Source organism: Kitasatospora sp. CB02891, assembly GCF_002803145.1.
GTDB lineage: Bacteria > Actinomycetota > Actinomycetes > Streptomycetales > Streptomycetaceae > Kitasatospora > Kitasatospora griseola.
The window spans coordinates 287057-402067 of sequence record NZ_NNBO01000003.1; the positions used below are offsets into that span (position 1 = coordinate 287057).

The following is a 115011-nucleotide window of genomic DNA, read 5'->3' on the forward strand; positions in this document are numbered from 1 at the left end:
CGGGAGCGGGATCGCCGTGGTGGGCGGGCCCGCGGCCGCCGGGTCGTCCGCCACCGGTCGGCGGACCCAGCCGCCCGCGCCGTTGTTCGCGGTCGGATCCCACACCGCTCGTGCGGCCCTGCCCTGCTCCGTCATGCCGTGCCCCTTGCCCCCGCCTGTGACCCGCCGATGCCTGCCCGCCGTACCGACCGTGCCGCGCAGGCCGTCCGCCGCCCCGACACCGTACCGGCCGTCGGCGGGGCGGGTCACGGCGGTCCCGCAACGCGTCGCGGTGGGGACGACGCCGGAACCGCGGTGATCGTTCCCGGTCGCGGCCGGAAAGTCGCCGCCCGGCCCGCCCGGACCGGTCCAACGGCCCGGGCGGCGACGGGAGGTCAGGACGCGGCGCGGCGCAGCACCCGCAGCGAGCCCGTCACCGAGACCTCCTCGAAGCCCTCGTCCAGCGCCCGCAGGTACACCCGGTACGGGGCCTGGCCGCCGTCCGCCGGGTCGGGGAACACGTCGTGCACCACCAGCAGGCCGTCCTCGGCCAGGTGCGGGACCCAGCCCAGGTAGTCGCCGGTGGCGTGCTCGTCGGTGTGCCCGCCGTCGATGAACACCAGCGACAGCCGGCCCTGCCACACCGCCGCGATCTGCGGCGAACGACCCACCAGCGCCACCACGTGCGGCTCCAGGCCCGCGGCGTGCAGGGTGCGGCGGAAGCGCGGCAGGGTGTCCATCAGGCCGACCTCCGGGTCGACCAGCGTCGGGTCGTGGTACTCCCAGCCCGGCTGCTGCTCCTCGGACCCGCGGTGGTGGTCGACGGTGAGGGCGACCGTGCCGCTGCGACGGGCGGCGTCGGCCAGCAGGATCGCCGAGCGCCCGCAGTAGGTGCCGATCTCCAGCACCGGCAGCCCGGTGCGCCCGGCGGCCTCCAGCGCGGCGGCGTACAGCGCCAGGCCCTCGTCCTCGGGCATGAAGCCGGTGGCGGCGCGGAACGCGGCGAGCACCTGCGGCTCGGGCGTGGCCTCGGCGGTGGTGAGGTCGGTCATCGGGCGCTCCTGCCGGGCTGGTCGGGGACTGACCAGGACCCTACTGGATGGTAGGAACGCCCTCCGCCGCCGGACAGGCCCCTGCGGGGCGCCCGTCACAGCAGGTCGACGGCGAGTCGTTCGCGGCGCCCGGCGAGCTCGGCCTCGATCAGGGCGGCCCGGCCGGTGGTCACCGGGTGCGGCAGGAGCGGGCGGTGTGCGGACTGCCGTCCGGCGGGGGCGATGCGCTATACAGGGCCCGCGGTGGAACGTGTTCCACCCCCTCACCCTCCACCCGGCCCTCGGTGGCCCGCACCCCGGGAGCAGCCCGTGCGCGCAGCGATCCTGCACCAGACCGGACAGGACAGCCTGGACGTCCGTGACGACGTGGAAGCGGTCGGCTTCGGGCCCGGCCGGGTCCGGGTCCGGATGCACGCCGCCGGCCTCTGCCACTCCGACCTGTCCGCGATGACCGGCGTCCTGCCGCAGCCCGCGCCGTTCGTGCCCGGCCACGAGGGCGCCGGCGAGGTGGTCGAGGTCGGCGAGGGAGTCACCGGCCTCGCGCCCGGCGACCGGGTGGTGCTGTGCTGGATGCCGCCCTGCGGCGACTGCCACGCCTGCCGGCACGGTCGGACCCACCTGTGCGTGGCCTCGCTGCGCCGGCTGTCCACCCCGACGTTCCGGATCGGCGGCGACACCGACGCGTACGGCTTCTACAGCACCGGCGCCTTCGCCGAGGAACTGGTGGTCCCCGCCGACGCCCTGCTGCCGGTCCCCGCCGACCTGCCGTACGAGCTCGCCGCGCTGATCGGCTGCGGTGTCACCACCGGGCTCGGAGCCGTCGTCAACACCGCGCAGGTGGAACCCGGTTCGACCGTCGCCGTGATCGGCGCGGGCGGCGTCGGCATCGCCGCCGTCCAGGGCGCCCGGATCTGCGGCGCCGCCCGGATCACCGTGGTCGACCCGGTGGCCTCCCGGCGCGAGCGGGCGATCGGCTTCGGCGCCACCGAGGCGATCGCCCCCGAGGAGCTCAAGTCCGCCGCCCGCGGCGTCCCCGGCGGCGGCTTCGACTACGTCTTCGAGGCGGTCGGCCGCTCCGAGACCGTCCGGGCCGGCTACGACGCCGCCCGGCGCGGCGGCGCGGTGGTGGTGATCGGCGCCGGCGCGGCCGACGACCGGGTCTCCTTCAGCCTGGGCGAGCTCTTCTTCAACGAGAAGCGCGTGCTGCCGTCCATGTACGGCGGCGGCGACGTCCGCCGCACCGCGGACCGGGCCGTCGACCTGTGGCGGGCCGGCCGACTGGACCTGGCCGGAATGATCACCCACCGGCTGCCGCTCACCGAGGCCAACGAGGCGATCCGGCAGATGCGCAGCGGCGAGGCGCTGCGCACGGTGCTCACGGTCGACTGAGGCGGGCGTCCGCCGCGGTCGGCTCGGCCGGGTTGTGCCGCGCCGCGGGCCGGACGGCCGACGCCCCCGGGCCCGTCAGGACGGTGACGGGACCGGGGGCGTCGGCGGTGCGAGGTGGTCGTGCGGCGGGCCGGGGCCCGCGGCAGCCGGAACGTCAGCGGCGGTGGCGGCCGTGCGGGTCCGCGTCCGCGCTGTCGTCGCTGGCAGTGGTACCACGGTGCCGGCCGTGAGCCAGGCCGTCGGCGGCCTCGTCGGCGCCGGGCGCGCGGTGGTCGTGCGTGGTGTCGTCGATGGACTCGGACATCTGGTCAGTCTTCTCCGTGCGAATGGGCGGTCTCTGCGGAAGGTGCACCGGTACGCCTCGGCGCGCCGGTGTGTCCGGGAGCCGGACAGCAGGAAGCAGGCCGTCCTCGTGGTCGGCCCGCGCGGGGGCCACGATAACGGCCGAATCGGATCGGAGCCTACCCAAACCGCTGTGCGTCGCGCCCCCGGACCCGCACCGCCCGCGGCTGCCACTCCCGCGGGTTCCTTGCCGGGAACGCGCGGCGGCAGTTCGAACAGCCCCGCGGGACGCCGGTGCGACGGACCCTCGGGAGCCTTCCCGTACTGCCCCGCACGAGGGTGGCCGAGGCGATGGAACGAGCCCTGCGCGACCGCTCGACCGAGGTCGCGGCCGCGCGGGTCCTGGCCGGGACCGCACCGAACGGCGACGGCGCGGAGTTCGGCGAGCACCGGTGCGTCCGGGTCGGGACGAGGGCCGAGGCGGACCCGGAGGATTGTCGACGCCCGTGCCCTCGGCGGCTGCGACGGTGTCCGAACCTTCGTGCACCTGCGGAGACTTGACGCCGAGAGTCTCGCCGGAGGTCGGGTCGCCGCTCGCGCACCCCCTCGAAACGGCTCGCGCCGGACCTGCTGCCCGGGGTCGGTGCCGACTCGGCCGCGCCGAGCACCGACCGGGCAGCCGGTCCGGCGACGGCCCGGCCTGCGTCGTGACGTCCGGGGCTGCGCCCGCCACCTCGGGCGGGGCCGGTGCGATCGTGGCCTCCGGCGGTTCCGACACCGTCGGCGCGATCGACCGGCCTCACGCCCGGTCAACTCCCGGTGGGCGCAGGGTGACCCGGACGGTGCGGGCCGGGTCCGCTCCTTCGCGGGGGCGGACCCGGCCCGGGTGTCCCGGCGTCAGCTGATGGTGAAGATCAGGCAGGTCAGGACCAGACAGGTGAACTGGCACCCGGCTCCGTGGCCGCCCAGCTCGACCGACTCCAGCTCCGGCAGCTCCTGCAGGGCCGCGAGGTCGGTCTCGAACGCGGTCATGTTCTCCATGGTGTTTCCTCCCCTATGGGTTCCGTCGGGCACGGACGTGTCCGACGACTGCGACGGAAAGCGTTTTCCCGTTGCAGGTCAGGCCCCGCCGGACGCGCTCCTGGCCACAGCCGGGCAGGCCGGCGGGCTCCCGCGCGCGGCGGGAAGTCTTGTGACGAATCGTCAGGATCCGGGGCGGGTCAGGCGGGTCTGCCGGTGCGCAGGAAGCCCGCCAGCAGCTCGTGCAGCACGGCCGCGCCCTCCTCGGCGAGCAGCTCGTGCCCCGCGCCCGCCGCCTCCACGTAACGGAAGTCGGCGCCCTCGGTCCGGCCGAGGCGCAGCAACTCGTGCCGTAGCGACCGGGACTGACCGACCGGCACCACCTCGTCCCGGTCGCCGTGCACCACCAGCAGCGGGGTGCGCAGCCGGTCCGCGAGGTGCAGGACGTCGCGCGGGCCCCGGGCGTCGTCGATCGGACGGTCGCCGCCGAGCCGGGCGGTCAGCGCCCGCACCGGGGCCGAGGCCTCCGCCAGCAGCCGGCCGCCCGACAGGAACGGCGCCACCACCGCGCACCGCGACACCGTCCCGGCCGGGGCGTGCGCGGTGGCCAGCAGCGCCAGGAACGCGCCGTAGCTGACGCCGAACAGGGCCGGCGGCTCCAGGCCGAGCGCGGCCCGCCGCCCCGCCACGCTCGCCAGCAGCGCCAGGACGTCGTCCAGGTCGGGGCCGCCCCACGCGCCGCGGATCGCCATCGCGAACTCCGTGCCGTAGCCCGTCGAACCGCGCTGGTTCGGGGCGAGAACGGCCAGGCCCTGCGCCGCCATCCGCTGCAGCGCCGGGTCGAACTCCAGCCGCCAGACGTCCGCCGGCCCGCCGTGCAGCGCCAGCACCAGGTGCGGGGCGGTCAGCCACTGCTCGCCGCCGTACACCACCGCCTCGACCGGACCGGCCGGACCCGCCAGCCGAACGCACTGCGCCGACCGCCACCGGCCGCCGTCCCCGGGCGTCGCCGAACCGTCCAGCCGCCAGCCGGCCGGCAAGGCGGCGTCGAGCGGAGCATCCGGGCGGGCCGTCAGCAGCGCGTCCACGTCCAGGGTGGCGAGGGCGGCCGGACGGTCCGGCGCCGAGTACGGCATCCGCAGACCCGCCGGCGACCAGTGCCCGATCGCACCGAGCCGCCCCGGCGGCACCGGCAGCGGATCGAGCCGCCCGCCGGCCGGTTGCCACAGCACCAGCGAGGACGCCGCTCCGTGATCCACCTGGAGGACCACCCGGGGCTCCGTGCCGGGCCCGTCCGGCGCGAGTGCGATCGGCCGGAGCAGGCGGCCCGGCTGGTGCAGGCAGTCGGGGAAACGCACCGGCTCGGTGCCGCCGATCAGCGCCCAGCCCAGCCGGTCCACGCCCGGCGCGTCGCTGCGCAGCATCCCGAAGCCGGTCGCCGGATCGAACAGCACCAGCCGGTCGTTGCTGCTCGCGCCCAGCTCCAACAGGGGGGTGGCGACGCCGAGTCGGAGATCCAGCACGACGGTCTTCACCATGCCGTCGGCCACCCGGTCCAGCGCCAGCAGGCGTCCGACCTCGTCCAGCCACACTCCGCCGCCGTACAGTCCGGGCAGCTCGGCCGCCACGCGTGGCGCGGAGCCGTCCGCGGCCAGCAGCCACACCGTGGTCACCGGCCGGGTGTCGGTCCCGAGCAGCACCGCGATCGGCGCGTCCGCCGCCGTCCCGGCAGGACCGGGCATCGCCAGCATCCGCAGCCCGGGCAACCGCATTCCCGCAAGCGGGAGTTCGACGGCCGGCCGCCCCGGCCCGCCGTCCGCGAGCGCCACCACCGTGTGCCGATCGCCGTCGTGCCGACACACCGCCACCCGCCCGTCCGGCAGCGCGACCAACTGCGACCGCAGACTCTCCGCCCGCCCCTCCGCCAACGCCAGCGGCCCCGGCGTCGCCACCCCCTGCTCCGGCAGCCGCCAACTCTCCACGTACCAACCGCCGTCGGCCCCGGCCGCCAGGCACGCGGCGTGCGAGCCGTCGCCGGCGAAGGTGAAACTCAACCGCCGCAACGCCTGCGACGCGGTGCGTACAGTCGCGGTGCTCATCGGGGTCCTCCAGTGGGGCGGTGGGGCAAGGGCGGTGCAGGGAGCGAAAGTTGACGGGCGGGCAGCTGCGGGGTGTGGGCGTTCGCTTCGCTTCGCGGCAGGTGGCGTGCGGGGGCTGGATTCCGGTGCGGCTTCTGGCTGGCAGGCGCGAGCGGCTGCGGGGTGTGGGCGTTCGCTTCGCTTCGCGACGGGTGGCGTGCGGGGGCTGGATTCCGGTGCGGCTTCTGGTCGGCAGGCGCGAGCGGCTGCGGGGTGTGGGCGTTCGCTCCGCTTCGCGGCAGGTGGCGTGCGAGGGCCGGATCCCGGCGCGGCCCCTGGCCGGCAGGCGCGAGCGACCGCGCGGTGTGCGAGTCCGCTCCGCTCCGCGACGATGCGGAGACCGGCGGGCGAAGTGGCCGAGTCGGCGGCTGCGGCAGGCTCACGCCGGCAGGCGCGGACAGCCGTGTGGTGCGGGCGGTGGCGTCACCCCTCAGCGCCGCGACAACCGGCGGCCGGGGCCTGCGAATTGATGCCGACACCGGGCTCCTGCCGGCGGACGCGTTCGTGGTGCTCATCGGCGCCCTCCTGTCGACCCGGCGCTCAACTGGCCTGTCAGCGGGCCAAGTCGGCATCCCTGCGAAGCGGCCTCGCGGTACGGCTCCGGGTCGGACCACAGGCGCGGCCCCTGGTGGTGGAAGCGGAGGAGGAAGGCGAGGGGGCCGGTGGTGCCGGTGCCGTGGGCGGGGGTGCTGGTGGCGCCGGTCTCGTCGGGGAGGAGCAGGAGACCGTCGCGGCGGGTGGCGCGGTCGGCGAGCAGCCGGGCGATCTCCCGGGCGCCGTGGCGGAAGCGGCTCTCGCCGGTGGCCCGGGCCAGGTCGAGCAGGAACTCACCGTTGCCGGCCAGGCCGTGGCACGCGGAGGTCCCGCTGTGCCAGCGGGCGTTCAGGACGGCCCGGCCGGCGGCGCGGGCCAGCTGGTGGGCCCGGTCGTCGCCGGTGGCCTGCCAGTGGCGGATCAGGAAGCTGCCGACTCCGGAGGAGCCGCTGCACCAGTGCGCCAGCCGGACGTGCGCCGGGTCGCCGTGGCTCTGCGGCCACCATGCGGCGTCGCCGTCCCACCGGGCGGTCGCGGCCAGGGTCTGCGCCGCCAGGCCCGCCCCGGCCGTCAACTCGTCGGCGGCATCGGGCAGTTCGGCGGCGCGCAGCCGTTCCGCGCAGGCCAGCAGGAAGGCTCCCACGCCGGCCACCCCGTGGGCGTGGCCGAGGTGGACCGCTCCGGCGAGGGCCGAGTCGAAGTCGGCGGGCACCGGCCAGACCGTTCCGTACGGTTCGGTGCGGGCGGCGGCCAGCAGGGTGCGGGCGCAGTGCGCGGCGCGGTCGAGGAACCGGGGTGCTCCGGTGGCGCGGTGGGCGCGCAGCTGGAGGAGCCCGGCTCCGGCGGCGCCGTGGCAGACGTCCGGGTTGGGCCAGGCCAGGGGGACGTCGAGCGCCATTGCGGCGGCCCGTTCGGCGAGGCCGGGGTCGTCGAGGGCGTCCGCGGCGTCGAACAGGGCCCAGGCGGTGCCGGAGCGGCCGAAGTGCAGGCCGGGCAGCGCCACGGGTTCGGCGGCGCAGCGTCGTTCGATCCAGTCGGCGGCCGTCGCGGCGGTGGCCCGGGCCTGTTCGCGGACGGGTTCGGGCAGCGGGGCGAGGCTCGCCCGGGCCAGGACGGCGAGGACGCCGGCGGCGCCGTGCTGCACGTTGCACGGGTCGGTGAGCTGCCCGCTCGGGACGGTCGGCCACAGGCGGTCGGGGCGCTGCGGGGTGGCGGTGGACGCCAGGTGGCGCAGCCCGTCGTGCAGCAGCCGGTCCAGCGGGGGAGGCGTCCTCGGACCGGGGGCCTGCGGGGCGGGTCCGGCGAGTTCGTGCCGGACCCGGGCGAGGCTCCACCGCCGGTCGGCGTGTTCCTCGCGCAGCCTGAGCACCAGCGGGGCCAGTCGGCGTGCGGTGAGGCCCGCGCGGGCGGCCGACGCCAGCCAGTGGTCAAGGGACCCGTCGCCGGGCAGCAGCGGGTCGTGACCCGTGGCGAGCAGGAAGAAGAGGCCGCCGAGTGCGTACAGGTCGGCGCCGGGGTCGGCCCGGTGGGTGCGGTGCGGGCCGGAGTTCTCGGGGGCGCGGTACCCGGGGGTGCCGGCGGTTCCGGCCAGGGTTCCGGCGGGGACGGCGAGTTCGAGGTCGACCAGGCGGACGGCGCCGTCCGGCCGGACCAGCACGTTGCCGGGGGAGAGGTCGCGCAGCACCAGCCCGCGCCGGTGGACGTGCTCCACCAGGTCGATCAGGGCAAGCGCCAGCGGACCGGCCTCGGCCCACGGCACGCCGGGGGTGCCGTCGCGCCGCAGTCGGGCGGCGACCCAGCTGCCCAGCGCCTGGCCGGGGATGCGCTCCTGGACCAGGAAGAGCGAGTCCTGCTGTTCGACGAGGGCGTGCACCCGCGGGGTCAGCCCGCTGTCGGCCAGCAGGTCGAGCAGCTCGGCCTCGTGCCGCAGCGCCTGCCGGGCGTCGGTGCCGGCCCGGTCGACCTCGATGTGGGCGCGGGCCTGCTTGACCACCACCTCGGCGCCGGTGGCCGGGTCGGCGCCCAGGAACACGCCGCCCTTGGCGCTGTGCCGCAGCGCGGCGGTGAGCGCCCAGCGGCCGTCCAGCAGCACGCCGGCCCGCCGCCCGTTCGCACCCGTGCCCGTGCCCGTGGTCGACCCCGCCCCCTCGACGGGGTCGACCACCCACGGCGGGCAGCGGTAGGACGCGGTGCGGACGTCCTCGACCGACTCGCCGGCCGGGCCGCGCAGCATCGAGCGGTACGCGCCGTCGTTGCCCAGCACCGCGCGGCCGGTGAAGACGCCGTAGCGGTAGTGCACCGAGCTGCCCGGGCGGTACGGACGGTCGGAGAGAATCACCGGTCCGGGCATTCCCGCGGTGGCCAGGTGGAGTTTCTCGGCGAGCCGGCGGAATTGCTCCTCGTCGCCCGGATAGACGGTGAGGAATTTCCCGGCCGAAGCCCGGTCGCTGTTGCGGGAATTGATTTCGTGCAGGCGCTCCCGGTCCGCGGCGAACTTGAACGTGCACGGGTCCTCGGCGATCACCGCGGCGACCGCGGCCAGCACCTCGACCGCGACCGGGGAGGCCGCGGCGACGTGCAGCTTCCACCCCTGCTCGGGGAGTTCACGGCCGGGCGGCCGCACCGTGCACCAGAAGCCCTCGACCGCGACCGTCCAGTCGCCGTCGCCTCCCCGGGCCCTGCTGCCGGTCACGGCCGCCCGCGCCACCTCCGCCAACGCGCCGTCCGCGCCCGGCTCGTCGTCGACCGGTACCGGCCCCCCTGTCCTGCGCAGCGGTGTGCCCGTCCCCATCTGCTTCACACCCCTTCGCGGTGGACTCGACCCGTCACGGTCTGCGGAAGTCACGAGAGGCTCGCCCGTGCCGGCCGAATTCTTTCGGGAATTCCGGCCGGTCACCCTTTTTTCGACCCCCCGGTCGAGGCAACTCTCGTTCGCAGGACTGAAGTTACTTTCGGGGCGGGGGTGACTCAACACCGGCCGAGTCACTTCACTCGTAAGGGTGATCAAATTTCGTTTTCGAATACGTTCGCCCCGGGGCGTGTGGGCAGGGCCCTCCGCGCTCCCACCGGCCGGTCCACCGTCCGTCGGCCCCCGGGAACGCCGTCCGCGCCCCGATCGGCCGCCCGACATCGCGTTGACGCGCAGGTGTGCGGCCCGTCCGCAGCGCGGGTGGCGGACGGGCCCGGCCGGGCGGGGCCGTGGCACGCGGTAGTCTCGACAGGTGCCGAAACTGTCCGACGTCATCGCCGTGCTCGAAGAGATCTACCCGCCGCAGTGGGCGGAGTCCTGGGACGCGGTGGGCCTGGTCTGCGGCGATCCCGAGGCCGAAGTGGGCCGGGTGATGTTCGCCGTCGACCCGGTGCAGACCGTGGTGGACGAGGCCGTCGAGTGGGGCGCCGACCTGCTGGTCACCCACCACCCGCTCTACCTGCGCGGCACCACCACGGTCGCCGCGACCGGCTTCAAGGGCCGGGTGGTGCACACCCTGATCAAGCACGACATCGCGCTGCACGTCGCGCACACCAACGCCGACCACGCCGACCCGGGCGTCTCGGACGCGCTCGCCGAGGCCGTCGGACTGAAGGTCACCGGCCCGCTGGTGGCCGACCCGACCGACCCGGCGGGCCGCCGCGGCAGCGGCCGGATCGGCGAACTCCCGCAGCCGATGACGCTGAGCGCGTTCGCCGCCCAGGTCGCCGCCGGACTCCCCGCCACCGCGGCGGGCGTCCGGGCCGCCGGCGACCCGGAGCGGCAGGTGCGCCGGGTCGCGGTCTGCGGCGGCTCCGGCGACTCCTTCCTCGCCGAGGCCCGCAAGGCCGGCGTGGACGCCTACCTCACCGCCGACCTGCGCCACCACCCCGCGTCCGAGGCCACCGAGGCGGCGCCCGTCGCCCTGGTCGACGCCGCGCACTGGGCCACCGAGTGGCCCTGGCTCACGCTCGCCGCCCGCGAGCTCACCGGCAGATTCACTTCCGGCCGCGCCGACGCCCACGATCGGCCGCTGGAGACCCGCGTCTCCACCCGGGTCACCGACCCGTGGACGGCGCACGCGCCGATGCCGTACACCCCCTGACATCCCGTCGAACCACACACAGGAGCCATCCCGCGTGAACGCCGCGCCCGCCGACCAGATCCGCCTGCTCGACCTGCAGGCCATCGACTCCCGTCTCGACCAGCTGGCCCACCGGCGCCGCACCCTGCCCGAGCACGCCGAGATCGACAAGGCCACCGCCGACCACACCGCCCTCAAGGACCTGGTGGTCGCCGCCCAGGCCCAGCTCGGCGACACCACCCGCGAGCAGACCAAGGCCGAGGCGGACGTCGAGCAGGTCCGTAGCCGCGCCGCCCGCAACCAGCAGCGGATGGACTCCGGCGCGGTCACCTCGCCGAAGGACCTGGAGAACCTCCAGCACGAGAACGCCTCGCTGGCCAAGCGCCAGGGCGACCTTGAGGACGTGGTGCTGGAGGTGATGGAGCGCCTGGAGTCCGCGCAGACCCGGGTCACCGAGCTCACCGCCCGCCTGGAGCACTCCGCCGTGGTGGTCGCCGAGGCCGAGGGCCGCCGCGACGCCAAGTTCGCCGAGATCGACGGCGAGGCGGAGAAGGTCCGCCGCGACCGCGAGGCCGTCGCCAACGTCATCCCCGCCGACCTGATGAAGGCCTACCTGCGCCTGCGCGAGCAGCAGGGCGGCGTCGGCGCGGCCCGCCTGTACCAGCGCCGCTGCGAGGGCTGCCGCACCGAGTTCTCGATCACCGAGTTCAACGCGATCAAGGCCGAGCCCACCGACAAGGTGCTCCGCTGCGAGAACTGCGGCCGGATCCTGGTCCGCACCGGCGAGTCGGGCGTCTGACCCCGGTGGCCGGAGCCCAGTTCATCGTTCAGGCCGACGGCGGCTCCCGGGGCAACCCGGGGCCGGCCGGCTACGGCGCGGTGGTCCTCGACGCCCGCACCGGCGAGATCCTGGCCGAGGCCGCCGAGTACATCGGGCGGGCGACCAACAATGTCGCCGAGTACAAGGGCCTGATCGCCGGCCTGAAGGCGGCCCGCGAACTCGACCCGGACGCCCGGATCCTGGTCGAGATGGACTCCAAACTGGTCGTCGAGCAGATGTCCGGCCGCTGGAAGATCAAGCACCCCGACATGCAGCCGCTGGCCGCCGAGGCCCGCGGCATCGCCGCCCGCGGCAACGTCGAGTACAGCTGGATCCCGCGGGAGAAGAACAAGGAGGCCGACCGGCTCGCCAACGAGGCGATGGACGCCGGCAAGCAGGGCCGCCAGTGGGAGCCCAGGCCCCGCGCCGCCGCGCCCGCCGCCGCGGTGGACGAGCCGCTGCCCGCTGCACCCGCCCCCCGGGCCGGCTGGGCCGCGCCCGCCGACCTCGGCGCCCCCACCACCCTGGTGATGCTGCGGCACGGCGAGACCCCGCTCACCCCGCTCCGGCAGTTCTCCGGCAGCACCGGCACCGACCCGGGCCTCTCCGAGAAGGGCGTCTGGCAGGCCGAACGCGCTGCCGAGGCGCTCGCCGCCCGCGGCACCGTGCAGGCCGTGGTCTCCTCGCCGATGCTCCGCACCCGGCAGACCGCCGAGGCCGCCGCCCGCCGACTCGGCCTCGACGTGCGGATCGAGGAGGGCCTGCGGGAACTCGACTTCGGCGACTGGGAAGGCCTCACCTACGCCGAGGTGATGGAACGTCACCCCGAGGACCTGGCCGCCTTCTTCGGCTCCGCCAAGGCCAAGCCCACCGGCAGCGCCGAGTCGCTCACCACCCTCGCCCACCGGGCCGGGCAGGCCCGCGACCGGATCCTCGCCCGCTACCCCGGCAAGACCGTCCTGGTGGTCTCGCACGTCAGCCCGATCAAGACCCTGGTGCGACTCGCCCTCGGCGCCCCGCCGGACGCCGTGCACCGGATGGAACTCTCCGCGGCCTCACTGTGCGCCGTCCAGTACTACAGCGACGGCAACGCGTCGCTGCGACTGCTGAACGACACCGCGCACCTGCGCTGACACCCTCGTGGTGGCGGACGGTCAGTGCACGTCCGTCACCACGACGTCCAGCTGCCACGGCTTGCGGGCCGTGCCGCGCGCCGAGACCTCCACCCGGTAGCCGAGCTGCGCCAGCGCGTCCACCAGCTCGCCCGGCGAGGACGGCTCCAGGCCCTCCGCCAGCAGGTCGCGCACCAGCCGGCCCTTGGTCGCCTTGTTGAAGTGGCTGACCACGGAACGCTTCAGCACCCCGTCCACCTCGCGCTCCTGCAGCACCCGCATCGTCACCGTCCGGCCCGCCACCTCACCGGCCGGCTTCCACGCCGCCGCGTACGCCGAACTGCGCAGATCCAGCACCAGCCCGTCCCCGGCCTCCGCCGGCAGCACGCCGTCCATCGCCGCCCGCCAGTACGCGGCGAGAGTGCCCAGCGGCGGCAGCTTCACCCCCATCGCGCAGCGGTACGGCGGAATCCGGTCGCCGATCCGCACCGCACCCCACAGGCCGGAGAACACCAGCAGCGAACGCTCCGCAAGGGCGTACGCCCGCTCGTCCAACTTCGCCAGACCCAGGTTGTCGAACAGCACCCCCGTGTACACCTCGCCGGCCGGCCGCGCCCCCGCCGTCAGCAGCCCCGCGTTCTTGGCCACCTCCCCGCGCAGCCCCTTGCTCAGCCCCAGCACCTCGGCGGCCCGCTCCTCGTCCCCCGAGCACAGCCCCACCAGCGCCGCCAGCACCTCCTGCCGCGCTGCGCCCAGCCCCGCCAACGAAAGCCCCGCCACCTCCACCGGAACCCCCGCCTCCGGCGCAGCCTTCCCCTCCGACGGCGGCAGCAGAACCAGCACGGCAACACCTTTCAACGACCCACACCGGACCCCGACAACCCTAACGACCTGCGAGCCCGCACCCCGAATCCCCGGGCGCCTGCGGCAGCCTTCTCACGAGTTCGGACGGTTGCGGGTTGCTGGGGGGTGGGCTCGTGACGGTGTGCTCGCCTGGCTGCGGCGGCTGTTGGTGGGGTTTGTGTGGCTGTGGGGCGAGGTCTGCGGGGCTGTTCGCGGTCGCGCGTCGCCCGGGGGCCGTCATCCGTGTGGTGTTCGGCACGAGTGCCTGCGGCAACCGTCGGCGGGGTTTGCGGCTGCGCCGAGGGCCTTCGGCGGGCGCCCACAGGTTCGGGCGGTTGTGTGGGTTGCCCGGGGCGGGGCACTGGCTGTGTGCTGCGTGCCTGGGGTGGATGCCGACGGGGTCTGTGCGGCTGCGCCGCGGGCGTTGCGGCACCGAATGACTGCGCCTCGCCCGGGGGTGGGCTGCCGATTGTGTGCGGTGTTCGGCATCGAGTGCCTGCGGCAGTTCTTTCGCGGGTTCGGGCGGTTGTGGGTTGCTGGGGGTGGGCTCGTGACGGTGTGCTCGCGTGGCTGCGGCGGCTGTTGGTGGGGTTTGTGTGGCTGTGGGGCGAGGTCTGCGGGGGCGGTTCGCGGATCCGGGCGGTCGCGCGTCGTACGGGGATGGGCTGTCGATCGTGTGCAGTGTCCGGCACCGGGTGCTTGCGGCAGCCTTTCCGCGGGTTCGGGCGGTCGCGCGTCGTCCAGGGGTGGGCTGTCGATCGTGTGCAGTGTCCGGCACCGGGTGCCTGCGGCGGCCGGTGGCGGGGTTTGCGGCTGCGCCGAGGGGACTTCGGCGCGCCAGCGGCGGGTTCGGGCGGTTGTGGGTTGCTCGGGGTTGGGTCACTGGCTGTGTGCTGCGGGCCTGGGACGGAGCCGACGGGGTCTGTGCGGCTGCGTCGCGCCGAATGACTGCGCCTCGCCCGGGGTGGGCCAGGGGCCGGGTGCCGGTGTTTTCGTCGTGCACAGTGCCCGTCACGGCGAGCGCTCGGGGCCATGGGCCGATGCACATGGTTCGCGGCGGTCGGTGCTTCCCACCGGACCCCTGGGCTTCGGCCCGCCTGCGCCGGCCGTCCGCAGGTCGTGTGTTGCGTGCCGTCGGCGGCCTGCGGCGGGCGGACCAGGCCACCGGACCCCTGGGCTTCGGCCCGCCTGCGCCGGCCGTCCGCAGGTCGTGTGTTGCGTGCCGTCGGCGGCCTGCGGCGGGCGGACCAGGGGCCCGTGCCGTGGTCCCCCGTCGGGCCCAGGGGGGGCTACTTTCCGCGGGCGGCGACCACTGCTGCGCCGGTGCCGAGGGCCAGGCAGAGGGGGGCGTAGAGGCGGCGGTCGAGGTGGACGAAGGCGGGGGTGCGGTGGGCGAAGGCGAGGGGGCCGGCGAGGGCGCGGGTCAGGAGGACGCCGGCGACGGTGGCGGTGCCGGTGGTGCGGAGGCGGCGGGGGCCGATCGCGGGGAGTGCTCCGCCGCGGGCGGCGACCAGGTAGGCGGCGGTGCCGAGCAGGCCGGCGACACCCAGGCAGGCCTGCGCGGAGGGGAGTTGTTCGGGGGCGACGCCGACCACCAGGTCGGCGAACCGGTCGCGGTCGCGGCACGGCCACGGCGAGCGCGACCAGACCGCGTGCAGTCCGCCCAGCGCGGCCAGTGTGCCCGCGACGGCCACCGCCGTGGCCCGCGTCCCGGGAGACAGAACCCGGCGTACAGGCCGACTCGTGTCCACTGCGCAGCACCGGCACCCCGCCGCTGCCCCCTGCCGGATGTCCGCCCGACCTGTCACGGTCTGCCCCTTCCCACGGCCAAACCCCGTGCGCCACAACCGGCTTCATGGCCGGTCCGGTGCGTCGACCACGCTACTGCGTCTTACGCTGCGACCATGCCGCGCCGACACTTCAGCGTCCGGGCCGCCCAGACCGCCAGGATCAACACCGAACTCGCCGACCTCAGAACCCGCTTGGAGATCCGTGCCGACTGGCCGCCGGAGGTGCTCGCGGAGGCCGAGCGGGCCGCCTCGCTGCCGCGGCTGCCGGAGTTCGACGCCACCGATCTCGACCTGTTCACGCTGGACCCGCCGGGCTCCCGCGACCTCGACCAGGCCATGCACCTGGCCCGTCGCGGCAGCGGCTACCGGGTGCACTACGCGATCGCCGACGTGGCGGCCTTCGTCCTCCCGGGCGGTGCGATCGACACCGAGGCCGGCCGCCGCGTCCAGACGCTGTACTTCCCGGACGGGAACGTTCCGCTGCATCCGGCCCGGCTCTCCGAGGGCGCGGCCAGCCTGCTGCCGGGCGAGCTGCGGCCCGCGCTGCTGTGGCAGCTCGACCTGGACGCGGACGGCTCGCTGGTGCTGGCGGACCTGCGCCGCGCCCAGGTCCGCTCGCGTCGGCGCCTCGACTACGCCACCGTCCAGGGCCGGATCGACGCCGGCCGCGCGGACGGGCAGCTGGCCCTGCTCGCCGAGATCGGCCGGCTCCGCGAGGCGCAGGAGCAGGCCCGTGGCGGGGTCAGCCTGCCGATCCCCGAGCAGGAGGTGACGGCCGTGAACGGCGGCTACCGGCTCGGTTACCGCGCGCCGCGCCCGGCCGACGGCTGGAACGCGCAGCTCTCGCTGCTCACCGGGATGGCCGCCGCCGAGCTGATGCTGGACGCCGGGGTCGGTCTGCTGCGCACCCTCCCCACCGCCCCGGAGTCGGCGTACGCGCGGCTGCGCCGGGTCGCCGCCGCGCTCGACGTGCCGTGGCCGGACGGGTTGCCCTACCCGCAGCTGGTCCGCTCCCTCGACCCGGCCCGCACCGCCGACGCCGCGTTCCTGAACGAGTGCACCGGCCTGTTGCGCGGCGCGGGCTACCACGCGTTCGACACCGCCCGCGGCACCGTCCCGCCGGCCGACCCGGGGCACGCCGCGCTGGCCGCCCCCTACGCGCACTGCACCGCGCCGCTGCGCCGGCTGGGCGACCGGTACGCGTTGGAGATCTGTCTGGCGGTGGCCGGCGGCGTCGATGTGCCGGGCTGGGTGCGGGACGCGCTGCCGCTGGTGCCCGGGCTGCTGGAGGGCGGTGACCGCCGGGCGCACGAGGTGGAGCGGGCCTGCGTGGACCTGGTGGAGGCGGAGCTGCTGCGCGGCCGGGAGGGCGAGGACTTCCCGGCGGTGGTGATCGACGTGGACGAGCGCCGGCCCACCGTCGGCACGGTGCAGCTGCGCCGGCCGGCGGTGGTCGCCAAGTGCGACGCGGCGGACCGGCTGCCACTGGGCCGCCGGGTGACCGTCCGGCTCACGCTGGCCGACCCGGTCACCCGGACCGTCCGGTTCGCGCTGGTGCCTGGCGCACAACCGCCTTCGAATGCGGCCGGAGCCGGTGCGATGATCGGGGAATGAGCCGATCGATCGCTGTCACCGACCGCCGTCACCGGCTTCTCGTCCTGGCCATCTGCTGTCTGAGCCTGTTCATCGTGGGCCTGGACAACACAGTGGTGAACATCGCGCTGCCCGCCATCCAGCACGACCTGGGCGCGTCCGCCTCCGGCCTGCAGTGGGTGATCGACGCCTACACGCTGGTGCTGGCCTCGCTGCTGATGCTCTCCGGCTCGATCGCCGACCGGATCGGCCGCAAGCGGGTGTTCCAGACCGGGCTGGTGCTGTTCGTGCTCGGATCGCTGCTGTGCAGCCTGGCCCCGGGCCTGGGCTGGCTGATCGCGTTCCGCGCGGTGCAGGCGGTCGGCGGGTCGATGCTCAACCCGGTGGCGATGTCGATCATCACCAACACCTTCACCGACCGGAAGGAGCGGGCGCAGGCGATCGGCGTGTGGGGCGGCGTGATCGGCGTCAGCATGGCGCTCGGGCCGCTGATCGGCGGGTTCCTGGTGGACAGCGCCGGCTGGCCGTCGATCTTCCTGATCAACATTCCGGTCGGGTTGGCGGCCTTCGTGCTGACGTACCGCCACGTCCCGGAGTCCCGGTCGCCGCGGCCCCGTCGGCTGGACCCGGTCGGGCAGCTGCTGATGGTGCTGCTGCTGGGCTGCGGCACCACCGTGATCATCGAGGGGCCGAGCCACGGCTGGACCTCGCCGGTCATCCTGGCGCTGGCCGCCGTCGCGCTGGTCGCGCTGCTGGTGTTCCCGTTCTGGGAGCGGCGGGTGCCGGACCCGCTGATCGACCCGCGGTTCTTCCGCAGCGCCCCGTTCACCGGCGCCACCGTCACCGCCGTGTGCGCGTTCGCCGCGCTGGCCGGCTTCCTGTTCCTGAACACCCTGTACCTGCAGAACGTGCGTCACTACAGCCCGGTGGTGGCGGGCCTGTGGACGCTGCCGATGGCCGGGCTGACGCTGCTGACCGCCCCGCTGTCCGGCCGGATCGTCGGCAACCGGGGCCCGCGCCTGCCGCTGCTGGTGGCCGGTGCGGCGATCGCCGCCAGCGGGGTGCTGCTGACCGGGCTGACGGCCGACTCCTCGGCGTTCCTGCTGCTGCCCGCGTACGCGCTGTTCGGTCTGGGCTTCGGCATGGTGAACGCGCCGATCACCAACTCGGCGGTCTCCGGCATGCCGCTGGCGCAGGCCGGGGTGGCCGCCGCGGTGGCCTCCACCAGTCGGCAGGTCGGCCAGTCGCTGGGCGTCGCGGTGATCGGCACGGTGGTGGCCGGCGCGGTCGCCTCGGCCGGCGACTTCACGGCGGCCTCGCACACCGGCTGGTGGATCATCGCCGGCCTGGGCCTGACGGTGTTCGCCCTCGGCCTGGTCACCACCACCCGGTGGGCGGCCGGGACGGCGGCCCTGGTGGCGGCCCGCTTCGACCGGGCGCCGGGCGGCGTACGGGGACCGTCCGTGGAGCGGCTACCATGACCATTACGGCGGACGAGCCGGCCGGGCGGTCGCGTCGGGTCCCTTCTGGGGGCCCGCCGAGGAACGTCCGGGCTCCACAGAGCAGGGTGGTGGGCAACACCCACCCGGGGTGACCCGCGGGACAGTGCCACAGAAAACAGACCGCCCACCGCTTCGGCGGCGGGTAAGGGTGAAACGGTGGTGTAAGAGACCACCAGCGACCGAGGTGACTCGGCCGGCTAGGTAAACCCCACTCGGAGCAAGGTCAAGATCGACACCCTCGGGTGTCGTGCGCGGATGTTCGAGGGCTGCTCGCCCGAATTCGCGGGTAGACCGCACGAGGCTGTCGGCAACGGCAGCCCTAGATGGATGGCCGCCTCCCCGGGCCGCGCAAGCAACCCGGGAGACAGAACCCGGCGTACAGGCCGACTCGTCCGCCGCCTTTCGCTTTCCGCGCCCGAGGGCGTGGACCGCTCTCGCGCCGAAGGGCCCGGCCGCCGTACGGCGGCCGGGCCCTTCGGCGTCAGCGGGTCAGCCCACCGAGCTGTTGTAGCTCTCGATGGCGGGCTGGAGCTCCTTGGCGGCGTCGGTCAGCGCCTGCTGGGCGGTCTTGGTGCCCGCGATGGTCTGCTCGATCGCGGTCTCCACGCCCTTGCGGGCCTGCGGCATGACGCCGAGCGCGCAGCCGGCGGTGGCCTGGGTGGGCTTGGTGCCCTTCAGCTGGTCGATCGCGGTCTGGAACTGCGGGTACTTGGCGACCCACTCCTTGTCGGCGGGCAGCTCCAGCGCCTTGGAGTTGACCGGGAAGTAGCCGGTGCCGGTGTGCCAGACGGCCTGCTGCTCGGGGGCGGTGAGGAACTTCTCGAACTCCCAGGAGGCGCGCTTCTGGGCGTCGGAGTGGCCGGGGCCGGAGATCCACAGCGAGGCGCCGCCGATGATCGGGCCGCCCTGGTCGCCGGCGGCGGTCTTCGGGAACGGCGCGGTGCCGACGGTGAACTTGGCGGCCTCGGTGTAGCCGCGCAGCACGCCGGTGGACTCCAGGTGCATGGCGACCGTGCCGGCCTTGAACGCGGCCTGCGCGTCCGGGGTCTGCCGGCCGGTGTTGGCCGCGTAGCCGCCCTTGACCAGGTCGGCCCACCACTGGACGATCTCGGCGCCCTTGGCGGAGTCGAAGGTGACCTTGCCGGCCTTGCCGGAGCGGCCGTTGTCGGAGTCGCAGTACAGCGCGCCGTTCTCGGCCAGCAGCTGCTCGACGAACCAGCCGTAGATGGCCGCGCCGAAGCCGTACCGGACGGTCTTGCCGCTGTCGTCCTTCTTGGTCAACTTCTGCGCCATCTCGCCGAGTTCGGCGAGCGTCGTCGGCGGCTTGGCCGGGTCGAGGCCGGCCTCCTTGAAGGCGTCGTCGTTCAGGTAGAGCAGCGGCATCGACGAGTTGAACGGCATCGACTGCAGCTTGCCGCCGAAGGTGTAGTAGTTGCGGATGTTCGCCTGCAGGTCGTCCAGCGAGTAGCCGTCCTTGTCGGCGAAGGCCTGCGCCGGGACGATCTGCTTGGAGTCGACCATGAAGCGGCTGCCGATGTCGTAGACCTGCACCACCGCGGGCGTGGCCTTCTGCTGCACCGAGGCCTTGTACTTGGCGATCAGGTCGTCGTAGGTGCCCTGGAACAGCGGCTTGACCTCGATCTTGCCCTGGTGCGCGGCGTTGAACTGGTTCACCAGCGCGGTCAGCGCGTCGGCGTTCTTGCCGGTCATCGAGTGCCAGAACTCGACGGTGGTCACGCCGGACGCCTGGTCCAGCGCGGAGGCGGCCGGGGCGCCGGAGTCGTCGGAGGAGCCGCCGGATCCGCTCGAACTGCAGGCGGTCAGGGCCAGGCCGGACACCAGCAGTGCGGCGAGCGCGCGGGCACTTCTCTTCACGGGTTCTCTCTCTTCTGCGAGGGTGGTACCGGGAGCGGTGTTTCGTACGAGGGAGGGTGATCCGCCGTCAGCGGACCGCGCCCGCGGTCAGACCGCGGACGATGAACCGCTGGCCGAACAGCACCAGCGCCAGCGTGGGCAGGAGCGACAGCACCACGCCGGCCAGGATCAGACCGGGGTCGGCCATCTCGGAGTCCCGCAGCGACGACAGACCGATCTGCAGGGTCTGCATGTCGGCGGTGCGGGTGATGATCAGCGGCCAGAAGTACTGGTTCCAGGAGGACAGGAACACGTAGATGGCGAGCGCGGCCAGGGCCGGCTTGTTCAGCGGCACCAGGATCCGCCACAGGAAGCGCCAGTGGCCCGCCCCGTCGATCCGGGCGGCGTCCCGCAGCTCGCCCGGGAACTGACGGAACGACTGCCGCAGCATGAACGTCCCGAACCCGGACGCCAGGAACGGCAGTACCAGGCCGAAGTAGGTGTTCCCCAGCCCCCAGCCGGACAGCGTCAGGTAGTTGGGGATGATGATGGCCTCCCACGGCACCATCAGGGTGGCCAGGAACAGGCCGAACACCACGGACCGCCCGCGCATCGGCAGGAACACGAAGGCGTACGCGGCGAGCACCGAGGTGAACAGCTGCGCCACCGTGATCAGGCCCGCCACCAGCATCGAGTTGCCGTACTGGCGCACCAGCGGGATGGCGTGCACGGCGCCGGAGAAGTTGTCCCCGGTGACCGAGTGCGGGACCATCGCCGGCGGGTAGCTGGCGATCTCGTCCGGGCGCATGAAGGCGCCGGCGAAGACGTAGTAGACCGGGAAGACGACCGTCAGCACGGCCACGGCCAGGACCGCGTAGACCCCGGCGCGGCCCAGCAGGGAGCGGAGGTGCAGCGGCCGGCGGGCGGCGCGGGCGGGATCGGCGACGGCGGGCGTCTTGGCGAGGGTGGTCATGCGTAGTGCACCTTCCGCTCCAGGACTCCGAACTGCACGGCCGTGCAGCACAGCACGACCGCCATCAGCACCACGGCCTGCGCGCTGGCGGTGCCGAAGTCGCTGGAGCCGTAGGCGAACGCCTTCTCGTAGACGGAGTACACCAGGGTGCGGGTGGCGCCGTCCGGGCCGCCCTTGGTGAGGATGTGGATCTGGCCGAAGCTCTGCAGCGCGTTCACGGTGGAGATCACCACCAGGAAGAACAGGCTGGGGCCGAGCATCGGCACGGTGATCGACCGGGCCAGCCGCAGGCCGGACGCGCCGTCCAGCCGGGCGGCCTCGGTGATCTCGCCCGGGATCGAGCCGATGCCCGCGGAGAGCACCAGCACGTTGTAGCCGAGGTTCATCCAGATCGTGGAGATCGCGATGGAGACCAGCGCGTACTGGGAGTCCGTCAGCCAGCCCACCGGGCCCAGGCCGACGTGCGACAGCAACCCGTTGAGCACCCCGCTGGCGGGGTTGTAGAAGACCGAGAAGACCACCGAGGCGCTCGCCACCGAGAACGCGAACGGCAGCGCGAAGGCGGACCGCAGCAGTCGTACGCCGCGGATCCGGCTCTCCATCAGCAGCACCAGCAGCAGCGCTCCGAGCACTCCGGGGACCACCGTGAACAGCACGAACAGCCCGGTGGTGACCAGGGTGCGGCCGAAGTCGGCGGAGGCGAACAGGTCGGTGTAGTGCTTCATCCCGACGAACCGGGAGGGCGCGCCGAACAGGTCGTTGGCGTGCGCGCTCAGGTAGAAGGTGCGCCCCAGCGGATACAGGATGAAGAGGGCGAAGACCACTACCGAGGGCAGCAGGAACGCCCAGGCGAGCCCGTGCTCGCCGAGACGGCGCCGCGGCTCGGGTGGGCTTGATGCGGTCGGCATGGTGCGCGTCCGCCTTTCATGACGTTGGTTCCGGCCAAACCGTTTCGTCCTCGGACGACGGGTCGGCGAGGAGAGGGTGAGCGGAGGGTTGCGCGCACGTTGCGCGTTCGCGTCACATCTGCCGTGCCGGGCGCCGCCACACCCGCTCCGGCCAGTTCTGCGTTCTCCGGGGCCGATGTCCCGTCAGGTCTACCGGCCGGTAGGAATACTGACTTCTGCTCACTGTGCGTGGCAAGGCTTCGGACGCGTCCGATCGATCTTCAGTTGTCCGGGAGGTGGGCCGTCGCCCGGTCCGGTCAGCGCAGCAGGCGGCGCTCCTTGGCGATCGCGACCGCGCCGGAGCGGGTGTCCACGCCGAGCTTGGCGTAGATCCGGCCGAGGTGGGTCTTCACGGTCGCCTCGCTGATGAACAGCGCCCGGGCGATCTCCCGGTTGCCCAGGCCGTGGCCGAGCTGGTCGAGGATGTCCTGTTCACGGTCGGTGAGTTGGGGCAGGGGGGAGCGCATCCGGGCCATCACCCGGGACGCCACTGGCGGGGACAGCGCCGGCCGGCCCGCCGCGGCCGAGCGGATCGCGGCGAACAGCTCGGCCGGTCGCTCCGCCTTCAGCAGGTAGCCCGTCGCGCCCGCGTTGATGGCCCGGCTGATGTCGGCGTCGGTGTCGAAGGTGGTCAGCACCAGCACGTGGCTGTCGCCCGGCCCGGCCAGGATCCGCCGGGTGGCCTCCACCCCGTCCATGCCGTCGCCGAGTTGAAGGTCCATCAGCACCACGTCGGGCTGAATGCGGGCGGTCAGCGCCACGGCCTCCTCGCCGGTGCTGGCCTCGCCGACCACCTCGATCGCGCCGTCGCTGGAGAGCAGCGCCAGCAGCCCGGCCCGGACCATCGCGTGGTCGTCGCAGATGAGCAGTCTGACCCGGTCGTCGTCGTTCATGGACCCTCCTGCGGCGGTGGTGCGGCGGTGCGGCGTGGTGCGGGGCGGCGTGCTGTCAGCGGACCTCCGGGGGGCTCTCCAGCGGGACGGCCGCCGAGACCACGGTGCCCTCGCCCGGGGCCGACTCGACGGTGAGCGTGCCACCCAACTGTCTCAGGCGGGCCCGCATCGCCGGCAGCCCGTGGCCGCGCCCGCCGCCCGGGACGGCCGGGTCGCGCCCGGCGGGGCCGCCGGGGGACGGGGTGAAGCCGCGGCCGTCGTCCGCGACGTCGAGCACCGCCTGGTCGCCCAGGTAGGAGAGCGTGATCGAGGCGCGGTGGGCCCGGGCGTGCTCCCGGACGTTGGCCAGCGCGCCCTGGGCGATCCGCAGCAGCGCGGACTGCGCGGCGGCCGGCATCGGCACCGGGCTGCCGTCCAGCTGGAAGCGGACCGGCAGGCCGCTCTCCGCCGCCTCCCGCTCGGCCAGGGCGGCCAGCGCGGCCTCCAGGGTGCCCTGCTCGGCGAGGTCGGCCGGGGCGAGGTCGTGCACGAAGCGGCGGGCCTCGGCGAGGTTCCGGGCGGTGATCGCGGCGGCCGTCCGGACGTGGCCGCGGGCGGCCGCCGCGTCCTGCTCCCAGGCGAGATCGGCGGCCTGCAGCAGCATCTGCTGGCTGGACAGGCCCTGGGCGAGGGTGTCGTGGATCTCGACGGACAGCCGCTCGCGCTCGGACAGCGCGCCCTGCCGGCGCTCCACCGCGGCCAGCTCCCGCCGGGCCCGGATCAGGTCGACGATCAGCTTCCGCTGCCGGGCGCCCTGCCGCTGCATGTACAGGAACACCGCGGTGGCCAGCGCGGCGACCGCCGGCGGCAGCAGCACCAGCGTCGGATCGGCGCCCGGCAATCGGGCCTGGGCCACCATGACCAGCGCGGTGAGCACCGTCACCAGCGGGATCGCCGCCCGGGGCGGGAACGCCCGCAGCACCGTGTACACCAGCGGGACGGCGCACCAGGCGAAGCTCGGCGCCATCAGCACCAGCACCGCCCACGAGCCCAGCACCGCCGCCAGCCAGGCCGGCCGGCGCTCGGAGAGGCCGGACAGGTGCCCTGCGGCGAGGGCGACGCTCAGCGCGATCACCCACGGCGTCAGCGGGCTGGCGAGGTGGTGCGTCAGGTAGCGCGTCAGCGAGGTGCCGAGCAGCAGGACGAAGACCAGCCGCATGACGGCGGAGAGCCAGCCGGCGTCCGGGTCGGCCGCCCGGGACAGGGGGTGGCGCATCAGGGCCGGCCTCCTTTCGCACGCGGTCGGCGCCCGCCGGCGGATGCCGGCACTTGGATGGTGCCCGCGGATCGCGGGGCGTACATCAACCGATCGGCTGACACGGTTGTCGTCCATCCTGCTCCGCCGGTCCAGCCGGTTCGCCGATCCGTGGCGGGGGTCCGGCCGCGAACCATGGAGAGCGACGCCGGAGCACCCCAGCAGTCCGGCGCCCAACCACCGATCCAGGAGCCGAAGATGAAGAAGCTGAGCACTCGTACCCGCGTTGTCACCGGCGCCGTCGCGGTGGCCGCGGTCGGGGCGAGCGTGGTCGGCGCCGTCTCCGCCAGCGCCGAGACGCCGAACGTGGCCCCCGCCACCGCCGCCTCGTCGGACGTCCAGAACAAGAACACCTTCGAGACCTCGCACCTGACGGTCGAGGCCGCCACCAAGGCCGCCCAGGCCAGCCTGGACGCCGCGGCGAAGGCCGGGCAGAAGATCTCCGTCGCGGTCGTCGACCGGAACGGCAACGTGATCGTCGAGCTGCGCGGCGACGGCGCCGGCCCGCAGTCCTTCGAGTCCGCCGAGCGCAAGGCCTACACCGCGGTGTCCTGGAACGCGCCGACCTCCGAGCTGGTCAAGCGCCTCGCCCAGGCCCCGAACCTGAAGGACATCCCCGGCACGCTGTTCCTCGGCGGCGGCGCCCCGGTCCAGCTGAAGGGCGCCCCGATCGCGGCCGTCGGCGTGGCCGGCGCCCCCAGCGCCGACCAGGACGAGCAGTTCGCCCAGGCCGGTGTCGCCGCGCTGAACAAGTGACGCCCGGCCGGCGGCAGGGCTGAGCCGGTGGCGCGCTCCCGGGAGGAGCGGGCCACCGGCTCCGGCCGTTGTACCGCGGTGCGAGGGTTCGGACCTCGCGCTGCGGCGGTTCAGGCCTCGTGATAGGCGCACAGCGCCCAGATGATGAAGACGTCCAGCGCGATCACCACCACTGACCACAGCGGGTAGTAGGGGATGGCGAGGAAGGAGTCCACCACGCTCACCGAGGCGATGACGATACCGGCGATCCGGGCCCACGCCAGGCCTCTGATCACGAACAGGCCGGTCAGCGCGACCAGCGCGCCGACCACCACGTGGATCCAACCCCATGAGGTCAGGTCGAACTTGAAGACGTAGTTGGGGGTGGTGACGAAGATGTCGTCCCGCGCGACCGCCATGATCCCGCGGAACAACTCCAAGAGACCGGTCACCAGCATCAGCACACCGGCGAACAGCACCATCCCGGGCACCCAGGGATTGTGCCCCGGCGCCGGTGAACCGCGTGACCCGGGCGGTGCCGGGGTCGGGCCGACGGACGAGCTCATGGGACCTCCTTGGCCGAAGTGGACCTGTGTCGACCCTCGGCCCGTCCACCCGCCGGGGCACACCGGACGACCCCGTTCGGGTGACCTTCCCGACGCCCGCGCACCCTTCGCGAACCCGCCCGCGACAGCCCCGGCACGGCCCCGCCGCGTACCGGATCGCCCCGGCCCCCCGCGCTGTGTTTACTGGTCACAGTGCCCGGGCGCCCGGCGAGGAGGTGCCGCAGCCATGGCCGACACCCGCTGGAACGACCTGCCGCAGCCGCTGCGCCGACTGCTGGACGGCACGCCCGCCGCCGTCGCCGTCCTCGACACCCGGCTGCGCTTCCGCTACGTCAACCCGGCACTGGCCGTGATGAACGGCCTCCCCGTCGAGAGCCACCTCGGCCGCACCGTCGGCGAACTGCTGCCCGGCTTCGACGCCCGCGAGGACCTGCTGCGCGCCGTGCTCGCCGACGGCCGCCCCCGCGAGATCATCTCCAGCGGCCACACCCGGGCCGGCTCCCCGCAGCACCTCCGGCACTGGCACGGCGCCTACCACCGGCTGGAGGAGGACGGGCGGCCCGTCGGACTGGTCGGCATCCTGCTGGAGGTCACCGCCGCCCACCGGCAGCAGCACGAACTCGAACAGGCCCGGGCCCGGCTCGCCCTGCTCGACCAGGCCGCCACCCGGATCGGCACCACCCTCGACGTCGAGACCACCTGCGGGGAGCTCGCCGCCTTCCTGACCGACCACCTCGCCGACGCCACCACCGTCGAACTGCTCCCGCACCTCGACAGCCGGCACGCCCGCCCGCTCCCCGACGGCGGCCGCCGGCTGCTGCGCACCGCGATCGCCGCCAAGCCCCAGCTGCTGGAGCAGGTCCGCCAGGTCGGCGAGCGCGGCGAGTACGTCGACTACCGGCCCGAATCCGCCGTGCCGCGCTGCCTGGCCGAGGGCCGGCCGGTGATCGAGAACCTGCTGACCGAGGCCGACCTGCGCCGCACCGCCCCCAATCCGGAGCGGATCGCCGACATCCGGGCGATCGACATCCACTCCGGCATGGTGGTGCCGCTCACCGCCCGCGGCCACCGGATCGGCACCGTCACCCTGCTGCGCGCCGACCCCTCCCCGGGCTTCGACGAGGACGACGCGGTCGCCGCCCAGGACCTCGCGGTGCGCGCCGCCATCACCCTCGACAACGCCCGCCGCTACAGCCGCGAACACGCGGTCGCCGTCGACCTGCAGCGCGCCATGCTCGCCGAACCCGGCACCCCGCACCCCGACCTCACCGTCGCCTTCCGCTACCGCCCGGCCGGCACCGGCGCCCTGGTCGGCGGCGACTGGTACGAGACGGTGGCGCTGCCCGACGGCCGCACCGTGCTGGCCATCGGCGACGTGATGGGCCACGGCATCGAGGCCGCCGCCCACATGAGCCACTACCAGGCGATGCTGCGCGCGATGGCGCTGCTGGAGCCGACCGCCGACCGCCTGCTGGCGCGGATGGACGGCCTGGCCGGCGACGTGCACGACTACCGCCCCTCCACCTGCCTGGCGGTGTACGCCGAACCCGCCCGCGGCCGCTACTGCTTCGCCAGCGCCGGCAACCTGCCGCCCGCCGTGGTCCGCCCGAACGGCGAGGTGGCGCTGCTGCCGGTGGAGCCTGGCCCGCCGCTCGGCACCGGGCAGAACGGCTACGTGCCGAGCATCGCGGTGCTGCCGCCCGACCACACCCTGCTGCTGTTCACCGACGGCCTGGTCGAGCGTCGGGGCGAGGACATCGACCGCTCGCTGGAGCGGCTCACCGCCCGGCGGCTGCCCGCCGGGGCCGGACCGGACCGGCTGCTGGACGCGGTGCTGGCCGGCGCCCCCGACCCGGCCGAGGACGACATCGCGCTGCTGGCCGCCGCCCCCGCCCGGCCGCGGCCGGGCCAGGTCCGCAGCCGGGAGGTGCTGACGGTGCTGACCGGCGGCCGCTGGCAGCCGCTGCGCTGAGCGCCGCGGCGGCGCTCAGCCGGTGAGCGTGCGCAGCGCGAGGGTGCGCAGGTCGGCCAGCCGGGCCCGGTCCCAGCCGTGGTAGACGGCGTTGGTGCAGAGCACCACGTAGCGGCCGGTGGCCGGGGCCAGGAAGAGGCTGGTCCCGGTGAAGCCGTGGTGGTAGGCCGCCCCGCCGTCGTCGGTGACCAGCCAGGCGAGGCCGCGGTGCAGGCCGGGTTCGACGGCGGCGCGCGGGCGGCGGCTCTCGGCGAACCAGTCGGCCAGCGGGCTCGCCCCGGTCAGCAGGTGTTCGGCGTAGGCGGCGAGGTCGTCGGCGCAGGAGAACACCCCGGCGTGGCCGGCCACCCCGCCGAGCAGGGCGGCGCTGGGGTCGTGCGGGGCGCCCCAGGTGCGGGGTGCGTCGCGCAGCCGCTGTTCGGTCGGGGCGAGCTGCGGGTCGCGGGGCAGCGGCCCGTAGGCGGTGCGGGTCAGGCCGAGCTCGCGCCACAGGTCCTCGGCGAGCAGGTGCAGGGGGCGCCCGAGGACGGCGGGCAGCAGCAGGCCGAGCAGGATGAAGCCGCGGTCGATGTAGCGGTGCCGGCTGCCGGGCGGGCTCACCAGCGGCTCCGCGCACAGGTGCTCGATCAGCGGCCGGCCGGAGTGCTCGTAGCGGGCCAGTCCGGTCTTCGGGAGCAGCCCGGAGGTGTGGGTGAGTAGCTGTCGAACGGTCAGGTCGCCGCCGGGGGACGGAAGTTCGGGCAGTGCCGCGCGCAGCGGCGCGTCCAGGTCGAGCAGGCCGGTGCGGACGGCGGCGCCGACCAGCGGCCAGGTGGCGAGCACCTTGGTGAGCGAGGCGAGGTCGTAGCGGGTGCGCGGGCCGGGCCGGGCGTCGCCGCACTCGGGGGCGACCAGGCCGTGGCCGACGGTGACCCGGTCGCCTCCCGCCCGACCGACCGTCAGCACGCCGCCGGGGAACAGCCCGCCGTCCACGGCCTCGGCGAGGGCGGCGCCGAGGTCGGCGGCGGTGGCGGCGGTCCAAACGGAGTCCTGCACGGCGTCCCTCTCGTCCCGGCCGGTGTTGGCGTCCGTTCGGATTCTCGCCCGTGCCGGACGCCGGACGCCGGAAACCGGGCTGCCGGCGAGGCGTCAGGCGTGTTGTGCGCCTAGGGCGTCGAGAGCGGCCAGGGCCCGGTCGGCGTCGGCGGCCGGGACGAACAGGTGGTCGTGGTGGAAGCCGGCCACCACGTTGCAGCTGATGCCGTGTTCGGCGAGCGCGGTGGCGACGGCGGCGGTCAGGCCGACGGCGTCCAGCGCGGAGTGCACCCGCAGGGTGATCCAGGCGGCGGTGAACGCGTGCGGCAGGCCGAGCGAGTCGGCCTCCTCCTCAAGGACGACGAACGTGACGCCCTCGGGTTCGGCCACCGTGACGACCGGCCGCAGCCCGGCGGGCACCCGGCCCGGCAGCGTGCAGTACACGTAGCGGCCGGGGTTGAGGACGGGGCTCAAGCCGGAGAGCAGCTGTCGAAGATCGCGTTCGCCTGCCATGGCCGTCACCGTAGTGGCTCCGGGCGACGACCGGGGCGCTGCGGGGGCGTGTCGGGGCGGCCGGAACTTTCGGCCGGAGGCGCCGTCGCCCGGAGCGGGCTCGTGTGCGCCGGCTCGCGCGCCGGTGCCGGCGAGCTGTGCGCCGGGCGGCTCCGACCCTCCGGGAGAATCGTCAACTCCCTTCATGGGTAAGGTTTTTGTTTGCTCCGCGCGGACGGTGGTACCACCTCTGTGGTGAGTTCTGTCGCGTGCTGTGTTCTGTGCCGCAGGTAGTGCTCAAGGGGGGTGACATGACCACGGACCCGAACAACAAGGCGCCCGGGAACGCCGTGCCGCCGATGAAGCCCACGTTCGCGCCGCCCGATCCGCCGGCCGCCGCTGCGGCGGGGCCTCCGTCCAGCACCTGGGCGGTCGCTCCCCAGGCCCCGCTCCGGCCGCCTCCGCGGTCGGCGGCGGACGCCACCCGCTACCTGTGCGTCGCCGTCCAGCTGGACAGCAAGCTGTGCGACCGGGCCATCGAGTCCGTGCTCAAGGAGCCGCACCGCACCGTCGCGTTCTCGCCCGGCGTCGACCTGGTCTGCGTGCTGCGGTACGCGATCGCCGCGCAGGTCCGGCAGGCCGCCACCCGGGCCCTGCTCACACTCGTCGCGCTCGGCGTGGTGGCCGCCTTCGCCTTCCAGTCCTTCCCGGACAGCGCGGAGACCGTCCTGCCGGTGCCGCTGCCACCGCTCGTCGTCCCCCTGCTCTGCGTGGCCTGGGGGATCGTGCTGGCCGAACGGCTCATCACGTTCTACGGCGTGCTGAGGGCCAAGCTGAGCCGGGACGCCTTCGACCCGGCCCGGGCTCCCCGTGGCGATCCGCACGAGGAGAAGCTGCTGGGCCAGGTCGCCGCCGAGGAGCGGAAGGGGAACGTCTCGGTCTTCTCGGGCTTCGAACCGTTCCTCGGCTACGGCAGGCTCGTCTCCCCGTGGAACTTCACCATCGCCGTGGACCGGCCCGACGAGCAGTCCGATCACGTCGTCCCGTTCACCCTCCAGGAGTTGACCGCCGAAGTCACCGGCGCGCTCCAGGCCCTCGGGCTGCCCGGCGTGGCGGTCTCCGAGCGGGTCTTCGTGAACGGCGCCGACCTGGCCCAGGGGCTGGACCCCGCGCTCCGCCGGCTGCTGCTTCCCCAACCGGACGGCAGGCCGCGGACGGAGCTGCGCCCGGACGTGCTCGACCGGCTGCGGGAGGACGGCTCGGGACGGGCCCGCCCCTACCTGGTCACCACGGTCTCCGGGTGGAGCGGCGAACTGGTGGCCGGCTCCGTGGTCCGGTTCTCGCTGAGCGCGGCCCGGGACCTGCTCTTCGTCGAGGGCGGCACCACGCTGCTCCCCCCGATCCACCACCGGTGCCACCAGGTCGACCACCTGCTCGACCACCCCACCTGGCGGCAACTGCTCGCCCTCGTCGCCTCCTCGGCCGGCGCCGTGCCGCGCGGACTGCTCGTCAGCCCGTTCAAGACGCTCGAACTGCTGGTCGGCGGCCTGACCGACCGTCAGAAGAAGAAGGAACAACTGCGCCTGATCGCCCTCGGGGCCTTCAACCACGGCGCCGAGCTGAGCATTCGGGAGGCGGCGGCCGAACCCAGGTTCCACCGGTACTTCCAGCAGGTCGACAGCCAGATGTACACCAAGATCGTCGAACGGCGCGCCCTGGACACGCTCACCGACTTCCTGGCCGACCGGCAGGTCGACGTCTCCGAACTCCGGGAGCGCCGGAGCGTGATCTACAACGGCGGCGTCTTCGCCTCCGACAACGCCAACGTCAGCTTCGTCAACTCCCCGGTGGCCGCCGGTGCCGGCAGCAGACTCGTGCGCCTGGCAGAACGCGCCTCGGGCAGCAGAAGGAAGGAAGGCCGATGACCGAGGACCGGCGTATCACCGGCGGACTCCACATCAGCGGCAACGCCCAGGTCACCATCAGCGGCGGCGCGATCGCCGCGGGCCAGGACTCCTCCGCGACCGTCCACACCTCGGCGGTGGACGAGGAGGCCGTCGTCCGTCGGGTGCTCGCCCTCGTCGAGCAGCTGCGGCAGAGCCCCGACCCCGACGCGGTCCGGGCGGCGGAGGACCTCCAGCAGGTGGTGGCCGAGCCCGTGCGGCGCTGGGACCAGGTCCTGCGCTTCCTCTCCCGGGCCGGGCAGGGCGTGGCCGCCACCACCGCGATCGCCGCCGAGATCCAGGGCCTGGACGAGGCGGTCAGGGCACTGCTGCCCTGACGCCCGAAGCACCGCCGACAGTGGGACATCAGGTGTCGCTCGCGCGACGTGGATGGGGGACGCAATGGCCGAGATCAAAGGTGTGCTGCTGCCTGCGTACGTGCTGGCCGACGAATCGGGCTCGATGGGCCCGTACCGGGAGGAGCTGTCCGAGGGCCTGGTCTCGCTCTGCGAGGGGCTGCGGGCCGAACCGATGGTCGCGGCGAAGCTGCGGCTCGCCGTGCTCGGGTTCTCCGACGACGTGCAGGTCCGGCTCGCGGTCGCCGACATGCGGGCCGAGACCAGCCTGCCCGAGGTGGTCATCCGGGGAACCACCCGCTACCGGGCGGTCTTCGACGACCTGCGGCAACGCATCCCCACCGACGTGCAGTGGCTCCGCGGCCAGGGGTACAAGGTGCACCGCCCGGTGGTGTTCTTCCTCAGCGACGGCCAGCCGACCGACGGGGACGCCTGGCGGCGGTCGCACGCCCTGCTGGTCGACCGGGCCCGCACTCCCACGGCGCCCAACATCATCGCCTGTGGCATCGGCAGCGCCGAGGCCCGGACCATGCTGGAGGTCGCGACCCGGCCGGAGTTCGCCTTCGTGGCCGTGCCGGGGGCCGACATCGGCCGGGCCATCTCGGAGTTCTTCCACTCGCTCACCGCGAGCCTGGTCTCCTCCGGCCAGGCGCTGAACTCCGCCAACCCGCAGCTCGTCGTCAACCGGCCGGACCAGTTCACCATGGCCATCGACGAGGTCGGCCTGTGAGTCCGGACGGCGCCGAGGGCACGCCGTCCCCGCTGCCCTGGCAGCGGATCGCCGTCGGGGCGCCCGGGGTCGAGTTCGAGGCCCGGCCGCCCGGCGGGGACGTCCTCGACGTGCCCGACACCGAGTGCGACGGCTGGTCCACCGCGGGCCTCACCGTGCGGCTGGCGTCGGTGCGGGGCGCCCACCACCGCTACTACGGCAAGCCGCGGCAGGACGCCGCCCGCGCCGTACCGCACGCGCCCACCGGGGCCGTCGTGTTCGCCGTCGCGGACGGCGTCTCCAGTGCCACCAGGGCCGAGCGCGGCGCCGGCGAGGCGTGCCGGGCCGCGCTGGAGCGGATCCTGCTCCAACTCGCCTGGAGCCCGGACGCGCTCGACCTCCACGATGTCGCCCGGCACGCCGCCGAGCGGCTGCGACGGCTGGCCCGCGGGCGGCTCGACCCGGCCGAGCCGAGCACCGCCGAGGTCGCGGGCCGGTACGCGACCACGCTGGTCACCGGCCTGGTCCGGCCCCACCCCGACGGGCCGGTCGTCGAACTGTGCCGGATCGGGGACTCGGGCGCCTGGCTGCTCGACAGCCGGCGGGGCGCCTACTGGCCGGTCTTCCCGACGAAGACCGGCTCGGACGCCCTGCTGGTCTCCAACGAGGTCACGGCACTGCCCAGCGTCCCCGCCGCCCTCGAACAGGCCACCCTGCGCCTGACGCCGGACCAGGTGCTGGTGGTCGGCACCGACGGCTTCGGCGACCCGCTCGGCGACGGCGACGGCCAGGTCGGCGCGCTGTTCGCCCGTCAACTCGCCGCACCGCCGTCACCCCTGTGGCTCGCACACGTGCTGGACTTCTCCCGGGAGACCTTCGACGACGACCGGACCCTGCTGGCGATCTGGCGGCGCAGCCCGGCCCCGCCCCGATGAACGCCGCTCCCGGCGGCGCCGTCGACCGCGGCGCCCTGGTCCTCGACCGCCGTCTCGGGCAGGGCGGCCAGGGCGTCGTCCACCGGGTGGCCAACCTGAGGATCAACCAGGCCGCCGCCGACGGCGGCTGGGACGTGGTCTACAAGGAGTACGCGCCCGCCCTGCTCCCCGACCTCGACGCCGCCGCGCTGACCGCGATGGTGGACCTGCTCGACGAACTGAGCGGCGACGAGGGCCGGTGGCTGTGCGAGAAGACCGCCTGGCCGGCCGCCGTGGTCCGCACGGAGGGCCAGGTCAGCGGGTTCCTCATGCGGGCCGCCCCGGACCGGTTCCGGTTCGACTTCCGCAGCCTGAGCGGCGCGGGCAGCGGCACCCGCCGACTGGCGAACCTGGAGTTCCTGCTCAACGACGACGCGTACACGGCCGGAATCGGACTCACCGTCGGCGAACGGGACCGCCTGCTGCTGCTCGCGGACCTGGCCGGGACGCTCGACCGGCTGCACCGCATCGGCATCGGCGTCGGGGACCTGTCCCCGAAGAACCTGCTGCTCGCCACCACCGGTCCGCCCGAGTGCTTCCTCATCGACTGCGACGCGATGCGGCTGCGGGGCGCCAGTGTCCTGCCGCAGGCCGAGACGCCGGACTGGCAGCTCCCGGCGGGCGAGGAGAAGGCCACCCCGGCCGGCGACGTCCACAAACTCGCGCTCCTCGCCGTCCGCCTGATCGCCCGGGACCAGGTCACCACCGATCCCACCGCACTGACGGCGCTGAGCCCGGACCTCGGCGAGCTCGCCCGCCGGAGCCTCGACCCCGCCCCGGCCCGCCGGCCGTCGCCGGCCGAGTGGGCGGAGTGCCTCCGGGCGGCCGCCCCGACGGTCCCCACCGCCTCCGCCGCACCACCGGCCGACGCGGTCTCCGACGATCCTGCCTCCGACGGGGCGGCCTCCGACGGGGCGACCGCGCCGCAGGGCCGGTCGAAGTCCTCGTTCGTCGCCCCCGTCGTCTTCGTGGTGCTCGTCCTGGTCCTCCTGGCCGTCATGATCGCCCGCTCCCGAGGCACCGGTGACCACGCGGAGGGACCCGGCACCACCCGGCCGCCGACCCCTTCTCCGACCTCCGCGAGCCCGACCCGTACGCCTGCGCCCGTCACCACCACCCCCGCTCGCACCCCCACCCCCACCTTCGACCCCAGGTCGCTCGACAGTGCGCAGACCGACCGGACCCCGCTGACCGCGAGCGCGCTGCTGCCCGTCTCCTTCACCGACTCCAAGGGCGTGACCTACACCCGGAACAGCGGCTCCACGGGGGACTGCCCGGACGACTCCATGAAAGAGAGCCTCCAAGCAGCGCTGCGCAAGGCCGGCTGCGACAAGCAGGTGGTCGGGACGTACATCGACGCCAACGCCAGGATCGCGGTGGCGGTCTGGGTGATGCCCCTGGCCGATGCGCAGGCCGCCGACCGGGGCAAGCAGGCGCTCGCGGAGTTCTCCATCACGGACTGGAGCCTCTGGTGTCCGACGACCGGCCCCGGCTCCCAGCTCTGCGACAGGGGCACGGACATCCGCAGCGCCACCCAGTCGGGTTACCGGATGAACAGCCACCGCTACCTGCTGCAGTCCCGAGCTCTCTACATCAACCTGACCACCGACAGCAGCGCCGAGGAGTGGACGAACGCGGCGGCCTACGCCGCGATCACCGAGGCCGGGCCGTAGCACTGCGCGCGGACCGGCGGCCGGGTGTCGGAATCCCTTGTCGTTCGACAGTTACCGATATATCGTCGAGTTATCGAGATGCTTCGACGATCGGAGTGTCCGACAACCATGGGAAGCGGGTGTTCGTCATGCGGTACGACAAGCGTTATCGCGGGGAGGGTCGGCGTCGGTGGGCCGAGCGGCCCGAGGAGGGGGAGCAGTTCGAGGCGCGGGCGGCGTTCGGGCCGTTCGGGGCGCAGGGGCGGCCGATGCCGCCGTTCGGGCCCGGGTTCGGGCCGCGCGGGCGGGGCTTCGGCGGTCACGGGGTGCGCGGCGGGCACGGCGGGCGGCGCGGGGGCCGGGCGCGGCGCGGTGATGTGCGGGCCTCGCTGCTCGCGCTGCTGCGGGAGCGTCCGATGCACGGCTACGAGATGATCACCGAGATCGGCGAGCGCACCGGCGGTGTCTGGCGGCCCAGCCCGGGCTCGGTGTACCCGACGCTCCAGTTGCTGGAGGAGGAAGGCCTGATCAAGGCCAACGAGGAGTCCGGCAAGAAGCTGTTCGAACTGACCGAGCAGGGCCGGGTCGAGGCCGAGCAGGGTCCCGAGTCCCCGTGGGACGAGGCCGGCCGGCGGGACGACTGGGAGGCCGTGCAGGAGGTCGGCGCCGCGCTCGCGGCGGTGGACCACGCGGTGCGCCAGGTCATGATGACGGGCACCGAGGAGCAGCGCGCCAAGGGCCTGGCGGTGCTGGCGGAGACGAAGAAGAAGCTGTACCTGATCCTGGCCGAGGAGGCCTGAGCCCCACCCCGGCGCGGGGCGTGACGGACGGTCAGCCGCTGGCGGCGTCGTCGTACTCGTACCGCCAGCGGAAGCGGCCCTTCGCGTTGTACTCCTTGGCGCGCCGGTAGACCAGCGTGATCGCCGGGGTGTCCCCGTGCGCGGGGACGGGCACCCGGTAGACCTTCGGCACGGCGTGCAGCGGGCTCAGCAGGATCGGCAGGACTCGGCCGTCCAGCGGCCCCCCGAGGAATTCGGTGTCGGCGCTCTTCACCGGTCCAGGGTAGGCACCCGGCGGGATGTCCGGTGCGGGCGGGTGTGTCCGTCGCGTCGCGGCGGATGTGACGCGGACAGCATCGCCGACGGTCATGGGAAGGGCCTTCGGACCCTTATCCTGCTACGTACGCCCCCGGGGGTTGCCCCGGGTCCGCGGGCCCGTACGGGCCGGGTGGGGCGCGCCGAGGTGCGCCCGCCCGCCGAGCGAGACTCTCGAACTCCGTACCCGCCCCGGACGTCGGCCGGCCGGAGAACCCGGCCCCGGTCGACGGCAGACGCCCCCGCGCGCGGTGCACCGATTCGGGAAGCAGCGAGCGGCTCCGTGCGTTGGCGTCGGGTGTTGCGTCGGTGGCCGTGCCGTACCAGGTGCGGCAGCTCAGCAGGTGCGGAAGGGGCCAGATGGAAGCCAGCAGCAGGTGGACGTCCTGGTGGCGGCGGGACCGGAAGGACGACCCGGACGCCACGGAGGACGCGGCTGCGAAGCTGGATCTGCTGCTGGGGGCGGTCCGGGCGGGGTTCCCGGTGGCGCCGGCGGCGCACCCGGCGGCGGGGTACCGGTGTTCGTGCGACCGGGTCGGCTGTCCGGCTCCGGCCCAGCATCCGGTGTCCTTCGCCTGGCAGTCCCAGGCCACCGTCGACGCCGAGCAACTGGCGCACTGGCTGACGCGTGACCCGGAGGTGAACTTCGTCACCGCGACGGGCCGCGTGCACGACGTGCTGGACGTGCCGGCCGAGGCCGGCGAGCTGGCGCTGCGGCGGCTGGGCGCGCTCGGTGTGGGCGGTCCGGTGGCGGCGGTCGGCGGCGACCGGTACCTGTTCTTCACCGCCACCCGCGGCACCCCGCAGGACGAGGACGAGTGGTGGCCCAGCGCGCTGGACTCCACGCCCGAGACGGTCTCCGAGCATCCCGGGCTGCGCTGGCACTGCCGCGGCTCGTACACCCTGGTCCCGCCGGCCGCGCTGACCGACGGCTCCCGGGTGCGCTGGCTGCGCGGCCCCGACCAGCCGCTGCCGGACCCGCTGCGGGTGCTGGACGTGCTGACCGACGCGTGCACCGAGGTCGGCGCGGTCGCCGAGGAGCAGTGGCTGATCGGCTGAGCCGAGCAGGCCCGCGGCGCAGGAACGACGCAGCGGCCCGTCGCCCCGGGCGGGGCGACGGGCCGCTGTGCTGTCCGGTCAGGGGAGGGTGAGGATCTCCGCGCCGTCGGCGGTGACCACCAGGGTGTGCTCGAACTGGGCGGTGCGCCTGCGGTCCTTGGTGACCACCGTCCAGCCGTCCGGCCAGATGTCGTAGTCGTAGCTGCCCAGGGTGAGCATCGGCTCGATGGTGAAGGTCATGCCCGGCTTGATCACCTCGGTGGCCCGGTCGCTGTCGTAGTGCGGGACGATCAGGCCGGAGTGGAACGAGGTGTTGATCCCGTGGCCGGTGAAGTCGCGGACCACGCCGTAGCCGAACCGCTTGGCGTAGGACTCGATGACCCGCCCGATCACGTTGATCTGGCGTCCGGGCTTGACCGCCCTGATCGCCCGGTCGAGGGACTCCCGGGTGCGCTCCACCAGCAGCCGGGACTCCTCGTCCACGTCGCCGCACAGGTAGGTGGCGTTCAGGTCGCCGTGCACCCCGTGGATGTACGCGGTGGCGTCGATGTTGACGATGTCGCCGTCCTGCAGCACGGTCGAGTCCGGGATGCCGTGGCAGATCACCTCGTTGATCGAGGTGCAGACCGACTTCGGGAAGCCCCGGTAGCCGAGGTCGGACGGGTACGCGTCGTGGTCGCACATGTACTCGTGCGCGACGGCGTCGAGCGCGTCGGTGGTGACACCGGGGGCGATCAGCTTCGCGGCCTCGGCCATCGCCTGCGCCGCGATCCGGCCGGCGATCCGCATCTTCTCGACGGTCTCCGCGGTCTGCACCTCGGGGCCGGTGTACGGGGTCGGCGCGGGCTTGCCGACGTACTCCGGACGCGCGATGTGCGCGGGGACCTTGCGGGTGGGGGACTGCGTGCCGGGTACCAGAGCCATGACCGCGAGTGTATCGGCCGCCGTCCGCCCGCCCCGGGCCGTGTGCGCGGGCGGGCCACCGGGAATGATCACAGCTGACCGCCGCGGCCGCCGCCGCGAGGGCCCACCAGGACGGGAGACGAGACGATGGTGTTCGGCCGCAGCAAGCCCACCGGCAAGCCGGGGGAGTGGTTCTACTGCATCAAGCACGGCAAGGTCGAGGAGGGCCCGGAGTGCCCGGCCAAGGACCGGCTCGGCCCGTACGCCACCCGCGAGGAGGCCGCGCACGCCCTGGAGACCGCCGCCGAGCGCAACCAGGAGTGGAAGCAGGACCCGCGCTGGAACGACGAGACGCCCGAGGCCTGACGCCCCCTCACACTTCGGCGGCCGCGGCCTCGGCCTGCTGCTTCTCGTGCTGCGCCCGCACCGCCAGGACGTGCGGGTCGGTGCGGGAGTCCCAGGCCAGCAGCTTCGGGATGGACGCCGTCAGGGCCAGCACGCCCAGCACGCACATCACGCCGCCCGTCCAGATCGAGGCCCGGGTGCCGACCAGCGCGGCCATGCCGCCGGCCCGGACCTGGCCGAGCTGCGGGCCGACCGAGTACGACAGCAGCTCCACCCCGGCGAGGCGGCCGCGCAGCTCGTCGGGGATGGACTGGTTCCAGATCGTCGACCGGGCGACGCCGCTGATCTGGTCGGCCGCGCCCGCCAGCGCCAGGCACAGCAGCACCAGCCAGACGTTCCCGGCCAGGCCGGCCAGCGCCATCGACCCGCCCCAGCCGAGCGCCGCGAACAGCAGCATCCGCCCGTGCCGGTGGACCCGCGACAGCCAGCCGCCGGTCGCCGACACCAGCAGCGCGCCGACCGCCGTCGCCGCGTACAGCAGGCCCAGCGCCCACTCGGCGTCCAGCGAGTCCGCCAGGAACGGGAAGACCGCGACCGGGAAGGCGAACAGCATCGCCACCGTGTCGATCGCGTAGGTGCCCAGCAGGTCCTTGCGGCTCCACGCGTAGGCCAGGCCCTGCCCGAGGCTGCGCAGCGAGGGCCGGTCGGCGCTCTCGGCGGGCGGGATCGGACGCATCCGGGCGATCAGGGCCAGCGACACCAGGAAGGTCAGCACGTCCAGCGCGTAGGCGCTGCGCGCCCCGGCCACCGCGACGACCACGCCCGCCAGCGCCGGGCCGGCCACCGAGGCGGCGTTGCGGTACAGCGAGACGAGGGTGAACGCGGCGGGCAGCTGGTCGTGCGCCACCACCCGGGGGAACATCGAGTCCAGCGCCGGGCGCTGGATGCCGTCCAGCGCTGCGGTCAGCGCCCCCACCAGGTAGATCGGCCACAGCAGCGGGTGCGGCAGCACGGAGTTGGCCAGCAGCAGCACGGCCATCAGCGTCAGCCCCGCCTCGCTGAGCAGCACCAGGCGGCGACGGTCCAGCGCGTCCGCCAGCGCCCCGCCCCACAGGCCGAACACCACCAGCGGCACCAGCTCGAACGCGCCGGCCAGGCCGACCGCGAGGGTCGAGCCGGTCAGCTGCTTGATCTGGATCGGCACCGCGATGTAGGTGAGGAAGCTGCCGAAGGCGGTGACGCACCCCGACGTCCAGAGCAGCCGGAACTCCCGGGAGGCGCGCCAGGGCGTCAGGTCCGGGATCAACTTGCGGAAGAAGCGGGCAGCAGCTGTCACATGGTCAGATGCTGCGGGAGGCGGACGGACCGGGGCAACAGGTTTTCTGCCGGCCCGTCACCAGCGCACCACCGGCGAGGCGGTCAGCCGCTCCACCAGCCGGGCCAGCCGGGAGCGCGGCGGCACCGTCGAGGTGGCCGAGCTGACCAGGTGCTGCACCAGCTCGAACGGCTCGGGTTCGGCCTCCGGCACGGTCAGCCGCTCGTGCGCCAGCGCCGTCAGCTCGGGGTCGCCGTCGTCCAGGGCGAGCAGCACCGCGCCGGCCCGGCGGGCGCCGTCGAGCCGTTCCAGCAGGGGCGCGTCGGCGGGCGCGGGGGCGACCAGCAGCACCGTCGCGCCGTTCCGCGCCTCCTCCAGCCGGGGCAGCCCGCACGCCAGGTGGCTCGGCGCGCCCGGCGGGACGGTGTGCCGCAGCAGCGTCGGGACGAGCTCCGGCACCCCGCTGTACGCGGCCTCGTCGCTCAGGTGCGCCGCCAGGTGCCACGGCTCGTAGCGGGGGGTGCCGACCAGCAGCAGGCCGGTGGCGCTGCGCCGGGTGACCGAGCCGCGCAGCGCGGCGGCGAAGGCGCCCGCCCGCTCGGGCCAGCCGGTGCCGGCCAGTGACTGCCGGAGTGCGGAAACTCTCACCGCGTCCATGCGCGACAGCATGCTGCCCGGGCAACGGATTTGGCAGGATCTTCGGCATGACGCAACCCGATTCAGTGAACGCGACGGCCGGACCGGGCCGACAGCTGCCGGACGTCTCCGACCTGGTGGTCGGCGTCCTCGGCGGCACCGGCGACCAGGGCCGCGGCCTGGCCTACCGGCTCGCCAAGGCCGGCCAGCAGGTGATGATCGGCTCCCGCAGCGCCGAGCGCGCCGAGGACTGCGCCGCGGAGCTCGGCCTCGGCGTCCGCGGCGCCGACAACGCGCGGTGCGCCCGGGAGAGCGACGTGGTGATCGTCGCGGTGCCGTGGGACGGCCACGCCGAGACGCTGACCTCGCTGCGCGCCGAACTCGCCGGGAAGATCGTGGTGGACTGCGTCAACCCGCTGGGCTTCGACAAGCAGGGCGCCTACGCGCTGCAGGTCCCGGAGGGCTCGGCCGCCCAGCAGGCCGCCGCGCTGCTGCCGGACTCCACCGTCACCGCGGCCTTCCACCACCTGTCGGCGGTGCTGCTGCAGGACGAGTCGGTGGAGTCGATCGACACCGACGTGATGGTGCTCGGCGAGGACCGCGCCGCCACCGACACCGTGCAGGCGCTGGCCGGCCGGATCCCCGGCATGCGCGGCGTGTTCGCCGGGCGGCTGCGCAACGCCCACCAGGTGGAGGCGCTGGTGGCCAACCTGATCTCGGTCAACCGCCGCTACAAGGCGCACGCCGGCCTGCGGATCACCGACGTCTGAGCGGGAGACGGCGCCGCGGTGTGACCGACGCCGCGGCGCGCACCCGCCACCCCCGGCCGGTGCGGCGTGTTCGGTCGGCGAGAATGGCGGGGCCACACCGCGCCCGCCCGAGGAGTCCCGCCATGCCCCGCAACGCCCTGTACGCCACGATCGTCCTGGTCCTGGCGGTGATCGCCGCGGTGGTCTCGTTCATCCAGGGCAACTGGCTCGGCGTGGTGTGGGTGCTGATGGCCGGCGTGTCCAGCAACATCGCCTGGTACTACCTGCGCCGGGACCGCGCCGCCCGGGCCGAGCAGGCCCAGGCCCAGTAGGTCCGGCCCGGGCCCGGCCGGCTCAGTAGGTCTTCCAGAAGCTGAACAGCAGCCGGCCGACCGTCGCGTAGTGCGAGTCCGCGCCGAACAGGTCGAAGATCCCCATGGTGAAGTCGTACAGCCACTGGCCGACCTGGCTCTGCCACACCAGCGCGAACAGCAGCAGCATGCCGTAGGGCGCGTACGGGGCGATCGCGCGGCGGGTCCTGAGCGACAGCCAGGGCTCGATGATGCCGTAGCCGTCCAGGCCGGGCACCGGCAGCAGGTTCAGGATCGCCGCGGTGACCTGCAGGTAGGCGAGGAATCCGAGGGCGGCCGGCAGCGGGGAGAATCCCAGCTCCTGGCCGTCGTAGTGGGCCGGCACGTCCGGGTTGTCGAACCAGCCCTGGCTGACCGCCACCAGCAGCAGGACGCCGAACACCGCGTTCACCAGCGGGCCGGCCGCCGAGATCAGGCTGTGCTTGAGGCGGCCGGAGATCCGGTCCCGCTCGATGTAGACCGCGCCGCCGGGCAGGCCGATGCCGCCCATCAGCACGAACACCACCGGCAGCACGAAGCTCATCACCACGTGCCCGTACTTCAGCGGGTTCAGCGTCAGGTAGCCCTTCATGCCGACCGTGATGTCGCCGCCGGCCAGCGCGGTGCGCGCGTGGGCGTACTCGTGCAGGCAGAGCGACACCATCCAGCCCGCCACCACGAACAGGAAGATGCCGAACCGGTCGTTGCCCCAGCCGGTGGCCAGCGCGAGGCCGGCGGCGACGAAGGTGCCGGCCAGCGCCAGGAAGATCGGGCTGACCCGGCTCTCCGCGCTGCGCTGGCCGGTGCTGGCGTAGGTCATGGCGAGAAGGCTCCGGAGCTGGGGGCGGATGGACGTCCGATCATGCCGGGCGCCGGGCGCGCCGGACAAGCGGCCCAGGATGAACGGACGGCGGCAGCCGGGCGTTCCGCACGGATGTGCGCCCGGCGTCCGGCGCGTCGCGCAGAATGGGCGGGTGCATTACGGCATCCTCGGCACCACCACCGCCCACCACGACGACGGCACCCCGATCGCGCTCGGCGGCGCCCGGCTGCGCGCCCTGCTGGCCGCGCTCGTGCTGCGCCAGGGCCGGCCCGTCCCGGCCGAGCTGCTCGCCGAGGAGGTGTGGGCGGACGAGTCGCCGCAGGACACCGCCGCCGCACTGCAGACCCTGGTCGGCCGGCTGCGCCGCACCGTAGGCCGGGCCGAGATCGGCTCCGGACCGGCCGGCTACTGGCTGACCGGCCCGCACACCGACGTCGCCGAGTTCCAGCGGCTGGCCGGCGACGGCGCCCGCGCCCTCGCCGACGGCGACCCGGCCGGCGCCGCCGACCGGCTCACCGCCGCCCTCGCGCTGTGGCGCGGCCCCGCGCTCGCCGACCTGCCCGACCGCACCGCCCCCGCCGCCCGCCTGGAGGCGCAGCGCGAGGAGGCCCGCCGGCACCGGCTGACCGCGCAACTCGCCCTCGGCCGGGCCGCCGAGGTCACCGCCGAGCTCGCCGAACTCTGCCGCGACCACCCGCTCGACGAACAGCTCCAGGCGCTCCGGCTGCGCGCCCTGCGCGCGGCCGGCCGCACCGCCGAGGCACTCGTCCGCTACGAGGAGATCCGGCACACCCTCGCCGAACAGCTCGGCACCGACCCCGGCCCCGAACTGCGCGCCCTGCACCGCGAGTTGCTCACCACCGCGGCCGAACCCCCGCGCGCCGCCGCCGCAGTTGCTCCCGCCGCCGGCAACCTGCGCCCCGGCCGTACCAGCTTCGTCGGACGCGAAGGCGAACTCGCCACCGTGGCAGGCGCGTTGACGGCCGGGCGGCTGACCACCCTGACCGGCCCCGGCGGCTCCGGCAAGACCCGGCTGTCCGTCGAGGCCGGCCGCCGCGAACAGGACGCCGCGCACTGGCCCGGCGGCGTCTGGCAGATCGAACTCGCCCCGCTGGAGGACCCCGCCGCCGTCCCCGACGCCGTCGCCTCCGCGCTCGGCCTGCGGGAGACCGTGCTGCACACCGGCGGCGTCGCCGAGGTGATCGAGGGCGGCCGCAAGGACCCGGTGCGCCGGGTGGTCGACCACCTCGGCCGCCGCCGCGTCCTGCTGCTGCTCGACAACTGCGAGCACGTCGTGCAGGCCGCCGCCGACCTCGCCGACCGGCTGCTCGCCGACTGCCCCGGCGTCACCGTCCTCGCCACCAGCCGCGAACCGCTCGGCGTCCCCGGCGAGACCGTGCTGCCGGTCGAACCGCTGCCCGACCCGTCCGCGCTGCGCCTGCTCGCCGAACGCGGCGCCGCCGCCCGCCCCGGCTTCCGCACCGACCAGGACCCGGAGGCCTGCGCCGAACTCTGCCGCCGCCTGGACGGACTGCCGCTGGCCATCGAACTCGCCGCCGCCCGACTGCGCGGACTGACGCCGCGCCAACTCGCCGACCGGCTGGACTCCCGGTTCGCGCTGCTCACCGCCGGCTCCCGCACCCTGCTGCCGCGCCAGCAGACCCTGCGCGCCGTGGTCGACTGGTCCTGGGACCTGCTGGGCCCGCGCGAACGCGCCGTGCTGCGGCGACTCTCGGTGTTCGCCGGCGGCTGCACCCTGGAGTCCGCCGAGGCCGTGCTCGCGGACGCCGAGGTGCCCCGGGCGGACGTCGCCGACCTGCTGCTGTCACTGGTCGACAAGTCCCTGCTGGTGGCCGGCCTGGGCGAGCAGCCGCGCTACTGGATGCTGGAGACCATCCACGAGTACGCGGCGCAGCGGTTCGCCGAGGCCGCGGAACCCGAGGTCGCCGACCGGCACACCGCCCACTACCGCGAACTCGGCCGCACCGCCCACCTGAACCTGCACGGACCCGGGCAGCTCGACGAACTCGCCCGGCTCGACCGCGAGCAGGAGAACCTGCGGGCCGCGCTGCGCCGCGCCGTCGACGCCCGCCAGGAGCAGGAGGGCCTGGCGCTGGTGCTGTCGATGGCCGGCTACTGGATGCTGCGCGACTACCGCACCGAGTCCCGCGCCTGGTACGAGGCGGTCGCCGCGCTCGGCCCCGACCCGTACGCCGAGGACGCCCCGCCGCCCGTCCCGCTCACCGCCGGGCCGCTGGACGCGCCGCTGCCGATGCCGCCCGAGCTCCTCGACGAGGCCCGCCGCCAGCTCGGCCTGCACCGGCTGATCAGCATGTTCTCCGGGGACATGAGCATGCTCGACAGCTCGGGCGCGCTGCACACCGCCGAACGCATCCTGGCCACCTACACCCCCGACCTGCCGCAGTCCTACCGGCAGCCGGTGCTCGCCCGGATCTTCACCGTCTTCCTCACCGGCGAGATCGAGCGCACCCGTGAGGTGATGGACGACGCGGTGGCCGGCGCCCGGGTCCACGGCGGCCCGCTCGACCTGGCGTTCGCCCTGCAGCTGCGCGCCCGGCTGCTCAACGACCTGGCCGGCGCCCTCGACCGGGCGATCGCCGACAGCGAGGAGGCGCTCGCCCTCTACACCGCCCTGGGCGACCGCTGGGGCATGTCCGACGCCCTCTCCGGCAAGGCCGAGAACGCCACCAAGTCCGGCGACGCCGCCCAGGCCGAGGCGGCCTTCCGGCAGGCCATCGAGCTCTCCACCCAGCTCGGCGCGCACCAGGAGGTCCCGATGCTGCGGGCCCGGCTCGGCGAGGTGCTGGCCGAACGGGACCCGGAGGCCGGCGAGCGGATGGTCCGCGAGGCGGTCGCCGCCGCGGCCGAGGAGCACAGCGACGCCGAGGGCGCCCGGATGTACGGGCGGCTGGTGCTGTGCAACCTGGCGGTGCGCCGCGGCGAGTACGCCGAGGCGCTGGCCCTGCTCGACGAACTGCCCGTCGGCCAGGCCCTGCGCGGCCCCGTCCCCTCGGTGTTCGCCGGCATCGTCGCCTGCATCCGCGGCTGGGTGGTGGCCCGGTCCGGTGACCCCGCGGCCGGCCTGGAGCTGATGCGCGCCGGCCGCCGCTCGATGACCGACGTCGAGGGCGGCGCCACCATCTTCGTCGAGCACATGGCGATGATGCTGATGGTCCCGATGGCCGGCGCCCTGGTCGAGTACGCCCGGACGTACGACGAACCCGCCGCCGCCCGTCGTGCCGCCGAACTGCTGGGCGCCCACGAGGGCATCAGCGGCATGCCCGGCTCGTTCATGGAGCGCAGCGAGCACGCCCGGTGCGTGGCCGCGGCCCGCGAACTGCTCGGCGCGGACGCCTACCTGAGCGCCTACGAGCAGGGCGGACGCCTCACGTTGCGTGAGGCGTCCGCCCTGCTGAACGATCCCGGCTCGTTCCGCTCCGAGGCCGGCTGATCCACCGTCAGGTGCGCTTGCGGAAGCGGGCCACCGCCAGCGGCGCGGTCACCACGGTGATCGCCGCCGACCAGATCAGCACCGTCACCACCGAGTTGCCGACCGGGCCGCCGTTGATCAGCGCGCGGCAGGCGTCCGCCAGCGCCGACAGCGGGTTGTGCTTCGTGAACGCCTGCAGCCAGCCCGGCATGGTGGAGGGGTTGGCGAAGATCGAGCTGCCGAACTGCAACGGCATCATCACGATCATCGCCATGCCCTGCACCGCCTGGGCGCTGCGCAGCGCCATGCCCAGCAGCATCGACACCCACATCAGCGAGGCGCCGAACACCAGCGAGAGGCCGACCGCGGCCAGCAGGTTCAGCGGGCCGCCCTTGACCTCCAGGCCGAGGAGCAGCGCGAAGCCGATCAGCACCGCGAAGGCGACCAGCGCCCGCAGCGTCTCCGCGATCATCTTCGACAGCAGCACCGCGGAGCGCCCGATCGGCAGGGTGCGGAAGCGGTCCATCACGCCGGTCTGGAAGTCGGTGTTCAGTCCGGTGCCCAGCGCCATCGCCAGGTTCAGGCCGGTGGTGCCGAGCAGGCCGGGCACCATGTACTGCATGTACTCGTGCTGGTTGGTGGCCATCGCGCCGCCGAACACGTAGACGAACAGCAGAATCATGATGACCGGCACCAGCAGGGCGTCCAGCATGGACTCCGGGTCGGCCTTGATCCGCATCAGGTTCCGGCGGGTCAGCGCACCCAGGTGGCGCAGGTTCGCCCGCAGGCCGATCCGGGTGTCGTCGCCGCTCGCCCGGGCGGGAGCGGACGCGGGTGCGGGGCTCAGGGTGGCGGTGCTCATGCGACGGGCTCCTTGTCACGGGCCGGGGCGGGGACGGACGGCTTGCCGGTGATGGTCAGGAAGACCTCGTCCAGGCTGGGCAGCTTGGTGTCGATGCCCGCGATCCCGAACCCGCGGGTGCCCAACGCCGCTATGACGGTCGTCAGTTGCTCCTCGTCGGTGAGATGCACCGAGAGCAGGCCGGACTCCTCCGAGAACGTCGCCGGGACCCCGGTCTCGCGCAGGCACCGGGCCATCTCCGGCAGTTCCGCTGGACGCAGCGGACGCACCTGCAGACTCTTGCCGCCGACCTGGGCCTTCAGCTCCTGAATGCCGCCGTTGGCGATCACCCGGCCCTTGTCGATCACGGTCAGCGCGTCGGCGAGCTGCTCCGCCTCCTCCATGTACTGCGTGGTCAGCAGCACCGTGGAGCCCTCGCCGACCATCCGCTGCACCTCGTCCCACACCTCGTTGCGGGTCCGCGGGTCCAGCCCCGTGGTGGGCTCGTCCAGGTACAGCACCTTCGGGCGGCCGATCATCGACGCCGCGAGGTCCAGCCGCCGCCGCATGCCGCCCGAGTAGCCCTTGGCCGGACGCCGGGCCGCCTCGGTGAGCGAGAACCGCTCCAGCAGCTCGGCGGCGCGGGCCTTGGCCTCCTTCCCGGACAGGTCCAGCAGACGCCCGATCAGGTAGAGGTTCTCGTAGCCGGACAGCAGCTCGTCCACCGACGCGTACTGGCCGGTCAGACCGATGGTCCGCCGCAACTGCTTGGGCTGGTGCAGCACGTCGTACCCGCCGACGAACGCCGTGCCCGCGTCCGGCTTGATCAGCGTCGACAGCACCCGCACCAGCGTCGTCTTCCCGGCCCCGTTCGGTCCGAGCAGCCCGAGCACCGTCCCCTCGCGCACCGTCAGATCGACCCCGTCGAGGGCCTTCGTCTCCCCGTAGTGCTTCACGATGCCGTGGACCTCCACGGCGTTCCGTTCGATTCGCGTCATGGGAACACCGTGCCGGTGCCGCCTGTCAGGCGACCTTCATCCGACTGTCAGGGGAAGGACGGGGCGTGACAGCGAATGGGCGCGGGCAGGTGGCGAACCAGGGGCGCGGGGAACTGCGCGAGGCGGAAGGCACCTGTCCGCAAGGTCGCGACGCAGGCAATGACTTGCCGTTGATCGCGACCTTGCGGACAGGTGTGCGCTTGTCGCGCAGTTCCGCCCCCTCGGCTTCGGCCTGGGGGTACCCCCAGCGCCCCTGTTTTCGCGCCCTTCTTGCCCTTACTGGAAGCTGTGCTCCGGGCCCGGGAAGGCGCCTTCGCGCACGTCCGCCGCGAATTCGCTCGCGGCCTGCGCCAGCGTCGCGCGCAGGTCGGCGTACTGCTTGACGAACTTGGGGACGCGGCCGGCCGTCATGCCGGCGAAGTCGGTCCAGACCAGGACCTGGGCGTCGGTGCCCGGGCCGCCGCCGATGCCGACGGTGGGGATCGCGGAGTGGGCGGTGACCTCGGCGGCGAGTTCGGCCGGGACGGCTTCCAGGACGACGGCGAACGCGCCGGCCTGCTGGACGGCCTTCGCGTCGCGGAGCAGCTGGTGGGCGGCCTCGTCGCCGCGGCCCTGGACGGGGTAGCCGCCGTAGGCGTGGACGGACTGGGGGGTGAGGCCGATGTGGGCCATCACGGGAATGCCGGCCTCGACGAGGAGTTCGATGGTGCGGGCGCTGCGCTCGCCGCCTTCGAGCTTGACGGCGTGGACGCCGGCCTCCTTCATCAGGCGGGCGGCGTTGTGCATGGCCTGGGCGGGGGACTCCTGGTAGGAGCCGAAGGGGAGGTCGGCGACGACGAGGGCGCGCTGGGTGCCGCGGACGACGGCGGCGGAGAGCATCACCATCTGGTCCATGGTCACCGGTACGGTGGTCTCGTAGCCGAGGTGGCAGTTGCCGGCGGAGTCGCCGACGAGCAGGACGGGGATGCCGGCCTCGTCGAAGACGCCGGCGGTGAGGGCGTCGTAGGCGGTGAGCATCGCCCACCGTTCGCCGTTGCGCTTGGCCTTGGCGAGGTCCCGGACGGTCACCCGTCGGCTGGTGACCCCACCGTAGAGGGTGTTGACGGGCGCGTCCTGCGTCTGGGCAGGCTGAAGCGGAGAGGCGTTCATCGAACAGACTCCTGGTGTGTGTCGTCTCGTGGCGCCGTGCGGCGTCCCCGGATCTGGCTCCATGCTTGCACGCCACGGGCCGTCAGCAAAGAGGCGGAAGTCCGTCGGGGGTTCTCGGCCCCGGGGGGCTCTTGGGAAGGTCTTTGCCGTTCGGTGTCCCGACCGTTACGATACGGAACCGTCTCGTATCGAAACCGCGGCTAGTGTGTTCGTATGACCTCGCCGACCGCGCCGCTCCAGGCCCCCCGGGTGCCGGAAGCCGTACACCGCCGACGCTGGTGGATCCTGGGCACCCTGGTGCTCGCCCTGCTCGTCGTCGTACTCGACAACTCGATCCTCAACGTGGCGATGAAGACCATCGCCACCCCCGCCCCGGTGGGCCTCGGCGCGAGCCAGAGCGACCTGGAATGGGCGATCAACTCGTACACCCTGGTGTTCGCCGGGCTGCTGTTCACCGCCGGCCTGCTGGGCGACCGGTTCGGCCGCAAGTGGACCCTGCTGTCCGGCATGGTGGTCTTCGGACTCGGCTCGCTGCTGTCGGCGTTCGCCGGCAGCCCGGGCGAACTCATCGGCTACCGCGCGGTGATGGGCCTCGGCGGCGCGTTCGTGATGCCGGCGACGCTGGCCATCATCATGAACGTCTTCGAGCGGCACGAGCAGCCCAAGGCGATCGGCATCTGGGCCGGCGCGGTGGGCCTGGCGATCGCCATCGGCCCGATCACCGGCGGCCTGCTGATCGAGCACTTCTGGTGGGGCTCGGTGTTCCTGGTGAACGTCCCCATCGTGATCCTCGCGCTCGGCCTGATGGGCTGGCTGGTCCCGGACTCCAAGGACCCCAACCCGGGCAAGCTCGACCCGGTCGGCGTGCTGCTGTCCGTGATCGGCCTGGTCGCGCTGATCTACGGCATCATCAAGGGCGGCGAACTCGCCGACTTCACCGCCCCCGAGGCGTGGGTGCCGACCCTGGTCGGCCTGCTGGCGCTGGCCGCCTTCGTGCTGTTCGAGAAGCGCACCAGCCACCCCGCGCTGGACGTCACCTGGTTCCGGAACAAGGTGTTCTCCGCGTCGATCAGCGTGGTCGGCATCGTGTTCTTCGCGCTGATGGGCGTTTCGTTCTTCGGCGTGTTCTACACCCAGAGCGTGCGCGGCTACAGCGCCCTGCAGGCCGGTGAGCTGATGCTGCCGCTGGCCGTCGCCCAGCTGATCTTCGCGCCCCGGGCCCGCCTGGTGGTGGACCGGATCGGCATCCGGCTGACCTGCGCCGGCGGCATGCTGCTGGTCACCGTCGGCTTCCTCGGCTACGTGTTCCTGACCGCGACCAGCCCGATCTGGCTGCTGATCGTGCTCGGCTTCGTGATGGGCACCGGCATGGCGCACGTGATGCCGCCGGTCACCGTCGCGATCATGGGCGCGCTGCCGCGCGAGAAGGCCGGCGCGGGCTCCGCGCTGAACAACACCTTCCGCCAGGTCGGCGGCTCGCTGGGCATCGCGGTGCTGGGCGCGCTGCTGTCCACCGTGTACCGCAACGGCATGGAGGACCACCTCGGCGCGGTGCCGGAGCAGTTCCGCTCGCGGGCCGGCGAGTCGATCGAGTCCACCCTCGGGGCGGCCGAGAGGCTGCACCTGCAGGCCCTGGTCGACCCCGCCAAGGACGCGTTCATCCACGCCATGCACGTGGTCTCCGCCGTCTCGGCCGGCGTCACCGTGCTCGGCGCGGTGCTCGCGATGGCGCTGCTGCCCGGCAAGCTCCCCGCCGCCCCCGGCGGCCCCGCCGGGAAGCCCGGCGCGCAGGGCCGGACGGACTCCGACACGAGTCCTGCCAAGGTCTGATCGCAAGGGTGGAGAATAAGGCCATGACAAGCGCCGACACTCCGCTCAAGCCGTGCCACGGCCCCGCCGCGGAGCAGGACGCTCCGCGGCGGGGCCGTCCGCGCAGCGAGGCCGCCGAGCACGCGATCTTCGGCGCCGTCGAGAAGCTGATGGAGGACGGCGTCGGCCTGGCCGAGCTGTCCATCGAGCGGATCGCCGCCGAGGCGGGCGTCGGCAAGGCCACCATCTACCGGCGCTGGCCCAACAAGGAGGCCCTGCTGGTCGACGTGGTCGACCGGCTGGAGGAGCCGATGCCGCCGCTGGCCGGCCCGACCTACCGGGACGACCTGATCAGCGCCGTCGACTACATGCGCCGGCGCGGCCTGATCAAGCGCTCCCGGTGGATCGTCAAGTCCGCGCTCGGGCAGATGAACAGCTGGCCCGAACTCAAGCAGACGTACCACGAACGGGTGGTCCGTCCGCGCCGCGAGCTGATCCGGCAGATCGTCCGCCGCGGCGTCGAGGAGGGCGAGCTCCGCTCCGACCTGGACGTCGAACTGCTCTGCGAGATGCTGATCGGGCCGATCCTGCTGCGCACCGTCCTGTGGGACGACGCGCCGCTGGAGGACCCCGACCTGCCCCGGCAGATGATCGACGCCGCACTCAACGGCCTCGCCGCCCGCTGAGCCCCTCCGGCCGTTCGGCGGGAACTCTTCGCACACTTTGTCGCGTCCCTCCCGTCATAGGCTGAGCCGAGAATCGGATCGGAGCAGGTCGGACGGGGTCGACGGGGAGTCGGCGGACACACGACGGACACGGCGGCGAGGAGCGGGCATGGTGCGGGCGGAGGGCCCGGCGGTAGCGGCGGACGAGCAGGAGCAGACCCGGCGCGGCCGGCTGCGCCGCTGGTTCGACTGGCGGCGCGGCCGGCCGCTCACCCTGCTCGGCGTGCTGGTGACGGTGCTGCTGGTCGCGCACGCGCAGGTGCCGAACGCGGTCGGCAACCTGGGCAGCCTGCTGGAGACCTTCCTGCCCTGGCTGGGCCTGACCGTGCCGATGCTGCTGGCGCTCGCCCTGTGGCGGCGCTCCGGCGTCGCCGTGCTGGCCGCGCTGCTGCCCGCCGCGGTGTGGCTGAACCTGTTCGGCGCGCTGCTGGTCGACAAGAGCAGCGGTCCCGGCGACTTCACCGTGCTCAGCCACAACGTCGCCGCCGCCAACGACGACCCGCAGGGCACCATCCGGATGCTCACCGGCTCCGGCGCGCAGATCGTCGCCCTGCAGGAACTCTCCGGATCCGCCGTCCCCGTGTACGCCGCCGGGCTGGCCAAGGCGTACCCGTACCACGCGGTCGAGGGCACCGTCGGCCTGTGGTCCAGCTACCCGATCGACGGCGTCGAGGTGGTCGACATCAAGATGGGCTGGACCCGGGCCTTCCGCGCCGAGGTCACCACCCCCAAGGGCCCGCTCGCCGTGTACGTCGCCCACCTGCCCTCGGTGCGGGTCAAGTTCGACAGCGGCTTCACCGCCGGCCGCCGGGACGTCAGCGTGCAGGCCCTCGGGGATGCCGTCGCGCGCGAACCGCTGCGCAAGGTGCTGCTGCTCGGCGACCTCAACGGCACCGTGAACGACCGCAGCCTGGCCCCGATCACCTCGCAGCTGCGCTCCGCCCAGGGCGCGGCCGGCGACGGCTTCGGCTTCTCCTGGCCGGCGTCCTTCCCGATGGCCCGGATCGACCAGATCCTCAGCAAGGGCGGGCTGGTCCCCACCGACTCCCGCACCCTGCCGGCGGACGCCAGCGACCACCTCGCGGTGGTCGCCGGCTACCGCTACTAGCCGCGGCCGGGCTCAGAACCCGCCGATCACCACGGTGGCGTCCCGGTCCTCGTCCTGCTCGACCCGGACGGTCAGGCCCTGATCGGCCATCAGCGCGGTCGTCGCCGGAGCCTGCCGTTCGCTGGTCTCGATCAGCAGGTGGCCGCCGGGCGCCAGCCAGCGCGGTGCGGCGGCCGCCACCCGGCGCTGCACCGCCAGGCCGTCGGCGCCGCCGTCCAGGGCGACCGGCGGCTCGTGGTCGCGGGCCTCCGGCGGCAGCAGCGGGATCTCGCCGGTCGGCACGTACGGGGCGTTGGCCACCAGCAGCCCGACCCGGCCGCGCAGCGCCCGCGGCAGCGGGGCGTCCAGGTCGCCCAGGTGCACCGTGCCGCCGTACGGGGCCAGGTTGCGGCGGGCGCAGGCGGCGGCCGCCGGGTCGACGTCGGCGGCGTGCAGCTCGACCTCGCCGAGCCGGTCGGCCAGCGCCGCGCCGATCGCGCCGGAGCCGCAGCACAGGTCCAGCACCACCGTGCCGGGCGTGCCCAGCGCAGCGGCCCGCTCGACCAGGAACTCGCTGCGCCGGCGCGGCACGAACACGCCCGGGGCCAGTGCGATGCGCAGCCCGGCGAACTCGGCGAAGCCCACCACCTGCTCCAACGGGTGCCCTGCGCACCGCAGTTCGAGCATCTCGGCGAGCCGGGCGGGGTGGTCGGCGGCGGACAGCAGCAGCCGGGCCTCGTCCTCGGCGAAGACGCAGCCGGCCGCCCGCAGCCGGTCGGCCAGGTGGGCGGGGGAAAGTTCGGCAGAGGGAAGGGGGAACGACACGAAGACCTCTTCGAAGAGCCTTGCGGGCTCCCGTGCGGTCAGACCGCGGCCCGACGGCGGGGGAGCACCTCGACAACCTGCACGGTGATCTCTCCCACCTCCTTCGGCCGGCGCGCCGTCCATGATCGGGCGCGTCTCGCGGCGCTCACCCTAACCCCTGCCGTCCGCGTTGTCAGCCCTGCCGCCAGCGGTTGGTGATCGGCAGTCGGCGGTCGCGGCCGAAGTTCTTCGGCGAGACCTTCGGGCCCGGCGGGTACTGCCGGCGCTTGTACTCGGCGGTGTCGACCAGACGCACCACCCGGTCCACCACCTCGGCGGGGAAGCCCTCGGCGACGATCGCGTCCCGGCCCTGGTCGCCCTCGACGTACCGGTCGAGGACGGCGTCCAGCAGGTCGTAGTCCGGCAGCGAGTCGCTGTCCACCTGGTCGGGCCGCAGCTCCGCGGACGGCGGCTTGCTGATGGTGTTCTCCGGGATCGGCGGCACCTCGCCGCGCGCCTCGGCCTGCGCGTTGCGCCAGCGGGCCAGCCGGAAGATCAGCGACTTGTAGACGTCCTTGATCGGGCCGTACGCGCCGACCGAGTCGCCGTACAGCGTCGAGTAGCCGACCGCGAGTTCGCTCTTGTTGCCGGGGGCGAGGACGATCTGACCCTCCTGGTTGGAGATCGCCATCAGCAGGGTGCCGCGCAGCCGGGACTGCAGGTTCTCCTCGGCCAGGCCGGTCAGCTCGGTGGCGCCCATATAGGCGTCGAACATCGGGGCGATCGGCACGGTGCGGAAGTGCAGGCCGGTGCGGCGGGCCAGCTCGGCGGCGTCGTCCCGGGAGTGCTGCGAGGAGTAGCGCGAGGGCATCGAGACGCCGTACACGTTCTCCGCGCCGATCGCGTCCACCGAGATCGCCGCGACCAGCGCCGAGTCGATGCCGCCGGACAGGCCGATCAGCACCGAACGGAAGCCGTTCTTGCGGACGTACGCCCGGGTGCCCTCGACCAGCGCCGCGTACACCTCGGCCTCGTCGTCCAGGCGCTCGCCGACCCGGGGCAGCACGGGCTCGGCCGGGGCGGGCTTCGGCGCGCCGCCGAGGTCGACCCGGGTCAGCCGCAGGCCGTCGGCGAGCACCGTGCCGTCCGGCAGGCCCGGCTCGGTCGCGGCCGGCAGGTCGAGGTCCATGACCAGCAGCGCCTCCTCGAACTGCGGTCCGCGGGCCAGCAGTTCGCCGTCCTCGCGGACCACCAGCGACTCGCCGTCGAAGACCAGCTCGTCCTGCGCGCCGACCATGTTCAGGTACACCAGCGGGCAGCCGGCCTCGGCGGCGCGGCGCTTGACCAGCTCCAGCCGGACGTCGTCCTTGTCGCGCTCGTACGGCGAGCCGTTGATCGACAGCAGCAGCCCGGCGCCGGCCTGGCCGGTCGCGGCGACCCGGCCGCCCTCCTGCCAGATGTCCTCGCAGATCGCCAGCGCGATGTCCACGCCGTGCAGCCGAAGGACCGTCAGCTGGTCGCCCGGCACGAAGTAGCGGTACTCGTCGAACACGCCGTAGTTCGGCAGGAAGTGCTTGGCGAACCGGGTGACCACCTCGCCGCCGCGCAGCACCGCCGCGCAGTTCTGCGGCTTCCCCGCGAACCGGCTGCCCGGCTCGCCGCGGCCGAGGTAGCCGACCACCACCGGGACCTCGCCCAGGCCCTCGGCCTGCAGCTCGGCCGCCAGGTCCACCAGGGCGGCGCGCGAGCCCTCCACGAACGAGTTGCGGAACGCCAGGTCCTCGACCGGGTAGCCGGTCAGCACCATCTCGGGGAACGCGATCAGGTCCGCGCCGGACTCGGCGGCCCGCTTCGACCAGCGCAGCACCTCCTCGCTGTTGCGGGCGAGGTCACCGACCCAGGGGTCGATCTGGCACAGGGCGAGACGCAGATTCGGCATGACCACGAGTGTAATCGTCTAACTGACGTTATGTCGCTCGGGGTGGCCCTCGGACCTGGTGGCCTCCGGGGCCGCCGCGGTCGGCAAGCGGGCGGGGATCCGCCATGATGGGGACGGCGCGTTCGGGCGCGGTGCGGATCCGGCGTGCAGCGGGTCCGGCGCGGCGCGCACGACACGGCGCGCACGACGCGTGGGACGCGCAGGGCGTAACACGGGCGTAAAGAGCAGAGGTGAGACTGTCCCCATGGGCAAGCAGCAGGAGTTCGTGCTTCGCACACTCGAAGAGCGTGACATCCGGTTCGTCCGGCTGTGGTTCACCGATGTCCTCGGTTTCCTGAAGTCGGTGGCGGTCGCCCCCGCGGAACTGGAGCAGGCCTTCGAGGAGGGCATCGGCTTCGACGGCTCCGCGATCGAGGGCTTCGCCCGGGTGTACGAGTCCGACATGATCGCCAAGCCGGACCCCACCACGTTCCAGATACTGCCGTGGCGCTCCGAGAACCCCGGCACCGCCCGGATGTTCTGCGACATCCTGATGCCCGACGGCTCGCCGTCCTACGCCGACCCGCGCTACGTCCTCAAGCGCACCCTGGAGAAGGCCTCCGAGCAGGGGTTCACCTTCTACACCCACCCCGAGATCGAGTTCTTCCTGCTCAAGGACCTCCCCGGCGACGGCACCCCGCCCACCCCCGCCGACCAGTCCGGCTACTTCGACCACACCCCGCGCGGCATCGGCCACGACTTCCGCCGCCAGGCCATCACCATGCTCGAATCCATGGGCATCTCGGTCGAGTTCAGCCACCACGAGGGCGCCCCCGGCCAGCAGGAGATCGACCTGCGCTACGCCGACGCGCTCTCCACCGCCGACAACATCATGACCTTCCGGCTGGTCATGAAGGAGGTCGCGCTCGAACAGGGCGCCCACGCCAGCTTCATGCCCAAGCCGTTCTCCAACTTCCCCGGCTCCGGCATGCACACCCACGTCTCCCTGTTCGAGGGCGACCGCAACGCGTTCCACGAGTCCGGCGCCGAGTACCAGCTCTCCAAGGTCGGCCGCTCCTTCATCGCCGGCCTGCTCAAGTACGCCGCCGAGACCGCCGCCGTCACCAACCAGTGGGTCAACTCCTACAAGCGGATCTGGGGCGGCTCCCAGCGCACCGCTGGCGCCGGCGGCGAGGCCCCCTCCTACATCTGCTGGGGCCACAACAACCGCTCCGCCCTCATCCGGGTCCCCATGTACAAGCCCGGCAAGCAGGGCTCCACCCGGATCGAGGTCCGCTCCCTCGACACCGGCTGCAACCCCTACCTCGCCTACGCCGTCACCCTCGCCGCCGGCCTCAAGGGCATCGAGGACAACCTGGAACTCCCGCCCGGCGCCGACGACGACGTCTGGGCCCTGACCGACGCCGAACGCCGCGCCCTCGGCATCCAGCCCATGCCGCAGAACCTCGGCGAAGCCATCGATCTCATGCAGCGCAGCGAACTCGTCGCCGAGACGCTGGGCGAGCACGTCTTCGACTTCTTCCTCCGCAACAAGCGGCAGGAGTGGGAGGAGTACCGCTCGGAGGTCACCCCGTTCGAGCTGAAGAAGATCCTCCAGGTGCTGTAGCGCGTACGGGACCCCGGTTCGGCGGCGAAGGCCTGCCGGGCCGGGGTCCGGCTTGCTAGGCTGCCGCGCCGGGGGGTGATCATGGCCGGGCCGCGCGAGTTGCTGGTTGTGGAACACGAGGTGATCGACGCCGAAGCGGAAATCGATCAACTGATGTTCCGGAAGCGGTTGTCGATGCTGTGGGGGTTCGGCGGAATTCCGGTGCTGGTGCTCGGAATCGTCGCCGTCAATGTCTTCGTCGACTATTCGCGCCCCGGACAGGGCCGGATCGGGCTGAACTTCCTGCTCGGGGCCCCGCTCGCCTTCTCGCTCTTCATGGCGCCCACGATGTGGTTCGACCTGCGGGGGAGCCTGCTCGCCGCCCGGACGAAGCTGAAGAAGCTGGAATCCGAGCGCAGGTCGATCCTGGCGAAGCAGAACCAGGCCGTGGCCAGTTCGTTCCACGAATACCGCGAGTCGGTCGTCGAGATCCGGGACAGCTACCGGCAGGGCGCCGCGAAATACCGGAACCGGCACAACTTCTTCCAGGTCTCGGTCCTGGTGGGGTCGATTCTGACGTCGGTCTTCACCACGGCCTCGGCCGAGGACGACGGCTGGCGCTGGATCGCGGTGGCGCTGAGCGCGGCGGTGAGCATTTCGGCCGGCGTCATCACCTACTTCAAGTTCCGCGAGCGGAGCATGAACCTCCAGCAGACCTCCGATGCGCTCGACATGGAGATCCAGTCGCTGAACCTCGGGATCCGCCGCTACAAGCGCCTGCCGCCGGAGGACGCCGCGGCCTGCTTCGCCGAGGAGGTGGAGCGGCTGAAGGAGGAGCAGCGCAAGAAGGAACTCCAACTGGAACAGCCGCCCGAGGCCCAGCAGCGCGACGCCGCGCCGACAGGCGTGCTGGCCCCGTGAGCGGCGGCGGGCGGGCGCCCTCGCGGCAGGAGCTGATCCGGCGTCGGCGGCGCACCGGCTTCGTCGGCCGGCGCAGTGAACTGGCCACGTTCACCGAGGTGTTGCGGCAGGCGCCGGAGGACGCGACGCAGTTCCTGTTCCATGTGCACGGGCCCGGTGGGGTCGGGAAGTCCACGCTGGTGCGGCAGATGGAGACGGCGGCGCGGGAGGTGCAGGCCGTCACCGGGTACGTGGACGAGTCGGTGACCGACCCGGTCGAGGCGATGAAGTCTCTGGCCGGGCAGTTCGCGCAGCAGGGCGCCCCGATGAAGGCGCTGGAGCGGCTGCTGAACACGTACCAGCAGCGGCGCCACGAGGCGGACGCCGGTGTGGTGGAGGGCAGCCCCGCGCCGTCGCCGGGCAGTGTGATCGCCTCGCGGGTCGGCCTGGTCGGGCTGGGGCTGATCCCCGGGGTCGGGGCGTTCACCGGGGCGCTGGACGCGAATCAAGTCGCCGCCGGGGCCGAGCAGTTGAAGGGCGCGCTCAGCGCGAGGTTCCGCAGCCACGAGGACGTCCAGCTGGTGCTGTCGCCCGTCCGGGCGCTGGCGCCGGTGTTCCTCCAGGAACTGGCGGAGATCGCGCAGCGCCGCAGCTGGGTGGTGCTGTTCTTCGACACCTACGAACGCACCGGGCCGATGCTCGACACCTGGCTGCGGGACGTCCTGGTCAGCGACCGGTACGGCGAACTGCCCGCGAACGTCCTGGTGGTGCTCGCCGGGCAGGGGCGGCTGGACACGCAGTGCTGGGGCGACTGGCTGGACCTGGTCGCCGACCTGCCGCTCGACGTGTTCACCGAGACCGAGGCGCGCCAGCTGCTCGCGGCGAAGGGCGTGACGGACGAGCACGTCATCGAGGTGGTGCTGCGACTGTCCGGACGCCTGCCGCTCCTGGTCTCCACCCTCGCCGAGTCGCACCCCACGGCGGCCGCCGAGGTCGGGGACCCCAGCGGCACCGCCGTCGAACGCTTCCTCAAGTGGGAGACCCGGCCCGAGCGGAGGGCGGCCGCGCTGGCGTGCGCGCTGCCGCAGGAGCTGGACGAGGACGTCTACCGGGCCGCCGTGGCGGACGAGGACGCCCGGGAGCTGTTCGGGTGGCTGCGGTCGATGCCGTTCGTGATCGACCGGGCCGGGCGCTGCCACTACCACGAGGTGGTGCGGACGGCGATGCTGCGCCTGCAACGGCAGCAGTCGCCGGCGCGGTGGCGGCAGCAGCATGTGGGACTGGCGGAGGCGTTCGCCGGGTGGCGGACCCAACTCGCCTGTGATGTCGTGGAGTTGAGTGAGCGCTGGCGGGACGAGCGGTGGTGCTCGTACCGCCTACAGGAGACGTACCACCGGCTGTGCGCGGACCCGGATCGAGCGCTGCCGCTCGCGCTGCGGGAGCTGCTGGACGCGTGGAGCCACAGTACGGCGACGCTCCGCCGCTGGGTCCGGATGCTCGCCCGCGCCGGCCAGGACGCGGACGCCCGGGCGGTGCGGGACTGGGGCGAGCGGCTGCTCGCGGCGATGGGCGAACCGGAGGCCGGGGTGGCCGCGATGACGCTGCTGCTGTCGGGTACAGACCTCGACCGCCCGGGCCGGGCCGTGGCCCACCGGATGCGTGGCGTCGGGCACCTCCGGGCCGGTCGGGACGATCTGGCACTGAAGGACTTCGACCGGTCCGTCACCCTGGACCCGGACCAGCCGAAGTCCCTGCACAGCCGTGGGCGCGCCCTGGCCTTCGGGGGTCGGTACGAGGAAGCGCTGGTCGACCTCGACCGGGCGATCGCGTTGGACCCCGACCGCCCCGCTGCCTTCGCCACTCGCGGGGAGGCCCGGCGGCGGCTGCGGAACTACCCGGACGCGCTGGCGGACTTCGACCGGGCCGTCGAGCTCGACCCGAGCCACGGCTGGGCCCTCGCGCATCGGGCCGAGACCTACCGGAACCAGGGCCGGCACCGGGAGGCACTGACCGACTTCGACCGGGCCATCGAGTTGGACCCCGACTACAGCTGGGCCCTCGTCGGTCGAGGGCAGGTCCATCGGTGGCTCAGGCAGTTCGAGGAGGCGCGGGCGGACCTCGATCGGGCGATCGAGGTCGACCCCGGAAATGTCTGGGCTCTCATTGCCAGAGGGCATGTCCACCGGGCGTCGGGCCGGCACGAGGAGGCACTGGCCGACTTCGACCGAGTGGTCGGATCGGACGCCGACCTCGTACGGGCCGCCGGTGCGCGAGGGGCGACGTATCTGGCGACGGGGCGACTCGCGGAGGCCGTGACGGCACACAACCGCGCGGTGGAACTCGATCCGCAGTCCCCCGTCCACCTGGCGCGCCGGGCCAAGGGCCATCGGCTGCTCGGGCGGTACGAGGAAGCGTTGGCCGACTACGGTCGGGCCCTGGAACTCAACCCCGGTGACGTCTCGGTGGTCGTGGGACGCGGGCTGACGCTCCGTCTGCTCGGCCGCCACCCGGAGGCGTTGGCCGATCTCGATCGGGCGGTCGCCGGCGATCCCCACAGCGGCTGGTTCCACTACGAGAGGGCGGTGATCCTGCATGCCCTCGGCCGGCCCGAGTGGGACGCCTGCCTCGCGCGGGCCGTCGAACTCCTCGGGCCGGGCTGCTGCGCCGCGGACCTGGGCAACCTGGTGCTCGCCCACACCATGGCACCCGCCCCGGCCGAGGCCGCCCGCGCACTGGACTCGTTCCTGGAGATCACTCCGGACACCGGCCAGCTCGCCGAACTGCACATCGTGCTCGGTACGTTGGCCAGGTCGATCCCGTCCGTCGCCGCGCACGCGGCACCCCTTCAGCAGCGGCTGCTGGACGCGCTGCCGCCGGAGATTCGGGCGCGGATGAACTGATGACAACTCAGGAGTGGAGCCGGCCGCGGGGCTCGCCCGGGGGCATGGTGCGCGGTGGTGGTGGACGGCCGGTGAATGCGCGAACCGATCAGTCTGCGGTCGTCACACGTCCCTGATGGCCACGCGGTTCCCGCAGAGCTTCGACCAGTCGTCGCGGTCGGAGGTCAGTACCAGCACCGGGCCCCGAACCCGGAGTGCGAGGGAGGCGACGAGCGCGTCGATGGCGTACTCGTGCCCGTGCAGTCCGCCTGCGTCCCGAAGCAGTGCCACTGCGGTCAGGGAGTCCTCCGGGGTGACCGGCTCCACTTGGAGTCGGAGAGGATCCAGTGCAGGCGCGCCGGATCCGCCTTTCCGTGCACTGCTTCGACGACAGTCAGGGCGGATACGACGACAGGAACTCCGGCCTGGCGGGAGGCTTCAAGACGAGCCGCCATCCTGCGGTCGTTGCGCAGGAGCAGGGAGAGCGCCTGGGAGTCGAGCACCAGGGACCGGGCGGGCCGCTCCTTCACGCGACGTCCCGTCCGGCGTCCTGAGCGTTTTCCTCTCCGAACAGCTCGCGACGGGCTTCCTCGATCTCCTGTTCCGTCAGCGCGCCGTGGTCGGCCTCGTGCGAGGCGACGATTTCTGCGAGGCCGTCCATGGCGAGCCGGTGTCGGACCGCTTCGGTGATGTAGCTGGACACACCGCGGCGTCCGGCGCGTGTGCGGAGCTCGGCGATGAGGTCCGAGGGCATCGACACGGAGATGTTCTCGGTGGCTCCGGCGCGGGTGGGCTTCATGACTCCGAATGTGGCACAAGAACTATTACAAGCGGTGCAAAGGAACGGGGGCGGGCGGAGTCGGCCGGTCGCGGAGGAGGCGTTCCACGGGGCGTTCCGCGCAGTGGTGGAGGGCGGCGGCGGTGGGGAGGCCGGGAAGCGCAGCCCGGTGAGGGAGGGGAGTGGCGTCGCCCCCGGGCCGACGAGCGCGGCGGACGGTGCGTCACGGGCGGGGTACGGGGGCGGTGGGAACGTACGCTTCGGGCAGGGGACGGCCACGGGAGGTGGGACAGCGGTGGAGGAACGGTCCGGGAGCCGGGTCAGCCGGCTGGAGACCCGACTGGTGCGGCGCGGGTTCTCCGATCCCGACCAGGCGGTGCGGCTGCTCGACGAACCGGCGCTGCACGGGCTCGCCGCCGACCCGGTGCTGCTGGACGCGCTCGGTGCGGCCGCCGATCCCGACCAGGCGCTGTTCGGCCTGGCCCGGCTGCTGGAGGCGCTCGATCCGCACGAGCGGCACACCCTGCGCGACACCCTCACCGCCTCCAAGCCGCTGCGGGACCGGCTGCTCGGCGTGCTCGGCGCGTCCTCCGCGCTCGGCGACCACCTGGCCCGCCACCCGCGGGACTGGCACGCCCTGGTCAGCTTCGAGCTGCGCGACATCCACCCCGGGGCCGGAGACTTCCTCGGCGAGCTCGCCCGTCGCGTCCGGCCCGGCGGGAGCGAGGCCGACGCGCTGCGCGTCGCGTACCGGCGCTGCCTGCTGACGATCGCCGCCCGCGACCTGTCCGGCACCACCGACCTGCCGCAGACCGCCGCCGAACTGGCCGACCTGGCGGGCGCCACCCTGCAGACCGCGCTGGACCTCGCCGCCGCCGAGGACCCGGATGCCGCGGCCGCCTGCCGGCTGGCGGTGATCGGCATGGGCAAGTGCGGCGGCCGGGAGCTGAACTACGTCTCCGACGTGGACGTGATCTTCGTCGCCGAGCCGCGCGACGGCGTGGACGAGCAGCGGGCGATGCAGGCCGCGACCCGGCTCGCCGCGCACCTGATGCGGCTCTGCTCGGACACCACCGGCGAGGGCGTGATCTGGCCGGTGGACGCCAACCTGCGCCCCGAGGGCCGCAACGGCCCACTGGTGCGCACCCTGGCCAGCCACCTCGCCTACTACCGGCGGTGGGCCAAGACCTGGGAGTTCCAGGCCCTGCTGAAGGCCCGCCCGATCGCCGGGGACGCCGAGCTCGGCCGGGCCTACGGCGAGGCCGTCGCCCCGCTGGTGTGGGAGGCCGCCGCCCGCGAGCACTTCGTCGCCGACGTCCAGCAGATGCGCCGCCGGGTGGTCGACGCGATCCCGGCCGGAGAGCTGGAACGGCAGCTGAAACTCGGCCCGGGCGGCCTGCGGGACGTCGAGTTCGCCGTCCAGCTGCTGCAGCTCGTGCACGGCCGGAGCGACGAGAGCCTGCGCAGCGGCAACACCCTGGAAGCGCTTTCCGCCCTCTCCTCCGGGGGCTACGTCGGCCGCGCCGACGCCGCCTCGCTGGACGGCGCGTACCGCTTCCTGCGCACCCTCGAACACCGCATCCAGCTGCACCGGCTGCGCCGCACCCACCTGATGCCCACCGACCCCGACGACCTGCGCCGACTGGCCCGCAGCATGGCCCCGCTGATCAACGGGGACACCAGGGACGACCCGGTCACCGCGCTGCAACGCGAGTGGAAGCGGCACTCCGTGGAGGTGCGCCGACTGCACGAGCGGCTGTTCTACCGCCCGCTGCTCGACGCCGTCGCCGAACTGCCGGTCGCCGAACTGCGGGTCACCCGCTCCGGCGCGGCCGGGCTCACCGCCGAGGCCGCCCGGCAGCGCCTCGCCGCGCTCGGCTACGCCGACCCGGCCGCCGCGCTCCGGCACATCTCCGCGCTCGCCTCCGGCGTCAGCCGCAAGGCCGCCATCCAGCGCACCCTGCTGCCGGTGCTGCTCGGCTGGTTCGCCGACTCCGCCGACCCGGACGCCGGCCTGCTCAACTTCCGACAGGTCTCCGACGCGCTCGGCGCCACCCCCTGGTACCTGCGGCTGCTGCGCGACGAGGGCGCGGCCGCCGAACAGCTGGCCCGGGTGCTGTCCGCCGGCCGGCTGGCCCCCGACCTGCTGCTGCGCGCACCCGAGGCGGTCGCCATGCTCGGCGACTCCACCGGGCTGGCGCCGCGCAGCCGGGCCGCGCTCGAATCGGAGATCCTCGCCGCGGTCGGCCGCGCCGCCGGCCCGGCGGCCGGGGTGGCCGCGGCCCGGTCGGTGCGCCGCCGCGAACTGTTCCGCACCGCCGCCGCCGACCTGCTCGGACGCCTCGACGACGACCCCGCGACGGCACTGGACGCCACCGGCGAGGCCCTCACCTCGATCACCGCCGCCACCCTGCAGGGCGCGCTGCGCGCGGCCGTCAACGGCTGGGAGGACCGGAACGGCGAACTGCCCACCCGGATCGCGGTCATCGGCATGGGACGGTTCGGCGGCCACGAACTCGGCTACGGCTCCGACGCGGACGTGCTCTTCGTCCACGAGCCGCGACTCGGCGTCCTGGAGGAGGACGCGGCGGGCGCGGCGAAGGCCGTGATCGGCGAGCTGCGCACCCTGCTCGCCGCACCCTCCGTCGAACCGCCGCTGGAGGTCGACGCGGACCTCCGCCCGGAGGGCCGCAACGGTCCGCTGGTGCGCACCCTCGCCTCGTACGCCGGGTACTACGCCCGCTGGTCGCACGCCTGGGAGAGCCAGGCGCTGCTGCGGGCCGAACCGATGGCCGGGGACCTCGACCTCGGGGCGCGGTTCCGGGACCTGATCGACCCGCTCCGCTACCCGGGGGCGGGCGTTCCCGAACGCGACCTGACGGAGATCCGCCGGATCAAGGCCCGCATCGAGGCGGAACGACTGCCCCGCGGCGCCGACCCCACCACCCACACGAAGATCGGCCGCGGCGGGCTGGCGGACGTCGAGTGGACGGTGCAACTGCTGCAGCTGCAGCACGGGCACGAGATCCCGGGCCTGCGCACCACCCGCACCCGGGCGGCGCTGGCCGCGGCGACGGCGGCCGGCCTGGTGGAACGGGAGGACGCGGAGGTCCTGGACGCCGCGTGGGTCCTGGCCTCCCGGGTGCGGGCCGCGGTCATGCTGGTCCGCGGCCGGGCGGGGGACAGCTTCCCGGGCGACGCGAGGGAGCTGGCGGGCGTGGCCCGGTACCTGGGGTACGGGGTCGGGCACTCCGGGGAGCTGCTGGACGACTACCGTCGCGTGACGCGACGGGCGCGGCACGCGGTGGAGCGACTGTTCTACGGCGCGGAGTAGGACGGGCGCTCCCCGGATGTTCCCTACGCGGAGACCTTCGTGTCCCAGGAGACCGGAACCGTCAGAGCCCGGTCCGAGGCGTCGTCCGGGTCGCGGGGGAGGCGGTAGACCCAGTTGTGGTAGATCAGGCGGGCCGCGACGAAGCCGATGAAGAGGCAGATCTCGCCGCCGACCGCGTCCAGCCAGAAGTGGTTCGCGGTGGAGATGATCACGCTGAGGGTGACCAGGGGGTAGGCGAGGCCGAGGACGCGGACCCAGGTGCGGCGGGCCAGGAAGAAGATGGTCAGGCCGCACCACATGGACCAGCCGATGTGCATGGAGGGCATGGCCGCGAACTGGTTGGAGACGTGTGCGCCCGCGCCGGAGGCCATGGAGCCCCAGGTCTGGTGGACGGTGACGGTGTCGACGAAGCCGGCGCCCATCAGCCGGGGCGGGGCGAGCGGGAAGAAGTAGAAGCCGAGGAGCGCGATGCCGGTGGTGACGAAGAGCACCGTGCGGGCAGCGGCGTAGCGGCCGGGGTGGGAGCGGTAGAGCCAGACCAGTACGCCGATGGTGACGATGAAGTGCAGGGTGGCGTAGTAGTAGTTCATTCCGACGATCAGCCAGGTGACCGAGTTCACGGCGTGGTTGATCGAGCGCTCGACGGCGATGCCGAGGGTGTGTTCGAGGTTCCAGACCCAGTCGGCGTGCTTGTGCGCTATCGCGGCCTGTTCGGGAACGGCGTTGCGGACCAGCGAGTACAGCCAGTAGCTGATGCCGATCAGGGCGAGTTCGAAGAACAGGTGCGGGCGGCGCGGGGTGCGTCGCTGTTCGCGCAGGCGGCCGCGGAGGCCGGTGGCGGGTGGCTGGGCGACGCGGGTGGCTCCGCCGGGCTTGCGGGCGGTGTGGTCCGTGCCCGGGTCGGAACCGCCGCGCGTGCTCTCGGCGCGGTCGGCGCCGGCTGCGTGGATCTCGGTCGGTTCCCCCATGGACGAGAAGTCTGCCAGACGAGGTGTGGCCGCTTGCTCATCCTCTGGTCGGGGATTCTTCACCGACTGTCCCCCTACGGGGGTAGGGGTCGATCGGTTCTCGAGGCGCATGCGGTCCATTGTGTCGCGCGGGTTACCGGGGGTCGAACCGGGGTCTCGTTCGTGCCCGGACGCCGCGGGGGAGCGGAAAGCGCCCGTAGGGGCTCAGGTCACGACTCGGTATGACTCGCGCCTGGAAGGGCTTTCGCATCTTGCTGAAACATCTTGCAGGGCGCTAGGTTCCACGCCACCCACCCTGCCCGAGCGCCTCAGAGGGAGAGCCCTGCCGTGGCCGACGCCCAAGCCCGTTCCCCGCGCCGCACCACCCCGTACCGCCGTCCCGGACGGACCTCCGTCCTGGTGGCGGCCTCGCTGATCGCCGCCACGCTGGGCGCCGTGCCGCTCGCGTCGGCCGCGCCGTCCGCTCCGCCGGCCGCGCCCTCGGACGCCTCGCTGGCGGCGACCGCGGCCCGGCACGACCTGACCCGGGAGCAGTTCTACTTCGTGCTGCCGGACCGGTTCGCCAACGGCAGCACCGGGAACGACGCCGGCGGGATCACCGGGGGCCGGCTGGACAACGGCTTCGACCCGGCGGACAAGGGCTTCTACCACGGTGGTGACCTGCAGGGCCTGATCGACCGGCTGGACTACATCCAGGACCTCGGCACCACCGCGATCTGGATGGCCCCGATCTTCAAGAACAAGCCGGTGCAGGGCACGGGGGCGGACTCCTCGGCCGGCTACCACGGCTACTGGATCACCGACTTCACCCAGGTCGACCCGCACTTCGGCACCAACGCGCAGCTCAAGGAGCTGATCGACAAGGCGCACCGGCGCGGCATCAAGGTCTTCTTCGACGTCATCACCAACCACACCGCGGACGTGATCGACTTCGCGGAGGGCGGCTACGACTACCGCTCCACCGGCGCCTATCCGACGTTGGACGCGGACGGCAACCCGGTGGACGAGACGGCGGTCGCCGACGCGCGGGCCCAGTGGCCGAGCGTCTCGAAGGACTCCTTCCCCTATACCCCGGTGTTCCGGAGCCCGGCGGACGCGACCGCGAAGACCCCGTCCTGGCTGAACGACCCGGCGCTCTACCACAACCGGGGCAACTCGACCTTCGTCGGCGAGTCCGCGACCGAGGGCGACTTCTCCGGCCTGGACGACCTGGACACGCAGAACCCGAAGGTCGTCGCGGGGATGGCGAAGATCTACCAGCAGTGGGTGGCCGACACCGGGGTGGACGGGTTCCGGATCGACACCGTCAAGCACGTGAACCTGGCGTTCTGGGAGCAGTGGGCGCCGGCGCTGAAGCAGTTCGCGGCCCGGCAGGGCAACAAGAAGTTCTTCATGTTCGGCGAGGTGTACTCGGGCGACCCGGCGGTGACCTCCCCGTACGTCACCAAGGGCAAGCTGCAGGCGACGCTGGACTTCGCGTTCCAGGAGGCGGCGCGGAAGTACGTGTCGCAGAACGGTTCGGCGAAGGCGCTGAGCGAGCTGTACGCGCAGGACTACCGCTACACCACGGCCGACACCGACGCGTACGAGCTGCCGACCTTCCTCGGCAACCACGACATGGGCCGGTTCGGGTCGTTCCTGCGGAGCGACAACCCGGGGGCGTCGGACCAGGCGCTGCTGGCCAAGGACCGGCTGGCCAACGAGCTGCAGTTCCTGACCCGCGGTCAGCCGGTGGTCTACTACGGCGACGAGCAGGGCTTCACCGGCGCGGGCGGCGACAAGGACGCCCGGCAGGACATGTTCGCCTCGAAGACCCCGTCGTACAACAGCGACCCGGTGATCGGCGGCGCGTCCGGTTCGAAGGACCGGTACGACAAGGACGGCGCCCTGTACCAGGGCATCGCCGGGCTGGCGAAGCTGCGCAAGGACAACCCGGCGCTGGCGGACGGCGCGCAGGTGGAGCGGTACGCGGCGGACGGGCCGGGCGTGTACGCGTTCTCCCGGATCGACGCCAAGGACCAGGTGGAGTACCTGGTGGCGGTGAACAACGCGGCCGAGGCGAAGACCGTCACGCTGGACACCTTCTCGGCGGGCATGGACTTCGACGGCCTGTACGGGTTCCAGGGGAAGGCCACCAGCGGCGCGGACCGCAAGGTGACGGTGACGGTGCCGGCGATGTCCTCGCTGGTGCTGAAGGCGAAGCACAAGTCGGCCAAGCCGGCGGCGGGCCCGTCGATCACGGTGAACGCGCCGGCCGACGGCTCGTACGGGACGGTGGCGCTCGGGGCGAGCGTGCCCGGCGGCGGCTTCGACCGGGTGACGTTCGCCGCGCAGGTCGGCAACGGGCCGTGGCAGACGCTGGGCACGGCCGACAACGGGGTGTACCGCGTCACGCAGGACCTGGACGGGGTCGCGCCGGGCACGGTGGTGCGGTTCAAGGCCGTGGTGCAGGACTCGGCGGGCCGACTCGCCTCCGCGAGCGGGCAGTTCACCACCGGGCAGCAGCCGCCGACGCCCGCGCCCAGCGCGGTGTCCCGGCCGTACGCGGTGGTGCACTACCAGCGGCAGGACGGCGACTACGACGGCTGGAACCTGTACACCTGGGGCGACATCGCCGACGGCGAGGGCACCACCTGGCCGGACGGGCACGGCTTCGTCGGGCGGGACGCGTACGGCGCGTTCGCGTACGTGAAGCTGAAGGGCGGGGCGTCCGACGTCGGGTTCGTGGTGGAGAAGAACGGCGTCAAGGACGTCGAGCAGGACCGGCACATCGACATCTCCGCCACCGGCGAGGTGTGGATCAAGGAGGGCGACCCGACCGTCCGTCCCGCGAACCCGGACGGCGCGCAGCCGGTGCCGGAGGGCAGGGCCGTGATCCACTACCGGCGCGCCGACGGCGACTACGACGGCTGGGGCCTGCACGACTGGACGGGCGCGGCCACGCCGACCGACTGGGGCAACCCGCTGATGCCGGCCCGCAAGGACGCGTTCGGCGCGGTGTTCGAGGTGCCGCTGGCGCCGGGCGCGACCAGCCTGAGCTACATCATCCACAACGGCAACGACAAGGACCTGCCGCAGGACCAGTCGCTGGACTTCGCCGTCTCCGGCCGCGAGGTGTGGATCATCGGCGGCCAGGAGGGCCACCTGCTGCCGCAGGCCGCCGGCGCCTCCTCGCAGCTCGACCCGGGCTCCGCGAAGGCCCAGTGGATCGACGCGAGGACCGTGGTGGTGCCCGCCAACTACGGTGCGGCGGACCCGCAGCTGAAGGGCGGCACCAGCGCCCAGCTGATCTACGACCCGGCCGGCGGGCTGAGCGTCGAGCAGGGCGTGCTGTCCCGGCCCGGCCACTGGATCCGGCTCACCCCGGCCGCCGGCCTGACGGACGCCCAGAAGGCGAAGTTCCCGCACCTGGCGGGCTACCGGGCCTTCACCGTCGACGCGCGCGACGCCGGCCGGATCACCGACGCGCTGCGCAGCCAGCTGGTCTTCGCCGAGCACCTGCCGAACGGCGCGGCGCTGGCCGCCACCGGCGTGCAGATCCCCGGCGTGCTGGACGACCTGTACGCGGGGAAGGCCGCCGAGGCGCAGCTCGGCCCGGTGTACACGGGGCCGGGCCAGGGCAACGGCCGCAACCGCAAGGTGACGCTGTCGCTGTGGGCGCCGACCGCGACCGAGGTGGCGGTGCAGCTGTTCGACCGGGCGAGCGGCGGCACCCCGAGGACCGTGCCGTTGAAGCGCGACGAGGCGTCGGGCGTGTGGTCGTTGACCAAGGACGCCAAGGACCTGGACGGCAAGTACTACCTGTACCAGGTCAAGGTGTGGGCGCCGAGCGTGCAGAAGGTGGTCACCAACACCGTCACCGACCCGTACTCGACGGCGCTGGCCGCCGACTCCAAGCGCAGCCTGGTCGCCGACCTGTCGGCCGCCGCGACCAAGCCCAAGGGCTGGGACCAGCACCGCAGCCCGGCGGCGATCCCGGCCGTCAAGCAGCAGATCCAGGAACTGCACGTGCGGGACTTCTCGGCCGCCGACACCACCGTGCCGGCCGACGAGCGCGGCACCTACCTGGCGTTCACGCAGTCCAGGTCCGCGGGCATGCAGCACCTGAAGGAGCTCGCCGCGGCCGGGGTGACGACCGTTCACCTGCTGCCGACCTTCGACATCGCCACCATCCGGGAGAACCGGGCCGACCAGAAGCTCCCCGCCTGCGACCTGGCCGCGCTGCCCGCGGCGTCGGAGAAGCAGCAGGAGTGCGTGGCGGCGGTGAAGGCCGACGACGCCTACAACTGGGGCTACGACCCGCTGCACTACACCGTCCCCGAGGGCTCGTACGCCACCGACCCGACCGGGACGGCGCGCACCGTGCAGTTCCGCGAGATGGTGCAGGCGATGCACGACGCGGGCCTGCGGGTGGTGCTGGACGTGGTGTACAACCACACCGCGGCGGCCGGGCAGGACGAGCACTCGGTGCTGGACAAGGTCGTCCCCGGCTACTACCAGCGCCTCAGCGACAGCGGCAAGGTCACCACCGACTCGTGCTGCGCCGACACCGCGCCCGAGCACGCCATGATGAACAAGCTGGTCGTCGACTCGGTGGTCACCTGGGCCAGGCAGTACCGGGTGGACGGCTTCCGGTTCGACCTGATGGGCCTGGACCCGAAGTCCACCATGCTGGACGTGCGGTCGGCGCTCGCCGGACTGACCCCGCAGAAGGACGGCGTCGACGGGAAGAACGTCTTCCTGTACGGCGAGGGCTGGAACTTCGGGACCGTCGCCAACGACGCGCGGTTCGTCCAGGCCACCCAGGCCAACATGGCCGGCACCGGCATCGCCACCTTCAACGACCGGATCCGGGACGCCGGGCGCGGCGGCAACTTCATGCTGTCCTCCGCCCCGCAGCAGGGCTTCGCCTCCGGCCTGTACACCGACCCGAACGGCTCGCCGGACAACGGCGCTCCGGCGGACCAGAAGGCCCGGCTGCTGCACCAGATGGACCAGATCAAGGTCGGCCTGACCGGCAACCTGGCCGGCTACGCGTTCACCGACTCCGCCGGAAAGGCCGTCACCGGCAAGGGAGTCGACTACAACGGCGCCCCGACCGGCTACGCCGCGCAGCCCGGCGAGGCGGTGGAGTACCTGGACGCGCACGACAACGCCGACCTGTACGACGCGCTGGCGTTCAAGCTGCCGCAGGGCACCTCGCCCGCCGACCGGGCCCGGATGCAGGCGCTCGGCCTGTCGCTGACCGCGCTCGCCCAGGGCCCGGGGTTCGCCCAGGCCGGCAGCGACCTGCTGCGCTCGAAGTCGCTGGACGCCAACTCCTACGACTCCGGCGACTGGTTCAACTCCGTCAACTGGGACTGCAGGCTGGGCAACGGCTGGGGCCGCGGCCTGCCGATGGCGGCCGACAACCAGGAGATGTGGGCCCGCGACAAGCAGCTGCTGGCCGACCCGAAGCTGCGGATGGGCTGCAACGAGACGGGCGCGAGCACCGCCCTCTACCAGCAGTTCCTGAGGATCCGTCAGTCCTCGCCGCTGTTCGCCCTGTCCAGCGCGGCCGAGGTGCAGCGCCGGCTGTCCTTCCCGCTGTCCGGCACCGCGGGGGAGAACCCGGGCGTGATCACCATGCACCTGGACGGCACCGGGCTGCCGGGCGCGGAGAAGGGCCTCACGGTGGTCTTCAACGCCACCCCGACCGCGCAGAACCAGACCGTGGCGGGCCTGAGCGGCACCGCGCAGGCGCTGCACCGGGTGCAGGCCGCGGGCGCCGACCCGGTGGTCCGGCAGGCAGCCTTCGACCCGGCCTCGGGGACCTTCACGGTGCCGGGCCGGACGGTGGCGGTGTTCGTCCAGAAGTAATGGTTCCCCGTCGGTAACAGGGGTCTCACCTTCGGGTGGGACCCCTTGCGAGTTGGCCGAAAAGCATCGGTCGGCCCGACCGAACGTCAGGTTTACCGTGACGCCATCCCAAATGCCGGACCATGGAGGGCCCTTGGGCGTCTTGTAGGGCGGTCATAAATGAGTCAATCCGTGGCATGCATCTGTCATTCGCGGGGTGTTTGCTGCCACGATTCCCCTCGCTGCGAAGACGGGTAGCCCCACTTCCTGCCGGTGGAGCCCTCCCCAGGCCACCGGCAGCCCGCAGCACCGCACCGCGCACATGCACCGCACCCCGCGCCGCGACAAGCGGCTGGGGCCCCCGCTGCGCCGCAACCGCGGCCAGATTCTCTCCACCGCTCGTGACCCCGCGACGGTCGGTAAAGGAGTCTGCATGTCTCGCTACACGCATGCCCGCGTGAGCATGGCCGCCCTGGCGGCCACCACTGCCCTGCTGGTGACCGCGATTCCGGTGGCGGTGGCCCAGGCCGCCCCCGCCGGCCCGTCCGCCGCGGCCCAGGTCGCCGACCAGCAGGCGGCCGCCGGGCACGCCCAGCTGATCTCGGACGCCGGCGCCCGCTCCGCCCAGTTCGCGCAGAACCTGGGCCTGGGCTCCGCCGAGAAGCTGGTGGCCAAGGACGCGTTCAAGGACGCGGACGGCACCCAGCACTTCCGCTACGAGCGCACGTACAACGGACTCCCCGTCCTCGGTGGCGACATGGTCGTCCACCAGGCCGCGAACGGTTCCACCAAGGGCGTCGACCGGGCCTCCTCGGCGTCGCTGAACGGCCTGTCCACCACCCCGAAGCTGGCCGCCGCCAAGGGCCAGGCCACCGCGCTGGCCGCCGAGTCCGGCTCCGCCGTGCAGACCGCGCCCCGCCTGGTGGTCTGGGCCGCGGACAACAGCCCGCGCCTGGCCTGGGAGACCGTCGTCGGCGGCACCCAGAAGGACGGCACCCCGAGCAAGCTGCACGTGGTCACCGACGCCACCAGCGGCGACGTCATCCAGAAGTGGGAAGGTGTCGAGACCGGCACCGGCACCGGCGTCTTCGTCGGCAACGTCACCATCGGCACCTCGCTGTCCGGGTCGACGTACCAGATGAAGGACCCGACCCGCGGCAACATGTACACCACCAACCTGAACAACGGCACCAGCGGCAACGGGACCCTGTTCACCAAGGCCACCGACACCTGGGGCGACGGCACCGCCACCAACAAGGAGTCCGCGGCCGTCGACGCCCACTTCGGCGTCTCGATGACCTGGGACTACTACAAGAACACCTACGGCCGCAACGGCATCCGCAACGACGGTGTCGGCGCCTACAGCCGGGTCCACTACGGCAGCAACTACGTCAACGCGTTCTGGGACGACAGCTGCTTCTGCATGACCTACGGCGACGGCACCTCCAACACCCACCCGCTGACCGAACTCGACGTCGCGGGCCACGAGATGACGCACGGCGTCACCTCCAACACGGCGGGCCTGATCTACTCGGGCGAGTCCGGCGGCCTGAACGAGTCCACCTCGGACGTGTTCGGCAACATGGTCGAGTGGTACGCCAACATCGCCAAGGACAACCCCGACTACCTGGTCGGCGAGCTGATCGACATCAACGGCAACGGCACGCCGCTGCGTTACATGGACCAGCCGTCCAAGGACGGGTCCTCGGCCGACAACTGGTCCTCCACGGTCGGCAACAAGGACGTCCACTACTCGTCCGGCGTCGGCAACCACGCCTTCTACCTGCTGTCCGAGGGCAGCGGCGCCAAGGTCATCAACGGCGTGAGCTACAACTCGCCGACCTTCAACAACATCCCGGTCACCGGCATCGGCCACGACAAGGCCGCCGCCATCTGGTTCCGGGCGCTGACCACGTACTGGACCTCCACCACCAACTACGCGAACGCGCGGGTCGGCATGCTCTCCGCCGCGACCGACCTGTACGGGGCCAACTCGCCCGAGTACAACGCCACCGCGACCGCCTGGGCGGCCGTCAACGTCGGCTCGGTGCCCAGCACCGGCGGCCCGACCGTGACCAGCCCCGGCAACCAGTCGACCGCGCTGAACGCCGCGGTCAGCCTGCAGATCAACGCCACCGGCGGCACCGCGCCGCTCAGCTACTCGGCCACCGGCCTGCCCACCGGCCTGTCGATCGACGCCGCCACCGGCAAGATCACCGGCACCGCCACCGCGGCCGGCACCTACAACGTGACCGTCACCGCGAAGGACGCGGCCAACAAGACCGGCTCGGTGTCCTTCACCTGGACCGTCACCGGTGGCGGCGGCGGCAGCTGCACCCCGGCCCAGCTGCTCGGCAACCCGGGCTTCGAGACCGGCACCGCCGCCCCGTGGACCACCACCAGCGGCGTGGTCGACAACTCCGCCTCGCAGGCCGCGCACGGCGGTTCGTGGAAGGCGTGGATGGACGGCTACGGCTCCAGCCACACCGACTCCATCTCGCAGACCGTCGCCATCCCGGCCGGCTGCAAGGCGTCGCTGAGCTTCTGGCTGCACATCGACACCGCTGAGACCACCACCTCCACGGCGTACGACAAGATGACCGTCACCGTCAACGGCACCTCGGTCGCCACGTACTCCAACCTCGACAAGAACACCGGCTACGCGCAGAAGACCATCGACCTGTCGGCCTACGCCGGCCAGACCGTCACGGTGAAGTTCAACGCCGTCGAGGACGTCTCGCTGCAGACCTCCTTCGTGGTCGACGACACCGCGATCCAGACCAGCTGACACACCCTCAGGGGCCGGTGCCCGGCAGTCGCTTCGGCGGCCGCCGGGCACCGGCATGCCTTTGCCCTTCGACCTGATGAGCTGTCAAATGCCGGTCAAGGGCGCGTTTTTAATCGGATGCGCGCGACCGGCCCGGCGGGTTAGTGTCCCGCCATGTCCTTCTTCCACCAGATCTACGGCTGACGCGGCCGGGGCAGTGCCCCGAGCCTCGCGTCCCGCACGCCCCGACGCCCTTCGACGGCGCGTCGGCGGTGCGGCGTTCCTTTCCCACCCCCGTAGACCGGAAGCAGGTGCTCCGCCATGACCCGTCGTGCCCATATCGCCATGATCGGCATCCCGGCCGTCAGCCACGTCCGCCCGAGCCTCGAAGTGATCCGCGAACTCGTCGCCCGCGGCCACCGGGTGACGTACTTCAACGACCCGTCGGCGGCCGAGCTGATCGCCCCCACCGGTGCCGAGTTCGTCCCCTACCCGTCCACGCTGCCGGTCGCCGACCACGACTGGCCGGCCGACCCGATCGGCCAGATGCGGGTCTTCCTGGAGGACGCGATCGCGATGCTGCCCCGGCTGCACGCGCAGTACGGCGCCGACCCGGCAGACCTCTACCTGTACGACATCGGTGCGTACGCCGCCCGGGCGCTCGCCGAGGCGCAGGGCCGGCCGGTCGTCCAGCTCTCGCCGGCCATGGTCGCCTGGGACGGCTACCAGGAGGAGGTGGGCGGGCAGATACGGCAACTGCCGGGTGCGGACGCCTACTTCGACCTCTTCTCCGAGTGGCTGGCCGGCAGCGGCGCCACCACGGTGGAGGTGGACGCGTTCGTCGGGCAGCCGGCGCGCGTCGTCGCGATGATCACCGAGGCGATGCAGCCGAACGCCGAGCGGGTGGACCGCAAAGCGGTCGACTTCGTCGGGCCGTGCTTCGACCTGCGGGCGGAGCAGGGCGCCTGGCGGCGCCCTGCCGGGGCCGAGAAGGTGCTGCTGGTGTCGCTCGGCTCGGCGTTCACCCGGCAGCCCGCGTTCTACCGGAACTGCCTGGCCGCCTTCGGCGGCCGCCCCGGCTGGCACGTGGTGCTGCAGATCGGCAAGTTCGTCGACCCGGCCGAGCTGGGGGAGGTCCCGGCCAACGTCGAGGTGCACCCGTGGGTGCCGCAGCGGGCGATCCTGGAGCAGGCCGACGCCTTCGTCACCCACGCCGGAATGGGCGGCTGCGCCGAAGGGCTGCTGGCGGGCGTGCCGATGATCGCGGTGCCGCAGGCCGCCGACCAGCCCATGAACGCCGACCGGCTGGTCGAGCTCGGCGTGGCCCGCCGTCTGGAGACCGCCGACGCCACCCCCGAGGCGCTGTGGTCGGCGCTCACCGAGCTGGTCGCGGACGAGGCGGTGGCCGCCCGCCTGCGGGAGTTGAGCGCCCTGGCGAAGGGCGAGGGCGGCACCGCCCGCGCCTGTGACCTGATCGAGCAGCAGCTGGGCTGAGGCACCCGCCTCCGGCATCCCGCCCGGCCCGCGCCGGTCCGCCGTTGACGAACTGTCAGCGGCGGGCCGGCGCGGCCGTTTTCGGGGCCCCGGAAGCGGTCGCGGGCTCCCTTGACGGCCGTCCGGGCCGACCATATGGTCATGCCACTGCAAATTTCCAGCAAGTTTCGGCGTTCTTGCAGTCTCTTGCAGGATCCTTGCAGTAGCGACGGCCCCCCTTTCGCGCGGACGGCCGGGGGCCCCAACACCCCCGGCCGTCGCGGCCCCCACCCTGCCGCCTCCCGGCCGCGACGTGCGTCCGCGGACCGGGCCTCCCCCCAGGAGTGCTCCCTTGCCCACCCCCGCCCCCGCCCGCAGGAAGCGCGTCCTCGCCGCCTGCACCGCCCTCGCGGCGCTCGGTCTCCCGGCCGGCGCCGGGCTCTCGCTGGCGCCCACCGCCGCGGCCGCCACGCCCGGCAGCAAGGGCGTCACAGCCACCCTGTTCGAGTGGAAGTTCGACTCGGTGGCCAAGGCCTGCACCGACACCCTCGGCCCCAAGGGCTACGGCTTCGTCGAGGTCTCCCCGCCCCAGGAGCACATCCAGGGCGCCCAGTGGTGGACCTCCTACCAGCCCGTCAGTTACAAGATCGCCGGCCGGCTCGGCGACCGCACCGCGTTCAAGAACATGGTCACCACCTGCCACAACGCGGGCGTCAAGGTGCTCGCCGACTCGGTGATCAACCACATGAGCGCGGGCAGCGGCACCGGCACCGGCGGCACCGCCTACACGAAGTACAACTACCCGGGCTACTACCAGAACCAGGACTTCCACGGCTGCCGCACGGACATCACCAACTACGGCGACCGCGCGAACGTCCAGAACTGCGAACTGGCCGGCCTGTCCGACCTCGACACCGGCTCCGCCTACGTCCAGCAGACCATCGCCAACTACCTCAGCGACCTGCTGTCGCTCGGCGTGGACGGCTTCCGGATCGACGCCGCCAAGCACATGGCCGCCACCGACCTGGCGGCCGTCAAGGCCAAGATGAGCAACCCGAACGCCTACTGGGTGCAGGAGGTCATCTACGGCGCGGGCGAGGCCGTCCAGCCCTCCGAGTACACCGGCAACGGCGACGTGGACGAGTTCCGCTCCGGGACGTGGCTGAAGAGCGCCTTCAACGGCGGCAAGATTTCCGACCTGCAGAGCTGGGGCAGCGGCCTGCTCGCCTCCACCCAGGCCCGCACCTTCGTCGACAACTGGGACACCGAGCGCAACGGCTCCACCCTCACCTACAAGGACGGCTCCACCTACACGCTGGCCAACGTCTTCATGCTGGCCCACCCGTACGGCTCGCCGAACGTCTACTCCGGGTACGCGTTCAACGCCAACGACGACGGCCCGCCGAACGGCGGCGCCGTCACCGCCTGCTACCAGAACGGCTGGAACTGCGTCCACGCCTGGCGGCAGGTCGCCAACATGGTCGGCTTCCGCAACGCCGTCGCCGGCGCCGCGATGACCAACTGGTGGTCCAACGGCAACAACGCGATCGGCTTCGGCCGCGGCAGCAAGGGCTACGTGGCGATCAACCGGGAGACCTCGGCGATCACCCAGACCTTCCAGACCTCGCTGCCCGCCGGCGTCTACTGCGACGTCCAGCACGGCGACCCGGTGAGCGGCGGCTGCTCCGGCCCGACCTACACCGTCGGTTCGGACGGGAAGTTCACCGCCTCGGTCGGCGCGGGCGACGCGGTCGCGCTGTACGTCGGCGCCACCGCCGCGAGCACCGCGCCCGGCGCCTCGTTCGCGGTCAACGGCACCACCGCGCTCGGCCAGAACCTCTACGTGGTCGGCGACGCGGCCGCGCTCGGCGGCTGGGACACCTCCAAGGCGCTGCTGCTGGGCTCCGCCTCGTACCCGGTGTGGAAGCTGGACGTGGCGCTGCCGGCCGGTGCCGCGATCCAGTACAAGTACCTCCGCAAGGACGCCGCCGGCAACGTCACCTGGGAGAGCGGCGCCAACCGCACCGCGAGCGTCCCGGCGAGCGGGCGGATCACGCTCAACGACACCTGGCGCCCCTGACCCCGCGCCCGTGCCCGCGGCCCCGCAGCCCCCGCCGGACGGCGGGGGCTGCCCCCGTCGTGCGGGGGGTTGTTCACCCCGCCGCAACCGGGGTCCGGGGTGGTACGTCATAGGATCTCGGACGGCCCGGCCGACGCACCCTCGTGCGACCGCGGCCGTTCCCGGGGAGCGCCGGCCATCAGCGCACGGCGGACCCGGCGAAGCCCAATGACCAGGGCCCCTCCCGACTGCCGGGTCGGCCCCCGCCCGGAGAGACCGATCCGTGCTGCCGCAGCCCCGTTCCGCCGCCCGCCGTCTGCTGACCGCCGTCGCCCTGCTCGCCCTCGCCACCCCGCTGGCCGCCTGCGGCAGCAACACCGGAACCTCCGGCGAGGCCAAGGCCGCCATCTCCGGCGACCACTCGTCGCCGTCCGCCGCCAAGAGCAGCAGCGCGCCGCCCAAGCCGTCCAAGGTCCTGATGCCGACCGGCCCGGCCGCGCAGCTGTCCAAGGTCCGCGACACCGCCGCCGGACCGATCATGATGACCACCCTGAACGGCGCCAAGTCCGGCGTCAGCGGCAAGGTGTGGGTCTGGCTGCCCCCGCAGTACAACGACCCGAAGTACGCCAAGACCGGCTTCCCGGTGCTCACCCTGTACGCGGGCGGCCAGAGCGCCGGCTACAACACCTGGACCGACAACCAGCTGCCGATCCAGGAGATCGACCAGCAGATGGTCTCCCAGGGCAAGGCCCACCCGTTCATCATGATCATGCCGGTGCAGAACCTGGACTCCGCCGAGTCCCGGGCCCTGGAGTGCGCCGACATCCCCGGCCAGCCGAAGATCGGCACCTGGATGGCCGAGGACATCCCCGACTTCGTCCGGGCCAACTTCCGCACCGTCAAGGGCCGCGACGGCTGGGCCGTGATGGGCGCCTCCACCGGCGCGTTCTGCAGCGCCAAGCTCGCCCTGCAGCACCCCGACGTGTTCAAGGCCGCGGTGCCGATCGACGGCTACTGGAACCCGGACTCGCCGCTGTGGAAGGGCCACGAGCAGGAGCGCCAGGCCAACAGCCCCGACCAGCTGATCGGCGCGGGCACCGCCGACGTGCGGATGCTGGCCACCGCGGGCGGCGCCAACCCGTACGAGACCAGGCTGGTGAAGGCCTGGGTGGAGAAGGCCAAGGCCCCCACCACCGTCGAGTACTACGAGCAGCCCGGCGGCAAGCACCTCACCTCCGACTTCAAGAAGATGATCCCGCACACGCTGGAGTGGCTGACCGCCAACACCGCCGGGCCCGAGTCGGACTGACCGGACGGCGGCCGGCTCGTCGGGCGGCCGGTCGGACGGCCGGTCGGGAACGGTCGCGAAACCGCCCGGGACGGCCCCGAAAGCGCGCTGACCTGCACATCAATCGGTCGTTCATTCGACCCTGATGCACTGCTCCCACCCTGGAACCCGTGGACCGGAGAACTGGACCGGGGCGCCGCAACCGCGGCCCCCGCTCCGGCCCAGCCCCAGCCAGTCGTGAAGAGAGCGCCATGTCCCGCCACCTGCTGTCCGTCGGCCCGACGACCATTCCCGCCCCGCGCGAGGAGCTCCCTTCCGCGCCGGCTGTCGAACCCCTCCCGTTCGCCGGGCTGAGCCTGGTGCACGCCGCCGTCCGGCGCGACCTCGCCCGGATCCCGCAGGCACTGCGACTGCTCCAGCCCGACGACCACGAGAGCGCGCTCGCGCTCAAGCGGCACTGGGACTTCGTGACCGCCATGGTCACCTGCCACCACGAGCAGCAGGACACCCGGCTCTGGCCGCTGCTGCGCCGCTTCGCGCCCGAGCTCCGGCTGCTGCTCAACTGGCTGGAGTCCGACCACCACAACCTCGACCAGTGCTTCACCCGCACCACCACGCTGGTCGGCATCGCCACCCGCGACCCCGCCAGCTCCTGGCCGGTCTCCTACGCGGTGGAGGAGCTCGCCGCCCGGGTGGAGACCCACCTGCGGATCGAGGAGCGCCAGCTGCTGCCCCGGATGGCCGGCGTCTTCCAGCCCGGCTCCCGGATCGGCACCCTGCCCGAACTGCTCGACCTGCTGCGCCTGGCCGACGGCCCGTCCGCGTCCGACGCCCTGGTCTGGCTGCTGGAGGGCGTCGACCCGGTGCAGATCGACCGGCTGCTGGCCGACTGCGACGACGAGACCGTCCGGCACTGGCCGCACTGGCGCGACACCTACGCCCGCTGCACCGACCGTCTGTGGGGCCCGGCGGGCCAGTGAGTCCCGTCCCGCACCTGTCCGGGACGTGAGCAGCACGATCCGGGCCCGAGTGTCCCGGCGGGACTGATGTCCCGCCGGGACATTTCCGGTAGTACGGTGTTCGTATGAGCACCGACCAGCAGCAGGCGCCGGTCCCGCCCGGGCGGCGCGACCGCAAGGCCCGCCGCACCCGCGAGGCGATGGCCGACGCCGCGCTGCGCCTGGCCCTGGAGCACGGCCCGGCCGCCTTCGCCGTCGAGCAGGTCACCGACGCCGCCGACGTCTCCCGGCGCACCTTCAGCCGCTACTTCGCGTCCCGCGAGGACGCCGTCCTGGACTCGCTGCGCGCCGACTTCGCCCGGATCAACGAGCGCCTCGCCGCCCGGCCCGCCGCCGAGGCCCCCGTCGCCGCGTACCGGGCCGCCGTCACCGCCTGGCTGCACGACGGCGACCACCCCGCCTGGCACCGCCGTCCCGGCATGCGCGCGCTGTTCGCGCTGATCGACGACGAGCCCGCGCTGACCGCCGCCTACCGGCGGATCGCCGTCGCCGAGGAGGAGCAGTCGATCCGGCTGGTCGCCGCCCGGCTCGGCCTGCACCCGGAGACCGACCTGCGGCCCGCCGTCGCCGTCGGCCTCGGCGTCACCGCCCTGCACGCCGCCACCCGCACCTGGGTGCGCGACCCGGCGGGCGACCTGCCCGCCCTGATCGACCGCGCCTTCGACCTGGTCGCGGCCGAACCCCCGCGCTGACTGACCGTCAGAAACCCCCGCACCACCCGCGCCCGCCCCGGGCGCGGCGCACGAAAGGACCGACCACCCATGACCGCACAGGAGTTCACCGGCCGCACCGCTCTCGTCACCGGCGCCGCCTCCGGCATCGGCCTGGCCGTCGCCACCCTGCTCGCCGAGCGCGGCGCGAACGTCGCCGTCGCCGACTACAACCTGGACGGCGCCCGGGAGGCCGCCGCGGCCCTCGAAGCGACCGGTGCCAAGGCGCTCGCCGTGCAGGTCGACGTCACCGACCCGGCCTCCGTCGAGGCCGCCGTCCGCGCCACCGTGCAGGGCCTCGGCCCGCTCTCGCTGGCCGTCAACAACGCCGGCATCGGCGGCGCGATCGCCCCCACCGGCGCGTACGAGCCGGAGGCCTGGCGGCGGGTGCTCGCCACCAACCTCGACGGCGTCTTCTACTCGATGCGCTACGAACTCCCGGAGATCCTCGCCGCGGGCGGCGGGGCGATCGTCAACATGGCCTCCATCCTCGGCACCAACGGCTTCGCCGGCTCGCCCGCGTACGTCGCCGCCAAGCACGGCGTGGTCGGCCTGACCAAGACGACCGCGATCGAGTACGCCCCGCAGGGCGTCCGGGTCAACGCGGTCGGCCCCGGCTTCATCGACACCCCGCTGCTGAAGGACACCGACCCGGCCGGGCGCGAGCTGCTGATCTCGCTGCACCCCGCCGGACGGCTCGGCCGGGCCGAGGAGGTCGCCGAGCTCACCGCGTTCCTGCTCTCCGACCGGGCGTCCTTCGTCACCGGCAGCTACCACCTGGTCGACGGCGGCTACTCCGCCCGCTGACCGTCCGTCGAGGGGGGCGCGCACCAGAGAGGGTCCGAGCACATGAAGGCAGTCCAGTACCGCACCGTCGGCGGCCACCCCGAGGTGGTCACCGTTCCCGACCCCGAGCCCGGCCCCGGGCAGGTCCTGCTGAAGGTCACCGCCGCCGGGGCCTGCCACTCCGACATCGCCGTGATGAGCTGGCCCGCCGACCGGCTGCCGTTCCCGCTGCCGCTCACCCTCGGCCACGAGGGCGTCGGCACGATCGCCGCGCTGGGCGCCGGCGTCACCGGCTTCACCGAGGGCGAGTCGGTCGCCGTGTACGGCCCGTGGGGCTGCGGCAGCTGCGCCAAGTGCGCGGAGGGCAAGGAGAACTACTGCCTGCGGGCGCGCGAGCTGGGCATCGCGCCGCCCGGGCTCGGCGCGCCCGGTGCGATGGCCGAGTACCTGCTGGTCGACGACCCGCGGCACCTGGTCCCGCTCGGCGACCTCGACCCGGTGCGCACCGTGCCGCTCACCGACGCCGGGCTGACGCCCTACCACGCGATCAAGAGCGCGCTGCCGAAGCTCGTCCCCGGCTCCACGGCCGTGGTGATCGGCGCCGGCGGCCTCGGGCACGTCGCCGTCCAACTGCTGCGGGCGATGACCGCGGCCCGGGTGATCGCTCTGGACATCAGCGAGGAGAAGCTCGAACTGGCCCGCGCCGTCGGTGCGCACGAGGCCGTGCGGTCGGACGGCGCGGCCGCCGGGAAGGTCCGCGAACTGACCGGCGGGCTCGGCGCGCAGGCCGTGTTCGACTTCGTCGGCGCCCCGCCGACCACCGCGCTGGCCGGGCAGCTGGTCGCCGTCGAGGGCGACGTCTCCGTCGTCGGCCTGGGCGGCGGCACGCTGGCCGTCGGCTTCGGCGTGCTGCCCTACGACGTCCGCGTCAGCTCCCCGTACTGGGGCAGCCGCTCCGAGCTGATCGAGGTCCTGGACCTGGCCCGCGCCGGGGCGATCGACGTCCACGTCGAGACGTACGGCATCGACGAGGCGCCGCTCGCGTACGAGCGCCTGCACGCCGGGAGGATCGACGGTCGGGCGGTGATCCTGCCGAACGGCTGACGGCCCGTCGGTAGCGGCCTCCCCGGGGTGACCGGGGGAGGCCGCTACCGGCGTTCGATCACCTTGACCTGCTCGCCGGGCTGCCAGGTGCTGATCACCAGCCGGTCGTCCGCCACCTCGGTCAGGGTGGCCCGCCGCAGCTCCAGCCGGAACGCGTGGAACGGGCCGGGCGGCGGCTCGGGCAGGCCCGCCAGGTAGCCGGCGATGTCCACCGGATCGGTCAACTCGACGGCGGACAGGGCGAGTTTCGCGTCCCCGCCGGTCATGCTGGTGTCCGGCCCCGGGTTCGAGTGCAGGGCGCAGCGCGGGTCGTGACGCAGGTCGAGGGCCTTGACCGCGCCCGCCATCGAACCGAGGAACAGGTCGGCGCCGATGAAGTCCACCTCGATGCCGCTCACCCGGGGCGAGCCGTCCCTGGCCAAGGTGGCGAGCACGTGGTGCCGGTGCGCCTCGAAGCGGGCGCGGATGCGCGGGGCGAGGTCGGGAGCCTGCTGCTCGAAGTCCTGCCAGGTCGTCATGCGCGCGAGTGTAGGCCGCCTTCCCGTCGAAACCGCTGATTGTCGGCGGCCCGTCCTAGACTCCGCCCATGGAGACCTACATTGCCTTCCTGCGGGCGATCAACGTCGGTGGCCGCACCGTGAAGATGGACCGGTTGCGGGAGCTGTTCGAGGGCCTCGGTCTCGACGGCGTGCGGACGTACATCCAGAGCGGCAACGTGTTCTTCCGCACCGCGGAGACCGACCGCGCGGCGCTGACGGCCCGGATCGAGGCGGGGCTCGCCGAGGGCCTGGGGTACCCGGTGCCGGTGATGCTGCGGACGGTCGAGGAGGTGGAGGCCGTCGTCGAGTCGGACCCGTTCGCGGGCGTGGAGGTCACCGAGGACGTCCGGCTGTGCGTGCTGTTCCTCTCCGAGCCGATGCCGCCGGAGGTGGAGCTGCCGGCGGCCTCGCCGAAGGGCGACTGGGAGATGATCGGCGCGAACGAGGGCGCGGCGTTCGTGGTGATGCACCTGCGCGGCGGGCGGATGAACGGCAACCCGGCCACCTGCTTCCCCAAGTCGTACCAGGGGCAGGCGACTTCGCGGTTCTTCCACACCACCGCGAAGATCGCCGCCGCGGCCCGCAAGGGCTGACGCCCGGTCAGTGCGGGTAGGCCCGGGCGGGTCGCAGCCGGGGCAGTTCCTCGCGGAAGTCGGCGATGGTGGAGGCGATCTGCCGGGTCTGCACGGTGCCCTCCAGCCGGTCGAGGTAGAGGTTGCGGGCGGCGAGGGCTTCGACGGTGACGCCGAAGTACAGCGTCATCAGCGGGTTGACGAACGGTTCGCTGCCGGCCACCCGCTCGGCGGGCCCGACATCGCCGAACCCGCCGCGCAGCGCCGCCGCGACGGACCCCTGCACGATGCTCGGCCGCTCCGGCGCGGCGGCCCGGGCGTGCTCGACGGCGTCCAGGTAGAGCGCCGTCTCCGGCGCGTCGGCGGGGAGTGAGAACGCGCCGAGGTAGCCGCCGTCGCGGTGCAGGGCGGCGAGGTTCTCCAGTACCAGGGCGTGGTTGACGCCGTGGTGGGCGTCGATGCCGAAGCCCAGGCAGGCGACCAGCCGGGTGGGCACCGACCGCAGCCCGGCGACGGCGGCGAGCGAGGCCATGTCCTCCTCGGGGGTGCCGAGTCCGGCTTCGTCGCCGCGCAGCAGGATGTCGGTGCCGCCGTCGACCAGCAGGATCGCGTCGACGCCGAGCCGGCGCACCAGCGCCCGGTACGCGGCCCGCAGCGGTTTCACCCCGGTGGAGGCGAACGCCCAGACGGTGTCCGGCTGTTGGTGCTCCCGCAGCCACCGGGCCAGCGAACGCTCGGGGAACTTCGGCTCGGCGGAGCGGGTGTCGGGCGTGATCCGGGCCAGCTGGGGGCCCGCCCAGGCGGTCGCGTCCAGCCCGTAGTGGTGGGTGAACGCCAGGTTCGCCAGGTGCACCTCGCGCCCGGCGGTGCGCAGGGCGAGGGCGAGCGGCAGCCCGGCGTAGACGTCGTGGCCGCCGCCCGCGCCGGCGATCAGGATCCGTTCGGCGGCCAGCAGGCGGGTGAGCAGGGGCGGTTGGAGCAGGCTGGTGGTCACCGGCCGGACGGTAACAGGGCCCGTTCGGCGCGGCACCCGGGTTTTCAGTGCGGGTAGGCCCGGGGCGGGCGCTGGTGGGGGAGGGAGTCCTGGAAGGCGGCGATGGCGGTGGCGATCTGGCGCATCAGGACGGTGTGCTCCAGGCGGTCGAGGTAGAGGTTGCGGGCGGCGAGGGCTTCGACGGTGACGCCGAAGTACAGCGTCATCAGCGGGTTGACGAACGGTTCGCTGCCGGCCACCCGCTCGGCGGGCCCGACATCGCCGAACCCGCCGCGCAGCGCCGCCGCGACGGACCCCTGCACGATGCTCGGCCGCTCCGGCGCGGCGGCCCGGGCGTGCTCGACGGCGTCCAGGTAGAGCGCCGTCTCCGGCGCGTCGGCGGGGAGTGAGAACGCGCCGAGGTAGCCGCCGTCGCGGTGCAGGGCGGCGAGGTTCTCCAGTACCAGGGCGTGGTTGACGCCGTGGTGGGCGTCGATGCCGAAGCCCAGGCAGGCGACCAGCCGGGTGGGCACCGACCGCAGCCCGGCGACGGCGGCGAGCGAGGCCATGTCCTCCTCGGGGGTGCCGAGTCCGGCTTCGTCGCCGCGCAGCAGGATGTCGGTGCCGCCGTCGACCAGCAGGATCGCGTCGATGTCGAACAGTTCGACCAGCGCCCGGTAGGCGTCGCGCAGCGGCTGGACGCCGGTGGAGGGGAACGCCCAGACGGTGTCCGGCTGTTGGTGCTCGCGCAGCCACCGGGCGAGGGAGCGCTCGGGGAAGTAGGCGTCGGCGGAGCGGGTGTCAGGGGTGATCCGGGCCAGGTCCGGGGCCTGCCAGACGTCCAGGCCGAGGCCGTACAGGTTGCTGAAGGAGAAGTTCGCCAGGTGCACTTCGCGCCCGGCGGCGCGCAGCGCGAGGGCGAGCGGCAGCCCGGCGTAGACGTCGAAGCCGCCGCCCGCGCCGGCGATCAGGATCCGTTCGGCGGCCAGCAGGCGGGTGAGCAGGGGCGGTTGGAGCAGGCTGGTGGTCACCGGGCGGACGGTAGCAGTCGGTCAGCCGCCGTACTGGGCCAGCAGTTCCCGGGCGTCGGCGAGGTCCTCGGCGGTGGGCGCGTCGTCCTGGGTGAGGCGGTGGCGCCAGTAGCCGGTGAAGTGGACGTTCGCGTGGTCGAGGTGACGTTCGGTCAGTAGGTGGCGGCGGAGCTCGCGGACGACGCCGGCCTCGCCAGCCAGCCAGGCGTGGCCGAGGCCGGCGGGCAGGTCGGCGGAGCGGACGGCGGCGAGCAGCCGCTCGCCGGGGGCGGCGTCCTCGCGGTGGATCCAGTGGGCGGTCAACTCGCCGAAGCCGAGCAGGGGTTGCTGCTCCTCGGGACCGGCCGTCTCGATCCAGGCGTGGGCCCGGGCGCCGGCCGGCAGGGCCTCCACCAGGGTGGCGAGCGCGGGCAGCGCCGACTCGTCGCAGGCGAACAGCAGCGGCCGGCCGCCGTCCAGCGGGAACGGGCGGGCGAACTCGGGGGAGGGGCCGAACATGGCCAGCTCCTGCCCGGGCCGGGCGCGGGCCGCCCAGTCGGCCGCCGGGCCGTCGCCGTGCAGCACGAAGTCGACGTCCACGGTGTGCCGTTCGGCGTCGTGGGCACGGACGGTGAAGGACCGCATCCACGGACGGCGGTGCTCGGGGACGGCGTGGCAGGCCCGGTACCAGTCCATCAGGTCCTGCCCGGGGGTCGCCGCGGGCAGGTCGGGGCGGTCCTGCCCGGGGCGCGGGAAGTACAGCTTGACCTGCTGGTCGGGCCCGGCCAGGGCGAACTCGCCGGGCGGCAGGGCGAAGCTCACCCGGGCGGTGCGCGGGGTGGGGCGGTGGACGGCGGTGACGGTCAGCCGGCGGATCGGCAGGTCGGGCACGGCGGGCTCCTGTCGGATCGGAGGTGGCCGGGCCAGCCTGCCGGGGCCCGCTCACAGCACGCTGTCAGCGGGCTGTCAGCGCCGCGAGGTCAGTGCGAGAGCACGTCCTTGAGGGCTTCCTCGGTGCGGCCGATCACCGTGTAGCCGTCGTCGGCGGTGATGATCGGGCGCTGGATCAGCGCCGGGTTCGCGGCCATCGCCTCGACCCAGCGGGCCCGGTCGGCGTCCTCGCGGCCCCAGGACCGCAGGCCCAAATCCTTGCTGACCGGTTCGTCGACGCGGGCCACGTCCCACGGCTCCAGGCCGAGGCGGCCCAGCACCTCGGTCAGTTCGGCGGCCGTCGGCGGCTCCTCCAGGTAGCGGCGCACCGTGTACTCGGCGCCCACCGCGTCGAGCTCGCCCAGGGCGGTGCGGCACTTGCTGCACCGCGGGTTGATCCAGATCTCCATGACCGGCCAGCCTACCCACCGACCCCGGGCCGCCCGGCCCGGCCCGCCGACCGCCGCCGCCCACCCGTCAGCCGACCGCTCGCCGCCCGCCCGTCCGGTCCGGCCCGCCGGGAACCCCGGTGCGCCGTCCGGCCGTTCCCGCTCCGAACGAATGGACACGACTGCTGCTTGGGGGAGTTGCATGGACATCGCCACGATCGTCAACGGGCTGCTGGGCCCGGAGGGCCGCCGCGAGCCGTACCCGCTGTACGAGGAACTGCGCGCACTCGGGCCCGTCGTGCAGACCGACGAGTACATGGTGATGGTCACCGGCCACGAGGAGGCCGACGAGGTCCTGCGGACCCCCGCCTTCGGGGTCATCGACCCGGAGCTGGCCACCCGGTTCGAGCCGGACCACCTCGAACACCCGGGCCAGACCCTGTTGGGCGATTCGATCCTGCAGCGCAACGCGCCCGACCACGGCCGGATGCGCTCGCTGATCTCCTCGGTGTTCACCCCGCGCCGGGTCGCGGCCCTGGAGCCCGCCGTCACCGCCGCCGTCGACGCGCTGCTCGACGAGCTCGCCGAGCACGGCGACGGCCCGGTGGACTTCCTGGACGCCTTCGCGTTCCGGCTGCCGATCGGCGTGATCTGCGAACTGCTCGGCGTGCCCGAGCAGGACCGGCACCTGTTCCGCCCGCTGGCCGCCGACCTCACCGTGACGCTGGAGGCGCTGGTCGAGGACGACGAACTGGTCGCCGCCGACCGTGCCGCCGGGGAACTCTCGCAGTACTTCGCCGAGCTGGCCGCCCTCCGGCGCGCCGACCCGAAGGACGACCTGGTCAGCGCGCTGGTCGCGACCGCCGACGCCGACCCGCAGCGACTGTCCGACATCGAGCTGCTGGCCAACCTGGCACTGCTGCTGGTGGCCGGCTTCGAGACCACCGGCAACCTGCTCGGCAACGCCCTCGCCCTGCTGCTCGGGCACCCCGACACCGCCGCGCGGCTGCGCGAGGGCGCCCTCGACCCGGCCGCCCTGGTGGACGAGGTGCTGCGGTTCGACTCGCCCGTCCAGCTCACCTCCCGGATCGCGCTCACCGACGGCCTCACGGTCGGCGGCATGCCCGTCCCCCTGCACACCGGCGTGCTGCTGCTGATCGGCGCCGCCAACCGCGACCCGCGGCGCTACACCGACCCCGGGCGGTTCGACCCGGACCGCGCCGCCGGCCGGCCGCTCAGCTTCGGCGGCGGCCCGCACTACTGCCTCGGCGCGCAGCTCGCCCGGCTGGAGGCCACCGCCGCGCTGCCCGCGCTGCTGCGCCGCTTCCCGGACCTGGCCGCCGCCGGCCCGGCCGACCGGCGGGAGCGGCTGGTGCTGCGCGGCTACCGCACCCTGCCCGTCACCCTCACCGGCCGAGCCGCTGAGCCGTCGAGCCGCCGAGACTCGTGAACCCGGAGTGACACAGGTCACCGAACTGGTTGAAATATGATCGAATCGGGTCCAAGGGCCCAACTCGTCGGGACTTTGGTAAGGGGTGGCCCCGACCGACGGCACGGGACGATTGAAAGCGACATCGCACCCGGATCCGGACGCCCGCCGAGGAGGTCAGCATGCCCGCGCCCACCGCCGCTCCCGTTCGCGTCGCCCCCGGCGAGGCGGCCCCCGGCCAGCACGGCCGTCAGGCCACCGCCCGGTGGGAGGCCGCCATGGCGGAGGCGCTGCGCACCCCGACCTGGGTGCGCGTCCTGCCGATCCTGCTGCTGGTCGCCGACCTGGTGCTGGAGGAGTCCGTCCCCCGGTCCGTCGCCGCGGGCTTCCTGCTGACCGTGCTGCCGGTGGTCGTCGCGTTCAGCGCCGGCCCCGCCGTGGTGGCCGGCGCCACCGCGCTCACCGTCGGCCTCCAGGCGCTGCTCGCCCTGCGGGCCGGGCACCTTTACGAGCAGCACCACCTGTGGACGTACCTGGGCACCGTGCTGGCCGGTGTGATGGGCGCGGGGTTGGCCCGGCAGCGCCGCTGCCAGGCCCGCGACCTGGTCCGGATGCGGGCCGTCGCCGACACCCTCCAGCACACCGTGCTGCACCCCGTCCCCGCCCGGGTCGGGGGGCTGCGCGCCGCCGGGCTGTACCGGCCCGCGGAGGCCGACGTCGGCATCGGCGGCGACCTGTACGACGTGTGCGAGACCCGGTACGGCACCCGGATCCTGCTGGGCGACGTGCGCGGCAAGGGCCTGGAGGCGGTGCGCACCGTCGCCGACGTGGTCGGCGCGTTCCGGATCGCCGCCCACGAGACCGCCGACCTCGGCGAACTCGCCGCCCAGCTCGACCGCCAGGTGGGGCGGGCGGCCGAGGACCGCGGCGACGGCGAGCTGTTCGTCACCGCCGTGCTGGTCCAGCACGACCGTTTCACCGGCCGGTTCGAGCTGGTCAACCGCGGTCACCTGGACCCGCTGGTGGTCGGCCCCGGCACGGTCGCCGCCGTCCGCTGCGCCGAGGACCTTCCGCTCGGCCTCGGCCACCTCGCCGCCGGTCCGGCCGCGGCGCCCACCGCCGTGTCGCTGCCGGCCGGGCACAGCCTGCTGCTGCACACCGACGGCGTCACCGAGGCCCGGGACGGCGACGGCGAGTTCTACCCGCTGGCCGCCCGGCTCGGCACGCTGCCCATCACCGACCCGGACACCCTGGTCGCCTTCCTCGCCCAGGACGTCCGCCGCCACGCTGGCGCCCTCACCGACGACGTCGCCGTGCTGGCCCTGCGCGCGCACTGACCCGGGCGAAGGCCCCGATCAGGTCGAGCCGTTGATCACCGAGTTCTGGATCGCCCCGACCGCCAGGTCGTGGTCGGCCAGCACCTGGTCGTAGGTGCCGTCGGTGATCAGCCGGTTCATCGCCCGCATCAGCACGTCGCGCAGCGCCGCGTCCTCCTTGCGCACCGCGATGCCGAACGGCCGGGGCTGGATCTGCGGGCCGCCCATCTGGAAGGCGTTGCCGTTGTCCACGGTCTGCGCCGCGTACTTGGCCTTCGGGTAGTCGGTGACGAACGCGTCCGCCTGGCCCTTCAGCTTCTCCAGCGCCGCGGTGTCGGTGTCGGTCTGCACCACCTTCAGCGGCTTCGACTCGTGCTCGCAGACCTTCACCTGGCGCTGCACCAGGTCGTCGTGGGTGGTGCCCTTCTTGACCACCACGGTGTGCCCGCACAGCTGGTCGATGTCGGCGATGTTCTGCGGGTTGCCCTTGTCGACGGCGATGCCGATGCCCGCCATGAAGTAGTCGACGAAGTCCACGCCCGGACCGGTCTGCTTGCCGTCCTTGTCCAGGCCCTCCTCGCGCTCGCGGGTGTCGGTGATGCCGGACATCGCGATGTCGTACTGGCGGCTCATCAGGCCCGGCAGCACGTTCGCGAACGGTCCGGCGTCCTGGAGCTCCATCCGGATGCCGAGCGCCGCGCCCAGCTTGTCCACCAGGTGCGGGTCGAGGCCGTCCGGCTCGTTGCGGTCGTTGCGGTACACCACCGGCGCCGCGGTGAACGAGGTGCCGACCTTCAGCACCCCCGCCTTGCGCACCGCCTCCGGCAGCAGCGCGTGCAGGTCCACCTTCTTCTCGGCGGAGCCGCCGGTGCCGCAGCCGCCCAGCAGCAGCGCCCCGCCGATGACGGCGACGAGCGCGGTGCGCCCCCGCCCGGTCGTGTGTGCCATGGTCGTCGTCTCTCCCCGTGGTCAACGGCGGAACACACGACGGCCCGGAGCTGCGGACGGCATGGCGGCATGGCCGACGAACGGCAATGGCAATACCGAGGGAACCCCTCGGCCGGCCGCCGTTCCGGCTAAATCATGGGCGACTATAGCCAGCATGGCCACGCCAGCCCTAGAGCCCCCCGGCAATTGCCGCCCACGTCACCTGCACTGACGTCCGATCAGACCCGGTCCGGCCCGGTTCGTCCAGGTCGGAGGCCGGACGGGCCCGTCGGGACGGACGTCAGGACCACCCCGGGTCGGTGAACCGCGGCAGGGTGTCGGGGCCCCCGTCGGGGCCGGTCGGCAGCGGGCTCGGGGCAGGCCCGAACGGCTCGGTGGCGCCCGGGTCCTTCACCCGCGCGGTGGCCGCGACCGTCACGTTGCCGGGCACGCCGACGGTGACGGTCACGCCCGTCCCGTCCGAGGTGCGCGCGCCCGCCGCGAAGGCGGAGCTCTCGGTCAGCGTCCAGCCGCGGCCGGTCCAGTACGCCCGGACCTGCTCCAGCAGCCGGGGCCGGTTGGCCTCGGAGACCTTCGTCAGCACGTACCGACGGAGCGTCAACTGCGCGGTGCCGTCGTTGTCCCGGCGGGCGTTCTCGTGCGGCACCGCACGGAAGGCGTCGTCGGCGAACCGCACCGCGGGCGTCAGCGCCGAGGTGGTGCCGTCCACCAGCTCCTGGAGCCGTCCCCGGGCCAGGTCCGCGGCCTGCGCCGAACCGCCGCCCGCGGCCGCGCCGGAGGAGCCGCAGCCCGCCAGCACCGGCCCCAGCAGCAGCGCCGCGACGGCGCCCGCCACCCGCAGCCTCGTCCGACCGCTCATCGGCGTCACACCGACCAGAACGGGTCGTGCCGGCGCGGCATGGTGTCCATCACGCCGTCCGGCCCCAGCGGGACGGTGGAGTCGCCGCCGAACGGGTACGAGGTGCCGCTCGGCGGCACGTCCTGCACCCGCGCCAGCAGCGTCGCGTTGCCCGGGATGCCGATCCTCAACTCGACCGTCCCGAGCGATGATTCGGCCCGCAGCAGCGGCAGCACCGGATCGTTCTCGCCGCTCAGCTGCCAGCCGCGGGCCCGCCAGGCCCGGCCCAGCTGGGCGAGCAGCTCCGGGTAGCGGTCCGCCGACAGCCGGGTCATCAGGTAGCGCCGCTTCTCCAGGTGCGCGGTGCCGTCCGGCTCCCGGGTGTACGGGTGCTCGTGCTCCACCGCCACGTACGGGCCGTCCGCCCAGTCGGCGGGCGGGTTCAGCGCCGCCGGGGCGGAGTCCAGCAGCTCGTCCACCGCCGCCTTCGCGGCCAGCAGCGCGGCCGACGGGTGGGGTGCCGCGAAGTCGTTCATCGCCGGTCCTGTCCGATCACCCGGTCACCGTGACCGGAGACGATCATGCCCATGTTGCGCAGCGAGTGGCCGTCCCGGCCGTCGCCCTGATTCCAGTAGTCCGAGTGCGACTGGAAGCCCAGCGGGCCGTCCGCCACGTCGAAACGGCGCGCGCCGAACTCGGAACTCGCCGGGTCCTGCCCGAACCAGAGCTCGTGCGGATCACCGTGCCCCGCGATCTTGTCACCGATGAAGCCGCCGAGCACCGCGCCCGGCACGCCGCCGACCAGACCGCCGATGCCCGCGCCGATGCCGATGCCCTTCGCCTCGGCGTGGCTCGGCAGGTGCGAGACCGGGTCGTGCTCGGCCGCGCCCACCCACACGTGCGAGCCGTCCACGCCCAGCTGCCCGGCCTTCTGCGCGCCGGTGCCGGGCGAGCCGACCAGGATGATGTCGTCCGCCGGTATGCCGCCCGGCCGCTGCGCCGCCTGCCCGACGGTGAACGAGCCGTAGCTGTGGCCGAGCGCCGTCAGGTGCGCCGGTTGGCCCTCGTGCGAGGCCCGCAGGCCCTGCAGGAAGCCCTGGTAGGCCTCGCCGCCCTGCTTGGCCCGCTCGTCGCCGGCCACCGCCAGCGCGTCCGGGCTGATCCCCTTGGCCTGCGGGGCGTCGTAGCCCAGCCAGGCGATCGAGGCGGTGGACCGGCTCGGGTCGATGTCGTGCGCGGACTGCCACAGGTCGCGGGCCCGGTTGGCGTCGCCGCCGCCCATGTTCTTGATCTCGGTGTTCAGGCCCGGCACGTACGCCACCACGTCGTCCGCGGTGTCCGGGTTGCCGTACGCGAGCGCGGCCCGGCCCTGGCCCTGGTCGCCGATCACCAGCAGGTAGGCGGGCGGCTGCTTGCCCTGGTCGTCCTTCAGCCGGCCCTGGATGGAACGGAAGCCCTCCAGCTTCTTCTGGTCCCACTCCGACAGGTTCTGACGGGACGACAGGTCGTTCACCAGCTGGTCGAGCCGGATCCGGTTGGCCTGGTCGCGGGCCGGGGTGGGGATGCCGTTGCGGTTGCCGATCTCGCCCGGGTGCCGGCTGATCAGCCGCTGCTGTTCGTCCGCCGGCAGCGCCTTCCACCAGGAGTTCACCTCGGTCGGCGAGGCGTTCTGGTCCGGCATGCCCGCCAGGACCAGGTCCTCACTGCCGGTGAACGCGCGCAGCAGCGTGCTGTTCAGCCGCATCGCGGCGGTGCCCGGGTCGAGGCCGGCGCCGGTGCGGGCGTCGGTGGTGTACTGGCGCAGCCGCTCCGCCGTCACCTGGTCGGCGTGCGCGGCCTTGGACAGCGCCTCGCCGATCCGGTCGCGCAGGTCGGTGCCCTGCCGGGCGCGGTCCGGCGCGTCCGGGTCGTGCCGTTCGGCGGCGCTCGGCGGCGGCCAGGAGATCCCGCCGTCGTCGGAGACCTGGTAGCCGCCGGCCTGCGCCTCCTGCAGGGCCCGGCGCAGGTCCGCCTGGGCCAGCACGAACGCCTCCGCGCCCTCCCGCAGGACGGGCGCGATCCGGGCCAGCTCCAGCTGCGCGGCGGCCAGTTTGCCGGTGGTCCGGGACAGTGACTGCCGGGCGCCGTCGGCCGCGTTGCCGGTCCACCCGGAGTTCCGCACCCGGTCGTCCACCCCGGCGCGCCACTGCCGGCCGTCGTCGGCGACGGCCTCGGCGAGCGCCTGGTACGCGTCGGCGGCGCCGAACAGCCGCTGCGGGTCCGCGTCGCGGAGCGTGGGGACGTCCATGGTCACCGCCCGCCGGCCGTGGCGACGGCGTTGCCCGCGGCCTGCTCGGCGCTGCGGTAGTTGGCCGCGGTCTGCCGGAGCTTCTCGCCCTGCTGGTCCATCTCCGCGGACAGCCGGTCCAGCATCGACTTCCACGCGGTGGTGCAGGCGTCCAGCTCACTGCCCGTCAGCCAGCCGCGCAGCCCGCCCTCCGCGCTGTCGGACGGACCCAGCACCCGCCCGGCCGCGTCCGGGACCCGCTCCGCGACGATCCTCGCGGTCTGCCCCGCCCCGTCCAGCTCGTCCGGATCCACCTGGAACCCGCCGCCACTGCCGCCTGGGCCCACGTCGCGCACGCCATCCCCCAACACCGGTGTCGGTCCGACCACTTGAGCGGGTCATGCTAGCGAAACCCGGCCGCCGAACCCAGGGCCGTTCACCACATCCCCGCATACCGTTCGTCACCCTACTTGGTGCGTACTTTGACGATGCTTTACCTGAACGGGTGAACGGTCGTCCCGGACTGCGGCCGTCACTCGGCCGAGTGGTTGACGGTCCGTCGCCGCGCCGACCCGCCGACCGGGGCCGGTTCGGCGACCGGTCGCCGGACGGCCGGGCGGTGGAGCAGGACGGCGACCAGGACGGCGGTGGCGGCGAGGGCCGCGGAGCCGCAGCGCAGGGCCAGGTGGAGGGCGTCGACGAAGGCGGTGTCGACGGCGGCCCGGACGGGGGCGGGGGTGGGCGCCGCGGCGGGGCCGGCGCCGTGGCCGGTGAGGGCGGACACCGCGCGGGAGACGTGGTCGACGGGCAGGCCGAGCCGCGGCAGGGCGGTGGTGAGCGAGTCGGTCAGGCGGTTGGTGAGGACGGCGCCGAGGACCGCGATGCCGAGCACGCCGCCGAGTTCGCGCAGCGTGTTGATGGTCGCCGAGGCCATGCCGGTCTGCGCGGGGGCGACCCGTTGGAGCACCGCGATCGACACCGGCGTGAACGTCAGGCCCATGCCGAAGCCCAGCACCACCAGCGTCCACACGTACGACCAGTAGTGCGCGTGCCCGCCGTACAGCGACAGCCCGCCGAGGCCGGCCGCGCACAGCGCGATGCCCAGCACCAGCGGCAGGCGGGCTCCGTGACGGGAGGTCAGCCGGCCGGACAGCGGCGCGGCCAGCATGATCACGGCCGTCATCGGCAGGCCGGCGTACCCGGCGTCGGTCGGGGCCCAGCGCATCACGCCCTGCAGCATCAACGGCAGGAAGAACAGTGCGCCGAACATCCCGAAACTGACCGTCAGTCCGCTCAGCAGCGCCCCGGCGAGCACCCGGTCGCGGAACAGCCGCAGCTCCAGCATCGGCTCCGCGACCCGCAGTTCGACCAGCACGAAGACGGTGAGCAGCACGACCGCGGCCGCCCCGCAGGCCAGTACGACCGGGTCGGCCCAGCCCCGGCCCGGGCCCTCGATCAGGCCGTAGACCAGCGCGCCCAGGCCGGCGGCGGACAGCGCGAGCCCGCCGAGGTCGATCCGGCGCTCGCGCGGCGCGATCACCGGCAGCACCCGGTACGCGAGCACCATGGCCAGCAGCCCGACCGGGACGTTGATCCAGAACACGCTGGCCCAGCCGAACGCGTCCACCATCGGACCGCCGATCACCGGACCGATCGACAGGCCGAGCGCCGAGACCCCCGACCACAGGCCGATCGCCCGGGCCCGCTCCTTCTCGTCGGTGAACACCTGCCGCAGGATCGCCAGGCTGCCCGGCGTCAGCAGGGCCGCACCCACGCCCTGCAGCATCCGCGCGGCGACCAGCACCCCGATGTCGCCGGCCAGCGCGGCGGCCGCCGAGCCGAGCGTGAACAGCGCCAGCCCGAACCGGAACACCCTGGTCCGGCCGTACCGGTCGCCGAGCGTGCCGCCGGTGAGCAGCAGCGCTGCGTACACCAGGCTGTAGCCCTCGGCGACCCACTGCAGGCCGCTGATGCCCGCGTCCAGGTCCCGGCCGATCCGGGGCAGGGCGATGTTGACGATGACGTTGTCCAGCATCGCCATGAACATCGTGACGCAGAGCGTGCCGAGCGCCTGCCACTTGTGGCGCGCGCTGATCGAACCTTCCACCGGGACCGTCCCCCTCCGGGCGTGTCGAGATAGCCCCTAACGGTGTTAGGGGTCGCTGGTGCGCACCCAGGATGGCCCTAACGGTGTTAGATTGCAAGCGCGATCAGTGCCCCGGACCACCCACCCTGAGGAACCCCGCATGGCCGAGACCACCCCCGACGCCGCTGCGTCCGACACCCCCGGGCAGGCCCTCACCCGGCAGGCCCTGACCGCCGCCGCCCTGCGCATCCTCGAACGCGACGGCCTGGCCGGCCTGTCCATGCGCAAGGTCGCCGCCGAGGTCGGCGTCAAAGCCGCCTCGCTCTACTGGCACGTCCGCAATAAGGAAGAGCTGCTCGACCTGCTCAGCGACGCACTCGTCGCCGACGCGGAACTCCCGCCCCGCGAAGGCAGCTGGCGCGACCAGTTCCTCGAATACGGCCGCCGCCACCGCGCCCTGCTGCTCGCCCGCCGCGACGCCGCCAAGGTCGTCGCCGGCCGCCTCGCCCCGGGCCCGCACATCCTCGCCGTCCTGGAGGACCAGCTCGACCGCCTGCGCGCCGCGGGCTTCAGCGACGCCGACGCCGCGATGGCCTCCTACCTGCTCTCCGCGTACGTCCAGGGCTTCGTCCTCCAGGAGCAGTCCCCGCTCTCCGCCGCCGAGGCCGCCGGCGCGACCCGCGGCGATGCCGCCCGCGCGGCCGGCGAGACCTTCCGCACCCTCCCCGCCGAGACCTACCCCAACCTGGTCGCCCTCGCCGACGACCTCACCGACCCCGACATGGAGACCCGCTTCGAATTCGGCCTCCAACGCCTCGCGGACGGCCTGGCGGCGCTGCTTCCCGCGTAGCGGCGGGCGGGCCCGAAACCGAGGGCGCTGGGGGTAGCCGCAGGCGAAGCCGAAGGGGCGGAACTGCGCGACAAGCGCACGTCACGTCCGCAAGGTCGCGATCACGTGCAGGTCATTGTCCTGCGTCGCGATCTTGCAGTTGGGTGCGTTCCCCTTCGCGCAGTTCCCCGCGCCCCTGTTCTCGCGCCCGCCTGCGTTTGCGCCCTCCCGTCAGTTCTGCTCCAGGTACGGGCTGTACAGCGCCGAGAGGAACCGCGTCGCCAGCTGGTCGCGCAGCTCCGGAGGCAGGGCGTCGAGGAGCCGGTTGACGCCGGCCATGCGGGCGGGGCCGAAGCCGGCGGCAGGCAGGAGCGCGGCGAGCGTCGCGTCGTCGAGGTCGGTGAGGTCGAACTGGTCGAGGAGGGCGAGCAGTTCGGTCGGCGGGGCGACGGGCCCGCGGGCGCGGACGGCCGCGACCGCTTCGCGGAGGGCGTCGAGCAGCCCGTCCACGCCGAGTTCGCTGACGCCGGTGAGGGTGAGGTGCAGGCTGGCGGGCAGGCCGGCCACGCTCAACTGGGGTTGCAGGAAGAACCCGCGGGCGCGGGTCTCGTCGGCCAGCTCCCACAGGTCGAGGGCGGCGTCGTCCGTGCCGAGCGCGACCAGCGTCGCGTCCGGCGAGCCGAGCACCCGGAGCCCGTCGATCGCGTCGACGCCCGCGATCAGTCGGCGGGTCGCGGTGAGTGCGGCGCGCCCCAACTCCCGGTAGCCGTCCGCCCCGAGGACTTGCAGGGTGGCCCAGGCGGCGGCCAGCGGGCCGGCGCCCTTGCTGCTCTGCACGGTCGAGTTGACCACCGGGTATCCGGGCCACTGTGCGCAGGCGAAGTACGCGGCGAGCCGCATCGGCCGGTCCCGGAACAGCAGGACGGAGGCCCCCTTGGGGGCGTACCCGAACTTGTGCAGGTCGCAGGAGAGCGAGGTCACTCCGGGCACCGACAGGTCGAACTCGGGGACGGCGGCGCCCGCTTCGGCGAGCCACGGCAGCAGCCAGCCGCCGACGCAGGCGTCCACGTGGCAGGGCAGTCCGCGTCCGGCCGCGTCGGCGGCCATCTCGGTGACCGGGTCGACCACCCCGTGCGCGTACGAGGGCGCGGAGGCCACCACCAGCACGGTGTTCGAAGTGCAGGCGGCGGCCATCGCCGCCGGCACCGCCCGGAACGTCCCGGGGTCGACCGGCACCGCCACCACCTTGACCTTCAGGTAGCGTCCGGCCTTGAAGAAGGCGGCGTGCGCGGTGGCGGGGACGACGATCTCCGGCTCGGCGATCTCGGGGCGGCAGTCCCGCGCGGCCTTCACGGCGAGCAGGATCGATTCGGTGCCGCCGCTGGTGAAGATCCCCGGTGTGCCGTCGTCCCCGCCGAGCCGGGTGGCGACCGCGCCGACCACCTGGCGTTCCAGCGCGACGATGCTCGGGAAGGCCGTCGGGTCGAGGCCGTTGACGTCCAGCATGGCGAGGTACGCGCGCTCCGCGGCCTCCCGGACGTCGGGCCGTCCCGCGTCGTAGGTGTAGGCGGTGGTGCGCCCGCCGCGGGTGGGCAGGTCGTGGGCGGTCATCGCCCGCAGCTCGTCGGGCAACTCCTCGGCGGGGCGGCCGAATTGCGGCAGCCCGGGGTGGGCGGTGGTCATGATTCGGCTCCAAGGGGGGAGTGGGCGGCGTTCGGCACGGCCGAGCGGCGCCGGCCGTACGCGCGCAGGGCGGGCAGCGAGAGCAGCATCAGGGCGGCGGGCACCAGGCTGAAGCCGAGCAGCACCCCGGCCCGGGCGGCGCCGGTCTGCGCGACGGGGTGGTCGGTGGTCGAGGAGACGAATCCGGCGGCGGCCAGCGCCAGCGAGAACAGCCCGGGGCCGGCGGCCAGTCCGGCGGTCTCCCCGGCGGTCCACAGCCCGGTGAACGCCCCCGACTGGAGGCGGCCGGTGCGCGCCGCGTCCGCGTGCACGGTGTCGGGCAGCAGCGAGAGCGGCAGCACCTGCAGGGCCGCGTACGCGACGCCCAGCAGGGCGCACAGGACCAGCACCGGCCCGACCCGGGCACCGCTGTGCGCCGCGGGCCAGAGCGCGGCGGAGGCGACGGTGAACAGACCGGTCGCGGCGGTCAGGCAGCGCAGCCGGCCCCAGCGGGCGGCGGCCCGGCCCCACAGCGGGACGGCGACGGCGCTCGGCGCGACCAGGCAGACGAACAGCACCGAGGTCAGCCCGTACCCGCCGAGCCAGTAGGTGGCGACGTACGGCGCGGCCGCCAGCATGATCGCCACCGCGGCGGCCTGCAGCACGAACGCGCCGAGCAGCGCGAAGAACGCCCGGTTGCCGCGTGCGGTGCGCAGCGCCGCCGGCAGCCCGAGCGGCTCCGCCCCGGGCCGGGCCGGCACCGTGCGGGCGCCGAGGGTCGGGACCAGCAGCGTCACCAGCAGCAGCGCGGCGACCGCCACGGCCATCACGGCGTAGCCGCCGCGCCCGCCGCCGGCCAGCGAGACCAGGGCCGGGGCGAGGCCGCCCGCGACCAGGATGCCGATGGTCAGGCAGACGATCCGCCACACCGTGATCCGGGTGCGGACCCGCGGCTGCTCCGACATCTCGGCGGGCAGCGCCACGTACGGGACCTGGAACAGCGCGAACGCGCTGGAGGCGAGGACGAAGGTGACGGCGACCCAGGCGGCGGCGCCGGAGCCGGTGAGCGGGGAGAGGAACATCGCGGCGAACGCGACCGGCAGGGCGAGCGTGCCGGCCAGCAGGATCCGGGTGCGGCGCCCGGTGCGCAGCGCCTCGCGGTCGCTGGCCGCGCCGACCAGCGGGTTGAACAGCGCGTCCCAGGCCTTCGGCAGGGCGACCACCAGACCGGCCAGGCCGGCCGGGACGCCCAGCGCGTCGGTCATGAAGTAGAGCAGCAGCAGGCCGGGGACGGTGGAGTGGATGCCGGTGCCGATCGAGCCCACCGCGTACCGGGCGAGCTCCCGCCGCGACACTTCGCGGCCCGTCACCGCACGCCGCCGTCCAGGCCGAGTTCGCGCTGCACCAGGGCCCGCAGGTGGGTGCGGAAGCGCGGTACCTGTGCGCGGATCACCGAGCGGCAGAACCCGTGCGTGGTCCACAGCACCGTCCACACCGCGAGTTCGGCCCGGTCGGACGTCAACTGCGGCAGGGCGGCGACGAGTTCACGCCGGACGGTCTCCAACAGTGGCTGGGCGTACCGCTCCTCCAGGTCGGCGAACTCGGCGGCGTCGGCCATCCAGCGGCGCATCCACAGGGCGGGGACGTGCGGCTGTTCCAGGCAGAAGTCCAGGTACCGGTCGGCGAATTCGGCCGCCGCCCGGGCCGGATCGTCCGGGGCGGTCCGGGCGAACTCCGCCAACGCCGCGTCGACGGCGGCGCGTTCGGCCTCGTGGGCCCGCCGCATCACCTCGCGGTACAGGTCGGCCTTGGTGCCCACGTGGTAGGCGACGGTGGCGACGTTCAGTCCGGCCGCGCCGGCGATCGTCCGGGTGGTGGTGCCGTCGTAGCCGTGTTCGGCGAACAGGTCGGTGGCGACCGCGAGGATCCGTTCCCGGCTCGCCTCGGCCGCCGTCCGGTGCTGGCTCATGGTGGGGGAGCGTACGCGCGCCCTCCGGCGTCGATCAAGCGCTTGATGGAGAGAGATTTCGAGCGTCCGCGAACGGCAACGGGCCCCGCCGCAGTGCGGCGGGGCCCGTTCTGGCGAGGCGTCAGCAGTGCGACAGGGTCTCGCAGTCCTCCCAGCGGGTGCCGGTGTACTCGTCACCGGAACCGCCGGGCGCGACCAGCTTGTTGGACTTCAGCTGGGCCGTGACGGCGGGGCCGGCGGCGAGCCGGACGGCTATCGCGTCGACCACGGGGCGCGGGCTGGTGCCGGCGTAGTTGTTGACCATCACGACGAACAGCAGCTTGCGGCCGTCGGGCGCGGTCGCGTAGCCCATCAGGTTGTCGACGCCGCCCATCGAACCGCTCTTGGCGTGCACGTTGTTCTCGGCCTTGGTGCCGCGCATCCGGGCGGCCAGGGTGCCGCCGACCATCCGCTCCGGGTTGCCCGCCACCGGCAGCGCGTTGTACCAGGCGTCGAACCACGGCTTGGTCTGCGCGAGCTTCAGCAGGTCCGCCATCTTCGCGGGGGTGGTCAGGTCGTAGCGGGACAGGCCGGAGCCGTCCACCTGACGGGTGGTCGGGCCGGTGATGCCGTTCGCCTTCAGGAAGGCGTTGACCTGGTTGATGCCGGTCGCCCAGTCGCCGCGGCCGCCCTTGACCTTGCCGATCTCCTTGGTCAGGTGCTCGGCGATGCCGTTGTTGCTGACCTTCAGCATCGGGACGATCAGCTCGGACAGGGTCTTCGACTGGTGCGAGGCCAGCGCCTGCGAGGTCTCGGAGCCGGCGGCCGGCTGCACTCCGCGCACCACCCGCACGCCGTGCCGGGCCAGCGCGCCCGCGAACACCTTCCCGGTGTACGTGCTGGGGTCGTCGACCGTCAGCCAGGAGGTCTGCGGCGCGGCGCCGGCCGCGATGCTGCCGGACAGTGCGACGTCGTTGCCGCCCCGGCGCCGGTCCACGCCCACGCTCGACCCGCTGCCGGCCGCGCCGGTGGCGACGGTGCCGACGAACTTCATCGGCGCCTCGGCCGGGTTCAGCGTCACCTTGGCGGCCTCGCCGGCCGCACCCGGGGTGACCGTCACCTGGACGGTGTCCATCAGGTACTCGGGGTCGTTGGCGACGGTCAGCCCGGAGATCTGCGGGTTGTACGAGTACGGCTCGTCCTCCCAGGCCCAGCCCGGGCCGAACGGCGTCGAGTCGTACCGGGTGCCGTCGGCCAGCACCCGGCCGGTGACGGTGGTGACGCCGGTCGCCGCGACCTTCGCGGCCAGGTCGTCGAGGTCCTGCACCAGCAGGCTGGGGTCGCCGCCGCCGCGCAGCACCAGGTCGCCGACCAGGGTGTCGCCGTAGGTGTTGCCGGTGGTGCGGACCTCGGTGGTGAACCGGTAGTCCGCGCCGAGCAGGTCGAGCGCCGCGGTCGAGGTCACGGTCTTCAGGGTGGACGCCGGGGTGAACAGCGACTGCGGCTGCCGGGCGAACAGCACCTCGCCGGTGGTGGCGTCCAGCACCTCGACGCCGGCCTGGGCGCTGGCCAGCCGCGGGTCGGCGAGCAGGGTGTTCAGATCGGCGGTCAGCGTGGCGTCGGCCGGCTTCGGGTCGTCGGCCTGCGCCGAGACGGCGAGCAGGGAGGCGGCGAGGACCGCGGCTGCCAGCGGCAGACTGCGGCGGTACGGACGTGCGGGCACGGATTGCTCCAAGGTGCGGATCGACCGGGGAACGTGCGTCACCCACGCCCCCGTTTTGTCCGGTACATTACCATCTGATGGGAAATCAGATGATCTTTACGCCTGGCTCCTCGGGCTCCCCGGACCGGACTCCGCAGGCTCCCCTCTTCCCTACGCTCCGGCGCCCCGGAACGTCGCGCCCCGAGTGGCCGGAGCGACCCCGGATACACTGACGCGGGCTTCAGCAGGCAAGGTTCGGAACGGGAGACATGGGCGCGCACGCCGGACTGACGGTCGAGCGGATCACCCGCGCCGCCGCCGAACTCGCCGACCGGGTCGGCATCGACAAGGTCACCGCCTCCGCCCTCGCCCGCGGCTTCGGCGTCAAGGACGCCAGCCTCTACTCGCACGTCAGGAGCCTCCAGGAGATCCGCACCCGGGTCGCCCTGCTCGCCACCGAGGAGATCAACGACCGCATCGCGAGCGCCGTCGCCGGCCGCTCCGGCGCCGACGCCCTCACCGCCTTCGCCGACGCCCAGCGGACCTACGCCCAGCAGCACCCCGGCCGCTACGCCGCCACCCAACTCCGCCTGGACCCGGCCGACTTCGCCGACACCGAGGCCCTCGCCCGGTCGGTCGAACTCACCTACGCGGTGATGCGCCACTACCGGCTGGACGAACCCGACCTGACCGACGCCGTCCGGCTGCTGCGCTCCACCTTCCACGGCTTCATCGCCATCGAGGCCAACGGAGGCTTCCATCACCCGCGCGGCGTGGACGGCTCCTGGCAGCGGATCGTCTCCGGCCTGCACCGGCTGCTGGAGAACTGGCCGCGCACTGCCTAGCCCGTCCGCCGGGCCGGGCACTGCCTAGCCCGTCCGCCGGGCCGGGCCCCGGCTAGCTCTTCCGTCGCGCCGGCAGGAACGCGGCCGGAACCGCCGTCAGCAGCACGAACCCCAGCGCCACCGCGAACACTGGACGGAACGCCGCGACCGTCCCCGCACCGCCGTGCGAGGCGTGCTGCAGCACCAGCGCCACCACCGCCGTGCCGGCCGCCGCACCGAGCTGCTGCGCGACCGCGTTCACGGTGGTCGCGGCGGGCACCGCGGCCGGCGGCAGCGAGTGGTAGAGCGTCACCACCACCGGCGAGGCGGCCAGCGCCAGCCCGACCCCCTGCGCGAACAGGGCGACCAGCAGCAGCCCGCCCGGTTCCGCGGCGCCGGCCCGGGCGAACACCGCCAGGCCCGCGGCGACCAGGGCCAGCCCGGCCAGTACCAGCGCCCGCGGATTGCTCCGGGCGTCGATCACCCGCCCCACCAGCAGCACCGCCACGCCCGCGCCCGCCCCCTGCGCGACCATCACCAGACCGGCGGCCAACGGCCCGCGGCCGCCCGCCTGCTGGAAGAACAGCGGCACCAGCACCACCGCCCCGTACAGGCCGAAGCTGTTCAGCAGTGAGACGGCGGTCGACGCGGCGAACGCGCGGTCCCGGAACAGCCCGAAGTCCAGCAGCGCCCGCTCCCGCCGACGTCGCGACAGCAGTCCGTGCGCCGTCAGCAGCACCGCCGCCGCCAGCAGCGGCCCCAGCACCCGCAGGTCGCCCACCGGCCGGCCCCCGCCCAGCCGGACGAACCCGAGAACGGCCGCCGTCAGCCCGCCGCTCACCGTCACCAGACCCGCCAGGTCCAGTCGGCCCGGCGCGTCGTCCCGCCGATTGCGCATCAGCAGCGGCGACAGCACCGCCACCGCCAGGCACACCGGCACGTTCAGCAGGAACACCCACCGCCACGAGTGGCCCTGGACCAGCGCCCCGCCCACCACCGGCCCCGCCACCGGAGCGACCAGCACCGGCACCGCGATCAGCGCCATCGTCCGGCCCATCCGCGCCGGACCGGCCACCTGAACCACCAGGATCCGCATCAGCGGGAACAGCATCCCCGCGCCCAACCCCTGCACCACCCGGAACGCCACCAGCGAAGCCGGCGACCAGGCCAGCCCGCACAGCACCGACCCCAGCAGGAACACCGCCAGCGAAGCCGTCCAGCACGCCACCGCCCCGAACCGCCGCGCCGCCCACCCCGTCGCCGGGATCACCGCCGACATCGCCAGCAGGTACGCCGTCGCCACCCACTGCACCTGCGCCAGGCCCGCGTCGAACCGCCGCGCGAACGACTCCAGCGCCACCCCCACCACCGTGGTGTCCAGCAGCGCGACGAACGCGCCCGCCGCCAGCAGCAGCGCCGCCCGCACCACCGGCCCGCCGAGCGCCTCACGGCCCGCCGCCCGCCCCGTCGCCGGACGGTCCGTCACCGCACGATCCGTCATCGGACGACCCGCCCGAGGAACCCGGCGAGATTCGCCCGCATCCGGGCCACCCGCTGGTCCGCGTCCAGGCTCTCCGTCATCCGCGCACCGCCCGCGGCCACCCGCTTTCGACCCCGCACGTACAGCGGGCACGCCAGGTCGCTGCAGAAGTACTCGCCCGCCGAGGCGTACTCCGCCGCCGCCGCGCCCCGGCCCGCCCGACGCGCCGTCATCAACGCCACTCCCGAGGCCGGATGCGCCGTCAGGCAGATCGAGCACATCGCCCCACCGCGCCCCGCGCCCGGTCGCTGCGCCAGTCGCAGGGCCACCCCGACCGTCCGCCCCTCGAACTCGGCCACCAAGTACCCCCGGTCGGGTGCCCCTGGCTCCCGCCAGCCGAGAAAGTCCAGTCCGGCCCAGTCCAGCTCCGCCAATTCGCGCGGCAGCCGGGCCCGACTCGCCTCCCCCTTGGTGCAGTTGACGAACGACGCCCGGATCTCCGCCTCGGTCAGCGCCTGCATGGCTTCTCCAGTCTCCCTAGGGCCCCTAGTTTTGCGCCAAGGTACCCTAGGCGGGCGTTTCCGCCAAGCGATTTCGATCCGGTCGGGGGGACGGCGAAGGCCGCCAACTCCCCGGGGGAGCGGCGGCCTTGACGGTCGAACGGGCGGGCGGGCGGGTGGACGGCCGACCGGCCGTTCGAAGGAGCGGGAGGCGGGCCGGCGGCCTGTCCCGGCCGCGGGCAGGGCCACTCGGCCATGGGGAGCAATCGGACTTTTCCGACTGGCCGCCCCGGCTGAGGTCGTGTGTCTTGGAGTACAGGGAAGCCCACTGCTTCCCGAATCGGATTCCGTTTTCGGAAGGATTTATTTCTCATGCGTGCTCTCACTCGTACTGTCGCCGCCATCAGCCTCGCCGCCCCCGTCCTGCTCGGCTGCGCGGGCCTGGCCTCCGCCCACGAGGGCGGCGACATGGATGCCGCCAACGCGGGCGGCAGCCCCGAGGCGCACTTCGTCGAGGTCCAGTTCATCGCCAACGAGACCACCGCCGGCATCGCGGGCTCCGGCTCGTTCGTCACCCCGAACAGCGTGGAGCACTTCAGCGGCTTCGCCGTCGCGGACGACGAGGGTGTCTCCGGTTCGGCCACCGACTCCGGCGCGAGCTGGTAATCCTGACGCACCGAGCCCGACCGGGAGGGAGGGCCGTCCCAGCCCTCCCTCCCGCACCACCGAAGCGCCGGCCCTCGCGGCCGGCGCTTTGTCGTGCGTCCGGGTCCTGGCGGCCCGGGTCCCGACCTCGGATCAGGCGGCGGACCGGGCCCGCGGGCGCGGCGTCAGCGCGGCGTACTCCAGTGGTGCGGACGGGTCGATCGACACGTCCAGCGGGGCGGGTTCGGCGCCGGCGCGGGCCAGGAGGTCGCCGATCGCGGCGACCATCGCGCCGTTGTCCGTGCAGAGGGGCAGGGGCGGCACCCGCAGGGTGATGCCGGCGGCGGCGCAGCGCTGTTCGGTCAGGGCCCGGATCCGCGAGTTGGCGGCGACGCCGCCGACCACCACCAGGGTGCGGATGCCGTGGTCGGTGCAGGCGCGGACGGCCTTGCGGGTGAGGGTGTCGGCGATCGCCTCCTGCAGCGAGGCCGCCGCGTCCGGCACCCGCGGTTCGACGCCGGCGGCGCGGTGGCCCTCGACCCAGCGGGCGGCGGCGGTCTTCAGCCCGGAGAAGGAGAAGGCGTACGGTGCGTCGCCGGGCCCGGTGAGCGGGCGCGGCAGCCGGACCGCGCCCGGGTCGCCGTCGCGGGCGGCGCGGTCGATCGCCGGTCCGCCGGGGTAGGGCAGGCCGAGGATGCGGGCGGTCTTGTCGAAGCACTCGCCCGCCGCGTCGTCCAGGGTGTCGCCGAGGTGCACGATCGGGTCGCGGGCCAGGTCGCGGACCAGCAGCAGCGAGGTGTGGCCGCCGGAGACGATCAGCACCACGCACGGGTTCGGCAGCGGCCCGCCCGCCAGCCCGGCGGCGGCCACGTGCCCGGCCAGGTGGTGGACGCCGTACAGCGGCACTCCGAGCGAGAACGCGTAGCCCTTCGCGGCGGCCACCCCGACCTGGAGCGCCCCCGACAGCCCCGGCCCGGTGGTGACCGCGACCGCTCCCACGTCCCGCAGCGTCAGCCCCGCCCGGTCCAGGGCCGCCCGCACCACCGGCGCCATCGCGTGGACGTGCGCGCGGGCCGCGATCTCCGGCACCACTCCGCCGTACCGGGCGTGCTCGTCCATGCTCGACGCCACGGCCTGCCCGAGCAGCACCCCGTCCCGGACCAGCCCCGCTCCCGTCTCGTCGCAGGACGACTCGATTCCCAGCACCACCGGCGACTTCGGCATCGGCCCGCACCACTTTCGCGTATCAATTGCAGTTGCACATAGTTTGCAACAGTCCTCAGGCGGGCGAGACGGCAGCCTCCTCGGCCGGGTGGGGGAGCCGCCCGGTCCGGGCGAGGCGGTGCACCGCGGCGGCGCAGAGCAGACCGGTGGCGGCGAGCGCGAGCCAGGGCAGGCAGCGGGCGTCGTGGCGGGCGGCGTAGTCCCAGAGGGCCCCGACGGCGAGGTTGCCGAGGGTGATGCCGAGCCCGGAGACGGTGTTGTACAGGCCGTAGTGGGTGGCGACCAGACGGCCCCGGGCGAGCGTGACGACGGTGTCCATCTCGAACGGGTAGACCACCGCGCCCGCCGCGGCGAGCACGGCCGCCGCGACCGCCAGCGCCACCAGCTGGGCCACCGCGCCGGAGCGGGGGAGCAGCGCGAGCGGAACGAACGCCGCCCCCATGGCGGCGAGCCCGCGCACCAGCGCCCGGGAGGGCGTCCAGACGCGGCCGGCCCAGCCGGTGAGCCGCAGTTGGCCCGCGACGGCGACGGCGGCGGAGAGGACGAACAGCCCGGTGGTGGCCTTGGACCCGTCGACGCCGAGGGCGAGGTCGGCGGCGAGCGGCAGCGCCAGGTAGACCTGGAAGGTCAGCACGTAGGAGCCGATCATCGCACCGGAGAACAGCAGGAACGGCCGATTGGCGACGACCGTCCGCCACTGCGCCAGGACGCTGTCCCGGCCCCGCTCGACCCCGCCCCGCCGGGCCGGCAGCGCCCGCCACTGCAGGACGGTGAGCGCCGCGAAGACCGCCGCCGCCGCGGTGCACACGGCGGCGAAGTCGGCCGCCAGCAGGGCGAGTCCGACCAGCGGGCCGAGCAGCATGCCGGCCTGGTAGTACACGTTGAAGGCGGCGAAGGCGTCGACCCGCCGACCGCCCGCCTCGGCCGCCAGGTACGCCCGCACGGCCGGGTTGAACAGGGCGCCGGCGAAGCCCGTGGCGGCGGACGCCGCCAGCAGCGCCGGCAGCGAGTCCACCGAGCCGAGCAGCGCGAAGCCCGCGGTGCGCAGCAGGCAGCCGGCGATGATCGGGGCGCGGTAGCCGTACCGGTCGGCGAGGGTGCCGCCGATCAGGAACATGCCCTGCTGGGAGAGGTTGCGCATGCCCAGCACCAGGCCGACCGTCCACGCGGCGAGGCCCAGGTCGTCCGCCAGGTGGGTGGCCAGGTAGGGCATCAGCATGTAGAAGGCGAGGTTGATGGCGAACTGATTGACCATCAGCAGCCGGGCCGCGGGGCTGAAGGAGCGGGTCTGCCGCCACAGCGCCCTCACCGTGCGGCCTGCGGACGGTCGGCGGCGGGCTGCTGCGCGCAGGCTGCGGCCAGCGGGTCGAGGACGGTGCGGCACCGCGTCCAGCGGGTGACGGTGCGTTCGCCGGGGTGGGCGATCTCGTCGGGGTGCTCCGGCGGACGGTGGCCGAGCAGGCCGTGGGCCCGGCAGTAGCCGTCGTCGAAGACCGTGCCGAGGTAGCGCTGCGGGCCGTCCGGGAAGACCGCGGCGATCCGGGTGTCGGGGGCGGTGACGGCGGCCAGCCAGCGGGCGACCAGGGCGACCGCGCCGACGCTCCAACCGCCGCCCGCGCAGCGGGAGGCGGCGAGCGCGCGGGCGGCCCAGACGGCTTCCGGCGCGGCCACCCAGTGCACCTCGTCGAACAGTGGATAGGCGACGTTGCGGGGGTGGATGCTGCTGCCGAGTCCGCGCATCAGCCGGGGCAGCGCGGGCTGGCCGAAGATGGTGGAGCCGGTGGTGTCGACGCCGACCACCCGCAGGGCGGGGAAGTACTCGCGGAGCACCCCGGCGACGCCCGCCGAGTGGCCGCCGGTGCCGACGCTGACCACCAGGGCGTCGATGCGGCCGAGTTGGGCGATCAGCTCCAGGGCGAGCGGCCGGTAGGCGGCGACGTTGTCGGGGTTGCCGTACTGGTCGGGGCACCAGGCGCCGGGGTGCACGGCGAGCAGCTCGGCGACCTTCTCGCGCCGGGCCTGCTGCCAGCCGCCGACCGGGTGCGGGGCGTCCACCACGACCACCTCGGCGCCGTGTGCGGCGAGCAGCCCCGTCATCGGCGGTTCGATCTCGGGGTCGGTGACGACGGTGACGGGATGCCCGTAGGTGACGCCGGCCAGCGCCAGGCCGAGGCCCAGCGTGCCCGAGGTGGACTCCACGATCCGTGCGCCGGGCCGCAGTTCACCCCGCTCGCGGGCGGCGCGCACCATGTGCAGGGCGGGGCGGTCCTTGATGCCGCCCGGATTGAGGCCCTCCAGCTTCGCCCAGAAGCCGTGCCCGGGGGCGGTGAACGGCTCGCCCACCCACAGCACGGGCGTGTCGCCGACCAGCCCGGCGGGGGTCCAGGCCGCCCGGGCGGCAGGGGCGAGCAGTTGCGCGGGGGACGCGGGGGCGGCGTCGGCGGGGCGGGACACGACAGAGGTCATGGCAGGGATCTCCTGCGGTCCGCGCGGGCACGGCGGACCGTTCGAGGGTGACGGGGAGTCGGCTGCCGCGGGCCTCCGGGAGGCGAGCCGCGGCAGGTCCCGTCAGGTCCGCCAGACCCCCAGCACCGCCCTGGTCCGGCCACCGCCCCGCCGGGGAGCGTCGGACGGCGGTCCGCCGGTCGCGGGCCGCGCCGGGGCGGCGGCCGCCGCCGGGTCGGTGAGCGGGGCCTCGACGGGTGCGGGCAGCGGACGACCGTCCTGATGGACCGTCACCGGCTGGTCCTCGCCCGCGCATTCGTGGCGGTGCGACTCGCCGTCGTGCGGGCCGCCGTCGTGCGGGTCGGCCGCGCCCGGGCAGTGGGCCGCGGCCACCGGGAGCGAGTCCGCCGGAGCCGCGGCGGTGAGCGGGCCGTGCGCGCAGAGCAGGGAGTGCACCAGGGCCGCGAGGACGGCGAGGACCCACAGGAGCTCCCACCCCCGGCGCCCGTCGCAACATCCCGTCATGTCACCGAACGTACCGGGCCGGACGCGTCGGGTCTCCCGCCGGAGCGTCGGTCGAATCCGATCATTTCCCTTGGGTGAAAAGGGAGTTGGGCACCTCCGGCAGGCTGGTGCGTCAATGCGGGTCGGGGCGTCTCCACCCGAACGACTGAACCGCTCGGCGACGCACCGCGCGGGCCGGTCCGTCCGCCGCCGCGCTGCGCGAGACGGCCCGGCGGTTCACGGCGGCCGGAGGGCGAACGCACGGGCAGCCGACCGTCACCCCAGGTCCCGAGGTGTCGGCCCCCGTTTTCGGCCGGCCATCGGGTGGAATCGTCCGGGGCCCGTCGACCGGGCGGGCCGCGAACCGCAGGGAATGGAGACGCCGGTGGAGTCCGGAAGGATCCTCACCGAGGTCGGCGCCGTGGTCCCCGCCGACCGCCGGGCCGCGCTGGAATCCGCCTACCGCCGACTCGTCGACGGGCCACTGCCCGACGGGCTGCTGCACACCCGACTGCTGCGCGCCGAGGGCGGCCACTGGCGCATCCAGACCCTCTGGCGGGACCGCGCCGCGCTCGACGCCATGCGCGCACAGCCGGAACCGCCGGCCGCCCCGCGACTCTTCCGGGAGGCGGGCGCCGAACCGACCCTGACCGTCCTGGAGGTGGTCGCCGAGCGATAGCGCCCCGGCCGGTGTCACATCTCCGTGGGCTGTCCCGTCTCCTCCTGTGAAGGGTGCAGCACTCACTCAACACTCAAGGAGCGGGCCGTCGATGACCAAGGAACAGCGCAGCGTCGAGAGCGCCGGCACGAAGACCGGCGGAACGTCACGGCGCAGCGCGCTGAAGGCGGCCGTGGCCGGGGCGGGGGCGATCACCGCACTGGGCGCGTCCGCCTCCGTCGCGCACGCGGACGGGTCCGGGCGCGGCGCGCCGACCTTCGTCCTCGTCCACGGCTCGGGCAGCAACTCCTTCTACTGGCAGCCCCTGCTGCGCGAACTGGGCCTGCGCGGACACCGCGCGATCGCGGTCGACCTGCCCGGGCACGGGCTCGGCGCGTACCTCCCCGAGTCCTACCGGTTCCCGCAGGACCTCGACCGGCTGCGCACCGAGCCGTCCCCGATGTCCCGGGTGACGCTGGGCGACTTCGCCGCGCACGTGATCGGCGTGGTGCGGCGGGCCCGCCGCAACGGCCCGGTCGTGCTGGTCGGCGGAAGCCTCGGCGGCGCCACCCTCAACGCCGTCGCCAACCAGGTGCCCGACCTGCTCGCGCACCTGGTGTACGCCTCCGCGTTCTGCCCGACCGAACACCCCTCGGTGCTGCGGCTGATGACGACCCCCGAGGCGGCCACCAGCTCCATGTTCAGGCTCCCCGCGATCCAGACCCCGCCCGAGCTGGGCGTCAGCCGGGTCAACTGGCGCTCGGGCGACCCCGCGTTCTTCGCCCTCGTCAAGGAGTCGATCGCCGCCGACCGCCCGGACGCCGAAGTCCGGGCGCTGATGAACATCCTGGAGCCGGACGAGTCCGCGGCCGTCGGCGCGAGCGAGGACGCCCGCGGCCTCCCGACCGAGTGGGGCCGGGTGCCGCGCACCTTCCTGCGCTACACCCAGGACCGCACCATCCCCCTCCCGCTCCAGGACCTCATGATCCGCGAGGCGGACGCCACCACCCCGCACAACCCCTTCCGCGTCCGCTCCCTGCCCGCCCCGCACGCCGGCCCGCGCGACCCGGCCCTCCTGGCGGACGAACTGGAGCTCGTCGCCCGGCTGCCCCGCTGAGCACGCGCCGTGGCCTCCGTCGCGGGTAAACCGACACCGCGTCAGGCGGGGAGGCCGACGGCGCGTTCCCCGGTGCGGCGCTGCTGGACGACGACCGCGACCACGAGCAGCGTGCCCTGGGCGACGTTCTGCCAGAAGGAGTTGATGCCCTGGACGGTGAGTCCGTTGTCGAGGGCGCCGAGGAGGGCGACGGCGAGGAGGGTGCCGCCGATGGTGCCCCTGCCGCCCCGGAGGGCGCAGCCGCCGAGGGCGGAGGCGGTGATGGCCTTGAGTTCGAGGCCTTCACTGCCGGAGGTGGGCTGTCCGCTGCCGGTGCGGGCGGTGAGCAGGATTCCGGCGACGGCGGCGACGGCGCCGATGAGGGCGTACACGGCGACCAGGTACTTGTTGATGTCGATGCCGGCGAGGCGTGCGGCGGTGTCGTTGCCGCCGATGGCGTAGACGTTGCGGCCGATGTCGGTGCAGGCGAGCAGGAGGTGGACGGCGACGGCGACGGCGATGAGGATCCAGACCATGACGGGGAGTCCGGCGATCCTGCCCCGGCCGAGGAAGACGAAGACGGCGTCGTTGAGGACGTAGCCCTGGGCCCGGCCGTCGGAGAGGAGTTGGGCGAGGCCCTTGTAGGCGGCGAGGCCGGCGAGGGTGGCGATGGTGGGGTTGACCCGGCCGTACACGATGATCGCGCCGTTGAGGAGGCCGATCAGCAGGCCGACGGCGACGGCGGCGGCCATGCCCGCGAAGGCGTTGGAGCCGGCGGAGGTGAAGGCCATGGCGCTGACGACGGAGGCGACGCCCGCCTGGGAGCCGACCGAGATGTCGAGTCCGCCGCAGATGATGACGACGGTCTGGACGACGGCGAGCAGCCCGGTGATGGTGGCGGCCTCGGCGATCACCTGCATGTTGGTGAGGCTGAGGTAGTTGTCGTTGAGGAGGCCGAAGACGGTGAGGACGGCGACCAGGGCGCCGATCAGGCCGAGGTTCTGCCCGCCGATGGCGCCCAGCACGGGAATCCTCGCGGCGGGCCGGCGCCGGCCTCCGTCGTCCGGGACGGAGGCCGGCGGTGTGGCGGCGGTTGTCATGAGGCTGCTCCTGGGGCGCTGGGGCTGATGTCATCGGCCATCGCGAGGGCGAGGACGGCCTCCTCGGTGGCTTCTTCACGGTTCAGTTCGCCGGTGGTGCGGCCGTTCTGCATGACGACGATCCGGTCGGCGAGGCCGAGCAGTTCGGGCAGTTCGGAGGAGATCACCAGCAGCGCGACGCCCTGTTCGGCGAGGTCGGCGATGATCCGGTAGATCTCGGTCTTGGCGCCGACGTCGATGCCGCGGGTGGGCTCGTCGAGGATCAGCAGCTTGGGCCTGCGGGCGAGCCAGCGGGCGAGGACGACCTTCTGCTGGTTGCCGCCGGAGAGCTTGCGGACCTCGTGCTCGATGGACGGCGTGCGTACCCGCAGGCGGTCGATGTACTCCTGGGCGAGGTCGCGTTCCGCTCCTCGCTTGACGAAGCGGAAGCGGCGCAGTCGCTCCAGTACCGCGATGGAGGTGTTGTCCCGGATCGTGCGGTGCAGGAACAGCGCCTGCGCCTTCCGCTCCTCCGGGGCCAGGCCGAGGCCGGCGCGGATCACCGCCCCGGGGTTGCCGGACGGCAGCGGCCGTCCGTCCAGGGTGACGCTGCCGGAGCGGACGGGCAGGTCCCCGGCGAGCGCGAGAGCGAGTTCGGAGCGTCCGGCGCCGATCAGTCCGGCGAGGCCGACCACTTCGCCGGCGCGGATCCGCAGGTCGATGCCGTGGACCCGGTCCGTCGTCAGGCCGCGGACGTCCAGGACGACCCGGTCGCCGACGACGGACCGGCGGACGAACATCGTCGACAGGTCGCGGCCGACCATCAGACGCACCAGGTCGTCCTCGGTGGTGGTCCTGGCGTCCTGGACGCCGACCAGGGCTCCGTCGCGCAGGACGGCGATGCGGTCGGCGAGCCGGAGGATCTCCTGCATCCGGTGCGACACGTAGACGACGGCGACGCCCTGATCGCGCAAGCGGTCGATCAGCGCGAACAGCGCGTCGACCTCGTGCTCGGACAGTGAGGAGGTCGGCTCGTCGAAGGCGATGACCCGGGCGGCGGTCCCGCCGGTCAGCGCTCGCATGATCTCGACCAACTGGCGCTGGGCAGCGGTCAGTTGTGATCCGAGCAGATCGGGTTCCAGGACGTCGGCGAAACCCAGCCGGTCGAGGTCCGCGGTGATCCGGCGGCGCAGCTCGGCCCGGTCGAGGCGGCGGCCGGCCCGGCGGGGCAGGGATCCGGTGTAGACGTTCTCGGCGACCGAGACGTGCGGGACGATCTCGGGTTCCTGCGGGATGATCCGGATGCCGGCGGCCCGTGCGTCGGCCGGGGAGCGCAGGTCGACCGGTCGCCCGTCCAACAGGACGCGTCCCCGGGTGGGCCGGTGGTCACCGGTGAGGATCTTCAGGAGGGTGGACTTGCCGGCGCCGTTCTCGCCCATGAGGGCGGTGACGCTGCCGCCGGGGAGGTCGAGGGTCACGTCGTCCAGGGCCTGCACCGCACCGAATCGCTTGGTGATCCCCTCGACCCGTGCGCCGGCGGTGGAGGGCCGGCCGGCGGGCGGTAGGGAGCTGGAGGTCGAGGGGCGTGCTCTGCTCACTGCTGGGTCACCTCAGGAATGGGGCGAAGGAGTGGCGGCGGCCGCCCGCCCCACCGGGCGACCGCGGGGGGAAGGACGGTCAGTTGCAGGTGACGCCGGCGCTCTTCCAGGTGGCGGCGTCGACCATGGTGGTGGGGGCGAACGCCTCGGCGGGCATCTCCACGTTGTTCTTCAGCCGGTCGTACATGGTCCGGACCGCGAGTGCGCCGACGTCCTTGCCGTTGATGAACAGGGCGGCCTTCATCCCGGACGGCTTGCCGCCGGTCCAGTCCTTGCAGGCGAGGTAGGCGCCGAGGCCGACGCCGTCGATGTCGTCGGGGCTGACGCCGGCGTTCTGCAGGGCGGTGACGCCGCCCTGGACGTTCTCGTCGTTGCAGCCCCAGACCACCCAGTGCTTGACCCCGGCATTGGCGGTGACCGTCGCGGCGACCTTGTCCTGCGCGCCGGTCGGGGTGTTGTCGGTGGCGACGTCGATGTTCCGGACCCCGGGGACGGCGGAGTCGAAGGCTTCCTTGGCGGCCCTGACCCGGTCGCCGCAGACGGTGACGTCCTGCTTCCAGGCGGAGATGATCCGGGTGTCGGCGGCGTTCCAGCCGGCCTTCTTGAACTCCTCGGCGGCGCGCTTGCCGACCTCGCCGCCCATCTGCGCGCCGGAGAACCCGATCCGCGGCACCAGGTCGGACTTGGCGCACTTCGCCGGGTCCGGTCCGGTGGTGCAGACCTGGTCGTCCGAGGTGAGCAGGGCGATCCTCGCGTCCCTCGCGGTCTGCGCGACCTGCGGGCCGACGGCCGGGTCGGGCACGACCACGATGACGCCGTTGGTCTTCTGCGCGATCGCGGACCGCACTTCGCTGATGGTCTTGTTGGCGTCGTTGCCGAGGTTCACCACCCTGAGGTCGACGCCCAGTTCGGCGGCCTTCGCTCTCGCACCGGCCGCCTCGCCGACGAAGTACTCCTGGTCGCCCTGCTTCTGCAGGTAGGTGATCGAGATCCGTCCGCCGACCGGGGCGACCGAGGGGGCGCCGGAGGTGGACTCCCGGCCGGTGGAGCAGGCGGCGGTGGTCAGGCCCAGGGCGAGCAGGAGTCCTGCGGCGGCACGGCAGTTGATGGCACGGAACATGAGGGGAGACTCCTTTTCGTCGGACGCGAGAGGGGAAGGGCTCCTGACTCCGTCGCGCAGGATCCGGCGGCCCGTCAACCACCAGAAACCAACATGCTCGAACGCGACCCGACATATCACAGTGCCATTGCGCGGGCATGTCAAGATGGCGGGCGCCTGTCGGTCTCCGCCGCCGGCGCGTGACGTTCTCCGTTGCGGTCAAAGTGTCAGCTTGGCCGGAAGCTTCGTGAAGACGGCGTGTTCGAGGTCTTGAGCGCGCGTTTCCGGTCTGGCTACCATGTGTTGCTTTCTGTTTGAAGATTCCTCCAGCCGTCGATCTCTGGAGATGGATTCAACAGAACCGAACGGTCATGCCA

General features: G+C 73.5%; 95 protein-coding genes, 1 other RNA gene and 1 pseudogene (1 of these 97 running past the window's edge). 44 read left to right on the forward strand and 53 right to left on the reverse strand.

What is annotated here, in order from left to right:
• Both CG736_RS10105 and CG736_RS10115 read right to left on the reverse strand, forming a co-directional pair.
• Positions 1-135: the 5' portion of a hypothetical protein gene (locus tag CG736_RS10105; RefSeq protein ID WP_157815500.1), read on the reverse strand. Its footprint begins 1428 nt before the window's first position; 135 of the gene's 1563 nt are visible here — the first part of the coding sequence; its start codon is at positions 133-135; the stop codon falls past the left edge of the window.
• Positions 136-374: 239 nt separating this feature from the next.
• The gene (locus CG736_RS10115) at positions 375-1031 is read right to left on the reverse strand and encodes a class I SAM-dependent methyltransferase (protein ID WP_043913706.1); all 657 of its coding nucleotides are present in this window, start codon (positions 1029-1031) and stop codon (positions 375-377) included.
• A gap of 309 nt (positions 1032-1340) precedes the next feature.
• On the opposite strand from CG736_RS10115, the gene CG736_RS10120 reads away from it, so the two are divergent.
• The gene (locus tag CG736_RS10120) at positions 1341-2420 is read left to right on the forward strand and encodes an alcohol dehydrogenase catalytic domain-containing protein (protein ID WP_100585841.1); all 1080 of its coding nucleotides are present in this window, start codon (positions 1341-1343) and stop codon (positions 2418-2420) included.
• 154 nt (positions 2421-2574) lie between these two features.
• Here CG736_RS10120 and CG736_RS36065 read toward each other — a convergent pair whose 3' ends face one another.
• The 4 genes from CG736_RS36065 to lanL all read right to left on the reverse strand — a co-directional run bounded on the left by CG736_RS36065 (position 2575) and on the right by lanL (position 9185).
• A complete protein-coding gene (locus CG736_RS36065; RefSeq protein ID WP_157815501.1) occupies positions 2575-2724 on the reverse strand; it encodes a hypothetical protein in 150 nt (49 codons plus the stop codon).
• 875 nt (positions 2725-3599) lie between these two features.
• Positions 3600-3743: a VenA family class IV lanthipeptide gene (locus CG736_RS36070; RefSeq protein ID WP_157815502.1), complete on the reverse strand. Its 144-nt coding sequence runs from the start codon at positions 3741-3743 to the stop codon at positions 3600-3602.
• 179 nt (positions 3744-3922) lie between these two features.
• The gene (locus tag CG736_RS10130) at positions 3923-5821 is read right to left on the reverse strand and encodes an alpha/beta fold hydrolase (RefSeq protein ID WP_100585842.1); all 1899 of its coding nucleotides are present in this window, start codon (positions 5819-5821) and stop codon (positions 3923-3925) included.
• A gap of 550 nt (positions 5822-6371) precedes the next feature.
• On the reverse strand, positions 6372-9185 hold the full coding sequence (gene lanL / locus CG736_RS10135) for a class IV lanthionine synthetase LanL (RefSeq protein WP_157815503.1): 2814 nt from the start codon (positions 9183-9185) through the stop codon (positions 6372-6374).
• A 430-nt stretch (positions 9186-9615) separates the two neighbouring features.
• On the opposite strand from lanL, the gene CG736_RS10140 reads away from it, so the two are divergent.
• Genes CG736_RS10140 through CG736_RS10150 form a run of 3 tightly spaced genes read left to right on the forward strand, consistent with a single transcriptional unit; the run spans position 9616 to position 12399 of the window.
• Entirely contained in the window at positions 9616-10467 is an 852-nt protein-coding gene (locus CG736_RS10140; RefSeq protein WP_100586017.1) for a Nif3-like dinuclear metal center hexameric protein, read from the forward strand.
• A gap of 34 nt (positions 10468-10501) precedes the next feature.
• A complete protein-coding gene (locus CG736_RS10145; RefSeq protein WP_100585844.1) occupies positions 10502-11245 on the forward strand; it encodes a zinc ribbon domain-containing protein in 744 nt (247 codons plus the stop codon).
• Between the two features lie 5 nt (positions 11246-11250).
• The gene (locus CG736_RS10150; RefSeq protein ID WP_100585845.1) at positions 11251-12399 is read left to right on the forward strand and encodes a bifunctional RNase H/acid phosphatase; all 1149 of its coding nucleotides are present in this window, start codon (positions 11251-11253) and stop codon (positions 12397-12399) included.
• 21 nt (positions 12400-12420) lie between these two features.
• Here the strand turns inward: CG736_RS10150 and yaaA are convergent, their stop codons facing one another.
• Together yaaA and CG736_RS10160 are read right to left on the reverse strand one after the other, a co-directional pair.
• Entirely contained in the window at positions 12421-13221 is an 801-nt protein-coding gene (yaaA, locus tag CG736_RS10155) for a peroxide stress protein YaaA (protein ID WP_100585846.1), read from the reverse strand.
• A 1289-nt stretch (positions 13222-14510) separates the two neighbouring features.
• Positions 14511-14915, reverse strand: coding sequence for a DUF3995 domain-containing protein (locus tag CG736_RS10160; RefSeq protein ID WP_157815504.1), 405 nt, complete (start codon positions 14913-14915; stop codon positions 14511-14513).
• A 210-nt stretch (positions 14916-15125) separates the two neighbouring features.
• Between CG736_RS10160 and CG736_RS10165 the strand changes: the two genes are divergently transcribed.
• The 3 genes from CG736_RS10165 (at position 15126) to rnpB (ending at position 18501) form a co-directional block, all read left to right on the forward strand.
• On the forward strand, positions 15126-16625 hold the full coding sequence (locus tag CG736_RS10165) for an RNB domain-containing ribonuclease (protein ID WP_100585848.1): 1500 nt from the start codon (positions 15126-15128) through the stop codon (positions 16623-16625).
• Complete coding sequence (locus CG736_RS10170; RefSeq protein WP_100585849.1) at positions 16622-18085, forward strand: MFS transporter; 1464 nt, start codon at positions 16622-16624, stop codon at positions 18083-18085. The genes CG736_RS10165 and CG736_RS10170 overlap by 4 nt, the downstream gene beginning before the upstream one ends.
• A gap of 13 nt (positions 18086-18098) precedes the next feature.
• Positions 18099-18501, forward strand: an RNA gene (rnpB, locus tag CG736_RS10175) — RNase P RNA component class A.
• A 94-nt stretch (positions 18502-18595) separates the two neighbouring features.
• On the opposite strand, the gene CG736_RS10180 is transcribed toward rnpB, so the two are convergent.
• From CG736_RS10180 to CG736_RS10200, 5 genes are all read right to left on the reverse strand, one after another.
• Entirely contained in the window at positions 18596-19981 is a 1386-nt protein-coding gene (locus CG736_RS10180; RefSeq protein WP_100585850.1) for an ABC transporter substrate-binding protein, read from the reverse strand.
• A 67-nt stretch (positions 19982-20048) separates the two neighbouring features.
• Positions 20049-20933 carry a carbohydrate ABC transporter permease gene (locus CG736_RS10185; protein ID WP_100585851.1) on the reverse strand — a complete coding sequence of 295 codons (885 nt, stop codon included), beginning with the start codon at positions 20931-20933 and terminating at the stop codon, positions 20049-20051.
• Positions 20930-21841, reverse strand: a complete 912-nt coding sequence (locus tag CG736_RS10190) for a carbohydrate ABC transporter permease (protein ID WP_100585852.1) — start codon at positions 21839-21841, stop codon at positions 20930-20932. The genes CG736_RS10185 and CG736_RS10190 overlap by 4 nt, the downstream gene beginning before the upstream one ends.
• Positions 21842-22137: 296 nt before the next feature.
• Positions 22138-22773, reverse strand: a complete 636-nt coding sequence (locus CG736_RS10195) for a response regulator transcription factor (RefSeq protein ID WP_100585853.1) — start codon at positions 22771-22773, stop codon at positions 22138-22140.
• Positions 22774-22828: 55 nt separating this feature from the next.
• Positions 22829-24028, reverse strand: a complete 1200-nt coding sequence (locus CG736_RS10200) for a sensor histidine kinase (RefSeq protein WP_100585854.1) — start codon at positions 24026-24028, stop codon at positions 22829-22831.
• 237 nt (positions 24029-24265) lie between these two features.
• Between CG736_RS10200 and CG736_RS10205 the strand changes: the two genes are divergently transcribed.
• Entirely contained in the window at positions 24266-24823 is a 558-nt protein-coding gene (locus CG736_RS10205; RefSeq protein ID WP_100585855.1) for a heme-binding protein, read from the forward strand.
• A gap of 110 nt (positions 24824-24933) precedes the next feature.
• Here CG736_RS10205 and CG736_RS10210 read toward each other — a convergent pair whose 3' ends face one another.
• A complete protein-coding gene (locus tag CG736_RS10210; RefSeq protein ID WP_100585856.1) occupies positions 24934-25284 on the reverse strand; it encodes a hypothetical protein in 351 nt (116 codons plus the stop codon).
• Positions 25285-25594: 310 nt separating this feature from the next.
• On the opposite strand from CG736_RS10210, the gene CG736_RS10215 reads away from it, so the two are divergent.
• Positions 25595-27340: a SpoIIE family protein phosphatase gene (locus CG736_RS10215; protein WP_100585857.1), complete on the forward strand. Its 1746-nt coding sequence runs from the start codon at positions 25595-25597 to the stop codon at positions 27338-27340.
• 15 nt (positions 27341-27355) lie between these two features.
• Here the strand turns inward: CG736_RS10215 and CG736_RS10220 are convergent, their stop codons facing one another.
• The gene (locus CG736_RS10220; RefSeq protein ID WP_100585858.1) at positions 27356-28375 is read right to left on the reverse strand and encodes a serine hydrolase; all 1020 of its coding nucleotides are present in this window, start codon (positions 28373-28375) and stop codon (positions 27356-27358) included.
• Between the two features lie 93 nt (positions 28376-28468).
• Positions 28469-28867, reverse strand: a complete 399-nt coding sequence (locus tag CG736_RS10225) for an ACT domain-containing protein (protein ID WP_100585859.1) — start codon at positions 28865-28867, stop codon at positions 28469-28471.
• 290 nt (positions 28868-29157) lie between these two features.
• Here CG736_RS10225 and CG736_RS10230 point away from each other — a divergent pair, with 290 nt between their 5' ends.
• From CG736_RS10230 to CG736_RS10255, 6 genes are all read left to right on the forward strand, one after another.
• Entirely contained in the window at positions 29158-30771 is a 1614-nt protein-coding gene (locus CG736_RS10230) for a hypothetical protein (RefSeq protein WP_100585860.1), read from the forward strand.
• Entirely contained in the window at positions 30768-31127 is a 360-nt protein-coding gene (locus tag CG736_RS10235; protein WP_100585861.1) for a hypothetical protein, read from the forward strand. The genes CG736_RS10230 and CG736_RS10235 overlap by 4 nt, the downstream gene beginning before the upstream one ends.
• Before the next feature lie 64 nt (positions 31128-31191).
• Positions 31192-31875: a hypothetical protein gene (locus tag CG736_RS10240; protein ID WP_100585862.1), complete on the forward strand. Its 684-nt coding sequence runs from the start codon at positions 31192-31194 to the stop codon at positions 31873-31875.
• A complete protein-coding gene (locus tag CG736_RS10245) occupies positions 31872-32789 on the forward strand; it encodes a protein phosphatase 2C domain-containing protein (RefSeq protein WP_100585863.1) in 918 nt (305 codons plus the stop codon). The genes CG736_RS10240 and CG736_RS10245 overlap by 4 nt, the downstream gene beginning before the upstream one ends.
• Positions 32786-34501 (forward strand): hypothetical protein, encoded by a 1716-nt coding sequence (locus tag CG736_RS10250; protein WP_100585864.1) that lies wholly within the window; start codon positions 32786-32788, stop codon positions 34499-34501. Before CG736_RS10245 ends, CG736_RS10250 begins: the two co-directional genes overlap by 4 nt.
• 128 nt (positions 34502-34629) lie before the next feature.
• The gene (locus CG736_RS10255) at positions 34630-35280 is read left to right on the forward strand and encodes a PadR family transcriptional regulator (RefSeq protein ID WP_100586018.1); all 651 of its coding nucleotides are present in this window, start codon (positions 34630-34632) and stop codon (positions 35278-35280) included.
• Between the two features lie 31 nt (positions 35281-35311).
• Here CG736_RS10255 and CG736_RS10260 read toward each other — a convergent pair whose 3' ends face one another.
• Positions 35312-35533, reverse strand: a complete 222-nt coding sequence (locus CG736_RS10260) for a hypothetical protein (protein ID WP_100585865.1) — start codon at positions 35531-35533, stop codon at positions 35312-35314.
• A 401-nt stretch (positions 35534-35934) separates the two neighbouring features.
• Here CG736_RS10260 and CG736_RS10265 point away from each other — a divergent pair, with 401 nt between their 5' ends.
• Complete coding sequence (locus CG736_RS10265; RefSeq protein WP_100585866.1) at positions 35935-36633, forward strand: bifunctional DNA primase/polymerase; 699 nt, start codon at positions 35935-35937, stop codon at positions 36631-36633.
• A 78-nt stretch (positions 36634-36711) separates the two neighbouring features.
• Here CG736_RS10265 and map read toward each other — a convergent pair whose 3' ends face one another.
• A complete protein-coding gene (gene map, locus CG736_RS10270) occupies positions 36712-37557 on the reverse strand; it encodes a type I methionyl aminopeptidase (protein WP_100585867.1) in 846 nt (281 codons plus the stop codon).
• A 126-nt stretch (positions 37558-37683) separates the two neighbouring features.
• On the opposite strand from map, the gene CG736_RS10275 reads away from it, so the two are divergent.
• A complete protein-coding gene (locus CG736_RS10275; RefSeq protein WP_043913668.1) occupies positions 37684-37902 on the forward strand; it encodes a hypothetical protein in 219 nt (72 codons plus the stop codon).
• Positions 37903-37909: 7 nt separating this feature from the next.
• Here CG736_RS10275 and CG736_RS10280 read toward each other — a convergent pair whose 3' ends face one another.
• Complete coding sequence (locus CG736_RS10280; RefSeq protein WP_100585868.1) at positions 37910-39217, reverse strand: MFS transporter; 1308 nt, start codon at positions 39215-39217, stop codon at positions 37910-37912.
• A gap of 57 nt (positions 39218-39274) precedes the next feature.
• The gene (locus tag CG736_RS10285) at positions 39275-39853 is read right to left on the reverse strand and encodes a hypothetical protein (protein WP_100586019.1); all 579 of its coding nucleotides are present in this window, start codon (positions 39851-39853) and stop codon (positions 39275-39277) included.
• Positions 39854-39900: 47 nt separating this feature from the next.
• On the opposite strand from CG736_RS10285, the gene npdG reads away from it, so the two are divergent.
• Together npdG and CG736_RS10295 are read left to right on the forward strand one after the other, a co-directional pair.
• A complete protein-coding gene (gene npdG / locus CG736_RS10290; RefSeq protein ID WP_100585869.1) occupies positions 39901-40602 on the forward strand; it encodes an NADPH-dependent F420 reductase in 702 nt (233 codons plus the stop codon).
• A 122-nt stretch (positions 40603-40724) separates the two neighbouring features.
• Positions 40725-40913 (forward strand): hypothetical protein, encoded by a 189-nt coding sequence (locus tag CG736_RS10295; RefSeq protein ID WP_100585870.1) that lies wholly within the window; start codon positions 40725-40727, stop codon positions 40911-40913.
• A 22-nt stretch (positions 40914-40935) separates the two neighbouring features.
• On the opposite strand, the gene CG736_RS10300 is transcribed toward CG736_RS10295, so the two are convergent.
• Positions 40936-41751, reverse strand: coding sequence for a site-2 protease family protein (locus CG736_RS10300; RefSeq protein WP_100585871.1), 816 nt, complete (start codon positions 41749-41751; stop codon positions 40936-40938).
• Between the two features lie 154 nt (positions 41752-41905).
• On the opposite strand from CG736_RS10300, the gene CG736_RS10305 reads away from it, so the two are divergent.
• Positions 41906-45226 (forward strand): BTAD domain-containing putative transcriptional regulator, encoded by a 3321-nt coding sequence (locus CG736_RS10305; protein ID WP_100585872.1) that lies wholly within the window; start codon positions 41906-41908, stop codon positions 45224-45226.
• 7 nt (positions 45227-45233) lie between these two features.
• Here the strand turns inward: CG736_RS10305 and CG736_RS10310 are convergent, their stop codons facing one another.
• The 3 genes from CG736_RS10310 to panB all read right to left on the reverse strand — a co-directional run bounded on the left by CG736_RS10310 (position 45234) and on the right by panB (position 48193).
• The gene (locus CG736_RS10310) at positions 45234-46067 is read right to left on the reverse strand and encodes an ABC transporter permease (protein WP_100585873.1); all 834 of its coding nucleotides are present in this window, start codon (positions 46065-46067) and stop codon (positions 45234-45236) included.
• The gene (locus tag CG736_RS10315; RefSeq protein ID WP_100585874.1) at positions 46064-47044 is read right to left on the reverse strand and encodes an ATP-binding cassette domain-containing protein; all 981 of its coding nucleotides are present in this window, start codon (positions 47042-47044) and stop codon (positions 46064-46066) included. The genes CG736_RS10310 and CG736_RS10315 overlap by 4 nt, the downstream gene beginning before the upstream one ends.
• A gap of 276 nt (positions 47045-47320) precedes the next feature.
• Positions 47321-48193 (reverse strand): 3-methyl-2-oxobutanoate hydroxymethyltransferase, encoded by an 873-nt coding sequence (gene panB, locus CG736_RS10320; protein ID WP_043913654.1) that lies wholly within the window; start codon positions 48191-48193, stop codon positions 47321-47323.
• A gap of 213 nt (positions 48194-48406) precedes the next feature.
• Here panB and CG736_RS10325 point away from each other — a divergent pair, with 213 nt between their 5' ends.
• The 3 genes from CG736_RS10325 to CG736_RS10335 all read left to right on the forward strand — a co-directional run bounded on the left by CG736_RS10325 (position 48407) and on the right by CG736_RS10335 (position 51835).
• On the forward strand, positions 48407-50023 hold the full coding sequence (locus CG736_RS10325) for an MFS transporter (RefSeq protein WP_100585875.1): 1617 nt from the start codon (positions 48407-48409) through the stop codon (positions 50021-50023).
• 23 nt (positions 50024-50046) lie between these two features.
• Positions 50047-50688: a TetR/AcrR family transcriptional regulator gene (locus CG736_RS10330; RefSeq protein WP_100585876.1), complete on the forward strand. Its 642-nt coding sequence runs from the start codon at positions 50047-50049 to the stop codon at positions 50686-50688.
• A gap of 148 nt (positions 50689-50836) precedes the next feature.
• The gene (locus CG736_RS10335) at positions 50837-51835 is read left to right on the forward strand and encodes an endonuclease/exonuclease/phosphatase family protein (RefSeq protein WP_100585877.1); all 999 of its coding nucleotides are present in this window, start codon (positions 50837-50839) and stop codon (positions 51833-51835) included.
• Positions 51836-51847: 12 nt separating this feature from the next.
• Here the strand turns inward: CG736_RS10335 and CG736_RS10340 are convergent, their stop codons facing one another.
• A complete protein-coding gene (locus CG736_RS10340; RefSeq protein WP_232733905.1) occupies positions 51848-52639 on the reverse strand; it encodes a putative protein N(5)-glutamine methyltransferase in 792 nt (263 codons plus the stop codon).
• A gap of 172 nt (positions 52640-52811) precedes the next feature.
• Complete coding sequence (locus tag CG736_RS10345; protein WP_100586020.1) at positions 52812-54557, reverse strand: NAD+ synthase; 1746 nt, start codon at positions 54555-54557, stop codon at positions 52812-52814.
• 244 nt (positions 54558-54801) lie between these two features.
• On the opposite strand from CG736_RS10345, the gene glnA reads away from it, so the two are divergent.
• From glnA to CG736_RS10360, 3 genes are all read left to right on the forward strand, one after another.
• Positions 54802-56163 (forward strand): type I glutamate--ammonia ligase, encoded by a 1362-nt coding sequence (glnA, locus tag CG736_RS10350; RefSeq protein WP_043913642.1) that lies wholly within the window; start codon positions 54802-54804, stop codon positions 56161-56163.
• A gap of 81 nt (positions 56164-56244) precedes the next feature.
• The gene (locus CG736_RS10355) at positions 56245-57063 is read left to right on the forward strand and encodes a DUF4231 domain-containing protein (protein ID WP_198520427.1); all 819 of its coding nucleotides are present in this window, start codon (positions 56245-56247) and stop codon (positions 57061-57063) included.
• Positions 57060-59942, forward strand: a complete 2883-nt coding sequence (locus CG736_RS10360; RefSeq protein ID WP_100585879.1) for an ATP-binding protein — start codon at positions 57060-57062, stop codon at positions 59940-59942. Before CG736_RS10355 ends, CG736_RS10360 begins: the two co-directional genes overlap by 4 nt.
• A gap of 102 nt (positions 59943-60044) precedes the next feature.
• On the opposite strand, the pseudogene CG736_RS10365 reads toward CG736_RS10360, so the two are convergent.
• Both CG736_RS10365 and CG736_RS10370 read right to left on the reverse strand, forming a co-directional pair.
• A pseudogene (locus CG736_RS10365) lies at positions 60045-60451 on the reverse strand (PIN domain-containing protein).
• Complete coding sequence (locus tag CG736_RS10370; RefSeq protein ID WP_100585880.1) at positions 60448-60720, reverse strand: hypothetical protein; 273 nt, start codon at positions 60718-60720, stop codon at positions 60448-60450. The pseudogene CG736_RS10365 and the gene CG736_RS10370 overlap by 4 nt, the downstream one beginning before the upstream one ends.
• A 274-nt stretch (positions 60721-60994) precedes the next feature.
• Between CG736_RS10370 and CG736_RS10375 the strand changes: the two genes are divergently transcribed.
• Entirely contained in the window at positions 60995-64033 is a 3039-nt protein-coding gene (locus CG736_RS10375) for a bifunctional [glutamine synthetase] adenylyltransferase/[glutamine synthetase]-adenylyl-L-tyrosine phosphorylase (RefSeq protein WP_100585881.1), read from the forward strand.
• Between the two features lie 23 nt (positions 64034-64056).
• Here the strand turns inward: CG736_RS10375 and CG736_RS10380 are convergent, their stop codons facing one another.
• On the reverse strand, positions 64057-65001 hold the full coding sequence (locus CG736_RS10380) for a phosphatase PAP2 family protein (RefSeq protein ID WP_100585882.1): 945 nt from the start codon (positions 64999-65001) through the stop codon (positions 64057-64059).
• 327 nt (positions 65002-65328) lie between these two features.
• On the opposite strand from CG736_RS10380, the gene pulA reads away from it, so the two are divergent.
• From pulA to CG736_RS10425, 9 genes are all read left to right on the forward strand, one after another.
• The gene (gene pulA / locus CG736_RS10385) at positions 65329-70860 is read left to right on the forward strand and encodes a pullulanase-type alpha-1,6-glucosidase (protein ID WP_100585883.1); all 5532 of its coding nucleotides are present in this window, start codon (positions 65329-65331) and stop codon (positions 70858-70860) included.
• A gap of 412 nt (positions 70861-71272) precedes the next feature.
• Positions 71273-73627, forward strand: coding sequence for a M4 family metallopeptidase (locus tag CG736_RS10390; protein ID WP_100585884.1), 2355 nt, complete (start codon positions 71273-71275; stop codon positions 73625-73627).
• 300 nt (positions 73628-73927) lie between these two features.
• Positions 73928-75100: a macrolide family glycosyltransferase gene (locus CG736_RS10395; RefSeq protein WP_100585885.1), complete on the forward strand. Its 1173-nt coding sequence runs from the start codon at positions 73928-73930 to the stop codon at positions 75098-75100.
• Between the two features lie 331 nt (positions 75101-75431).
• Positions 75432-77159 (forward strand): carbohydrate-binding module family 20 domain-containing protein, encoded by a 1728-nt coding sequence (locus CG736_RS10400; protein ID WP_100585886.1) that lies wholly within the window; start codon positions 75432-75434, stop codon positions 77157-77159.
• A 262-nt stretch (positions 77160-77421) separates the two neighbouring features.
• A complete protein-coding gene (locus tag CG736_RS10405) occupies positions 77422-78447 on the forward strand; it encodes an esterase family protein (RefSeq protein WP_100585887.1) in 1026 nt (341 codons plus the stop codon).
• A gap of 230 nt (positions 78448-78677) precedes the next feature.
• A complete protein-coding gene (locus CG736_RS10410; protein WP_100585888.1) occupies positions 78678-79406 on the forward strand; it encodes a hemerythrin domain-containing protein in 729 nt (242 codons plus the stop codon).
• A gap of 104 nt (positions 79407-79510) precedes the next feature.
• Complete coding sequence (locus CG736_RS10415; protein WP_100585889.1) at positions 79511-80137, forward strand: TetR family transcriptional regulator; 627 nt, start codon at positions 79511-79513, stop codon at positions 80135-80137.
• A gap of 69 nt (positions 80138-80206) precedes the next feature.
• Positions 80207-80962 carry an SDR family NAD(P)-dependent oxidoreductase gene (locus tag CG736_RS10420; protein ID WP_100585890.1) on the forward strand — a complete coding sequence of 252 codons (756 nt, stop codon included), beginning with the start codon at positions 80207-80209 and terminating at the stop codon, positions 80960-80962.
• 42 nt (positions 80963-81004) lie between these two features.
• Complete coding sequence (locus CG736_RS10425; protein ID WP_100585891.1) at positions 81005-82045, forward strand: NAD(P)-dependent alcohol dehydrogenase; 1041 nt, start codon at positions 81005-81007, stop codon at positions 82043-82045.
• Between the two features lie 44 nt (positions 82046-82089).
• On the opposite strand, the gene CG736_RS10430 is transcribed toward CG736_RS10425, so the two are convergent.
• Positions 82090-82563: a pyridoxamine 5'-phosphate oxidase family protein gene (locus CG736_RS10430; RefSeq protein ID WP_100585892.1), complete on the reverse strand. Its 474-nt coding sequence runs from the start codon at positions 82561-82563 to the stop codon at positions 82090-82092.
• A gap of 68 nt (positions 82564-82631) precedes the next feature.
• Between CG736_RS10430 and CG736_RS10435 the strand changes: the two genes are divergently transcribed.
• Complete coding sequence (locus CG736_RS10435) at positions 82632-83177, forward strand: DUF1697 domain-containing protein (protein WP_100585893.1); 546 nt, start codon at positions 82632-82634, stop codon at positions 83175-83177.
• Between the two features lie 7 nt (positions 83178-83184).
• Here the strand turns inward: CG736_RS10435 and CG736_RS10440 are convergent, their stop codons facing one another.
• From CG736_RS10440 to CG736_RS10455, 4 genes are all read right to left on the reverse strand, one after another.
• Complete coding sequence (locus tag CG736_RS10440) at positions 83185-84150, reverse strand: DUF1152 domain-containing protein (RefSeq protein WP_232733906.1); 966 nt, start codon at positions 84148-84150, stop codon at positions 83185-83187.
• A gap of 44 nt (positions 84151-84194) precedes the next feature.
• Positions 84195-85160, reverse strand: coding sequence for a DUF1152 domain-containing protein (locus CG736_RS10445; RefSeq protein ID WP_232733907.1), 966 nt, complete (start codon positions 85158-85160; stop codon positions 84195-84197).
• A gap of 21 nt (positions 85161-85181) precedes the next feature.
• Positions 85182-86030, reverse strand: a complete 849-nt coding sequence (locus CG736_RS10450; protein ID WP_100585894.1) for a siderophore-interacting protein — start codon at positions 86028-86030, stop codon at positions 85182-85184.
• 89 nt (positions 86031-86119) lie between these two features.
• Positions 86120-86479 carry an arsenate reductase family protein gene (locus CG736_RS10455; protein WP_100585895.1) on the reverse strand — a complete coding sequence of 120 codons (360 nt, stop codon included), beginning with the start codon at positions 86477-86479 and terminating at the stop codon, positions 86120-86122.
• 181 nt (positions 86480-86660) lie between these two features.
• Here CG736_RS10455 and CG736_RS10460 point away from each other — a divergent pair, with 181 nt between their 5' ends.
• Positions 86661-87908, forward strand: a complete 1248-nt coding sequence (locus CG736_RS10460) for a cytochrome P450 (RefSeq protein WP_100585896.1) — start codon at positions 86661-86663, stop codon at positions 87906-87908.
• 161 nt (positions 87909-88069) lie between these two features.
• A complete protein-coding gene (locus tag CG736_RS10465) occupies positions 88070-89224 on the forward strand; it encodes a PP2C family protein-serine/threonine phosphatase (RefSeq protein ID WP_100585897.1) in 1155 nt (384 codons plus the stop codon).
• An 18-nt stretch (positions 89225-89242) separates the two neighbouring features.
• Here CG736_RS10465 and CG736_RS10470 read toward each other — a convergent pair whose 3' ends face one another.
• The 6 genes from CG736_RS10470 to CG736_RS10495 form a co-directional block, all read right to left on the reverse strand.
• Positions 89243-90151, reverse strand: a complete 909-nt coding sequence (locus CG736_RS10470; RefSeq protein WP_100585898.1) for an ABC transporter substrate-binding protein — start codon at positions 90149-90151, stop codon at positions 89243-89245.
• A gap of 280 nt (positions 90152-90431) precedes the next feature.
• Positions 90432-91010, reverse strand: coding sequence for a hypothetical protein (locus CG736_RS10475; protein WP_157815505.1), 579 nt, complete (start codon positions 91008-91010; stop codon positions 90432-90434).
• Positions 91011-91015: 5 nt separating this feature from the next.
• Positions 91016-91525 carry a hypothetical protein gene (locus tag CG736_RS10480; RefSeq protein ID WP_100585900.1) on the reverse strand — a complete coding sequence of 170 codons (510 nt, stop codon included), beginning with the start codon at positions 91523-91525 and terminating at the stop codon, positions 91016-91018.
• Positions 91522-93276 (reverse strand): alpha/beta hydrolase, encoded by a 1755-nt coding sequence (locus CG736_RS10485; RefSeq protein WP_100585901.1) that lies wholly within the window; start codon positions 93274-93276, stop codon positions 91522-91524. The genes CG736_RS10480 and CG736_RS10485 overlap by 4 nt, the downstream gene beginning before the upstream one ends.
• Before the next feature lie 2 nt (positions 93277-93278).
• Entirely contained in the window at positions 93279-93611 is a 333-nt protein-coding gene (locus tag CG736_RS10490; protein WP_157815506.1) for a type VII secretion target, read from the reverse strand.
• A gap of 176 nt (positions 93612-93787) precedes the next feature.
• Positions 93788-95362, reverse strand: coding sequence for an MFS transporter (locus CG736_RS10495; protein ID WP_232733908.1), 1575 nt, complete (start codon positions 95360-95362; stop codon positions 93788-93790).
• 139 nt (positions 95363-95501) lie between these two features.
• Between CG736_RS10495 and CG736_RS10500 the strand changes: the two genes are divergently transcribed.
• Complete coding sequence (locus CG736_RS10500; protein ID WP_100585903.1) at positions 95502-96191, forward strand: TetR/AcrR family transcriptional regulator C-terminal domain-containing protein; 690 nt, start codon at positions 95502-95504, stop codon at positions 96189-96191.
• A gap of 210 nt (positions 96192-96401) precedes the next feature.
• Here CG736_RS10500 and CG736_RS10505 read toward each other — a convergent pair whose 3' ends face one another.
• The 4 genes from CG736_RS10505 to dacB form a co-directional block, all read right to left on the reverse strand.
• Entirely contained in the window at positions 96402-97853 is a 1452-nt protein-coding gene (locus CG736_RS10505; protein WP_100585904.1) for an aminotransferase class V-fold PLP-dependent enzyme, read from the reverse strand.
• Positions 97850-99202, reverse strand: a complete 1353-nt coding sequence (locus CG736_RS10510; protein WP_100585905.1) for an MFS transporter — start codon at positions 99200-99202, stop codon at positions 97850-97852. The genes CG736_RS10505 and CG736_RS10510 overlap by 4 nt, the downstream gene beginning before the upstream one ends.
• Positions 99199-99801, reverse strand: a complete 603-nt coding sequence (locus CG736_RS10515; protein WP_100585906.1) for a TetR/AcrR family transcriptional regulator — start codon at positions 99799-99801, stop codon at positions 99199-99201. Before CG736_RS10515 ends, CG736_RS10510 begins: the two co-directional genes overlap by 4 nt.
• Positions 99802-99922: 121 nt before the next feature.
• On the reverse strand, positions 99923-101503 hold the full coding sequence (dacB, locus tag CG736_RS10520) for a D-alanyl-D-alanine carboxypeptidase/D-alanyl-D-alanine-endopeptidase (RefSeq protein ID WP_157815507.1): 1581 nt from the start codon (positions 101501-101503) through the stop codon (positions 99923-99925).
• 248 nt (positions 101504-101751) lie between these two features.
• On the opposite strand from dacB, the gene CG736_RS10525 reads away from it, so the two are divergent.
• On the forward strand, positions 101752-102327 hold the full coding sequence (locus CG736_RS10525; RefSeq protein WP_100585908.1) for a TetR/AcrR family transcriptional regulator: 576 nt from the start codon (positions 101752-101754) through the stop codon (positions 102325-102327).
• A gap of 52 nt (positions 102328-102379) precedes the next feature.
• Here the strand turns inward: CG736_RS10525 and CG736_RS10530 are convergent, their stop codons facing one another.
• On the reverse strand, positions 102380-103792 hold the full coding sequence (locus CG736_RS10530; RefSeq protein ID WP_232733909.1) for a DHA2 family efflux MFS transporter permease subunit: 1413 nt from the start codon (positions 103790-103792) through the stop codon (positions 102380-102382).
• Positions 103793-103803: 11 nt separating this feature from the next.
• Positions 103804-104307, reverse strand: coding sequence for an FBP domain-containing protein (locus CG736_RS10535; protein WP_100585910.1), 504 nt, complete (start codon positions 104305-104307; stop codon positions 103804-103806).
• A gap of 351 nt (positions 104308-104658) precedes the next feature.
• Between CG736_RS10535 and CG736_RS10540 the strand changes: the two genes are divergently transcribed.
• The gene (locus CG736_RS10540; RefSeq protein ID WP_100585911.1) at positions 104659-104952 is read left to right on the forward strand and encodes a hypothetical protein; all 294 of its coding nucleotides are present in this window, start codon (positions 104659-104661) and stop codon (positions 104950-104952) included.
• A 132-nt stretch (positions 104953-105084) separates the two neighbouring features.
• Here the strand turns inward: CG736_RS10540 and tsaD are convergent, their stop codons facing one another.
• The 4 genes from tsaD to CG736_RS10560 form a co-directional block, all read right to left on the reverse strand.
• On the reverse strand, positions 105085-106155 hold the full coding sequence (gene tsaD / locus CG736_RS10545) for a tRNA (adenosine(37)-N6)-threonylcarbamoyltransferase complex transferase subunit TsaD (RefSeq protein ID WP_100585912.1): 1071 nt from the start codon (positions 106153-106155) through the stop codon (positions 105085-105087).
• 55 nt (positions 106156-106210) lie between these two features.
• Positions 106211-107464 (reverse strand): MFS transporter, encoded by a 1254-nt coding sequence (locus CG736_RS10550; RefSeq protein WP_198520428.1) that lies wholly within the window; start codon positions 107462-107464, stop codon positions 106211-106213.
• Entirely contained in the window at positions 107461-108621 is a 1161-nt protein-coding gene (locus CG736_RS10555) for a PLP-dependent cysteine synthase family protein (protein WP_100585913.1), read from the reverse strand. The genes CG736_RS10550 and CG736_RS10555 overlap by 4 nt, the downstream gene beginning before the upstream one ends.
• 102 nt (positions 108622-108723) lie before the next feature.
• Positions 108724-109125, reverse strand: coding sequence for a hypothetical protein (locus CG736_RS10560; RefSeq protein ID WP_100585914.1), 402 nt, complete (start codon positions 109123-109125; stop codon positions 108724-108726).
• A gap of 364 nt (positions 109126-109489) precedes the next feature.
• Between CG736_RS10560 and CG736_RS10565 the strand changes: the two genes are divergently transcribed.
• Together CG736_RS10565 and CG736_RS10570 are read left to right on the forward strand one after the other, a co-directional pair.
• Positions 109490-109783 (forward strand): antibiotic biosynthesis monooxygenase, encoded by a 294-nt coding sequence (locus CG736_RS10565; RefSeq protein WP_043913605.1) that lies wholly within the window; start codon positions 109490-109492, stop codon positions 109781-109783.
• A gap of 91 nt (positions 109784-109874) precedes the next feature.
• Positions 109875-110879 carry an alpha/beta fold hydrolase gene (locus tag CG736_RS10570; RefSeq protein ID WP_100585916.1) on the forward strand — a complete coding sequence of 335 codons (1005 nt, stop codon included), beginning with the start codon at positions 109875-109877 and terminating at the stop codon, positions 110877-110879.
• Between the two features lie 41 nt (positions 110880-110920).
• Here the strand turns inward: CG736_RS10570 and CG736_RS10575 are convergent, their stop codons facing one another.
• The 3 genes from CG736_RS10575 to CG736_RS10585 form a co-directional block, all read right to left on the reverse strand.
• Positions 110921-111958 (reverse strand): ABC transporter permease, encoded by a 1038-nt coding sequence (locus CG736_RS10575; protein WP_100585917.1) that lies wholly within the window; start codon positions 111956-111958, stop codon positions 110921-110923.
• Positions 111955-113454, reverse strand: a complete 1500-nt coding sequence (locus CG736_RS10580) for a sugar ABC transporter ATP-binding protein (RefSeq protein ID WP_232733924.1) — start codon at positions 113452-113454, stop codon at positions 111955-111957. The genes CG736_RS10575 and CG736_RS10580 overlap by 4 nt, the downstream gene beginning before the upstream one ends.
• Positions 113455-113614: 160 nt before the next feature.
• The gene (locus CG736_RS10585; RefSeq protein WP_100585919.1) at positions 113615-114655 is read right to left on the reverse strand and encodes a substrate-binding domain-containing protein; all 1041 of its coding nucleotides are present in this window, start codon (positions 114653-114655) and stop codon (positions 113615-113617) included.
• Between the last annotated feature and the right edge of the window lie 356 nt (positions 114656-115011).

Excerpts from the sequence above, each read along its gene's own strand:
- CG736_RS10225 (WP_100585859.1), bottom strand. The coding sequence starts at position 28,867 with ATGGCAGGCGAACGCGATCTTCGACAGCTGCTCTCCGGCTTGAGCCCC.
- CG736_RS10585 (WP_100585919.1), bottom strand. The coding sequence starts at position 114,655 with ATGTTCCGTGCCATCAACTGCCGTGCCGCCGCAGGACTCCTGCTCGCC.
- CG736_RS10480 (WP_100585900.1), bottom strand. The coding sequence starts at position 91,525 with ATGAACGACTTCGCGGCACCCCACCCGTCGGCCGCGCTGCTGGCCGCG.
- CG736_RS10115 (WP_043913706.1), bottom strand. The coding sequence starts at position 1,031 with ATGACCGACCTCACCACCGCCGAGGCCACGCCCGAGCCGCAGGTGCTC.
- CG736_RS10325 (WP_100585875.1), top strand. The coding sequence starts at position 48,407 with ATGACCTCGCCGACCGCGCCGCTCCAGGCCCCCCGGGTGCCGGAAGCC.
- CG736_RS10460 (WP_100585896.1), top strand. The coding sequence starts at position 86,661 with ATGGACATCGCCACGATCGTCAACGGGCTGCTGGGCCCGGAGGGCCGC.
- CG736_RS10430 (WP_100585892.1), bottom strand. The coding sequence starts at position 82,563 with ATGACGACCTGGCAGGACTTCGAGCAGCAGGCTCCCGACCTCGCCCCG.
- CG736_RS10170 (WP_100585849.1), top strand. The coding sequence starts at position 16,622 with ATGAGCCGATCGATCGCTGTCACCGACCGCCGTCACCGGCTTCTCGTC.
- CG736_RS10390 (WP_100585884.1), top strand. The coding sequence starts at position 71,273 with ATGTCTCGCTACACGCATGCCCGCGTGAGCATGGCCGCCCTGGCGGCC.
- CG736_RS10475 (WP_157815505.1), bottom strand. The coding sequence starts at position 91,010 with ATGAGCGGTCGGACGAGGCTGCGGGTGGCGGGCGCCGTCGCGGCGCTG.
- CG736_RS10505 (WP_100585904.1), bottom strand. The coding sequence starts at position 97,853 with ATGACCACCGCCCACCCCGGGCTGCCGCAATTCGGCCGCCCCGCCGAG.
- CG736_RS10395 (WP_100585885.1), top strand. The coding sequence starts at position 73,928 with ATGACCCGTCGTGCCCATATCGCCATGATCGGCATCCCGGCCGTCAGC.
- CG736_RS10470 (WP_100585898.1), bottom strand. The coding sequence starts at position 90,151 with ATGGCACACACGACCGGGCGGGGGCGCACCGCGCTCGTCGCCGTCATC.
- CG736_RS10465 (WP_100585897.1), top strand. The coding sequence starts at position 88,070 with ATGCCCGCGCCCACCGCCGCTCCCGTTCGCGTCGCCCCCGGCGAGGCG.
- CG736_RS10330 (WP_100585876.1), top strand. The coding sequence starts at position 50,047 with ATGACAAGCGCCGACACTCCGCTCAAGCCGTGCCACGGCCCCGCCGCG.
- CG736_RS10355 (WP_198520427.1), top strand. The coding sequence starts at position 56,245 with ATGGCCGGGCCGCGCGAGTTGCTGGTTGTGGAACACGAGGTGATCGAC.
- map (WP_100585867.1), bottom strand. The coding sequence starts at position 37,557 with ATGGCTCTGGTACCCGGCACGCAGTCCCCCACCCGCAAGGTCCCCGCG.
- CG736_RS10555 (WP_100585913.1), bottom strand. The coding sequence starts at position 108,621 with ATGACCTCTGTCGTGTCCCGCCCCGCCGACGCCGCCCCCGCGTCCCCC.
- CG736_RS10235 (WP_100585861.1), top strand. The coding sequence starts at position 30,768 with ATGACCGAGGACCGGCGTATCACCGGCGGACTCCACATCAGCGGCAAC.
- CG736_RS10535 (WP_100585910.1), bottom strand. The coding sequence starts at position 104,307 with ATGCAGGCGCTGACCGAGGCGGAGATCCGGGCGTCGTTCGTCAACTGC.
- npdG (WP_100585869.1), top strand. The coding sequence starts at position 39,901 with ATGACGCAACCCGATTCAGTGAACGCGACGGCCGGACCGGGCCGACAG.
- CG736_RS10255 (WP_100586018.1), top strand. The coding sequence starts at position 34,630 with ATGCGGTACGACAAGCGTTATCGCGGGGAGGGTCGGCGTCGGTGGGCC.
- CG736_RS10410 (WP_100585888.1), top strand. The coding sequence starts at position 78,678 with ATGTCCCGCCACCTGCTGTCCGTCGGCCCGACGACCATTCCCGCCCCG.
- CG736_RS10295 (WP_100585870.1), top strand. The coding sequence starts at position 40,725 with ATGCCCCGCAACGCCCTGTACGCCACGATCGTCCTGGTCCTGGCGGTG.
- CG736_RS10315 (WP_100585874.1), bottom strand. The coding sequence starts at position 47,044 with ATGACGCGAATCGAACGGAACGCCGTGGAGGTCCACGGCATCGTGAAG.
- CG736_RS10380 (WP_100585882.1), bottom strand. The coding sequence starts at position 65,001 with ATGGGGGAACCGACCGAGATCCACGCAGCCGGCGCCGACCGCGCCGAG.
- lanL (WP_157815503.1), bottom strand. The coding sequence starts at position 9,185 with ATGGGGACGGGCACACCGCTGCGCAGGACAGGGGGGCCGGTACCGGTC.
- CG736_RS36065 (WP_157815501.1), bottom strand. The coding sequence starts at position 2,724 with ATGTCCGAGTCCATCGACGACACCACGCACGACCACCGCGCGCCCGGC.
- CG736_RS10420 (WP_100585890.1), top strand. The coding sequence starts at position 80,207 with ATGACCGCACAGGAGTTCACCGGCCGCACCGCTCTCGTCACCGGCGCC.
- CG736_RS10195 (WP_100585853.1), bottom strand. The coding sequence starts at position 22,773 with ATGAACGACGACGACCGGGTCAGACTGCTCATCTGCGACGACCACGCG.
- CG736_RS10575 (WP_100585917.1), bottom strand. The coding sequence starts at position 111,958 with ATGACAACCGCCGCCACACCGCCGGCCTCCGTCCCGGACGACGGAGGC.
- CG736_RS10435 (WP_100585893.1), top strand. The coding sequence starts at position 82,632 with ATGGAGACCTACATTGCCTTCCTGCGGGCGATCAACGTCGGTGGCCGC.
- CG736_RS10165 (WP_100585848.1), top strand. The coding sequence starts at position 15,126 with ATGCCGCGCCGACACTTCAGCGTCCGGGCCGCCCAGACCGCCAGGATC.
- tsaD (WP_100585912.1), bottom strand. The coding sequence starts at position 106,155 with ATGCCGAAGTCGCCGGTGGTGCTGGGAATCGAGTCGTCCTGCGACGAG.
- CG736_RS10345 (WP_100586020.1), bottom strand. The coding sequence starts at position 54,557 with ATGCCGAATCTGCGTCTCGCCCTGTGCCAGATCGACCCCTGGGTCGGT.
- CG736_RS10250 (WP_100585864.1), top strand. The coding sequence starts at position 32,786 with ATGAACGCCGCTCCCGGCGGCGCCGTCGACCGCGGCGCCCTGGTCCTC.
- glnA (WP_043913642.1), top strand. The coding sequence starts at position 54,802 with ATGGGCAAGCAGCAGGAGTTCGTGCTTCGCACACTCGAAGAGCGTGAC.
- CG736_RS10265 (WP_100585866.1), top strand. The coding sequence starts at position 35,935 with ATGGAAGCCAGCAGCAGGTGGACGTCCTGGTGGCGGCGGGACCGGAAG.
- panB (WP_043913654.1), bottom strand. The coding sequence starts at position 48,193 with ATGAACGCCTCTCCGCTTCAGCCTGCCCAGACGCAGGACGCGCCCGTC.
- CG736_RS10215 (WP_100585857.1), top strand. The coding sequence starts at position 25,595 with ATGGCCGACACCCGCTGGAACGACCTGCCGCAGCCGCTGCGCCGACTG.
- CG736_RS10310 (WP_100585873.1), bottom strand. The coding sequence starts at position 46,067 with ATGAGCACCGCCACCCTGAGCCCCGCACCCGCGTCCGCTCCCGCCCGG.
- CG736_RS10485 (WP_100585901.1), bottom strand. The coding sequence starts at position 93,276 with ATGGACGTCCCCACGCTCCGCGACGCGGACCCGCAGCGGCTGTTCGGC.
- CG736_RS10455 (WP_100585895.1), bottom strand. The coding sequence starts at position 86,479 with ATGGAGATCTGGATCAACCCGCGGTGCAGCAAGTGCCGCACCGCCCTG.
- CG736_RS10525 (WP_100585908.1), top strand. The coding sequence starts at position 101,752 with ATGGGCGCGCACGCCGGACTGACGGTCGAGCGGATCACCCGCGCCGCC.
- CG736_RS10205 (WP_100585855.1), top strand. The coding sequence starts at position 24,266 with ATGAAGAAGCTGAGCACTCGTACCCGCGTTGTCACCGGCGCCGTCGCG.
- CG736_RS10560 (WP_100585914.1), bottom strand. The coding sequence starts at position 109,125 with ATGACGGGATGTTGCGACGGGCGCCGGGGGTGGGAGCTCCTGTGGGTC.
- CG736_RS10335 (WP_100585877.1), top strand. The coding sequence starts at position 50,837 with ATGGTGCGGGCGGAGGGCCCGGCGGTAGCGGCGGACGAGCAGGAGCAG.
- CG736_RS10275 (WP_043913668.1), top strand. The coding sequence starts at position 37,684 with ATGGTGTTCGGCCGCAGCAAGCCCACCGGCAAGCCGGGGGAGTGGTTC.
- CG736_RS10370 (WP_100585880.1), bottom strand. The coding sequence starts at position 60,720 with ATGAAGCCCACCCGCGCCGGAGCCACCGAGAACATCTCCGTGTCGATG.
- CG736_RS10425 (WP_100585891.1), top strand. The coding sequence starts at position 81,005 with ATGAAGGCAGTCCAGTACCGCACCGTCGGCGGCCACCCCGAGGTGGTC.
- CG736_RS10570 (WP_100585916.1), top strand. The coding sequence starts at position 109,875 with ATGACCAAGGAACAGCGCAGCGTCGAGAGCGCCGGCACGAAGACCGGC.
- CG736_RS10415 (WP_100585889.1), top strand. The coding sequence starts at position 79,511 with ATGAGCACCGACCAGCAGCAGGCGCCGGTCCCGCCCGGGCGGCGCGAC.
- CG736_RS10300 (WP_100585871.1), bottom strand. The coding sequence starts at position 41,751 with ATGACCTACGCCAGCACCGGCCAGCGCAGCGCGGAGAGCCGGGTCAGC.
- CG736_RS10540 (WP_100585911.1), top strand. The coding sequence starts at position 104,659 with ATGCGTGCTCTCACTCGTACTGTCGCCGCCATCAGCCTCGCCGCCCCC.
- CG736_RS10200 (WP_100585854.1), bottom strand. The coding sequence starts at position 24,028 with ATGCGCCACCCCCTGTCCCGGGCGGCCGACCCGGACGCCGGCTGGCTC.
- CG736_RS10230 (WP_100585860.1), top strand. The coding sequence starts at position 29,158 with ATGACCACGGACCCGAACAACAAGGCGCCCGGGAACGCCGTGCCGCCG.
- CG736_RS10285 (WP_100586019.1), bottom strand. The coding sequence starts at position 39,853 with ATGGACGCGGTGAGAGTTTCCGCACTCCGGCAGTCACTGGCCGGCACC.
- CG736_RS10130 (WP_100585842.1), bottom strand. The coding sequence starts at position 5,821 with ATGAGCACCGCGACTGTACGCACCGCGTCGCAGGCGTTGCGGCGGTTG.
- CG736_RS10210 (WP_100585856.1), bottom strand. The coding sequence starts at position 25,284 with ATGGTGCTGTTCGCCGGTGTGCTGATGCTGGTGACCGGTCTCTTGGAG.
- CG736_RS10190 (WP_100585852.1), bottom strand. The coding sequence starts at position 21,841 with ATGCCGACCGCATCAAGCCCACCCGAGCCGCGGCGCCGTCTCGGCGAG.
- CG736_RS10185 (WP_100585851.1), bottom strand. The coding sequence starts at position 20,933 with ATGACCACCCTCGCCAAGACGCCCGCCGTCGCCGATCCCGCCCGCGCC.
- CG736_RS10515 (WP_100585906.1), bottom strand. The coding sequence starts at position 99,801 with ATGAGCCAGCACCGGACGGCGGCCGAGGCGAGCCGGGAACGGATCCTC.
- CG736_RS10240 (WP_100585862.1), top strand. The coding sequence starts at position 31,192 with ATGGCCGAGATCAAAGGTGTGCTGCTGCCTGCGTACGTGCTGGCCGAC.
- CG736_RS36070 (WP_157815502.1), bottom strand. The coding sequence starts at position 3,743 with ATGGAGAACATGACCGCGTTCGAGACCGACCTCGCGGCCCTGCAGGAG.
- CG736_RS10500 (WP_100585903.1), top strand. The coding sequence starts at position 95,502 with ATGGCCGAGACCACCCCCGACGCCGCTGCGTCCGACACCCCCGGGCAG.